104 protein-coding genes and 1 tRNA gene (1 of these 105 only partly in view) are annotated in these 113,259 nt (G+C 67.7%); 58 read left to right on the top strand and 47 right to left on the bottom strand.

Annotated features, from left to right (window positions below; genetic code table 11):
- The first annotated feature begins 15 nt into the window (after window positions 1-15).
- Window positions 16-1,068, top strand: a complete 1,053-nt coding sequence (locus ABIC50_RS21915) for an RNA-guided endonuclease InsQ/TnpB family protein (protein WP_354166792.1) — start codon at window positions 16-18, stop codon at window positions 1,066-1,068.
- An 81-nt stretch (window positions 1,069-1,149) separates the two neighbouring features.
- On the opposite strand, the gene ABIC50_RS21920 is transcribed toward ABIC50_RS21915, so the two are convergent.
- Window positions 1,150-1,842, bottom strand: coding sequence for a VOC family protein (locus ABIC50_RS21920; RefSeq protein WP_354166794.1), 693 nt, complete (start codon window positions 1,840-1,842; stop codon window positions 1,150-1,152).
- Between the two features lie 230 nt (window positions 1,843-2,072).
- On the opposite strand from ABIC50_RS21920, the gene ABIC50_RS21925 reads away from it, so the two are divergent.
- From ABIC50_RS21925 to ABIC50_RS21940, 4 genes are all read left to right on the top strand, one after another.
- Window positions 2,073-3,533, top strand: coding sequence for an aminotransferase-like domain-containing protein (locus tag ABIC50_RS21925; protein WP_011657563.1), 1,461 nt, complete (start codon window positions 2,073-2,075; stop codon window positions 3,531-3,533).
- 156 nt (window positions 3,534-3,689) lie between these two features.
- On the top strand, window positions 3,690-5,588 hold the full coding sequence (gene htpG, locus ABIC50_RS21930; protein ID WP_342612899.1) for a molecular chaperone HtpG: 1,899 nt from the start codon (window positions 3,690-3,692) through the stop codon (window positions 5,586-5,588).
- Between the two features lie 8 nt (window positions 5,589-5,596).
- A complete protein-coding gene (locus ABIC50_RS21935; protein ID WP_354166883.1) occupies window positions 5,597-6,178 on the top strand; it encodes a chorismate--pyruvate lyase family protein in 582 nt (193 codons plus the stop codon).
- Entirely contained in the window at window positions 6,178-6,654 is a 477-nt protein-coding gene (locus ABIC50_RS21940) for a DNA-deoxyinosine glycosylase (RefSeq protein ID WP_126228275.1), read from the top strand. The genes ABIC50_RS21935 and ABIC50_RS21940 overlap by 1 nt, the downstream gene beginning before the upstream one ends.
- A 129-nt stretch (window positions 6,655-6,783) precedes the next feature.
- On the opposite strand, the gene ABIC50_RS21945 is transcribed toward ABIC50_RS21940, so the two are convergent.
- On the bottom strand, window positions 6,784-7,038 hold the full coding sequence (locus ABIC50_RS21945; RefSeq protein WP_354166796.1) for a hypothetical protein: 255 nt from the start codon (window positions 7,036-7,038) through the stop codon (window positions 6,784-6,786).
- A gap of 145 nt (window positions 7,039-7,183) precedes the next feature.
- On the opposite strand from ABIC50_RS21945, the gene ABIC50_RS21950 reads away from it, so the two are divergent.
- The 3 genes from ABIC50_RS21950 (at window position 7,184) to mctP (ending at window position 10,089) form a co-directional block, all read left to right on the top strand.
- Window positions 7,184-8,101 carry a class I SAM-dependent methyltransferase gene (locus ABIC50_RS21950; RefSeq protein ID WP_165751815.1) on the top strand — a complete coding sequence of 306 codons (918 nt, stop codon included), beginning with the start codon at window positions 7,184-7,186 and terminating at the stop codon, window positions 8,099-8,101.
- Between the two features lie 198 nt (window positions 8,102-8,299).
- Entirely contained in the window at window positions 8,300-8,542 is a 243-nt protein-coding gene (locus tag ABIC50_RS21955) for a DUF3311 domain-containing protein (RefSeq protein ID WP_006754439.1), read from the top strand.
- Complete coding sequence (mctP, locus tag ABIC50_RS21960) at window positions 8,539-10,089, top strand: monocarboxylate uptake permease MctP (RefSeq protein WP_105833017.1); 1,551 nt, start codon at window positions 8,539-8,541, stop codon at window positions 10,087-10,089. The genes ABIC50_RS21955 and mctP overlap by 4 nt, the downstream gene beginning before the upstream one ends.
- Window positions 10,090-10,172: 83 nt before the next feature.
- Here mctP and ABIC50_RS21965 read toward each other — a convergent pair whose 3' ends face one another.
- The 5 genes from ABIC50_RS21965 to ABIC50_RS21985 all read right to left on the bottom strand — a co-directional run bounded on the left by ABIC50_RS21965 (window position 10,173) and on the right by ABIC50_RS21985 (window position 15,307).
- On the bottom strand, window positions 10,173-10,628 hold the full coding sequence (locus tag ABIC50_RS21965) for a VOC family protein (RefSeq protein ID WP_354166799.1): 456 nt from the start codon (window positions 10,626-10,628) through the stop codon (window positions 10,173-10,175).
- Window positions 10,629-10,873: 245 nt separating this feature from the next.
- Window positions 10,874-11,827, bottom strand: a complete 954-nt coding sequence (gene tal / locus ABIC50_RS21970; RefSeq protein WP_165751814.1) for a transaldolase — start codon at window positions 11,825-11,827, stop codon at window positions 10,874-10,876.
- 171 nt (window positions 11,828-11,998) lie between these two features.
- On the bottom strand, window positions 11,999-13,210 hold the full coding sequence (locus tag ABIC50_RS21975) for a benzoate/H(+) symporter BenE family transporter (protein WP_354166801.1): 1,212 nt from the start codon (window positions 13,208-13,210) through the stop codon (window positions 11,999-12,001).
- 57 nt (window positions 13,211-13,267) lie between these two features.
- A complete protein-coding gene (locus ABIC50_RS21980; RefSeq protein WP_354166803.1) occupies window positions 13,268-14,443 on the bottom strand; it encodes a vWA domain-containing protein in 1,176 nt (391 codons plus the stop codon).
- 21 nt (window positions 14,444-14,464) lie between these two features.
- Window positions 14,465-15,307 carry an AAA family ATPase gene (locus ABIC50_RS21985; RefSeq protein ID WP_354166806.1) on the bottom strand — a complete coding sequence of 281 codons (843 nt, stop codon included), beginning with the start codon at window positions 15,305-15,307 and terminating at the stop codon, window positions 14,465-14,467.
- A 244-nt stretch (window positions 15,308-15,551) separates the two neighbouring features.
- On the opposite strand from ABIC50_RS21985, the gene ABIC50_RS21990 reads away from it, so the two are divergent.
- Both ABIC50_RS21990 and ABIC50_RS21995 read left to right on the top strand, forming a co-directional pair.
- The gene (locus ABIC50_RS21990; RefSeq protein ID WP_006754446.1) at window positions 15,552-15,911 is read left to right on the top strand and encodes a c-type cytochrome; all 360 of its coding nucleotides are present in this window, start codon (window positions 15,552-15,554) and stop codon (window positions 15,909-15,911) included.
- A 40-nt stretch (window positions 15,912-15,951) separates the two neighbouring features.
- Window positions 15,952-16,311, top strand: a complete 360-nt coding sequence (locus ABIC50_RS21995; RefSeq protein WP_126228269.1) for a c-type cytochrome — start codon at window positions 15,952-15,954, stop codon at window positions 16,309-16,311.
- Between the two features lie 81 nt (window positions 16,312-16,392).
- Here ABIC50_RS21995 and ABIC50_RS22000 read toward each other — a convergent pair whose 3' ends face one another.
- Window positions 16,393-16,860, bottom strand: a complete 468-nt coding sequence (locus tag ABIC50_RS22000) for a DUF1841 family protein (RefSeq protein ID WP_373421674.1) — start codon at window positions 16,858-16,860, stop codon at window positions 16,393-16,395.
- A gap of 242 nt (window positions 16,861-17,102) precedes the next feature.
- On the opposite strand from ABIC50_RS22000, the gene ABIC50_RS22005 reads away from it, so the two are divergent.
- Window positions 17,103-18,032 (top strand): DMT family transporter, encoded by a 930-nt coding sequence (locus tag ABIC50_RS22005; RefSeq protein WP_175656565.1) that lies wholly within the window; start codon window positions 17,103-17,105, stop codon window positions 18,030-18,032.
- 79 nt (window positions 18,033-18,111) lie between these two features.
- Here the strand turns inward: ABIC50_RS22005 and nth are convergent, their stop codons facing one another.
- Both nth and rsxB read right to left on the bottom strand, forming a co-directional pair.
- Window positions 18,112-18,756, bottom strand: a complete 645-nt coding sequence (gene nth, locus ABIC50_RS22010) for an endonuclease III (RefSeq protein WP_175656566.1) — start codon at window positions 18,754-18,756, stop codon at window positions 18,112-18,114.
- Window positions 18,753-19,778 carry an electron transport complex subunit RsxB gene (rsxB, locus tag ABIC50_RS22015; protein WP_354166885.1) on the bottom strand — a complete coding sequence of 342 codons (1,026 nt, stop codon included), beginning with the start codon at window positions 19,776-19,778 and terminating at the stop codon, window positions 18,753-18,755. The genes nth and rsxB overlap by 4 nt, the downstream gene beginning before the upstream one ends.
- Window positions 19,779-19,933: 155 nt before the next feature.
- Here rsxB and ABIC50_RS22020 point away from each other — a divergent pair, with 155 nt between their 5' ends.
- Window positions 19,934-20,566: a TetR/AcrR family transcriptional regulator gene (locus tag ABIC50_RS22020; RefSeq protein WP_011657546.1), complete on the top strand. Its 633-nt coding sequence runs from the start codon at window positions 19,934-19,936 to the stop codon at window positions 20,564-20,566.
- A 102-nt stretch (window positions 20,567-20,668) separates the two neighbouring features.
- Here ABIC50_RS22020 and ABIC50_RS22025 read toward each other — a convergent pair whose 3' ends face one another.
- Entirely contained in the window at window positions 20,669-22,150 is a 1,482-nt protein-coding gene (locus ABIC50_RS22025) for a polyhydroxyalkanoate depolymerase (protein WP_175739540.1), read from the bottom strand.
- A gap of 211 nt (window positions 22,151-22,361) precedes the next feature.
- A complete protein-coding gene (locus ABIC50_RS22030) occupies window positions 22,362-24,203 on the bottom strand; it encodes a glycoside hydrolase family 15 protein (RefSeq protein WP_354166808.1) in 1,842 nt (613 codons plus the stop codon).
- Window positions 24,204-24,369: 166 nt separating this feature from the next.
- Here ABIC50_RS22030 and ABIC50_RS22035 point away from each other — a divergent pair, with 166 nt between their 5' ends.
- Window positions 24,370-25,617, top strand: a complete 1,248-nt coding sequence (locus tag ABIC50_RS22035) for a lactonase family protein (protein WP_354166810.1) — start codon at window positions 24,370-24,372, stop codon at window positions 25,615-25,617.
- A gap of 100 nt (window positions 25,618-25,717) precedes the next feature.
- Here ABIC50_RS22035 and ABIC50_RS22040 read toward each other — a convergent pair whose 3' ends face one another.
- Entirely contained in the window at window positions 25,718-30,688 is a 4,971-nt protein-coding gene (locus ABIC50_RS22040) for an FtsK/SpoIIIE family DNA translocase (protein WP_502913490.1), read from the bottom strand.
- A 180-nt stretch (window positions 30,689-30,868) separates the two neighbouring features.
- Window positions 30,869-31,414: an META domain-containing protein gene (locus ABIC50_RS22050; RefSeq protein ID WP_175708910.1), complete on the bottom strand. Its 546-nt coding sequence runs from the start codon at window positions 31,412-31,414 to the stop codon at window positions 30,869-30,871.
- Between the two features lie 224 nt (window positions 31,415-31,638).
- Here ABIC50_RS22050 and purT point away from each other — a divergent pair, with 224 nt between their 5' ends.
- The 4 genes from purT to ABIC50_RS22070 all read left to right on the top strand — a co-directional run bounded on the left by purT (window position 31,639) and on the right by ABIC50_RS22070 (window position 35,558).
- Window positions 31,639-32,853, top strand: coding sequence for a formate-dependent phosphoribosylglycinamide formyltransferase (gene purT / locus ABIC50_RS22055; RefSeq protein ID WP_175708909.1), 1,215 nt, complete (start codon window positions 31,639-31,641; stop codon window positions 32,851-32,853).
- A gap of 18 nt (window positions 32,854-32,871) precedes the next feature.
- Window positions 32,872-33,066, top strand: a complete 195-nt coding sequence (locus ABIC50_RS22060; protein WP_175708908.1) for a DUF6726 family protein — start codon at window positions 32,872-32,874, stop codon at window positions 33,064-33,066.
- 102 nt (window positions 33,067-33,168) lie between these two features.
- Entirely contained in the window at window positions 33,169-33,552 is a 384-nt protein-coding gene (locus ABIC50_RS22065) for an MliC family protein (RefSeq protein WP_175708907.1), read from the top strand.
- 512 nt (window positions 33,553-34,064) lie between these two features.
- A complete protein-coding gene (locus ABIC50_RS22070; RefSeq protein ID WP_471685989.1) occupies window positions 34,065-35,558 on the top strand; it encodes a DEAD/DEAH box helicase in 1,494 nt (497 codons plus the stop codon).
- A 255-nt stretch (window positions 35,559-35,813) separates the two neighbouring features.
- Here ABIC50_RS22070 and gluQRS read toward each other — a convergent pair whose 3' ends face one another.
- Window positions 35,814-36,707: a tRNA glutamyl-Q(34) synthetase GluQRS gene (gluQRS, locus tag ABIC50_RS22075; protein ID WP_354166815.1), complete on the bottom strand. Its 894-nt coding sequence runs from the start codon at window positions 36,705-36,707 to the stop codon at window positions 35,814-35,816.
- Between the two features lie 22 nt (window positions 36,708-36,729).
- Window positions 36,730-37,584: a sulfurtransferase gene (locus ABIC50_RS22080; RefSeq protein WP_011657537.1), complete on the bottom strand. Its 855-nt coding sequence runs from the start codon at window positions 37,582-37,584 to the stop codon at window positions 36,730-36,732.
- A gap of 222 nt (window positions 37,585-37,806) precedes the next feature.
- Here ABIC50_RS22080 and dnaE point away from each other — a divergent pair, with 222 nt between their 5' ends.
- The 3 genes from dnaE to ABIC50_RS22095 all read left to right on the top strand — a co-directional run bounded on the left by dnaE (window position 37,807) and on the right by ABIC50_RS22095 (window position 44,118).
- Entirely contained in the window at window positions 37,807-41,340 is a 3,534-nt protein-coding gene (gene dnaE, locus ABIC50_RS22085) for a DNA polymerase III subunit alpha (protein ID WP_354166817.1), read from the top strand.
- A gap of 322 nt (window positions 41,341-41,662) precedes the next feature.
- Window positions 41,663-42,757: a glycosyltransferase family 9 protein gene (locus tag ABIC50_RS22090; RefSeq protein ID WP_354166819.1), complete on the top strand. Its 1,095-nt coding sequence runs from the start codon at window positions 41,663-41,665 to the stop codon at window positions 42,755-42,757.
- 182 nt (window positions 42,758-42,939) lie between these two features.
- On the top strand, window positions 42,940-44,118 hold the full coding sequence (locus tag ABIC50_RS22095; protein WP_354166822.1) for a glycosyltransferase family 9 protein: 1,179 nt from the start codon (window positions 42,940-42,942) through the stop codon (window positions 44,116-44,118).
- Window positions 44,119-44,284: 166 nt separating this feature from the next.
- Here the strand turns inward: ABIC50_RS22095 and ABIC50_RS22100 are convergent, their stop codons facing one another.
- From ABIC50_RS22100 to ABIC50_RS22110, 3 genes are all read right to left on the bottom strand, one after another.
- On the bottom strand, window positions 44,285-45,565 hold the full coding sequence (locus ABIC50_RS22100) for an O-antigen ligase family protein (RefSeq protein ID WP_354166824.1): 1,281 nt from the start codon (window positions 45,563-45,565) through the stop codon (window positions 44,285-44,287).
- A gap of 136 nt (window positions 45,566-45,701) precedes the next feature.
- Window positions 45,702-46,544: a glycosyltransferase family 2 protein gene (locus tag ABIC50_RS22105; RefSeq protein WP_354166826.1), complete on the bottom strand. Its 843-nt coding sequence runs from the start codon at window positions 46,542-46,544 to the stop codon at window positions 45,702-45,704.
- A 145-nt stretch (window positions 46,545-46,689) separates the two neighbouring features.
- Window positions 46,690-47,442: a glycosyltransferase family 2 protein gene (locus ABIC50_RS22110; protein WP_354166828.1), complete on the bottom strand. Its 753-nt coding sequence runs from the start codon at window positions 47,440-47,442 to the stop codon at window positions 46,690-46,692.
- A gap of 223 nt (window positions 47,443-47,665) precedes the next feature.
- On the opposite strand from ABIC50_RS22110, the gene msbA reads away from it, so the two are divergent.
- Both msbA and ABIC50_RS22120 read left to right on the top strand, forming a co-directional pair.
- On the top strand, window positions 47,666-49,417 hold the full coding sequence (gene msbA, locus ABIC50_RS22115) for a lipid A export permease/ATP-binding protein MsbA (protein WP_011657530.1): 1,752 nt from the start codon (window positions 47,666-47,668) through the stop codon (window positions 49,415-49,417).
- 96 nt (window positions 49,418-49,513) lie between these two features.
- The gene (locus tag ABIC50_RS22120) at window positions 49,514-49,894 is read left to right on the top strand and encodes an RcnB family protein (RefSeq protein ID WP_006752228.1); all 381 of its coding nucleotides are present in this window, start codon (window positions 49,514-49,516) and stop codon (window positions 49,892-49,894) included.
- 52 nt (window positions 49,895-49,946) lie between these two features.
- On the opposite strand, the gene ABIC50_RS22125 is transcribed toward ABIC50_RS22120, so the two are convergent.
- From ABIC50_RS22125 to upp, 14 genes are all read right to left on the bottom strand, one after another.
- Complete coding sequence (locus ABIC50_RS22125) at window positions 49,947-50,513, bottom strand: FUSC family protein (protein WP_011657529.1); 567 nt, start codon at window positions 50,511-50,513, stop codon at window positions 49,947-49,949.
- 24 nt (window positions 50,514-50,537) lie between these two features.
- Window positions 50,538-51,797, bottom strand: coding sequence for an MFS transporter (locus tag ABIC50_RS22130; RefSeq protein ID WP_105830725.1), 1,260 nt, complete (start codon window positions 51,795-51,797; stop codon window positions 50,538-50,540).
- A complete protein-coding gene (locus ABIC50_RS22135) occupies window positions 51,794-52,762 on the bottom strand; it encodes a PRC-barrel domain-containing protein (protein ID WP_126228251.1) in 969 nt (322 codons plus the stop codon). Before ABIC50_RS22135 ends, ABIC50_RS22130 begins: the two co-directional genes overlap by 4 nt.
- A 265-nt stretch (window positions 52,763-53,027) precedes the next feature.
- Window positions 53,028-54,197, bottom strand: a complete 1,170-nt coding sequence (locus ABIC50_RS22140; protein ID WP_354166830.1) for a collagen-like triple helix repeat-containing protein — start codon at window positions 54,195-54,197, stop codon at window positions 53,028-53,030.
- Window positions 54,198-54,655: 458 nt separating this feature from the next.
- Window positions 54,656-54,991: a YggL 50S ribosome-binding family protein gene (locus tag ABIC50_RS22145; protein WP_354166832.1), complete on the bottom strand. Its 336-nt coding sequence runs from the start codon at window positions 54,989-54,991 to the stop codon at window positions 54,656-54,658.
- A gap of 121 nt (window positions 54,992-55,112) precedes the next feature.
- A complete protein-coding gene (rng, locus tag ABIC50_RS22150; RefSeq protein ID WP_006752221.1) occupies window positions 55,113-56,582 on the bottom strand; it encodes a ribonuclease G in 1,470 nt (489 codons plus the stop codon).
- 8 nt (window positions 56,583-56,590) lie between these two features.
- A complete protein-coding gene (locus ABIC50_RS22155) occupies window positions 56,591-57,223 on the bottom strand; it encodes a Maf family protein (RefSeq protein WP_165751798.1) in 633 nt (210 codons plus the stop codon).
- Between the two features lie 50 nt (window positions 57,224-57,273).
- A complete protein-coding gene (gene rlmH, locus ABIC50_RS22160; protein WP_006761054.1) occupies window positions 57,274-57,744 on the bottom strand; it encodes a 23S rRNA (pseudouridine(1915)-N(3))-methyltransferase RlmH in 471 nt (156 codons plus the stop codon).
- 19 nt (window positions 57,745-57,763) lie between these two features.
- Complete coding sequence (rsfS, locus tag ABIC50_RS22165; RefSeq protein WP_006752218.1) at window positions 57,764-58,204, bottom strand: ribosome silencing factor; 441 nt, start codon at window positions 58,202-58,204, stop codon at window positions 57,764-57,766.
- Window positions 58,205-58,208: 4 nt separating this feature from the next.
- A complete protein-coding gene (locus tag ABIC50_RS22170) occupies window positions 58,209-58,967 on the bottom strand; it encodes a nicotinate-nucleotide adenylyltransferase (RefSeq protein WP_354166835.1) in 759 nt (252 codons plus the stop codon).
- Window positions 58,964-59,884, bottom strand: a complete 921-nt coding sequence (gene hemF, locus ABIC50_RS22175; protein ID WP_175697360.1) for an oxygen-dependent coproporphyrinogen oxidase — start codon at window positions 59,882-59,884, stop codon at window positions 58,964-58,966. Before hemF ends, ABIC50_RS22170 begins: the two co-directional genes overlap by 4 nt.
- A 107-nt stretch (window positions 59,885-59,991) precedes the next feature.
- Entirely contained in the window at window positions 59,992-61,272 is a 1,281-nt protein-coding gene (gene purD, locus ABIC50_RS22180; protein WP_006752215.1) for a phosphoribosylamine--glycine ligase, read from the bottom strand.
- A gap of 105 nt (window positions 61,273-61,377) precedes the next feature.
- Window positions 61,378-62,106 carry a YebC/PmpR family DNA-binding transcriptional regulator gene (locus ABIC50_RS22185; RefSeq protein WP_011657518.1) on the bottom strand — a complete coding sequence of 243 codons (729 nt, stop codon included), beginning with the start codon at window positions 62,104-62,106 and terminating at the stop codon, window positions 61,378-61,380.
- A 216-nt stretch (window positions 62,107-62,322) separates the two neighbouring features.
- Window positions 62,323-62,973 (bottom strand): uracil phosphoribosyltransferase, encoded by a 651-nt coding sequence (gene upp / locus ABIC50_RS22190; protein WP_006478229.1) that lies wholly within the window; start codon window positions 62,971-62,973, stop codon window positions 62,323-62,325.
- A gap of 223 nt (window positions 62,974-63,196) precedes the next feature.
- On the opposite strand from upp, the gene ABIC50_RS22195 reads away from it, so the two are divergent.
- The 16 genes from ABIC50_RS22195 (at window position 63,197) to ABIC50_RS22270 (ending at window position 80,554) form a co-directional block, all read left to right on the top strand.
- A complete protein-coding gene (locus ABIC50_RS22195; RefSeq protein ID WP_105786948.1) occupies window positions 63,197-63,976 on the top strand; it encodes an SDR family oxidoreductase in 780 nt (259 codons plus the stop codon).
- Window positions 63,977-64,031: 55 nt separating this feature from the next.
- On the top strand, window positions 64,032-64,424 hold the full coding sequence (locus ABIC50_RS22200; protein WP_006752212.1) for a methylglyoxal synthase: 393 nt from the start codon (window positions 64,032-64,034) through the stop codon (window positions 64,422-64,424).
- 184 nt (window positions 64,425-64,608) lie between these two features.
- Window positions 64,609-65,583 (top strand): quinone oxidoreductase family protein, encoded by a 975-nt coding sequence (locus tag ABIC50_RS22205; protein ID WP_011657515.1) that lies wholly within the window; start codon window positions 64,609-64,611, stop codon window positions 65,581-65,583.
- A 308-nt stretch (window positions 65,584-65,891) separates the two neighbouring features.
- Window positions 65,892-65,984, top strand: a complete 93-nt coding sequence (gene kdpF, locus ABIC50_RS22210; protein WP_006752209.1) for a K(+)-transporting ATPase subunit F — start codon at window positions 65,892-65,894, stop codon at window positions 65,982-65,984.
- A complete protein-coding gene (gene kdpA / locus ABIC50_RS22215; protein ID WP_354166837.1) occupies window positions 65,981-67,786 on the top strand; it encodes a potassium-transporting ATPase subunit KdpA in 1,806 nt (601 codons plus the stop codon). Before kdpF ends, kdpA begins: the two co-directional genes overlap by 4 nt.
- Window positions 67,787-67,840: 54 nt before the next feature.
- Window positions 67,841-69,952, top strand: a complete 2,112-nt coding sequence (gene kdpB / locus ABIC50_RS22220) for a potassium-transporting ATPase subunit KdpB (protein ID WP_105830718.1) — start codon at window positions 67,841-67,843, stop codon at window positions 69,950-69,952.
- 24 nt (window positions 69,953-69,976) lie between these two features.
- Window positions 69,977-70,558: a potassium-transporting ATPase subunit KdpC gene (gene kdpC, locus ABIC50_RS22225; protein WP_354166839.1), complete on the top strand. Its 582-nt coding sequence runs from the start codon at window positions 69,977-69,979 to the stop codon at window positions 70,556-70,558.
- A 145-nt stretch (window positions 70,559-70,703) separates the two neighbouring features.
- Window positions 70,704-73,541, top strand: a complete 2,838-nt coding sequence (locus tag ABIC50_RS22230; protein WP_175669729.1) for a DUF4118 domain-containing protein — start codon at window positions 70,704-70,706, stop codon at window positions 73,539-73,541.
- Window positions 73,534-74,232 (top strand): two-component system response regulator KdpE, encoded by a 699-nt coding sequence (kdpE, locus tag ABIC50_RS22235; RefSeq protein ID WP_354166842.1) that lies wholly within the window; start codon window positions 73,534-73,536, stop codon window positions 74,230-74,232. The genes ABIC50_RS22230 and kdpE overlap by 8 nt, the downstream gene beginning before the upstream one ends.
- 199 nt (window positions 74,233-74,431) lie before the next feature.
- Complete coding sequence (locus tag ABIC50_RS22240; protein WP_175660185.1) at window positions 74,432-74,716, top strand: putative hemolysin; 285 nt, start codon at window positions 74,432-74,434, stop codon at window positions 74,714-74,716.
- A gap of 161 nt (window positions 74,717-74,877) precedes the next feature.
- Window positions 74,878-75,198, top strand: coding sequence for a quaternary ammonium compound efflux SMR transporter SugE (sugE, locus tag ABIC50_RS22245; RefSeq protein ID WP_011657508.1), 321 nt, complete (start codon window positions 74,878-74,880; stop codon window positions 75,196-75,198).
- 222 nt (window positions 75,199-75,420) lie between these two features.
- Window positions 75,421-76,038 carry a DUF4126 domain-containing protein gene (locus ABIC50_RS22250; RefSeq protein WP_012364337.1) on the top strand — a complete coding sequence of 206 codons (618 nt, stop codon included), beginning with the start codon at window positions 75,421-75,423 and terminating at the stop codon, window positions 76,036-76,038.
- Entirely contained in the window at window positions 76,035-78,650 is a 2,616-nt protein-coding gene (locus ABIC50_RS22255; RefSeq protein WP_471685988.1) for an ABC transporter permease, read from the top strand. The genes ABIC50_RS22250 and ABIC50_RS22255 overlap by 4 nt, the downstream gene beginning before the upstream one ends.
- 43 nt (window positions 78,651-78,693) lie before the next feature.
- Complete coding sequence (locus ABIC50_RS22260; RefSeq protein WP_105830715.1) at window positions 78,694-79,104, top strand: group II truncated hemoglobin; 411 nt, start codon at window positions 78,694-78,696, stop codon at window positions 79,102-79,104.
- A 104-nt stretch (window positions 79,105-79,208) separates the two neighbouring features.
- A complete protein-coding gene (locus tag ABIC50_RS22265) occupies window positions 79,209-79,940 on the top strand; it encodes an alanyl-tRNA editing protein (RefSeq protein WP_175656585.1) in 732 nt (243 codons plus the stop codon).
- Window positions 79,937-80,554, top strand: a complete 618-nt coding sequence (locus tag ABIC50_RS22270; RefSeq protein WP_354166844.1) for a DUF924 family protein — start codon at window positions 79,937-79,939, stop codon at window positions 80,552-80,554. The genes ABIC50_RS22265 and ABIC50_RS22270 overlap by 4 nt, the downstream gene beginning before the upstream one ends.
- A 78-nt stretch (window positions 80,555-80,632) precedes the next feature.
- On the opposite strand, the gene ABIC50_RS22275 is transcribed toward ABIC50_RS22270, so the two are convergent.
- The 11 genes from ABIC50_RS22275 to ABIC50_RS22325 form a co-directional block, all read right to left on the bottom strand.
- The gene (locus ABIC50_RS22275; RefSeq protein WP_354166846.1) at window positions 80,633-82,531 is read right to left on the bottom strand and encodes an ArnT family glycosyltransferase; all 1,899 of its coding nucleotides are present in this window, start codon (window positions 82,529-82,531) and stop codon (window positions 80,633-80,635) included.
- Between the two features lie 228 nt (window positions 82,532-82,759).
- Window positions 82,760-83,521 carry an SDR family oxidoreductase gene (locus ABIC50_RS22280; protein WP_175664990.1) on the bottom strand — a complete coding sequence of 254 codons (762 nt, stop codon included), beginning with the start codon at window positions 83,519-83,521 and terminating at the stop codon, window positions 82,760-82,762.
- Window positions 83,522-83,543: 22 nt separating this feature from the next.
- A complete protein-coding gene (locus ABIC50_RS22285) occupies window positions 83,544-84,128 on the bottom strand; it encodes an LOG family protein (RefSeq protein WP_011657501.1) in 585 nt (194 codons plus the stop codon).
- Window positions 84,125-84,880, bottom strand: coding sequence for a TetR/AcrR family transcriptional regulator (locus ABIC50_RS22290; RefSeq protein WP_011657500.1), 756 nt, complete (start codon window positions 84,878-84,880; stop codon window positions 84,125-84,127). Before ABIC50_RS22290 ends, ABIC50_RS22285 begins: the two co-directional genes overlap by 4 nt.
- 193 nt (window positions 84,881-85,073) lie before the next feature.
- Window positions 85,074-85,610: a diacylglycerol kinase gene (locus ABIC50_RS22295; RefSeq protein ID WP_105830709.1), complete on the bottom strand. Its 537-nt coding sequence runs from the start codon at window positions 85,608-85,610 to the stop codon at window positions 85,074-85,076.
- A complete protein-coding gene (locus ABIC50_RS22300; protein WP_126228234.1) occupies window positions 85,607-86,641 on the bottom strand; it encodes a glycosyltransferase family 4 protein in 1,035 nt (344 codons plus the stop codon). Before ABIC50_RS22300 ends, ABIC50_RS22295 begins: the two co-directional genes overlap by 4 nt.
- A 29-nt stretch (window positions 86,642-86,670) precedes the next feature.
- A complete protein-coding gene (locus tag ABIC50_RS22305; protein ID WP_041491224.1) occupies window positions 86,671-87,609 on the bottom strand; it encodes a UDP-2,3-diacylglucosamine diphosphatase in 939 nt (312 codons plus the stop codon).
- 241 nt (window positions 87,610-87,850) lie between these two features.
- The gene (locus ABIC50_RS22310) at window positions 87,851-88,360 is read right to left on the bottom strand and encodes an RDD family protein (protein WP_165751784.1); all 510 of its coding nucleotides are present in this window, start codon (window positions 88,358-88,360) and stop codon (window positions 87,851-87,853) included.
- A gap of 6 nt (window positions 88,361-88,366) precedes the next feature.
- Window positions 88,367-89,131: a DUF3106 domain-containing protein gene (locus ABIC50_RS22315; protein WP_105830706.1), complete on the bottom strand. Its 765-nt coding sequence runs from the start codon at window positions 89,129-89,131 to the stop codon at window positions 88,367-88,369.
- Between the two features lie 26 nt (window positions 89,132-89,157).
- Window positions 89,158-89,598 (bottom strand): DUF3619 family protein, encoded by a 441-nt coding sequence (locus ABIC50_RS22320; protein WP_126228231.1) that lies wholly within the window; start codon window positions 89,596-89,598, stop codon window positions 89,158-89,160.
- Complete coding sequence (locus ABIC50_RS22325) at window positions 89,595-90,158, bottom strand: RNA polymerase sigma factor (protein WP_011657493.1); 564 nt, start codon at window positions 90,156-90,158, stop codon at window positions 89,595-89,597. The genes ABIC50_RS22320 and ABIC50_RS22325 overlap by 4 nt, the downstream gene beginning before the upstream one ends.
- A gap of 354 nt (window positions 90,159-90,512) precedes the next feature.
- Between ABIC50_RS22325 and ABIC50_RS22330 the strand changes: the two genes are divergently transcribed.
- The 6 genes from ABIC50_RS22330 (at window position 90,513) to ABIC50_RS22355 (ending at window position 97,514) form a co-directional block, all read left to right on the top strand.
- Window positions 90,513-92,276, top strand: coding sequence for an acetolactate synthase 3 catalytic subunit (locus ABIC50_RS22330; RefSeq protein ID WP_006750444.1), 1,764 nt, complete (start codon window positions 90,513-90,515; stop codon window positions 92,274-92,276).
- A 112-nt stretch (window positions 92,277-92,388) separates the two neighbouring features.
- On the top strand, window positions 92,389-92,880 hold the full coding sequence (ilvN, locus tag ABIC50_RS22335) for an acetolactate synthase small subunit (RefSeq protein WP_006750445.1): 492 nt from the start codon (window positions 92,389-92,391) through the stop codon (window positions 92,878-92,880).
- Window positions 92,881-92,976: 96 nt separating this feature from the next.
- On the top strand, window positions 92,977-93,993 hold the full coding sequence (ilvC, locus tag ABIC50_RS22340; protein WP_006750446.1) for a ketol-acid reductoisomerase: 1,017 nt from the start codon (window positions 92,977-92,979) through the stop codon (window positions 93,991-93,993).
- A gap of 127 nt (window positions 93,994-94,120) precedes the next feature.
- Complete coding sequence (locus ABIC50_RS22345; RefSeq protein WP_006750447.1) at window positions 94,121-94,765, top strand: phosphatidylserine decarboxylase; 645 nt, start codon at window positions 94,121-94,123, stop codon at window positions 94,763-94,765.
- Window positions 94,766-94,780: 15 nt separating this feature from the next.
- Window positions 94,781-95,650, top strand: a complete 870-nt coding sequence (pssA, locus tag ABIC50_RS22350) for a CDP-diacylglycerol--serine O-phosphatidyltransferase (RefSeq protein WP_006750448.1) — start codon at window positions 94,781-94,783, stop codon at window positions 95,648-95,650.
- A 319-nt stretch (window positions 95,651-95,969) separates the two neighbouring features.
- Window positions 95,970-97,514, top strand: coding sequence for a 2-isopropylmalate synthase (locus ABIC50_RS22355; RefSeq protein ID WP_006750449.1), 1,545 nt, complete (start codon window positions 95,970-95,972; stop codon window positions 97,512-97,514).
- Window positions 97,515-97,585: 71 nt separating this feature from the next.
- On the opposite strand, the gene ABIC50_RS22360 is transcribed toward ABIC50_RS22355, so the two are convergent.
- The 3 genes from ABIC50_RS22360 to ABIC50_RS22370 form a co-directional block, all read right to left on the bottom strand.
- A complete protein-coding gene (locus tag ABIC50_RS22360) occupies window positions 97,586-99,136 on the bottom strand; it encodes a SulP family inorganic anion transporter (RefSeq protein ID WP_175708889.1) in 1,551 nt (516 codons plus the stop codon).
- 38 nt (window positions 99,137-99,174) lie between these two features.
- Window positions 99,175-99,816, bottom strand: a complete 642-nt coding sequence (locus tag ABIC50_RS22365; protein ID WP_105830702.1) for a carbonic anhydrase — start codon at window positions 99,814-99,816, stop codon at window positions 99,175-99,177.
- Window positions 99,817-100,209: 393 nt separating this feature from the next.
- Window positions 100,210-100,722 (bottom strand): hypothetical protein, encoded by a 513-nt coding sequence (locus tag ABIC50_RS22370; protein ID WP_012364322.1) that lies wholly within the window; start codon window positions 100,720-100,722, stop codon window positions 100,210-100,212.
- 190 nt (window positions 100,723-100,912) lie between these two features.
- Here ABIC50_RS22370 and ABIC50_RS22375 point away from each other — a divergent pair, with 190 nt between their 5' ends.
- The 14 genes from ABIC50_RS22375 to nuoG form a co-directional block, all read left to right on the top strand.
- Window positions 100,913-102,172: a branched-chain amino acid ABC transporter substrate-binding protein gene (locus ABIC50_RS22375; RefSeq protein WP_354166849.1), complete on the top strand. Its 1,260-nt coding sequence runs from the start codon at window positions 100,913-100,915 to the stop codon at window positions 102,170-102,172.
- Between the two features lie 116 nt (window positions 102,173-102,288).
- Entirely contained in the window at window positions 102,289-102,558 is a 270-nt protein-coding gene (rpsO, locus tag ABIC50_RS22380) for a 30S ribosomal protein S15 (RefSeq protein WP_006398792.1), read from the top strand.
- A 291-nt stretch (window positions 102,559-102,849) separates the two neighbouring features.
- Window positions 102,850-104,994: a polyribonucleotide nucleotidyltransferase gene (gene pnp / locus ABIC50_RS22385; RefSeq protein ID WP_011657486.1), complete on the top strand. Its 2,145-nt coding sequence runs from the start codon at window positions 102,850-102,852 to the stop codon at window positions 104,992-104,994.
- Window positions 104,995-105,137: 143 nt separating this feature from the next.
- Window positions 105,138-106,157: an NAD(P)H-quinone oxidoreductase gene (locus ABIC50_RS22390; RefSeq protein ID WP_354166850.1), complete on the top strand. Its 1,020-nt coding sequence runs from the start codon at window positions 105,138-105,140 to the stop codon at window positions 106,155-106,157.
- A gap of 141 nt (window positions 106,158-106,298) precedes the next feature.
- Window positions 106,299-107,054: a triose-phosphate isomerase gene (gene tpiA, locus ABIC50_RS22395; RefSeq protein WP_354166852.1), complete on the top strand. Its 756-nt coding sequence runs from the start codon at window positions 106,299-106,301 to the stop codon at window positions 107,052-107,054.
- 72 nt (window positions 107,055-107,126) lie between these two features.
- Window positions 107,127-107,504: a preprotein translocase subunit SecG gene (secG, locus tag ABIC50_RS22400; protein WP_354166855.1), complete on the top strand. Its 378-nt coding sequence runs from the start codon at window positions 107,127-107,129 to the stop codon at window positions 107,502-107,504.
- A gap of 110 nt (window positions 107,505-107,614) precedes the next feature.
- Window positions 107,615-107,699: transfer RNA gene (locus ABIC50_RS22405), tRNA-Leu, on the top strand.
- Window positions 107,700-107,853: 154 nt separating this feature from the next.
- A complete protein-coding gene (locus ABIC50_RS22410) occupies window positions 107,854-108,213 on the top strand; it encodes an NADH-quinone oxidoreductase subunit A (protein ID WP_006398798.1) in 360 nt (119 codons plus the stop codon).
- Between the two features lie 63 nt (window positions 108,214-108,276).
- Window positions 108,277-108,756: a NuoB/complex I 20 kDa subunit family protein gene (locus ABIC50_RS22415; RefSeq protein ID WP_006398799.1), complete on the top strand. Its 480-nt coding sequence runs from the start codon at window positions 108,277-108,279 to the stop codon at window positions 108,754-108,756.
- A 21-nt stretch (window positions 108,757-108,777) separates the two neighbouring features.
- The gene (locus ABIC50_RS22420; protein WP_006750458.1) at window positions 108,778-109,380 is read left to right on the top strand and encodes an NADH-quinone oxidoreductase subunit C; all 603 of its coding nucleotides are present in this window, start codon (window positions 108,778-108,780) and stop codon (window positions 109,378-109,380) included.
- A 9-nt stretch (window positions 109,381-109,389) separates the two neighbouring features.
- Window positions 109,390-110,643, top strand: coding sequence for an NADH-quinone oxidoreductase subunit D (locus ABIC50_RS22425; protein WP_011657482.1), 1,254 nt, complete (start codon window positions 109,390-109,392; stop codon window positions 110,641-110,643).
- 168 nt (window positions 110,644-110,811) lie between these two features.
- Entirely contained in the window at window positions 110,812-111,297 is a 486-nt protein-coding gene (gene nuoE, locus ABIC50_RS22430; protein WP_006756903.1) for an NADH-quinone oxidoreductase subunit NuoE, read from the top strand.
- Window positions 111,294-112,604 (top strand): NADH-quinone oxidoreductase subunit NuoF, encoded by a 1,311-nt coding sequence (gene nuoF, locus ABIC50_RS22435; RefSeq protein WP_006756904.1) that lies wholly within the window; start codon window positions 111,294-111,296, stop codon window positions 112,602-112,604. Before nuoE ends, nuoF begins: the two co-directional genes overlap by 4 nt.
- 84 nt (window positions 112,605-112,688) lie before the next feature.
- Window positions 112,689-113,259, top strand: partial view of an NADH-quinone oxidoreductase subunit NuoG gene (gene nuoG / locus ABIC50_RS22440; protein ID WP_175660174.1) — the 5' end (the start) only. The gene runs 1,760 nt beyond the window's last position; only the first 571 of its 2,331 coding nucleotides appear in the window; it begins with the start codon at window positions 112,689-112,691; the stop codon falls past the right edge of the window.

A 113,259-nucleotide genomic window follows, 5' to 3' on the forward strand; every position in this document is an offset into this window, starting at 1 on the left:
GTTAGGATCACCGGCATGATTCTTGTCTACCGCTACCGGGTGAAGTCGCTCAACGGACTGCTTAACAAGCAGAGCCGTGCGGTGAACTACGTCTGGAACTTCTGCAACGACACGCAGAAGCACGCGCTCAAGTGGAACAAGAGGTGGCCGACGGGTTTCGACTTGAATGTGCTTACCACCGGCAGCAGTAAGGAACTCGGCATCCACTCCGGCACGATCAACGCGACGTGCGAGCAATACGCGAAGTCGCGCAGCAAGAACCGACGCCCCTACCTGCGCTATCGCGGCAGGAAATCGCTGGGCTGGGTGCCGCTGAAGGGCCGCGACCTGAAGCGCGAGGGTGACGCGTTCCGTTTCGCCGGCAACACGTTTCGCGTGTTCAACAGCCGATCGCTTCCCGAAGGCAAGATCAAGGATGGAACCAGTTTCGCGCAGGATGCGAGGGGAAACTGGTTTCTCAACATCGTGATCGAGATGCCCGATGTGCAGGCCCGCCCAATCCGTTCCGGCGTCGGCATCGATCTCGGCCTGAAAGACTTCGCCACACTTTCGACCGGCGAGAAGCTGCCCAATGACCGATTCGGCCGACGCGCGGCGGAGAAGCTGGCGAAAGCGCAGCGAGCGCGAAAGCACAAGCGACATATCGCGAAGCTGCACGCCAAGGTCGCGAATGCCCGCGCCGATTTCCAGCATAAGCTCGCGCTCGATCTGGTGCGGCGTTTCGATTACCTCGCGGTCGGCAACGTGTCGGCCGCGAAGCTCGCCAGAACCAGGATGGCGAAGAGCGTCTACGACGCATCCTGGTCGTCCTTCCGAAACAAGCTCCGTTACAAGGCGATGGCGCACGGGGCCACGTTTGAGGAAGTCGACGAAAGCGGTTCTACCCAGTCCTGTTCGGCGTGCGGATCGAAAGACAGCACGACGCGGCCGAAAGGTATCGCGGGACTGCGAGTAAGAGAGTGGGCCTGCGATGGCTGTGGTGTCGTGCATGATCGTGATATCAACGCTGCGCTGAACATTCTCCGATGCGGACGTGCATCGCCAGGTGTGGGAATCACCTGCCTTTAGGCGGGTGAGGACGTCAAGTACTGGGTGTCTCCGTATTGCCGGGTTTGGCTGGGTTCGTGTAATCGAAGGGGCGGCCGGCGCTCAGCGCAGCGTACGTGCGCCTTGCGGCGTGTCGAATTCCGCGACGAGCGCGGGCGGCCCGTCGCCGGTTTCGACGTCGAGCAGATGGCCGGCGCCGAGCCAGTCGAGCTGCTCGCGAATCGTGTCCGCACGCGGGTGGACGCCCTTGAGCGACTTCAGCGCGACGCCGTTGTCCGGCAGCGATTCGGCCGGATGGCGCGGGCTGTCCCACTGGATCAGCGACGGCACGAGGCCGTCGCCCGCGCCTTGCCACGCGGGGAGCGCGCCGTCGTCGGGCACCGTGAGGCCCCAGCTCAGGTCGCCGCGCCGCATCGCGACGACCGGCGCGATGCGCGCCGGGTACTGGCTCTGCCACAGCGCGAGCTGGCGCGGGCGGTCGACGCGCGCGACCCAGTGCGCGAGGAACGGGCCCTGCGCGAGCCGAGCGTGCATCGCCGGGTCGTCGAGGCCGAACAGCCGTGCGCGCGGCGGCGTGGCGTCGTCGCCGGTGGCCGGTGCGTCGGGATCGATCGCGATCACTTCGAGGTACAGCCCGCCCCACGCGCCGAACAGCGCGTTATGGGTGCGCATCAGCGGATGGCGGCCGCCGCCGGCCGGTTCGATGCCGAGCGCGTCGGTGACGTGGCGCACGCCTTCGTCGAGCGTGCGCGCGGCGATCACGAGATGGTCGAGGGTCAGGGAACGGGCTGGCATGAACGTCGGTCGGGAAGCGAAAGTGTCATGGTGGGCGGACGGGGGCGCGACCGGCCGGTGCGCCGGGCCGCGCTGCGCCGTGCTGCACGCCGGGCGGTGCGGCACCGCGTGCGGGTGGGCCGGAACGGCGGCCGCACGTCGCCATTTGAGGTCAACTGTAATCGTCCGCACCGGCACAGTAACGGTACAATCGGCGCGATAGCCTTCGGTACAGTTGGAGTTGCCCGCCCGTGTCCACCGTCCCTCTCGCCCAGATCCCCGCGCCGCACGATACGGCCACGCTCACGCTCGTCGACCAGCTTGTCCAGTGGGCGCGGCGGCGCATCGACGAGCGCGTGTTCCGGCCCGGCATGCGCATGCCGTCGATCCGCAAGCTCGCGCTCGACAAGAGCGTGTCGCGTTTTACCGTCGTCGAGGCGTACGAGCGGCTCGTCGCGCAGGGGTATCTCGATTCGCGGCGCGGCTCCGGTTTCTACGTGCGCGAGCGCACGGCCGTCGGTCCGCAGCCGGTCGACAACGTGGCGCGCGTGGCGGAGGCCGCGCCCGTGCACAACACGATCGACGTCGTCTGGCTGCTGCGCAACATGCTGCACACCGCCAGCCCGGAAAAGGGGCCGGGTCTCGGCTACCTGCCGGGCCGCTGGCTCGACGGCGAGCTGATCACCGGCTCGCTGCGCGCGCTCGGGCGCCAGTCCGGCGCGCAGATGCTCGGCTTCGGCACGCCGCAGGGCTTTCTGCCGCTGCGCCAGCAATTGCAGACGCGGCTCGCGGAAGTCGAGATCGGCGCGAAGCCCGAGCAGCTCGTGATGGTGTCGGGCATCACGCAGGCGATCGACCTGATCTCGCGCATCTACGTGCAGCCGGGCGACGCGGTGATCGTCGGCGATCCCGCGTGGTTCCAGATGTTCGGCCGCTTCGCGTCGCAGGGCGCGCAGCTCGTCGGCATGCCGTATACACCCGACGGCCCCGATCTCGACGCGCTGGAAACGCTCGTGCAGATGTGGCGGCCGAAGATGCTCGTGATCAATTCGGTGCTGCAGAACCCGACCGGCACGTCGCTGTCGGCCGCGCAGGCGTTCCGGATTCTGAAGCTCGCGGAGGCGTACGACTTTCTCGTCGTCGAGGACGACGTGTACGGCGACCTGTGCCCGCCGAGCTACCCGGCGACGCGGCTCGCGAGCCTCGACCAGCTGAAGCGCGTGATCTACCTCGGCAGCTATTCGAAGACGCTCGCGGCGAATTTGCGGGTCGGCTATGTCGCCTGCGCGCCGGAGATCGCGAAGGCGATCACCGACCAGAAGATGCTGGTCGGGATGACGACGCCGGAGCTCAACGAGCGCGTGCTCTACAAGATCCTGACCGAAGGGCATTACCGGCGCCACGTCGAGCGCTTGCGCGCGCGGCTCGACGGCGTGCGCGACAAGACCGCGCGGATGCTCGAGCGCACCGGGCTGCGGCTATTCGCGATGCCGGCAGCCGGGATGTTCCTGTGGGCCGACACGGGCGTCGATTCGGACGCGCTCGCGGCCGCCGCGCACGAGGAAGGCTTCCTGCTGACGCCGGGCAGCCTGTTCTCGCCGCAGCAGTCGCCGTCGACGTGGACGCGCTTCAACGTCGCGAACTGCGGCGATCCGGCGCTGCCGGGCTTTCTCGCGCGCTATATCGAGTCGGCGGCGCGGCGCGCGTCGTGACGGGGCGCTACGCCGCCCCTTGAAATCCGGCAGCCCGGCCCCAGATACCCGCGCAAACCGCTTGCGCCAGGCGGTCGTCCTTGACGGGCCCTCCGGCATCGCGCGCCGGGCGCCCGCGTCACACCATTCAAGTTCAAGTAAGAGGAAACAGCATCCATGGCACACGAAACGATGAGCTTTCAGGCAGAGGTCAAGCAACTCCTCCACCTGATGATTCATTCGCTCTACAGCAACAAGGAAATCTTCCTGCGCGAACTGGTGTCGAACGCGTCCGACGCGGCCGACAAGCTGCGTTTCGAAGGACTCGCGGACAACGCGCTGTACGAGAACGATCCGAACCTGCGCATCCGCATCGGCTTCGACAAGGCCGCCCGCACGATCACGATCGACGACAACGGCATCGGCATGAGCCGCGACGAGGCGATCGCGAACCTCGGCACGATCGCGCGCTCGGGCACCAAGGAATTCTTCACGAAGCTGTCCGGCGACCAGCAGAAGGACGCGGCACTGATCGGCCAGTTCGGCGTCGGCTTCTACTCGGGCTTCATCGTCGCTGACAAAATCACCGTCGAGACGCGCCGCGCCGGCCTGCCGGCGAACGAAGCCGTGCGCTGGGAAAGCGCGGGTGAGGGCGACTTCACGATCGACGCGATCGAGCGCGCGCAGCGCGGCACGACGATCACGCTGCACCTGCGCGAAGGCGAGGACGAGCTGCTGTCGTCGCACCGCCTGAAGTCGATCATCCAGAAGTATTCCGATCACATCGCGCTGCCGATCCTGATGCAGAAGGAAGAGTGGGATCAGGAAAAGGGCGAGATGGTCCTGAAGGACGAGGACGAGACCGTCAACCAGGCGAGCGCGCTGTGGACGCGTTCGAAGAGCGACATCACCGACGAGCAGTACACGCAGTTCTACCAGCACGTTGCGCACGACCACCAGGATCCGCTCACGTGGACGCACAACCGCGTCGAGGGCCGCAGCGAATACACGCAGCTGCTGTTCGTGCCGGCGCACGCGCCGTTCGATCTGTGGAACCGCGACTACCGCGGCGGCCTGAAGCTGTACGTGAAGCGCGTGTTCATCATGGACGACGCCGAGCAGCTGCTGCCGCAATACCTGCGCTTCGTGAAGGGCGTGGTCGATTCGGCCGACCTGCCGCTGAACGTGTCGCGTGAAATCCTGCAGGAAAGCCGCGACGTGAAGGCGATCCGCGAAGGCGTTACGAAGCGCGCGCTGTCGATGCTCGAGGAACTCGCCAACGCGGAAGACGATGCCGGCAAGGAGAAGTACAAGACGTTCTGGAGCGCATTCGGCCAGGTGCTGAAGGAAGGCCTTGGCGAGGATCACGCGAACCGCGAGCGCATCGCGAAGCTGCTGCGCTTCGCGTCGACGCACGGCGACACCGATGCGCAGGACGTGTCGCTCGCCGACTACGTGTCGCGCATGAAGCCGGAGCAGAGCAAGATCTACTACGTGACCGCCGATACGTGGCAGGCCGCGAAGAACAGCCCGCATCTGGAAGTGTTCCGCAAGAAGGGCGTCGAGGTGCTGCTGCTGACCGATCGCGTCGACGAATGGATGCTGTCGTTCCTGCATGAATTCGACGGCAAGCCGCTCGCGAGCGTTGCCCGCGGCGATCTCGACCTCGGCGAGCTGAACGACGAGGAAAAGAAGGCGCAGGAGCAGGCCGGCGAGGCGATCAAGCCGGTCGTCGAGAAGATGAAGGAAGCGCTCGGCGACAAGGTGAAGGAAGTGCGCGTCACGTTCCGCCTGACCGATTCGCCGTCGTGCCTCGTCGCGGACGACAACGACATGAGCGGCTACCTGCAGCGGATGCTGAAGGCGGCCGGTCAGAACGCGCCGGCGATGCAGCCGATCCTTGAGATCAACCCGGAGCACGCGCTCGTGAAGCAGCTAAACGCCGACAGCGCCAATTTCGGCGACTGGTGCCATCTGCTGTTCGACCAGGCATTGCTGGCCGAAGGCGGGATGCTCGACGATCCGGCGAGCTTCGTGAAGCGGACCAACGCGCTGCTGCTGTCGCGCGCTGCGTGAGCAAGCGGATTCGATTCGACGGCGCACAGGCGGGCTGGCGCGCAACGCCCCGGCCCGGCTGCACGCTCGACCAGCGCGACTGGCTGACGCGCGGCGGTTCGCTGACCGCGCATCTCGCGCGGCTCGGCCGCGTGAGCGTGCGCGTGACGCGCGAGGCCGTCGACTGTCCGTGGTTCGACGAGCCTGACGCGCTCGACAGTGCGCCGCGCGCGCCAATGTGGGTGCGCGAGGTGATCCTGTCGGTCGACGGCACGCCGTACGTCGCCGCGCACAGCATCGCGCCGCTCGCGGCCAGCAAGGGGGTATGGCAGGCGATGCGGCGGTTGCGCACGCGGCCGCTCGCGGAGCTGCTGTACAGCGATCCGCAGGTCGAGCGCTCGGCGCTCGTCAGCCGGCGCGTGATCGCCGGTCATCCGCTGTATGCGCTCGCAAGCCATGCGTTGCTGGGGGCGCGGGCGCCGCATGCGTTCGTCGCGCGGCGTTCGGTGTTCCAGCGGCACGGCGAGCCGTTGATGGTCACCGAGTGCATGCTGCCCGCGCTGTGGCGCCATCTCGATGCGCATGGCGACGGGCCGCGCGGGGCAGTGTGATGTTGCAAGGTTTTCCGCCGGTCGTCGGGCCGAATACGCACACGATGATTCTCGGCAGCTTTCCGGGCGAGGCGTCGCTCGATGCCGCGCAGTACTACGCGCATCCGCGCAATCAGTTCTGGCGGTTGCTCGGTGCGGTGCTCGGCGAGCCCGGGCTGCACGAGCTTGTGTACGACGCGCGGCTCGAACGCGTGCTTTCGCACGGGATCGGCATCTGGGATGTCCTCGATGCATGCCATCGGCAAGGCAGTCTCGATTCTGCGATCCGGAATGCGAAGCCGAACGACTTTGCGTCGTTGCGCGAGCATGCGCCGTTGCTGAAGAAGGTGTGTTTCAACGGGAAGACGGCCGGGCGCTTTGCCGACGTGATCGGGCAGGCCGGGTATGAAACGCTGGTGCTGCCTTCGTCGAGCCCGGCGAATGCGATGCTGTCGTTCGAGCAGAAGCTGGAGCAGTGGCGGCATATTGCGCGCTGAGCGGCCAGCGCTGGCGACCACGCTCACGACCGGCACTGCGAAGTCGTCGGCAGGGTGTGATCGAGCGCAGCATGCATTTGCGCGCCTTGATGAAGATCAGCGTGGACGTTTCCGCTGCGCGCCTCGTAGTCACTCGTCCTTGCCCCATCTCCACCGGGGCTTCTCGCCCTTGATCCAGCAAACGGCGGTGAGCAGCGCGACCAACGCCACGATGCACGCGCTGTACGCAAGCGGCGATTGTTTCGGCGGCAGAAGCCATACAGTGACGCCAATCCCGATCGCGAACAGCAGCAACACCACCCAACCTTGCCACGCGACCGGCAAACCCCATCCCCATCCGTAGCGCTTGGCCGGAAACCAGATCTTTTTGTCGTTCGAGGTCATATGACGCCCTGTCGTGAGTGGTAGTCCAAGGATCGTCACCGTTCGGCACGTCCTGCGCTTGCCGTGCGGCCGACCCCCTCCCACCAATGCTATCCTCTCGTCCGCTCATCCGGCATCACCCAGCATCACCCTGCGAGATTCAATCATGTCCCGACTCATCAAGCGCGCGTCCGCCGAGGCGCGCGCGTTCAAGCAACGCAAGGCGTCCGCCTACAACGGCTCCGACAAGCTCCAGCCGCCGCGCATGAAGCGCCGCCCGGAAATCGACGAACACGACGACGTGCCCGTGCTCGAAGCGCCGCGCAAGCCGCGCTTCGCGCCCGTCACATTCTCGGAAGAGCGCGGCGTGCGCTTCCTGCACTTCGGCACCGAATGGGTGCAGGGCGCGATGCGGATCTCGAAGCCGCTGCACATCGAGCTCGAATACGCGCAGCAGATGATGGCGTGGCTGCTGTTCCTCGAAACGCCGGAACGGATCGTCCAGCTCGGGCTCGGCACCGGCGCGCTGACCAAGTTCTCGCACCGCTTCCTGCCGCACGCGAAGGTCGAGGCCGTCGAACTGAACCCGGCCGTGATCGTCGCGGCGCGCACGATGTTCGCGCTGCCGCCCGACGACGAACGCCTCGTCGTGCACGAAGCCGACGCATGGGATTTCGTCAACGATCCGGCCAACCGCGGCACGACGGGCGCGCTGCAAATCGACCTGTACGACGCGACCGCGCGCGGCCCGGTGCTCGACAGCGTCGCGTTCTACCGCGCGGTGCGCGGCTGCCTCGCCGACGCGGGCATCGCGACGATCAACCTGTTCGGCGACCATCCGAGCTTCGTGCGCAACATGAAGCACCTGAACGCGGCGTTCGACCATCGCGTGATCGCGCTGCCGGAAGTGCACGACGGCAACCGGATCGCGATCGCGTTCTCGGGCCCCGTGCTCGACGTGTCGTTCACGCAGCTGGAAGCACGCGCGAAGCTGATCGAGGACACGCTGAAGCTGCCCGCGCGCAAGTGGGTGAAAGCTTTGAAAGAAACGACCGGCGCACGCGAATCCTCGTTCGCGATCTGACGCTCATGCACCGGCCGCATCCCGGTGCAACCGCGCGACTGGGGGCGGATCACCTCGGGTTCGCCCCTGCTTGACCGCGTGCCCGCGGCTCCTATACTGGCGCGAAGCCAGGGGAGCCGCAGCCTACCCGTTTCGCCGCTCCTCCCGGCGCCGTACCCGCTCAACAAGATCGATAACCGGGAAACAAGAGGAGACGTCATGGCTCACGATGCCGACGCCAATCGGGCCGCCAAGCGCTGGCTCTGGCTGCTGGTGCTGCCGCTGATCGCGATGGTCTGGGTACCGTCGTACAGCAAGATCGAACCGCAATGGTTCGGCTTTCCGTTTTTCTACTGGTACCAGCTGCTGTGGGTCTTCATTAGCGCGGTGATTACCGCGTTCGTCTATTTCAAGACCAAGAACGCGTGGAAGGCGAGCGGCCCGCAGGGAGGTGCGCAATGAACCTCGGCGCAACCTTCGTCTTCGTGCTGCTGTTCATCGGCGTCACGATCATCGGTTTCCTGGCCGCGAACTGGCGGCGCGGCGATCTCGCCCATCTCGACGAGTGGGGCCTGGGCGGACGCCGCTTCGGCACGATCGTCACGTGGTTCCTGCTCGGCGGCGATCTCTACACGGCCTATACGTTCGTCGCGGTGCCCGCGCTGGTGTTCGGCGCCGGTGCGATGGGCTTCTTCGCGCTGCCCTATACGATCCTGATCTATCCGTTCGCGTTCGTCGTGTTCCCGAAGCTGTGGAGCATCGCGAAGCGCCACGGCTACGTGACGGCCGCCGACTTCGTGAACGCACGCTACGGCAGCCGGATGCTCGCGCTCGCGATCGCGGTGACGGGGATCCTCGCGACGATGCCGTACATCGCGCTGCAGCTCGTCGGCATCGAAGTCGTGATCGGCGCGCTCGGTTTCGACACGACCGGCTTCGTCGGCGACCTGCCGCTCATCATCGCGTTCGCGATCCTCGCCGCGTACACGTACACGTCGGGGCTGCGCGCGCCCGCGATGATCGCGATCGTGAAGGACGTGCTGATCTACATCACGATCGCGGCAGCCGTCATCGTGATTCCCGCGAAGCTCGGCGGCTTCGGGCACATCTTCGCGTCGGTGCCGCCGGCCAAGCTGCTGCTGAAGGCGCCCGACGCGACGAGCCTGAACGGCTACAGCGCGTACGCGACACTCGCGATCGGTTCCGCGCTCGCGCTGTTCCTGTATCCGCACTCGGTCACGGCGATCCTGTCGTCGTCGTCGGGCAACTCGATCCGCCGCAACATGGCGATGCTGCCCGCGTACTCGTTCGTGCTCGGCCTGCTCGCGCTGCTCGGCTACATGGCGCTCGCGGCGGGCGTGAAGGACATGCCGCAGTACGCGCCGTACTTCAAGGCGTTCGGCCCGAACTTCGCGGTGCCCGCGCTGTTCCTCGAGTATTTCCCGTCGTGGTTCGTCGGCGTCGCGTTCGCGGCGATCGGCATCGGCGCGCTGGTGCCGGCGGCGATCATGTCGATCGCGGCCTCGAACCTGTACACGCGCAACATCCACCGCGAGTTCGTGAACCGCAACATGACGCACGCGCAGGAGACGCACGTCGCGAAGCTCGTGTCGCTGATCGTGAAGGTCGGCGCGGTCGCGTTCATCCTCGGCTTGCCGCTGACGTATGCGATCCAGCTGCAGCTGCTCGGCGGAATCTGGATCATCCAGACGCTGCCGGCGATCGTGCTCGGCCTGTACACGCGCATGCTCGACCATCGCGGCCTGCTGGCCGGCTGGGCGGCAGGCATCGTGTGCGGCACGTGGATGGCGATCTCGCTGAAGCTGGCCGGATCGATCTTCACGATCCACCTGTTCGGTCTCGCGATTCCCGGCTACGCGGCCGTGTGGTCGCTGATCGTGAACCTGGTGGTGTCGGTGGCGGTGAGCGTGCTGGTGCGCGTGATGGGCATGACGCACGCGGAGGACCGCACGCGGCCGGAGGATTATCTCGACGTGGTCGAGAGCTGATACGGGCGGCGCGGCCGCGCGCCGCGCATCGCGCCGCAACAACGACGCCCGTCACTGCGAAGTGGCGGGCGTTTTCGCTGGCGTCAGCCCTGCGCGCGTTTCGCGAGATCCTCGCGCTGCGACAGATCTTCGACGTTGACCATCCAGTGCACGCCGAAACGATCCTTCGCCATCCCGAAGCCGAGCGCCCAGAACGTCTTGCCGAACGGCATGGTCACTTCGCCGCCGTCGGCGAGCGCATTGAACAGCTTCTGGCCTTCCTCGACCGTCGCCGGGTTCAGCGACAACGAATAACCGGCGTGCGTGCCGCCACCCGGCTGGCTGCAGTCGCCGTCCGAGCACATGATCGTCGAGTCGCCGATCGTGAAGCTCGCATGCATGACCTTGTCGGCCATTTCCGGCGTCATCGGGTAATCGGGATTGGGCGGCGCATCCTTGAAATGCATCTTGAACATCGTCTTCGCGCCGAGCGCCTTTTCGTAGAACTGAAGGGCTTCTTCCGCGCGGCCGTAGAACGTCAGGTACGGTTGGACTTGCATCGTTGTCTCCTGTTGACCGGGCTGGCATGTCGGGGCCGGCCCGGGTACTTCGAGGATTGACCGGGAAGAGCGCGTCGGGATGCGGCCGGCGCACTCGTGACGTGGATTGTAGTGCGCGCGCTTGACGATGGAACGAAAAATAAAACGGCCGCGAACACGAGGTTCGCGGCCGTTCGCGGCGCGTGCTGACGGCTGTTGTCAGCGTTGCTGACAGTTCAACTGACAGCAGTGATGCGCGGTGCGGATCAGCGCAGCGAGTCGATCAGCTTTTCGAGCTTCACCGCGTCGGCGGCGAACACGCGGATGCCTTCGGACAGCTTTTCCGTCGCCATCGCTTCGTCGTTCAGCTGGAAGCGGAACGAGGCCTCGTCGATCGCGACGCGCTCGGTCGGCTTGTCGAGCAGCGCGTCCGGCGACAGCTTGCGCTCGACCGTGTCGTTGCTGTCCTGCAGCTTCTGCAGCAAGTCGGGGCTGATCGTCAGCAGGTCGCAGCCCGCAAGCTCGGTGATCTGGCTCGTCGTGCGGAAGCTCGCGCCCATCACTTCGGTGTTGTAGCCGAACGTCTTGTAGTACGTGTAGATGCGGCGCACCGACTGCACGCCCGGATCGTTCGCGCCGCCGTTCTTCGCTTCATCCCAGTCGGCGCCGGCCTGCTTCTTGTACCAGTCGTAGATGCGGCCGACGAACGGCGAGATCAGCTGCGCGCCGGCTTCCGCGCTCGCGGCGGCCTGCACGAGCGAGAAAAGCAGGGTCATGTTGCACTTGATCCCTTCCTTCTGCAGCACTTCGGCCGCGCGGATGCCTTCCCACGTCGACGCGAGCTTGATCAGGATGCGCTCGCGGCCGATGCCGGCGTCTTCGTACAGCTTGATGAGTTCGCGACCCTTGTCGATCGAGCGCGGCGTGTCGAACGACAGGCGCGCGTCGACCTCGGTCGACACGCGGCCCGGGATCAGCTTCAGGATCTCGGTGCCGAATGCGATCAGCAGGCGGTCGATGATGAAATCGGCGGATTCGTCGCGGTGATCGCGGACGGTTTTCTCGAGGATCGGCTTGTACGCGTCCTTCTGGACGGCCTTCAGGATCAGCGACGGGTTCGTGGTCGCGTCCTGCGGCTTGTATTGCGCAAGCTGCTGGAAATCGCCCGTGTCGGCGACGACGGTCGTGTACTGCTTCAGCTGGTCGAGTGCGGTAGTCATGGCGATTCGGGAGGAGGGCGCGGGGCGCCGGGGTTCTCACGGGCCGCGCGAGCGCGGCGGCGAAGCGAAGCGGCGCCGGGCGCCGCCTCCGATTCATCATTTTAGGCCCGATTCGTGTCGCGGACGTTTTGGCGTGCCGTTTGCAGGGCGGGCCCCCGCCGTGGGGCGGCGCTACGCGGGGCGCCGTGCGTTCAGGATCACCTGCGTGACGATCCCCGCGACGAGCCCCCAGAACGCCGAGCCGATCGACAGCAGCGTGAGTCCCGACGCGGTGACCATGAACGTGACGAGCGCGGCCTCGCGCTGCTTCACGTCCTGCATCGCGTTCGCGAGCCCGCTCATGATCGAGCCGAACAGCGCGAGCGCGGCGACCGACACGACGAGCGCTTTCGGCAGCGCCGCGAACAGCGCGGCGATCGTCGCGCCGAAGATCCCGGCGATCAGGTAGAACGTGCCGCACCACACGGCGGCCGTGTAGCGCTTCGCGTGCTCCTCGTGCGCTTCGGGGCCGGTGCAGATCGCCGCGGTGATCGCCGCGAGGTTCACGCCGTGCGAGCCGAACGGCGCGAGGAGCAGCGATGCGAGGCCGGTGGTCGCGATCAGCGGCGACGACGGTGTCGCGTAGCCGTCCGCGCGCAGCACCGCGATGCCCGGCACGTTCTGCGATGCCATCGCGACGACGAACAGCGGAATGCCGATGCTGACGATCGACGCGAGCGAGAACGCGGGCATCGTGAACACGGGCTGCGCGAGCGCGATGTGGAAGCGGCTGAAGTCGAGCAGGCCGAGGCCGCCGGCCACCGCGGTGCCGACGATCAGCGTCGTGACGATCGCGTAGCGCGGCGCGAGCCGCTTGACGATCAGGTACGTGAAGAACATCGCGAGCACGAGCGCGGTCTGGAACTGCGCGGCGCGGAAGATCTCGATGCCGATCTCGAACAGGATGCCCGCGAGCAACGCGGCCGCGATTCCCGCCGGAATGCGCCGCATCAGCGTGTCGAACAGCCCGCTCACGCCGACCGCGGTCAGCAGCAGCGCGCACACGACGAACGCGCCGATCGCCTCGGGATACGGCACGCCGGGCAGCGACGCGATCAGCAGCGCGGCGCCGGGCGTCGACCAGGCGACCACAACGGGCGCGCGAAAGCGCAGCGACAGCCCGATCGTCGTCAGCGCCATGCCGATCGATAGCGCCCAGATCCACGACGAGATCTGCGCGTCGCTCAGGTGCGCGGCGCGACCGGCCTGGAACATCAGCACGAGCGAGCTCGTGTAGCCCGTCATCATCGCGACGAAGCCGGCGACGAGCGCGGAGACGGACGTATCGGTGAAAAAGCGGCGGCCGCCGGCGCGCGCTGCGCTCGCGGTGGGCGAAGGGTTCATGCTATCTCCGGGGGAGGGCCGCTCGGACGCGGCTTTCGTGTCTGCGGGTTGGGTTCGTTACTTGCTGAGCGCGCGCATCGCGGTTTCGAGGCCCGCGAGCGTGAGCGGATACATGCGCTGGCCGAGCAGGTCGCGGATCACCGCGACCGATTGCCGGTATTCCCATAGCCGCTCGGGCTCGGGGTTCAGCCATGCATGGTGGGGGAACTGGTCGGCGAGGCGGCGCAGCCAGACGGCGCCGGCTTCCGGGTTGTTGTATTCGACCGAGCCGCCGGGCTGCAGCACTTCGTACGGGCTCATCGTCGCGTCGCCGACGAAGATCAGCTTGTAGTCGGGCGTGAACTTGTGCAGCACGTCCCACGTCGCGGTGCGCTCCGAATGACGGCGGCGGTTGTTCTTCCACAGGTGGTCGTACACGCAGTTGTGGAAGTAGTAGAACTCTAGGTGCTTGAACTCGGCTTTCGCGGCCGAGAACAGCTCCTCGGTGCGCTTGATGTGGTCGTCCATCGAGCCGCCGACGTCGAGCAGCATCAGCACCTTCACGTTGTTGTGGCGCTCGGGCACCATCCGCAGGTCGAGCCAGCCGGCGTTCGCGGCCGTGCTGCGGATCGTGCCGGGCAGGTCGAGTTCCTCGGCCGCGCCTTCGCGCGCGAAGCGGCGCAGGCGCCGCAGCGCGACCTTGATGTTGCGCGTGCCGATCTCGACCGAATCGTCGTAGTCGCGGTACGCGCGCGCCTCCCACACCTTGACCGCCGTGCGGTTGCCGTTCGACGGGCCGCCGATGCGCATGCCCTCGGGGTTGTAGCCGCCGTGCCCGAACGGCGACGTGCCGCCCGTGCCGATCCACTTGTTGCCGCCTTCGTGGCGTTCCTTCTGCTCGTCGAGCAGTTCCTTCAGGCGCGCCATCAGCTTGTCGAGCCCGCCCATTGCCTCGATCTGCGCCTTTTCCTCCGGCGACAGCTCGCGTTCGAGACGCTGCTCGAGCCAGTCGAGTGGCAGGTCGAACGCTTCGGACGGCAACGCGGACACGCCGTGGAAATACGCGCCGAACGCCTGGTCGAACTTGTCGAAGTACTGCTCGTCCTTGACGAGCGTCATGCGCGCGAGGAAGTAGAACGCGTCGATCGACGGCGAGATCAGCCCGGCCTTCAGCGATTCGAGCAGCGTCAGGTATTCCTTCACCGAGACGGGCAGCTTGGCTGCGCGCAGCGCGTAGAAGAAATTGAGCAGCATGGCCGGGCCTTCGCGGGTGGGTTACCGGTTGTGCCGGTTCATGTAGACGAGCCGCTCGAGCAGGCTCAGATCCTGCTCGTTCTTCAGCAGTGCACCCGCGAGCGGCGGCACGATCTGCTTCGCGTCGACGCCGCGCAGCGCGTCGGCCGGGATGTTCTCGGCGAGCAGCAGCTTCAGCCAGTCGAGCAGCTCGGACGTCGACGGCTTCTTCTTCAGCCCCGAGACGGTGCGCAATTCGAAGAAGCTCTCGAGCGCCGCGCGCAGCAGCTCCTCGCGGATGTTCGGGAAGTGGACCGCGACGATCTTCTGCATCGTCGCCGCGTCGGGAAACTGGATGTAGTGGAAGAAGCAGCGGCGCAGGAACGCGTCGGGCAGCTCCTTCTCGTTGTTGGACGTGATGATCACGAGCGGGCGGTGCTTCGCGCGCACGGTCTCGCGCGTCTCGTACACGTGGAATTCCATCCGGTCGAGCTCGCGCAGCAGGTCGTTCGGGAATTCGATGTCGGCCTTGTCGATCTCGTCGATCAGCAGCACGCTCGGGCGCTCGGCGTCGAATGCCTGCCACAGCACGCCCTTCACGATGTAGTTCGAGATGTCCTTCACGCGCTCGTCGCCGAGCTGCGAGTCGCGCAGCCGCGATACTGCGTCGTATTCGTACAGGCCCTGCTGCGCTTTGGTCGTCGACTTGATGTGCCACTGCAGCAGCGGCATGTCGAGCGCGGCCGCCACTTCCTCGGCGAGCATCGTCTTGCCGGTGCCGGGCTCGCCCTTGATCAGCAGCGGGCGTTGCAGCGTCAGCGCGGCGTTGACCGCGAGTTTCAGGTCGTCGGTGGCGACGTAGTGCGAGGATCCTTCGAAACGCATGGTGGCGCTCTTCTTAATCGCAAAAAAACCCAGTATAAGTCAGAAGGGCTGTCCAGTCGGGCCGGGGGCGCGTATCGTTGCGGAGCTGCGGCGGGGCGGACCGGGCCGCCTGGTGGACGCGTTCCCCGCCGACGCGGTACAATCTGGCCGTTTTTTTTGGCCTGCGTGGCGATCCGATAAGCAAAACGGCGCGGGCCGTTGCCGCTTCGGCGCCAGTTTCCCCTCAAGCTAGGTTACAAGAGCTATGAACAAATTCGTCGGCAAACACGTCGTTGTCGCGGCGCTCGTGGCGCTCGCGGGCAGCGCGCAGGCGGCCGGTGTGGTCGGCAACCCGAAGGACGGGGCGGGCAAGGCCGCCATGTGCATCGGTTGCCACGGCATCCAGGATTACCGCGCGGCGTACCCGGAGGTCTACCGGGTGCCCGTCCTTGGCGGCCAGAACCAGCAATACCTCGAGAACGCGCTGAAGGCTTACCGCAAGAAGGATCGTCACTTCCCGTCGATGAACGCGATCGCCGGTTCGCTGACGGACCAGGACATCGCGGATCTGGCGGCCTACTACGCCGCCCAGAAGGCCGACACGAAGGACAATCCCTACAAGTAAAGCGCGCGCCGCCGATCTGACCGGCGGGACAGGAGCATTCATGAACAACGCATTCAAGACGGCGGCGGTTGCACTGGTGGCCGGCCTCGCGATCGGTACCGCGCACGCGGCGGACATCGCGAAGGGCAAGGAACTGGTCGAGTCGCACAACTGCGCGGCCTGCCACGGCGCGCAACTGAACAAGCCGATCAACGCCGAGTATCCGCGTCTCGCGGGCCAGCATGCCGATTACCTCGTGTGGTCGATGCGCCAGTACCAGATGGGGCTGACGAATCCGCTGCTCGGTCGCAACAACGCGATCATGCAGGCGCAGGTCCAGAACCTGTCGGTCAGCGACATGAAGGACATCGCGGCCTACATCGAGTCGCTGAAAGAGACCGATCTGGTCTTCAAGAAGTAAGAGAAGTAAGCGCGCCGGGCCTTGCCGGCCCGTGCAGCAGGAATACCCCGCCATGGCGGGGTATTTTTTTGTCCGCGGCGCTCAGTCGCGCGACGCGCGGCGCAGGATGCGCTGCAGGTACGCGTCGGTATCGGGCGGCGTGCCGGTGCGCTGCGCTTCCCAGATCGTCTCGCCGAGACATTCCATGATCATGTGCTGCGCTTCGTGCGTCGAGTCGAGCTTCGCGGCCAGCTTGTCGTGCGCGGCGCGGATGCCGGGCGGCTGGTCGATCGACAGCTGCTCGCTGATCGCGAGGTGCATCGACAGGTGCAGGAACGGGTTCGTGCGGCCTTCCTCGGGCGTGTAGTCGCGCGCGGTGGCGCCGTCGGCGTCAGCAAGGTCGGCGTGGTATTCGGGGTGCTCGACGATCCAGTCGGCTGCCATCGCTTCCAGCGGCGTCAGGATCTCGCCGGCGCGCTGCTTGCGCCAGGTCTCGGTGAAAAAGCGACGGACTTCGTCGCGACTCGGATTGAACATGGTGGGGAAACGTCGTGATTCGGGCGGCGTCATGCCGCGTCGCGCATTGTACGCCGGGTCGGCGCGCGGTGCTGGCGGCGGTGGGCGCGGGGGCGGGGCGCGATCGTCGCGGTCCGTGGGTGGCGTGGGCGGCATGGGCGGCGGGGGCTGCGTGGGCGGCAGCCAGCCTGCGCGGGCCGCGGCGCAACGGGTAAGCGCGGGCTAGGCTGCCGGCCGCCGCGCCGCTACACTCCGACGATTCCCGTCGTCGCGCTTGCCCGCTCAACCCGCTCACCATGTCCGCCACCGCCCGCTCATCGTCCCCCGCGCTGCAGGGCGCGCTCTATGTCGCGCTGTCCGCCGCCGCATTCGGCGCGATGGCGATCTTCGGCCGCTATGCGTATGCGGCCGGCGTCGACGTGCTCGGGCTGCTGATCGTGCGCTTCGCGATCGGCGGCGCGATTCTCGCCGCGATCGCCCGGCACCGCCGCGTCGCATGGCCGCGCGGCCGCACGCTCGTGCCGCTCGTGGCGATGGGCGCGCTCGGCTACGTCGGACAGTCGTTCTGCTATTTCAGCGCGCTCCAGCATGCGCAGGCGAGCCTCGTCGCCTTGCTGCTGTACCTGTATCCGGCCTTCGTCACGCTGCTGGCCGCGTGGTGGCTCGGCGAGCGCCTGACGCGCGCGAAGGCGGTCGCGCTCGTGCTCTGTGTCGCGGGCTCCGCGCTGATGGTCGGCGGCGGCCATGGCGAGCCGCTCGGCATCGCGCTCGCGCTGGCCTCCGCGGTGATCTATTCGCTGTACATCGTCGGCGGCACGAAGGCGACGCGCGGCGTCGATCCGCTCGCGACCACCGCGATCATCTGCCTGTCGGCGACCGCGACGCTCGTCGCGATCGCGATCGTGCGGACCGCGGCGTTCGGCGTGCCGCCGCGCTGGCCGGCGACCACCGCGGGCTGGGCGTCGATGCTCGCGATCGCGCTGGTGTCGACGGTCGCCGCGATGCTCGCGTTCTTCGCCGGGCTCGAGCGGCTCGGGGCCGCGCGTACGTCGATGCTGTCGACGCTCGAACCGGTCGTGACGGTCGCGCTCGCGGCGCTGCTGTTCGGCGAGGCGCTGTCGCCGCTGCAGTGGGCCGGCGGCGTCGCGATCCTCGCGGCCGTGCTGGCGCTCGTGCGCGCGGGCGGCGCGGCGGCTGACGACGCAACGGCGACGTCCAACGCATAGCAGGAAAGGGGAAAGCCGCCGGCGCGGCAATGGAGCCGGTCGGTTGCAACGCGCGCGGCCCGTCAGCCGCGGCTCGCGCTCAGTCGTTCGGCGGCGGCGTCTTCGGCCGGAATTCGCACAGCGGCTCGATCGCGCAGTGCCAGCATTCGGGCTTGCGGGCCTTGCACACATAGCGCCCGTGCAGGATCAGCCAGTGATGCGCGTCCTGCAGGAATTCCTTCGGCGTGAACTTCTCGAGCGCGGCCTCGACGGCCCGCACGTCCTTGCCGGGCGCGAGCCCCGTGCGGTTCGCGACGCGGAAGATATGCGTGTCGACCGCGATCGTCGGCTGGCCGAACGCGGTGTTCAGTACGACGTTCGCGGTCTTGCGCCCGACGCCCGGCAGGCTCTCGAGCGCTTCGCGATCGGCCGGCACCTCGCCGTCGTAGCGCTCGAGCAGGATGTTGCACGCGGCGACCACGTTCTTCGCCTTGGTGCGGTACAGGCCGATCGTCTTGATGTAGTCGGCGACGCCTTCTTCACCGAGCGCGACGATTTGTCGCGGGGTGTTCGCGACCGGAAACATCTTGCGCATCGCCTTGTTGACCGACACGTCGGTCGCCTGCGCGGACAGCATCACCGCGATCAGCAACTCGAACGGCGTCGTGTATTCGAGCTCGGTGGTCGGATGCGGATTGAGGCTTTGCAGCGTTTCGTAGATCGCGCGTCGTTTGGTGGCGTTCATGGACGGTTCTTGGGCGGCGCGGACGGACTGGCCCGGTCGTCGTTGTTGTCTGGATCGTCGTTGTCGCTTTCGTTGTCGTTTTCGTCGCCGGCTGCCGCGGCTTGCTCGTCGCGCTGCGTCTGCTGCTCGGCGAGCCGCTTGCGGCGGGCTTCGGCCGCGTCGATCTGCGCCTGCACGGCCGCGCTCACGCCTTCGGTGTTCTTGGGCCCGGTGCCTTGCTCGGACAGTTCTTCCTTCTTCTTGCGCGCGCGTTCGAGCGCGGCGGCGATGATCGCGCGTTTCTTCGCGTCGGCGTCGTCGGCCGGGGCAGCGCTCGGTGCGTCAGGCTGTTTGCCGGGCTCTGCCGCCTCCGGCGCCGCCTTGGCCGCACCGGCGCTGGCCGCGCGGCGGGCGGCGGCGCGCGCTTCGGCGGCCTCGCGTTCGCGGCGCTGGCGCGCGAGCCGGCGGTCGTGGCGCTCGCGCGCGGCGTCCGCCTGTTGCTGCGACCACGCGTCCCAGCCGGTGCGCTCGCCGGTCACGGGGACCATCGCGATGCAGTCGACCGGGCAGGGCGGCACGCACAGGTCGCAGCCCGTGCACAGCGATTCGACGATCGTGTGCATCTGTTTCGGTGCGCCGACGATCGCGTCGACCGGGCATGCCTGCATGCACAGCGTGCAGCCGATGCACAGGCTTTCGTCGATGAACGCGACCGCGCGCGGATGCTCGGTGCCGTTGACGGGGTTCAGCGGAATCACGGGCTTGCCGAGCAGGCTCGCGAGGCGCGCGATGCCTTCGGCGCCGCCGGGCGGGCACTGGTTGTAGTTCGCGTCGCCGGCGGCGATCGCGTCGGCGTACGGACGGCAGCCGTCATAGCCGCACTTCGTGCATTGCGTCTGGGGAAGCAGATCTTCGATGCGATCCGCGAGGGTCTTGGAATCAGTCACGGTGACAACGGGCGCTGTGGCGCCGAATGGCTCTCGGCCGCGTGTGGCGCGGCCGGAAAGGTTTGCCAAACCTTGATTATCGCCGATTTCCCGCATTGCGCTGGACGCCGTCTGTGCGCATAATCGAACCGCTTTTTTGCAGGGGCTCAGCAGGAGGGCGGCCGCACGTGGTGCGCCCGTTCCAGGGCGGCCGGCGCCGAGGCGGTGGGGGTGCCGGTCCGGATCACGCGGCTCACATAGCAAAACGCCACATGAATCAGCCAAAAATCAAAAGAGATCCTGAAGGTACGCGCCGTCGCATTTTGATGGCGGCAGCCGAAGAGTTCGCGAGTGGAGGGCTGTTCGGCGCACGCGTCGATCAGATCGCACGCCGGGCCGAAACCAACGAGCGCATGCTCTATTACTACTTCGGCAGCAAGGAGCAGCTGTTTACGGCCGTGCTCGAGCACGCGTTCTCCGCGCTGACCGAGGCGGAGCGCGTGCTGGATCTCGATGGCGTCGCACCCGTCGAAGCCGTCACGCGGCTCGCGCATTTCATCTGGGATTACTACCGCGATCATCCTGAGCTGCTGCGGCTCATCAACAACGAGAACCTGCACGAAGCGCGCTACCTGCACAAGTCGACGCGGATCCGCGAGATGATGTCGCCGATCGTCGCGAAGCTCGGCAACGTGTTGATGCGCGGCCAGAAGGCCGGGCTGTTCCGCGGCGACGTCGATCCGCTGCACTTCTACGTGACGCTGTCAGGGCTCGGCTACTACATCGTGTCGAACCGCTTCACGCTCGCGGCGACGCTCGGACGCGACTTCAGCGACGCCGACGAACGTGCGGAGATGGTCAGGATGAACACCGAGGTGCTGCTCGCGTATCTGCTGCGACGCTGAGCCGTGCGCCGATGCGCGGCCCGCTCGCGGCCGCCCGCTGCATAAGAAAACGCCGCCGTGCCCACAAGCCACGGCGGCGTTTTTGCGTCGGAATGCGGCGTGTCAGGCGGCCTTGCGCGCGCGAAGGGCTTTAGCCCGCGTGCTGCCCGCGCTTTTCGCGGCAGGCGCGGCCTTCGCGGCTGCCGTCCTGGCGGGAGCAACCGTCGCGGCCGGTGCCTTCGCGCGCACGCGTTTCGCGACGGTGGCGCGCGTCGTTTCGGGCTGCTTGCTGGACGGCACGGCGGAGAGCGTCGTCGTGACCGGCGCCTCGGCAGGCGTCTTCGCCATGCCGTTCTTCGGTTCCGGCGCATGCTCGCGGATGAAGTCGCGCAGTTGCGGGTAGATGATCGTGCGCCAGCGGCGGCCCGAGAAGATCCCGTAGTGACCGCACTTCTCCGCGGTCAGGCTGCGGCGATCGTCCTGCGGGATGCCCGTGCACAGCTCGTGCGCCACGTGCGTCTGGCCGCTGCCCGAGATGTCGTCGAGCTCGCCCTCGATCGTCATCAGCGCGGTGTGCTTGATGTCCTGCGGGCGCACGCGCTCGCCTTCGACATCCCACGTGCCTTCCGCGAGCCGGAATTCCTGGAACACGACGCGGATCGTCTCGAGGTAGTACTCGGCGGCCATGTCGAGCACCGCGTTGTATTCGTCGTAGAACTGGCGGTGCGCTTCGGCGTCTTCCTCGTCGCCGCGCAGCAGGCTCTGGTAGAAATCCCAGTGCGATTGCGCGTGGCGCTCCGGGTTCATCGCGACGAAGCCCGTGTGCTGCAGGAAGCCCGGATACACGTGGCGGCCTTCGCCCGGATAATTCGCGGGCACCGTGTGGATCACGTTGTTTTCGAACCACGAGGTCGAGTGCTGCGTCGCGAGCGAGTTCACCGAGGTCGGGCTGCGGCGCGCGTCGATCGGGCCGCCCATCATCGTCATCGTGAGCGGGGTGTCTTCGCCGCGGCTCGCCATCAGCGAGATCGCCGCGAGCACCGGCACCGTCGGCTGGCACACGGAGATCACGTGCAGGTTGCGCGCGCCGATGTGACGAATGAATTCCTGGATGTACGCGACGTAGTCGTGCAGGTGGAACGGGCCGACCTCGACCGGCACCATCCGCGCGTCGATCCAGTCGGTGATGTACACCTTGTGATCCTGCAGCAGCGTGCGCACGGTATCGCGCAGCAGCGTCGAATGGTGGCCCGACAGCGGCGCGCAGACCAGCACGACCGGCTCGTCCTTCAGTTGCGTGACGGCGTCGGCATCGTCCGAATAGCGCTTGAAGCGCAGCAGCCGGCAGAACGGCTTCTCGACGATCGTCTGCTCGACGATCGGGATGTTGTGGCCGTCCTTGACGATCTGGTGCAGGTTGAACTCGGGCTTTTCGTAATCCTTGCCGAGCCGGTACATCAGCTCGTAAGCAGCCGCCATCCGCGTCGCGCCGGGCATCAGCGAGAACGGGCTGGACGGATTGGCGAACGACTTGGAGGCGGCCTGGGCCCAGGCCGTGAGCGGGCTCAGCATGGCCCGCTGGAATTCGTGCAGTTGGTAAAGCATGCAGACTACTCCCGCTTGGGGGACGGTGCGCAGGGGCGGTGTGGTGCGTCGCGGCGTGCCGTGTGGGTCAGCGACCGGCCATATTGCAGTGCGGCCGGACAATCGAGTTGATCATATCGGACAACGATGAATGTTGCAATGCAACATTTCCCCGTTTTTTCATCAAATTTTTGCGAATTGACGATCTCTGAAGAAGCCGCGCCGCCGCCGGTCAGCGCCCCGTCGCCATGGCCGGGGCCGGGGCCGGGGCCGGCTGGCCCGCCGCGCGCGCCATTGCATCTTCGTGGTGCATGAGGTTCATCGCCGTATGCACCAGCGCCACGTGCGAAAACGCCTGCGGGAAATTGCCGACGAGCCGGCCTTCGACCGGATCGTATTCCTCGGCAAGCAGCCCGAGGTCGTTGGACAGCGCGAGCAGCCGGCTGAACAGCCGGTGCGCGTCGTCGATCCGGCCGAGCAGCGCGTAATTGTCGACCAGCCAGAAGCTGCATGCGAGAAACGTGCCTTCGCCGGGCGGCAGGCCGTCGTCGTATTCGGTCGTGCGGTAGCGCATCACGAGCCCGTCGTGCAGCAATTCCCGCTCGATCGCCTCGACCGTGCCGACGATGCGCGGGTCTTCCGGCGGCAAGAAACCGAGCAGCGGCATCAGCAGCACGCTCGCGTCGAGCTCGTCGCTGCCGTAGCTTTGTGCAAACGACTGCTTGCCTTCATGCCATGCGTTGTCGCATACATCAGCGTGGATCCGGTCGCGCAGCGCGCGCCAGCGGTCGAGCGAGCCGGGCAGCCGGAACATCTCCGCCGACTTGATCGCGCGGTCGAACGCGACCCACGCCATCACCTTCGAGAACGTGAAATGACGGCGTCCGCCGCGCGTTTCCCAGATGCCTTCATCCGGCTCCTGCCAGATCTTCTCGAGATGATCGAGCAGCGCGCATTGCACGGACCAGACCGTGTCGTCGGCCTGCAGGCCGCCCACGCGCGCGAGATGCAGCGCGGCCATGATCTCGCCGAACACGTCGAGCTGCAGCTGGTTGGCGGCGCCGTTGCCCACGCGCACCGGTTTCGAATCCTGATAGCCGGGCAGCCAGTCGAGCTCCATTTCCGGCAGCCGGCGCTCGCCGGCGATCCCGTACATGATCTGGATCTGCTCGGGCGAGCCGGCCATCACGCGGCCGAGCCACGTGCGCCACGCGCGCGCCTCGTCGTAGTAGCCGCCGCGCATCAGCGCGAGCAGCGTGATCGTCGCATCGCGCAGCCAGCAATAGCGATAGTCCCAGTTGCGGTTGCCGCCGATCTTCTCGGGCAGCGACGTGGTGGGCGCCGCGACGATGCCGCCGGTCGGCTCGTATGCGAGCGCCTTCAGCGTGATCAGCGAGCGGCGCACGGCGGCCGCGTAGCGGCCCTGTACCTGGCAGCGCCCCGACCATTCGAGCCAGTAGTTCTCGGTGCGCGCGAGCATCGACAGCGGATCGCGCGCGGGCGGCAGCCGCAGGTGGGACGCCGCGTAGCCAAGCGAGAACGGGATGCGCTCGTCGGCGCTCACCGTGAATTCGGCGAGCGTGTGCAGGTTCTTGCCGGTGAGTTCGACCGGCGTGCGCAGCACGACCGTATCGGGTCCGGCGATTGCTTTCACCCCGTTCTCGCGTGACAGCTGCGTGACCCACGGGATCGAGAAACCGTAGTCGAAGCGCAACACCAGCTCCATGCGCATCTTCATCGTGCCGTGCCGGCCGACGACGATCCGCACGAGTTCCGACCAGCCATTGCCGGGCGGCATGAAGTCGATCACGGTCACGGCGCCGTCGGCGCTTTCGTAGTCGGTTTCGAGAATCAGCGTGTCGCCGCGGTAGCGGCGTGACGTGTGCGTGATCGCGGCGTCGGCGGCCGGCGCGAGCAGCCAGCGGCCGTGCTCGGGCGTGCCGACCAGCGCCGCGAAACAGGCACCCGAATCGAAGCGGGGCCAGCACAGCCAGTCGACGGAGCCGTCTTTCGAAATCAGCGCGGCGGTGTGTCCGTCGCCGACGAGGGCGTAGTCTTCGATCAAGGCGGGCATGGGCAAGCGGTCCTTGGGTTATTCGAGTTCACAATGCAGGCTGCGGCGCCCGGGCTTCACGTGTCGGCGTCGCGCCCCGTATACTCGGCCGGGCGGCGGAGCGCAGGAACGGCCGGCGTTTCGTCCTATCTCAACACTTGAAGCGACTCGATGCAAGGAGGATTCAATGCCCAACCGTTTACGCGAGCATGACGCACGCGCTTCGACACGAGGGTTCCCGCTTAGGCTCGCTCACTGGATGAAAGGTTTCGCGCTCGTGCTTTCCTTGTCCGCGACCTCCAGCTTTGCACAACAATCGCCGGCACCGGCCGACGGCGCCTTCCACCTGCTCGTCGGCACCTATACGGGGCGCGGCAGCGACGGCATCTATGTGTACCGCTTCGATACGAAAACGGGCAGCGTCGCGCCCGTGTCGTCGGCGAAGACGGTAAATCCGTCCTATCTGTTGCCAAGCCGCGACGGTCGCACCGTCTACGCGGTCAACGAACTGCCCGGCGACAACGGACCGGCCACGCAGCGCGGCGGCATCAGCGCGTTCGGCTTCGATCCGAAAACGGGTGCGCTCACATTCATCGACCGCGTGTCGTCGGAAGGGAACGACCCGTGCTATCTCGCGCTGTCGCCGGACGGCAAGTACCTCGTCACGGCGAACTACTCGGTCGCGGCCGATCCGGGCGGCAGCTTCGCGGTGTTCCCGACCCGCGACGGCGGCTCGGTCGGTCCGGCCGTGCTGACCGTGCACCACGAAGGCACGGGGCCCGTGAAGGGCCGCCAGGACGGCGCGCACGTGCACTCGACGGTGTTCTCGCCCGATGGCCGCTACCTGTTCGTGCAGGATCTCGGCGCGGACAAGCTCTACGGCTACCGCTACACGGTGGACGGCAGCCGCGGGCTGATCAGCCCGACCGACACGCGCTACACGCCCGTGAAGACCGGCTCCGGCCCGCGTCACATGGTGTTCGGCGCCGACGGCCGGTTCGCATACGTGACGAGCGAACTCAATGCATCGGTCGAGGTGTTCGGCTACCACGACGGCAAGCTGACGCCGGTTCAGACGCTGCGGATGACGGTGCCGGGCTTCAAGGGCAAGGTCGGCGGCGGCGCGATCCATCTGTCGCCGGACGGCCGCTTCCTGTACGTGACCAACCGCGGCGACGTGAACGAGATCGTGATCTACGCGGTGAACCAGACGGATGGACGACTGAAGACCGTCGGCCGTCAGTCGAGCCTCGGCAAGACGCCGCGTGAATTCCTGATCGATCCGACTGGCAAATGGCTGATCGTCGGCAACCAGGACAGCGACACGTTCTACGTGTTCAGCCGCGATGTCGAAACGGGGCAGCTCGGCGCGAATCCGCAGAAGGTGGCGCTCGGCAGCCCGGTCGACTTCAAGCTGGTGCCGGTGGCGCAGTAAATGCACGAAGGGCGCTGCCGAGGCAGCGCCCTTTCCGTGTCGGGCGGCCGCTTGCGCGGGGCGCCCATATCGATCGTCGGCGGCCATGCGGCCGCCATGCTCAGTCGGCCGCGGCCGGCACGAGCACCTCGCGGCTGCCGTTGATACCCATCGCCGACACGAGTCCGGCCGCTTCCATCTGCTCGACGAGGCGCGCGGCGCGGTTGTAGCCGATGCGCAGCTGACGCTGCACCGACGAGATCGACGCGCGCCGCGTGCGCACGACGAACGCGACCGCTTCGTCGTACAGCGGATCGGCTTCCGCATCCGGCGCGTCGCCGAACAGGTCCTGCGTCGCACCGTCGGCGGCGGGGCCGTCGAGAATCCCTTCCTCGTACTGCGGCTCGCCGAACTGCTTCAGGTATTCGACGATCCGATGCACTTCCTCGTCGGCGACGAACGCGCCGTGCACGCGCTGCGGGTAGCCGGTGCCCGGCGGCAGGAACAGCATGTCGCCCTGGCCGAGCAGCGATTCGGCGCCCATCTGGTCGAGGATCGTGCGCGAGTCGATCTTCGACGACACCTGGAACGCGACGCGCGTCGGAATGTTGGCCTTGATGAGGCCGGTGATCACGTCGACGGACGGGCGCTGCGTCGCGAGGATCAGGTGGATGCCGGCCGCGCGCGCCTTTTGCGCGAGACGGGCGATCAGCTCCTCGATCTTCTTGCCGGCGACCATCATCAGGTCGGCCAGCTCGTCGATCACGACGACGATCAGCGGCAGCTTCGACAGCGGCTCGGGATCTTCGGGCGTCAGCGAGAACGGGTTGCCGATCTTCTTTTCCTTCGCTTCCGCGTCGCGGATCTTCTGGTTGAAGCCCGCGAGGTTGCGCACGCCGACGGCCGACATCAGCCGGTAGCGCTTCTCCATTTCGCCGACGCACCAGTTCAGCGCGTTCGCCGCGAGCTTCATGTCCGTGACGACCGGCGCGAGCAGGTGCGGGATGCCTTCGTAGACCGACAGCTCGAGCATCTTCGGGTCGATCATGATCAGCCGCACGTCCTCGGGCGTCGCCTTGTACAGCAGCGACAGGATCATCGCGTTGATCGCGACCGACTTGCCGGAGCCCGTCGTGCCGGCGACCAGCATGTGCGGCGCCTTCGCGAGATCGGTGACGACCGGGTGGCCGGTGATGTCCTTGCCCATCGCGATCGTCAGCTGCGACGTCGAATGCTGGTACTGGCGCGATTCGAGGATCTCCGACAGGCGGATCATCTGGCGTTTCGCGTTCGGCAGTTCGAGGCCCATGCAGGTCTTGCCGGGAATCGTCTCGACGACGCGGATCGACGTGAGGCCGAGGCCGCGCGACAGGTCCTTCATCAGGCCGACGATCTGGCTGCCGCGCACGCCGAGTGCGGGTTCGATCTCGAAGCGCGTGATCACCGGGCCCGCCGATGCGCCGACCACCGTCACCGGCACCTTGAACTCCTGCAGGCGCTGTTCGATCACCTGGGCCGTCTGCGCGAGATGTTCCTCGGTGATCGGTTCGACGTCGAAGGACGCGGGCTCGAGAAGATCGAGCGTCGGCAGTTCGACGTTGAACGACGCGGGCGCGTGGAATTCGAATGCGTTCGGACGCGGCGGGCGTTCGGGTGCGGCGGGCGCGTCGGGGGCCGGGGTGCCCGGTTCCGCGAGTGCGGCGGGTTCGGCTGCAGGCTGCAGGGTGGCCGCGGGAAGCGTTGCGGTCGGGAGCGGCGCGGTCGTGGCGGTCGGGATCGCGGTGCCGGTCGTTGTGGGCGTTGCGCCGGCGCCGGGCATCGCCCAGCTCGATGGCGCGGCAGCAGGAGCCGGCGCGGCGGTGAACGGCTGGGGCTGCGGCGCCGGGGTGGGCGCGATCGGTGGCGTCGGTGTCGACGCGTCGATGGAGGCGGCGCCCGGAACGGAGACGATCGGCGATGCCGACGCCGACGGGTTCGCGGAAGTCGGGGGCGTGGCCGGTGCCGTCGCGGTGGGAGTTGTTGCGGCGACGGAGGCAAGCGCGCCGCTCGTCGAAACTGGCGTGCCGCCGAATGCGGCGGGCGAAGCGGCCGCGATCGGGGTCATCGGGGCGAGTGCGCTGGAAGACGATGCCGGGAAGGTGGTAACGGCAGCGGCAGCGGCGGGCGCGGTGCCGCCGGTTGCCGTCTGCGCTGCGGCAGGCGACATGGACGGTTGACCGACCGCCGAAGCATCGGGCATGCGGCTCGACGGTGCTGCTGAAGGCGTGGCCGACGCGCTCGACGTCGCGGTAAATGCGCTACCCGACGCGGCGGCAGGCGACACCGGCGTGCTTGCCGCCGGTTGCGAGGCGGCTGCGTTGAAGGACGCGCCGGTCGATGCAGGTGCCGAGGAGGCCGTCACGGTCGATGCAGTTTGCGAGGACGCCGTCACGGTCGGCGCTGTCGCAGCAGGTTGCGCGGCGGGCATGCCCGAGGCGCCCGTCGAGGAGGTCGCGGTCGCAGAGGTCGCGGGGGGCGCAGAGGTCGCGGGGGGCGCAGAGGTCGCGGGGGGCGCAGAGGTCGCAGAGGTCGCAGAGGTCGCAGAGGGCGCAGAGGGCGCAGAGGGCGCAGAGGGCGCGGCCGCTGCGAACGGTGCGGATACGGAAGACGGCGCCGTGGTCGGGCCGGAAGCGCCCACTGCGGACGCCGCGACCGATGCGGCGGATGCGGCGGATGCGGCGGATGCGGCGGATGCGGCCGGTTGCGACAGCGAACCGGAGGCCGTGTTCGTCATGCCGGCAAACGAAGGCGTGGCGGCGAGCGGCGTGCTGTTCGACGTGTTCGCCGGTGCCGGCGCTGCGGAACCGGGGGTGGTGCCGATGTGCGACGGCGTGCCAGCTACCGGGGTCGTCTGCGCGGCGACGAAGGGTTCAGCGGACAGCGGTTTCGACCACGACGTGGGCGCAGCGGAATCGACGGACGCGGGTTCAGCGCTTGCAAAGGTCGACGCAGAAGACGCAGATGCTGACGCAGGCGTCGCGCGTTGCGTGTCTGCGGACAAGGGCGCGGTTTCGCCAGTATGTTTTTCCGGAGCCTTCCAGACCGTTCCCGTAACGGTGTCGGCCAGTGTGGTATTCGACGCGGCAAAGGGCGCCGTCGTCGCTGCCGCGACGGGCATTGCGTCGGCGGTCTGACGCATCGGCGTTGCCGCGATCGACGAAGCGGGGAGGGGAGTGCCCGGCGCGACCTGCTGGACGGACTTCACGTCGTCCAGGGTTGCGTGTGTGTGTTGTTTCGCCTCGACCGATACGCCGGTATCGGCAGGAGGCGCGGATTGCGGCTGGAACTGGCCGACGATCCCGGCGGCCGTGGCCGCGTCCTTTGCCTCGACGCGGTGACCCGTATCGCTTGCCGTCGGTGTGACGGCGGCCGCAGGCGCTTCGGCAGCCGCGTGTGCCGCCAACGGCTCACGCGTGGCAGACAGCGGCGCAGCAATCGGACTCTGCTGTGATTCGCCGAGTCCGGAAACCGGTGAGCTGACGATGTCTTCCCACGGAGCAAAGTCGATCGGCGCATCGAATGCCGGCGCGGCAGGGACATCGACACCGACACCGTGCGGATGCTCGCTGTCCGCATGACGCGTCGGCGCGTCGGTCTCGACGGCGGAATCCGACATGGCATATCGCGCGGCGTCACTGAACGTCGAGGTGCCGGTATCAATAACATCAACCGCATCAACAGCAGGCGCGCGCACGGTCGGCTCGGCCGGCATGAACGCATCCAGCACGATCGGTGCGTTATCGTCGTATGCCGACGCAGCTTCGTGCGCATCCGGACGGCCTGCGTCGTGAGGTGCGAACTGACGCACATCCTGAACGACGCCAGCCGGTACGGCCGTCGATGTCGTCGATGCGGTCGATGCGGTCGATGCAGCCGCGGCCGCACTGCCCGCGGCAGCAACCGTGCCGGCCACGGTTGCCGCGGTAGCTGCAGCGGCCGTCGCCGGCGACGCATCGGTCGGACTCACGCCATCCAGCGCCGCCCACTGCGCGGTGCTGGCTTCGATGGAGCGCAGCGTGTCGTGAACGCTCGGCGCGGGCGTGATCGGCTCCGCGGGCTGTTGCACCCAAGCATAGAGCGGCGCGCGTGCCGGCGCCGGTGGCGCGGGGCGGCGGCGCGCAGCATCCTGCGACTGGCCGCCGGCACCGGCGCCGGCTCCCGTCACCGGTCGCGCCGGTGTGCGCGGCGGCGGCGCGCCAACCGGACGCGGCGTGACCGCGGTGCGCGGTGCGGCCGGCTGCTTCAGCGCAGCCGTGGCCGGTCGCGCGGCGGTCGGTTGCGGCCGAACGGGCTCGAACCCGGCCGGCAGCGGAGCCGGACTGGGGCGCGGGACTTGTGCGTTCGCGGCGGCGCGCGCGAGGCTGGCGGTGCTGCCGGTCGTCGGGGGCGGCATGGCGCTCGCCGTGCCGGGTGCGGGCGGTGCCGGCATCCGGCTGGCCGGCGTCGGCTTCAGCCAGCCCGACGGCGCGACCGGCTCCGCGAGCGGACGCGGCGCTGGCTTGCTGCGCGGCTTCGGCCGGGCCTGCGGATCGGGTTTCCACACCGTCGGGCGCGAATACCGGCCGTTCTGCCGCGGCGCCATCGAGTTGACGGTATGGGCGGTCGTCGGCTGCACGAGGTCGTCGTCGCGGTGCAGCGCGCTGCGCGGCAGATCGGCGACGCCGCGCACATCGTCGTCGTCGACGTCGCGCGCGAGCTTGACGCCGAACGACGTGTCGACCCACGCGGCGAACTGCCGCCAGCCGATGCCGGACAGCCACGGCAGGCCCGCGAAGAACAGCACGACCATCGCGACCGGCGTGCCGATCGGGCCGAGCACGTGCGCGAAGCCGTTCGAGAACGCGTGGCCGAGCGCGTTCGTGTCGGGGCCCGACAACGGGCTCGTCAGTGCGCAGCTCGCGACGAACACGGCCGCGAAGCCCAGCCACAGGCGAATCGAGCCGCGGCCGGCGAGGCCGCCGCCACCGGGCAGCATCGCCTGAACGAGACGCCAGAACAGAAGGAGGAACCAGACGGCGGAGATGCCGAACCAGCCGAAGACAACCGTGTGCATGCTTTGATGAAACAGGAAGAGGGCGGGGAGCGCGGTGCGCGACCCGCCGAGTTTAACCGGCCGACGAACAGGACTCTAATGCAGCATGAAGGCAGCGGTGCGCTTCCACGCCGCGGGACGGATGCGTCCGGGTTCCGCGCGTGGTGAAGGCGGCCGGCCGGCCTTCGCCCGCGCGCTGCATCAGGGGCTCCGGCGCGTGAAGGTCAGCGTCGCGCCGGCTTCGGTCACGATCTGCAGTTGCTGCGGCTCGCGCATCTGCACGCCGGTCTTTGCGATGTGCGCGAGCGCATCGAGGTACGCGTGCTCGAGCTGGCCGCCGAGCGCGTTTGGGCACGCCATGCGCGTGCCGGCGAGCGGCCCGAAGCTCAGCAGACCGTTCTTCAGCGCATAGGTGCCCATGTAACGGTTGCAGCCCGAAAAGCCGCTGGCGCGCCGGATGCCCGATTCGGTGGACAGCGCGAGCTTGATCGGCTCGCCGTTGTCGCCGTGCGGAATCGTGCGCGACGTGCCGTCGGCGTTCAGCCAGCTCGTGAGCTCCCAGCTCGTGTCGTCGAGCAGCTGGACGGCGGCCGGGTTGTACGGGTCGGGTGCGGGGGCGGCGGAATCGGGGTGGGTCGGCATCGCGCAGGCGGCGAGAAGCGTGGCAAGCGTCAACGCGCAGAGCGACGCGCGCAACGGGCGAAGCAGACCGGTGCGAGCGCGTGCGGCGGCGGACAAGTGGGACATGAGCCTCGTTCCTCATCGGATTCTGAACAAGGCGTAAGAGTAACGCACCCGCCCCGCGCGAGGCGAGCCGACACTTCGCGCGTGAAAACGTTCGCATCCCGCCTGAGGGCCGCGCGCGGCGGGGCAGCGGCGCGACGGCGCGACGAAAGCGGCCAAACCGGCGCCGGTGCGCGTGTTAACATCGAAGCCGTTTTCGTCCTCCAACAGAACCAGCGGGAAATCACATGCAGATCGGTCAGCGGCTCGGTACGCCGCTTTCTCCCTCGGCCACGCGCGTCATGCTGCTCGGCGCGGGCGAACTCGGCAAGGAAGTCATCATCGCGTTGCAGCGGCTCGGCGTCGAAGTCGTCGCGGTCGACCGCTATCCGGACGCGCCCGGCCACCAGGTCGCGCATCGCGCGCACGTGATCGACATGACCGACGCCGCCGCGCTGCGCGCGGTCGTCGAGGCCGAGCGTCCGCACCTGATCGTGCCGGAGATCGAGGCGATCGCGACCGACGCGCTCGCCGCGATCGAGGCAGCCGGCCTGGCCGAGGTGATCCCCACCGCGCGCGCGACGCAGCTCACGATGAACCGCGAAGGCATCCGCCGGCTCGCGGCCGAGGAGCTCGGGCTCGCGACGTCGCCGTACGCGTTCGCGGAATCGTTCGACGCATTCAGCGCGGCCGTCGCGAAGATCGGCATGCCGTGCGTCGTGAAGCCCGTGATGTCGTCGTCGGGCAAGGGGCAGTCGGTCGTGCGGACCGAAGCCGACGTGAAGCCCGCGTGGGACTACGCGATGGCGGGCGGCCGCGTGAACCACGGCCGCGTGATCGTCGAGGGCTTCATCGATTTCGAATACGAGATCACGCAGCTGACCGTGCGCGCGATCGACCCGGCGACGCTCGAGACGCGCACCTACTTCTGCGAGCCGGTCGGCCACGTGCAGGTGGCGGGCGACTACGTCGAATCGTGGCAGCCGCAGCCGATGAGCGCGCTCGCGCTGGAAAGGTCGCGCGAGATTGCGCACAAGGTGACCGAGGCGCTCGGCGGGCGCGGATTGTTCGGCGTCGAGCTGTTCGTGCGCGGCGACGACGTCTGGTTCTCCGAGGTGAGCCCGCGGCCGCACGACACCGGCCTCGTCACGCTCGCGTCGCAGCGTCAGTCGGAGTTCGAGCTGCACGCTCGTGCGATTCTCGGGCTGCCGGTCGATCCGACGCTCGGTTCGCCGGCCGCGTCGGCGGTGATCTACGGCGGGCTCGACGAGCGCGGCATCGCGTTCGAGGGCGTGCGCGACGCGCTGGCCGTGCCGGGCGCCGACCTGCGCCTGTTCGGCAAACCGGAAAGCTTTGCGAAGCGGCGCATGGGCGTCGCCCTCGCGACCGGCGCGAGCGTCGACGAAGCCCGCGAACGCGCGAAGCGCGCCGCGGCGGCCGTGCGACCCGTGTCGGCACGCTGACGAGACGAGGCGCGCGCGATGACATCGACACGGCGGTGGATCGGACGAATCGGCAGGCTGGGCGCCGCGCTGGCGCTGGTCGCGAGTCTCGCGGGGTGCGGCGTCGCGGCCGCACCGTGCCGGATCGCATCGGCAGGGCTGAAGATCGTGCCGCTCGTCGGCCATGTCGCGGCCGCGCCGACCGACGCGTGCGCCGACGTCATCGATCCCTGAGCGGCCGAACCCTCGTCCTCCTCTCGGCCCCTTGATCAATCGCCAACGATAACCGTGCGTTCCGCGAGGGCGCGCTTCCACCCGTCTCGTGAAAGGATCTGCATGATTCGCCAAACCTTCGTCGCGCTCGCGCTGGTCGGCTCCGCCGTCTCCGTCGCGCATGCTGCGCAACTGACCGTCGAGGAAATCGACGCCGATGCGCGCGAGCAGACCGTCTATCAGTGCGCGAACGTGAAGCAGCCGGTACGCGTGTCGTACTGGCGCGCGGCCAACGGCCAGAGCTTCGCGCTGGTGCCGGTCAACGGGCAGCAGTTGTTGTTCGTGGACACCGTATCGGCGTCGGGCGCGCGTTACCAGGCCGGGCGCTATACGTGGTGGACGAAGGGCAGGGAAGGGACGCTGCGCGACGAGATCGCCGACCAGAATGCGGCACCGCTGCTGGGCGACTGCAGGCAGGTCGAGAAGAAGAAAAAGAAGAAGGGCTGAGAGCCGGACGCAATTGGGTACGCGATGCGGGTGAGCGGATCGCGCTGCGACCGGCTCGCCCGGCTCGGCCGCCCGGGGCGCTTCCTCAACCGGACGGCAGATCGGGCGGCCCCCGGGGCCTCGCCGGCTGCACGGTGATTTTCCCGATCAATACGCCTGCGATCCGGCCCCGAATGGCAACCATCGGCCGCTCGGGATAGCCCGATCTCCCGCCACATCGGCCGCGGCCAGCCTCCCGGCGCACGCCGCGAACCGCCACCCAAGGCCGTTCTCGGTGTTGTCACGGACAGATGGCCGGGCAGTGCTACAATACGGCCCTTTCCGCCGGCATTCGCGCCGAACGGAGTCCGCACGGCCTGTGGTGCCCGTTGTTCGAATCGAACCGGTCCCGAGCGCCAGAGCGGCGCCGCGCGGCGCGCCGCGGCTCCGTCTACTTCCGAATTGTGATGAGCGCAGGCCCGGCGGGCCTGACGCACGATGTCCCCGCCGCGCCTTTTGAGCGAAACGCCACCATGTCCGATTCTGTCGCCAAGCCAGTCGACGCAACCTTCGATCAATTCGGCCTTGCCGCCGATATCCTGAAAGCCATTGCGGAGCAGGGTTATACGACGCCGACGCCGATCCAGGCGCAGGCCATTCCGGTCGTGCTCGCCGGCCGCGACGTCATGGGCGCCGCGCAAACGGGTACCGGCAAGACCGCGAGCTTCTCGCTGCCGATCATCCAGCGGCTGCTGCCGCAGGCCAGCACGAGCGCGTCCCCGGCGCGCCACCCGGTGCGCGCGCTGATCCTCACGCCGACCCGCGAGCTCGCCGACCAGGTCGCCGCGAACGTGCACGCGTATGCGAAGCACACGTCGCTGCGCAGCGCGGTCGTGTTCGGCGGCGTCGACATGAATCCGCAGATGGCCGAGCTGCGCCGCGGCGTCGAGATCCTGATCGCGACGCCGGGCCGCCTGCTCGACCACGTGCAGCAAAAGACGGCGAACCTCGGTCAGGTCCAGATCCTCGTGCTCGACGAAGCCGACCGGATGCTCGACATGGGCTTCCTGCCCGACCTGCAGCGCATCCTGAACCTGCTGCCGAAGGAGCGCCAGACGCTGCTGTTCTCGGCCACCTTCTCGCCCGAAATCAAGAAGCTCGCATCGACCTACCTGCGCAACCCGCAGACGATCGAGGTCGCGCGCAGCAACTCGACCAACGCGAACGTCACGCAGATCGTCTACGACGTCGCCGAAGGCGACAAGCACGGGGCCGTCGTGCAGCTGTTGCGCGATCGCGGGCTCAAGCAGGTGCTCGTGTTCTGCAACAGCAAGATCGGCGCGAGCCGGCTGGCGCGCAATCTCGAGCGCGACGGCGTGGTCGCGTCGGCGATCCACGGCGACAAGTCGCAGCTCGAGCGGATGCAGGCGCTCGACGCGTTCAAGCGCGGCGAGATCGAGGCGCTGGTCGCGACCGACGTGGCCGCGCGCGGTCTCGACATCGCCGAACTGCCGGCCGTGATCAACTTCGACCTGCCGTTCAACGCGGAAGACTACGTGCACCGGATCGGCCGCACGGGCCGCGCGGGCGCGACGGGCGATGCGCTGTCGCTGTGCAGCCCGAACGAGCGCAAGCAGCTGGCCGATATCGAAAAGCTGATCAAGCGTCCGCTCGAGGTGCAGACGCTCGCGCTCGACAAGCCGTCGCGTCATCGTCACGACGAGCGCGGCGGCGAGCGTGCCGGGGAGCGCAGCGGCGAACGCGGTGGTGAACGCGGCGGCCGTCGCGAGCGCGACGAGCATCGCGGTGCGTCGGCGCGTCGTTCGGGTGGGTCCGAGCGTAGCGGCCATCATCGTCGCCACGAGGCGCCGGTCGACGATTTCTTCCTGAAGCCGTACGAACCGTCGATGCCGGCGACGCAGCCGGAAGAGACGCAGTCCGCGCAGCAGCACGAGAAGAAGGGGCCGAAGCGTCAGGTCGCCGCGCTGCTCGGCGGCTTCGGGATGCCACGCAAGCCGTCGGCGTAAGCGGGCGGTTCAAGCAGTTGGTGCGGCGCGCGAGCGCTGCCGCGGAAACGGGTGCATGCGATGAGCATGTGCCCGTTTTTTATTGGGCGAGCGGATTGCGGGGAGGTGGGGGCCGTGACGTGCCGCGCGGGGCGGGCGTAGTCCGGGTGACGCTCCGGTGCGTTGTGGTCAGCGGGCGTGCTGCCTCGTGCCACCGGATTCGGCGCTGCCGGATGCAGGAACACGGTCGGCACGGACCGGTGTCCCGCGCCCGATTCAATCGGCGCGCTGTCCGAAGCGACGCGCCCACGCGTCGGTCGCGGCCGCGTAGAACGCATCCATCGTATCGCCTGCTGGATCGCCGTCGACCGCCAGGCCGAGATGTGCGGCGGCGGCCCGCAGCGCCGGCAGCGGATCGTCGCGTTCGAGCGCGATCGCGCCCGTCTGCTTGCTGAGCTTTTCGCCGTTCGCGTCGACGACGACGGGCACGTGCAGATAGGCGGGTGTCGGCACGCCGAGACAGCGCTGCAGGTAGATCTGGCGCGCGGTCGAATCGAGGAGGTCGGCGCCCCGCACGACGTGCGTGATACCCGCGTCGGCATCGTCGACCACGACCGCGAGCTGATACGCCCATTGGCCGTCCGCGCGCTTCAGCACGAAATCGCCGACTTCGGTCGCGAGGTTCTGCGTTTGCGTGTGCTGCCAGCGGTCGTCGAACGTGACGATCGCATCGTCGCCGTCCGGCACGCGCAGCCGCCACGCGCGCGCGGGCTTGCCGTGCAGGCCGGTGCGGCAGGTGCCCGGGTACGCGAGCGTCGTGTGGCGCTCATGCGCGGCGCGCAGCGAATCGGCGATTTCCTTGCGTGTGCAGCCGCACGGATAGACGCGCCCCGCGGCGACGAGCCGTTCGAGCGCGGCCGCATACTCGGCGTCGCGCGTGCTTTGCCACACGGGCGGCTCGTCGGGCGTCATGCCGAAATGCGCGAGCGTCGCGAGGATGTCGTCGGCGGCGCCGGGCACCGTGCGCGGGCCATCGATGTCCTCGATGCGCACGAGCCACGCGCCGCCGTGCGCGCGCGCATCGAGCCAGCTCGCGAGCGCACCGACCAGCGAGCCGAAATGCAGCGGGCCGGTGGGCGACGGCGCGAAGCGGCCGCGATAGCCGTTCATCGGAGCACGGCGCAACGCGCGCTTACGCGGCGCTGGCTGCCTGCGCGCAGGCCGGGCACGACTTGCCGGGCACGTAGCTCGGCGATTGTTGCGCTTCCGGCGTGACGACCGCGCGGCACGCGAAGCACGTGACGTTCTCGGTCGGCTGCAGTTGCGGGTTCAGCGCGGTGCGGTAGTCGAACACGAAGCAGTCGCCGTGATAGTGCGCGCCGCCGACTTCCTCGAAATACTTCAGGATCCCGCCCTCGAGCTGGTACACGTTGTCGATGCCGATTTCCTTCATGTGGATCGCCGCCTTCTCGCAACGGATCCCGCCGGTGCAGAACGACACGACCGTCCTGCCCTCGAGATCGGCGCGGTTCGCGTCGATCACTTCAGGGAACTCGCTGAACTTGTCGATCCGGTAGTCGAGCGCGCCGTCGAACGTGCCGACGTCCACTTCGAACGCATTGCGCGTGTCGAGCATCACGACCGGGCGGCCGGCGTCGTCGTGGCCGCGGTCGAGCCACGCCTTCAGCGTGCGTGCATCGACCGACGGCGCGCGGCCGAGCTCGGGCTTGATCGCGGGCTTCTTCATCGTGATGATCTCGCGCTTCAGGCGCACGAGCATCCGGCGGAACGGCTGCGAGTCGGACAGGCTCTCCTTGAACTGCAGCGTCGCGAACTTGCCTTCGAACAGCGGATCGTGGCGGATGTAGTCGATGAACGCGTCGGTCGCTTCGCGCGGGCCGGCGATGAACAGGTTGATGCCTTCCGGCGCGAGCAGGATCGTGCCGCGCAGGCCGAGTTCGTTGCAGCGGGCGGTGACGAGGGGGCGCCATTGCTCGGTCGCGTCGATCGACACGAAGTGGTAGGCGGCGAGGTTGACGATGGTCATGATGGTCCGACGGGAAACGGCCGCGGCCGTGCGCCGGGGCGCACGGCGGCCCCGCAAAAAAGGGTGCGAAGCCGGGGCGAAGATTCGAAAACCCGTATTATCCCGCAAACTGCGCATGCGCCGGCACCCGACCGTTCGGCCAGCATCGCATGCATCGGCCGAACGGCCGGGCGAGGGGATTTTTTGGGCAGCCTGCGCGACGACGCGGCTACAATAACGCCCATGTCAGATCCTCGCTTCGTCCATCTTCGCGTTCACTCCGAATTCTCGATTGCCGACGGCATCGTGCGTCTCGACGACATCGTCAAGGCGGCGGCCGCGGACGGCCAGGGTGCGCTCGCCCTCACCGATCTCGGCAACGCATTCGGCCTCGTCCGTTTCTACCAGGAAGCCCGCGGCAAGGGCATCAAGCCGATCGCCGGCTGCGACGTCTGGATCACCAATCCGGACGATCGCGACAAACCGTCGCGCCTGCTGCTGCTGGTGAAGGACAAGGTCGGTTACCTGAACCTGTGCGAGCTGCTGTCGAAGGCATGGCTCACGAACCAGTACCGCGGCCGCGCGGAGCTCGACGCGAGCTGGCTCGACGGCGAGCTGTCGCAAGGGCTGCTGGCGCTGTCGGGCGCGCAGCAGGGCGATATCGGGCTCGCGTTCGCGGCTGGTAACGAGGAAGCCGCGCGCCGTCATGCCGAGCGCTGGGCGAAGGTGTTCCCGGGCGGTTTCTACATCGAGCTGCAGCGTTACGGCCAGCCGGGCGCCGAGGCGTACATCCAGCAGGCCGCGACGCTCGCCGCGTCGCTCGGTCTGCCGGTCGTCGCGACGCATCCGACGCAGTTCATGACCGACGACGATTTCACCGCGCACGAAGCGCGCGTGTGCATCTCGGAAGGCGACATGCTCGCGAATCCGCGGCGCCAGAAGCGCTTCACGACCGATCAGTACTTCCGCACGCAGGACGAGATGGTCGCGCTGTTCGCCGATCTCCCCTCGGCGGTCGCGAACACGATCGAGATCGCGAAGCGCTGCAACCTGAAGCTCGAGCTCGGCAAGCCGAAGCTGCCGCTGTTCCCGACGCCGGACGGCATGTCGCTCGACGATTACCTGGTCCAGCTGTCGAAGGAGGGGCTCGAGAAGCGCCTCGAACAGCTGTTTCCGGATACGGCCGAGCGTGACGCGCAGCGCGACACGTACTACAAGCGGCTCGAATTCGAGTGCGGGACCATCACGAAGATGGGCTTCCCGGGCTACTTCCTGATCGTTGCCGACTTCATCAACTGGGCGAAGAACAACGGCGTGCCGGTCGGCCCGGGCCGCGGCTCGGGCGCCGGCTCGCTGGTCGCGTACGCGCTCGGCATCACCGATCTGGATCCGCTGCGCTACAACCTGCTGTTCGAGCGATTCCTGAATCCGGAACGCGTGTCGATGCCCGACTTCGACATCGACTTCTGCCAGCACGGCCGCGATCGCGTGATCCAGTACGTGAAGGAAAAATACGGCGCGGACGCCGTGTCGCAGATCGCCACCTTCGGCACGATGGCCGCGAAGGCGGCCGTGCGCGACATCGGCCGCGTGCTCGATCTCGGCTACATGTTCACCGACGGCATCGCGAAGCTGATCCCGTTCAAGCCGGGCAAGCACGTGACGATCGCCGACGCGATGAAGGAAGAGCCGCAACTGCAGGAGCGCTACGACCACGAGGACGAAGTGCACCAGCTGCTCGACCTCGCGCAGCGCGTCGAGGGGCTGACGCGTAACGTCGGGATGCACGCGGGCGGCGTGCTGATCGCGCCCGGCAAGCTGACCGATTTCTGCCCGCTGTACACGCAGGGCGACGACGGCGGCGTCGTCAGCCAGTACGACAAGGACGACGTCGAAGCCGTCGGCCTCGTGAAGTTCGACTTTCTGGGTCTCACGACACTGACGATCCTCGACTGGGCTGAGCGCTACATCCGCCGCCTCGATGCGTCGAAGGCCGACTGGTCGCTCGCGCAGGTGCCGCTCGACGATCCCGCGTCGTTCCAGATCCTGAAGAAGGCCAACACGGTCGCGGTGTTCCAGCTGGAAAGCCGCGGGATGCAGGGCATGCTGAAGGACGCGCAGCCCGACCGCTTCGAGGACATCATCGCGCTCGTGTCGTTGTACCGTCCGGGCCCGATGGACCTGATCCCGAGCTTTTGCGCACGCAAGCACGGCCGCGAGAAGGTCGAGTATCCGGATCCGCGCGTCGAGCCCGTCCTGAAAGAGACCTACGGCATCATGGTCTATCAGGAGCAGGTGATGCAGATGGCGCAGATCATCGGCGGCTACTCGCTCGGCGGCGCCGACTTGCTGCGTCGCGCGATGGGCAAGAAGAAGCCCGAGGAGATGGTCAAGCATCGCGAGATCTTCGCCGAGGGTGCGGCGAAGAACGGCCTCACGCGCGAGAAGTCCGACGAGATCTTCGACTTGATGGAGAAGTTCGCGGGCTATGGCTTCAACAAGTCGCACGCGGCGGCCTATGCATTGCTCGCGTATTACACCGCGTGGCTGAAGGCGCACCATCCGGCCGAATTCATGGCGGCCAACATGACGCTCGCGATGGACGACACCGACAAGGTGAAGATCCTGTTCGACGATTGCATCGTGAACAATCTCGTCGTGCTGCCGCCGGACATCAACCAGTCGCATTACCGCTTCGAGCCGGTCGGCGAAGCAGACGGCAAGCGCTCGCGCACGATCCGCTACGGCCTCGGCGCGGTAAAGGGCAGCGGCCAGAACGCGATCGAGGAAATCCTGCGCGCGCGCGAGGAAAAGCCGTTCACCGACCTGTTCGACTTCTGCGAGCGGATCGACCGGCGCGTCGTCAATCGCCGCACGGTCGAGGCGCTGATCCGCGCCGGCGCATTCGATTCGCTGAACGCGAACCGCGCGCAGATGCTCGCGTCGGTGCCGCTCGCGATGGAAGCGGCCGAGCAGGCCGCGGCGAACGCGATGCAGGCCGGCCTGTTCGACATGGGCGCCGAGTCGCCGCACGCGCATGCGCTCGTCGACGAACCCGCGTGGGACGACAAGCGCCGCCTGCAGGAAGAGAAGGGCGCGCTCGGCTTCTACCTGTCCGGCCACCTGTTCGACGCGTATCGCGACGAAGTACGCCGGTTCGTGAGGCAGAAGATCGGCGATCTGAAGGAGGGGCGCGACAAGCTCGTCGCGGGCATCATCGCGTCGCTGCGCACGCAGATGACCCAGCGCGGCAAGATGCTGATCGCGTTGCTCGACGACGGTTCGGGCCAGTGCGAGATCACGATCTTCAACGAGCAGTTCGAGGCGAACAAGGCGCTGTTCAAGGAAGACGAACTGCTGATCGTGCAGGGGCAGGCGCGCAACGACGCATTCACCGGCGGTTTGCGCTTCACGGCCGACACGGTGATGGATCTCGAGCGTGCGCGCAGCCGCTACGCGCAGGCGGTGCGGCTCACGATGAACGGCAATGCGGATGCGACGGCGCTGCGCCGCGTGCTCGAACCGCACGTGTCCAAGGACGATTCGGCGGCCGCGCCCGCGTTCGACGCGCCCGTGCCGCGTGGCGGCGGGCGCGACGGCGGCCGTCGTCCGCAGGCGCCGCTGCCGAACGGGCTCGCGGTGCAGGTTCACTACAGCAACGCGCGCGCGCAGGGCGAAATGCGTCTTGGCGACGCGTGGCGCGTGAAGCCGAGCGACACGCTGCTCGCGGAGCTGCGCGCGACGTTCGACGGCAGCGTCGTCGAAATCACGTACTGAACGCGGCCCGCCGGACGGTCGGTGCTTGCGCGGCCCGTCGCATCGCCTTCGTGCGGTGTGGCGGGCCATTTTCATTTTGGCGGGTGCTTGGGGCTGTCATCCGGACGCTATACAATCCGTCGCGCGCGATGCAGATTCGCCGCCGGCCGTGGTCCGTCCACCGGCTGGCATGCGGCCACGCGCTTGAAAACGGGGGCGGTTGCGCGCCGCACACGATGCGGCGCGGTGCCGTGAGCGACCACGCGAGAAGGCCGGCACGGCACTGGACGTCAGGATGCCGGTCGGTGCGCGACGATAAGAAATCGACAGTTACGCGATAACAATGGCCAACGAGACATCGAAGCGGCGGATCCTCGTGATCCGGATTGATTTCCTGGGCGACATGCTGTGCACGACCGCTTTCCTCGGCGCGCTGAAACGCCGCTGGCCGGACGCGGAACTGCACGTGGTCGCGAACCGCTACAACGCGAGCGCGCTGGACGGCAACCCGGACGTGCATGCGGTCCATACGTATGTGTACAGCCGTCAGTGCGAGCGCAACGACCGCCCCGGACGGATGCGCGCGTTCTTCGACCGGCTGCGGCTCGTGCGACGGCTGCGCCGTTTGCGGTTCGACCTCGTGGTCGTGCCGAACGGCGGCATGCATCGCAGCAGCATCCAGTTGGCGCGACAGCTCGGCGTGAAGGATTGCCGCTGGCACGATGCCGATTCCGAATTCGACGATCGCAAGCCCGCACACGTCGCGTCGCGGCCGATGTGCCATGAAGCGCTGTCGGGATTCCGGCTCGTGCCTGAACTCGGCCGTACCGATCTCGACGGTCTCGCGCTGTCCGTCCATCCGGACCGCGCGCTGCAGGACACCTGGTATCGGCTGCTCGGGCCGCGCGCGAAGCCGCGCGTCGGGCTGTTCGTCTCGAACAAGGCGGTGGAGCGGCGCTGGCCGGCCGAGCGATGGTGCGATCTCGGCCGGCGGCTCGCGCCGTTCGCCGACGTGATCGTGTTCCGCGATCCCGCGGTGTCGGCCGGCGCCGGCGCCGACGGCGACGCGTGGCGGGACGTGAACGCGCGGCATGTCGCGCCGTCGTCTGTGGCCGAACTCGTGGCCGCCGCGAGTCTGCTCGACGCGATCGTGTCGGCGGACAGCGCGCCCGTGCATCTCGCGTCGGCGCTCGGCGTGCCAGTGGCCGCGCTGTTCGAGGACCGTCCCGAGAAATACCGGCGCTGGCATCCGCTCGGCGTGCCGCACATGATCCTGCGGGCCGGCGCGACGGTCGATGCGATCGGCATCGACGCGGTAGAGCGCGCGGTGCTGCATCTGTTGGAGAAGGCAGGGCAGCCCGACGACGTGACGGGCGGCGCGCTGCCGCTTCCGGACGTCACGCTAGTCCTGCCTGAGGTCGGTGTGATCGTTTCGTAGCGCGCCCGGCCGGCGCTGACACGGGGGCAGGCTAGCGGCACGAAACGGGGAGCAAACGGGCGAAACGGGACGCGGTGGTCGCAGGTCCCGCTGCGCGCGGCCCGCCACCCGACGCCACGCCTGCCGCCGCAAAATCCTGTACATTGCGAGCCTTGTCCAGCCTGCTAGACGGAACGATCGTCGTGTCCCTGTTTTCTTCCGCCCGCCCGCCCAGAACCATCCTCGTCGCCGCACCGCGCCGCATCGGCGACGTGCTGCTGACGACGCCGCTCGTGCGTTCGCTGAAGGCGCGCTGGCCCGACGCGCAGATCGACATGCTGGTGTTTCGCGGCACCGAAGGCGTGCTGGAGCACAACCCCGACGTGCGGCGCGTGATCGTCGTCGCGCATCGCGCCGGGTTCCGGGAGCGGCTGCGCGACGCGCTGTCGATGTGGCGCCGCTACGATCTCGCGTGCGCGGCACTGAGCTCCGACCGGCCGCGCTTCTATAGCTGGTTCGCCGGCCGCAAGCGCGTCGGCCTCGTCGATCCGAACCGTGTCACGTGGCTTACGCGGATGATGCTGAACGGCATCGCGATCAATCACCACGAGTCCGCGCATACGGTCGTCAGCACGCTCGCGCTCGCGCCGGTGATCGGCATCGAGCCGGTGTCCGAGGTCGTTGCGCCCGGGATCGGCGACGATCCCGCGCGGCGCGCGCGTTTCGACGCGTGGCTCGCGGAGTCGCCGGCCATTCGCGACGGCAAGCCGCTCGTCGTGCTGCATCCGTACCCGATGTTTCGCTACAAGCAATGGCGGCTCGAAGGCTGGATCGAGATGATCGAATGGCTGCGCGCGCAGGGCTTCGCGATCGCGCTGTCGGGCGGCCCGGCCGATCGCGAGCGCGAGTACGCGGAGCAGGTCGCGGCCGGGGCCGGCGGCGACGTGCTGAACCTGGTGGGCCGCCTTACGTTCGGCGAAAGCGCGGAACTCGTGCGGCGCGCGCGGCTGTTCATCGGGCCCGATACGGGCGCGACGCACGTCGCGGCCGCGACGGGCGTCGACACGATCGCGCTGTTCGGTCCGTCCGACCCGGTGCGCTGGGGGCCGTGGCCGCAGCACTGGCCGCCGACCGAAAACCCGTGGGCGCTGCGCGGCTCCGCGCGGCACGGCAACGTGTGGCTGCTGCAGGGTGAGGGCGATTGCGTGCCGTGCCGGCAGGAGGGCTGCGAGCGCCATGTGGACAGTCACAGCGACTGCCTCGTCAATCTCGGCACGCAGCGTGTGAAGATGGCGGCGGCCGAGATGCTCGGGCTGAATCCGCCGGACGCCACCGACGCGGTCATCGACACGTCGCGGCTGCATCGCGCGCGCTCGGACTGACGCGCGAGCCCTGAGCATTTCCCGATTTGAAAGGCGGAGCGTGGCACCGCGGCGCCACGCGTCGAAGGCGTGCGGCCACGCATCCGGCAGCGGCGCGCGCCGCCATTGAAGACGAGCCGAGGGCGGGCGGCAACATGCGCCGCCCACCAGCCCCGCGCGTGGCGCGTTACGCGCTGCGCCGGATCGCCGACGTCTCGCGCGGCAGCGCTTCGCCGCGCTCGGCGCAGCCGAGCAGGATGCCGGCGAGCAGCACCAGTAGGTGGCCTTCGGCGAAATCGAGCAGCAGCGAATTCGCGAGGCTGCCGATCGCGAAGATTGCGAGCCATCCGAGCAGCAGGTGCTGCGAACGCGGGTCGAGCGCGCGGCTGCCGCGTGCGATCTGCACGATCAGGTTCACGAACAGCAGGACCCCGAGCGTGCCGAGCTGCACGGCCATCAGCAGATATTCGTTATGCGGGTTCGACGTGAGCTGGCCTTCGGCGGCCGTCTTGCCCGCCGTGAGCTTCTCGAACTCGAATTCGAGACCGCCCGCGCCGTAGCCGATCACGGGGCGCATGCGATACAGCTCGAGCCCCTTCTTGTACCACTCGAGACGCAGCCCGGTCGACGTGGCCGCATCGGTCTGCCGATACTGCTGCACTTCCGTCACGACCTTCACGAGGCGGCCGTTGTGCATCGTGCACGCGGCAGCGACCAGCGCGACGCCGGCCAGCACCAGCGTTCCGGCGGCGAGGGTTGCGCGCAGTGCCGACTGGCGGCGCAGCAGCAACACGAAACGCACCGCGACGACGAGGATCAGCAGCAGCGCGATGACCTGCCCGGTGCGCCCCTGCAGCATCACGAACACGTTGATCAACGACCAGGCGGCGACGGCGCCATACGCGGCGCGCGACAGCGCGGTGCGGGCCGACAGCGCGAGGTCGGCGGCCTGATAGAACAGCAGCGCGCCGAACATGCCGGCCGCGATGTGGTTCTTGAACACCCACGCGCGCGACAGCGGCAGGTCGCTCGCATGCGCGGGCCCGATCGCGGTCAGGCCGAGATAGTTGGTGGTCGACAGCAACAGGATCACGCACAGCGTGCCGAACCACGCGCGCCGCACGATCGGCGCCCAGTTCGAATGGCGGAACGCGAGCACCGCAAACGGCAGCAGCAGCAGCTTGTCGTACTTGCCGATCCAGTTCCACGCCTTCGGGTGCGGCGCGACGGTATAGGTGATGCTCGCGGTCAGCGCCGCGAGAATCAGGAGCGCGGCGAGCGACGCCGGGTCGGTGACGAACGAGCGCAGGTCGCGCCAGAATTCGGGGGAGATCACGAGCGCGGCCGCGAACAGCCCGCAGAACACGTTGGTCAGCGCGGTCGAGATGGGCACCATGCAGAGCGCGATGACGGCGAAGGCGCGGGCGGCGGTCAGGCGCCGCGTGGCGGGAGCGGAAAACGAAAGCATCGGAACCTGTCGAATGGACGAATGCGGCATGCGGGCACCGTGCTGCGCGCCGCGCGTCCCGCGGCGGCAGTGCCCGGGACGAAGCGCGCAGTATACGCGAAGCGGCGCGCGTTTCCGTGAGGTTTCCGGGGCCGGATCAGCTGAACGCGCGCTTGATCCGCGAGCGCAGCAACGCGCGCTTGAGGCGCCCGTCGACAGTCGGCGTGTCGAGCACGATGCGCGAGCCGGCCGGCTCGCCGCGATGCAGGTAATAGCGGTCGAACGTGGCCTGCGTCATGCCCCATTTGTTGAGGAACTGGCGGCGGCCGTCGTTCTTGACGATCTTGCCGGTGCTCTTCTGCTGGAAGTGATAGACGAGGCTGTCGCCGACGCCGAGGAAGATCCGGCAGCCGGCGTCCCAGAATTTCATCGAGAAGTCGTTGTCGCTGCTCATGCCCGGCGACAGCTCGCTGCTGTAGCCGCCGATGCGGTTCCACCAGTCGCGGTGCACGAGCGTCGGCGGCCAGGTCGAGCCGAGCCAGTCCGCACGCACGAGCCGCGGCGTGGCCGCGACGAGGCCGGCCGCGTCGAACTGTTCGGCGTCGCGGCCGAAATTACTGACGACGACGCACGGGTTGCGCGTGTCGACCGGCTCGACCATCGTGCCGGACAGCATGAACAGGTCGGTCGGCATCTGCTCGATGCGCCGCACGAGCGCCGCATCCCAGCCGGGGCAGCAGTACATGTCGTCGTTCATGTAGACGACGTAGTCGCGCGTCGCGCGCGCGGCGGCCAGGTTCACCGCGTGGCAGATGCCGATGTTGGTCGGCGACGCGGTGTGCTCGATGCCTTCGCCGCGCACCCAGTCGAGCGTGCCGTCCGAGCCGTCGTTCACGTGCACGATGATCTGGTGGTCGTACGCCGAATGACGGCGCAGGCTGTCGACGACGAGCTTGAGGTACGGCAGGTTGTTCCAGGTCGGGATGATGATGGAGAACATGGCGGTCGAATTCGGTGGTCGTCGTGTCGGCGGCGCGTGGTGCGGCGCCGCGCTTGGGGCGCGCATCGCATGCGGGCAGCCCGGCATTGTAACGCCGGGCCGGCCGCATGCTGGTGGCCTCGGGGTGGGGCGGGGCGGCCCGCGCTCAGCGGGCCGGCTCGTGGCCGAGCTTCAGGAACCGGTAGTACACCGTTTCCGCGTTGAACACGGCGATCATGAAGCCCGCGCGTCCGTCGAGAAACCCGCGCCGCAGCACGTAGGTCCGCACGAACGCCCATGCGCCGCGCGCGAGCGCCTTGCCGAAGCCGCCGCGCTGGCCGGCCGCGCGGCGCTGGCGCGCGCCAGCCGTCGAATACGCATCGAGCTTGCGCACGACGGTTTCGAAATCCTCGTACGAATAGTGCATCAGCTTGCCTGGCAGCCGCTGCGCGGGCGTGTCGAACACGAGCCGCTCATGCACCAGATCGTCGGAGAAGCGTGCGACGCCGCGCCGGAACAGGCGCGGCACCCAGTCGGGATACCAGCCGCTGTGGTGGATCCACTGGCCGCAGAAGCTCGACAGCCGGTCGAGCGCGTAGACTTGCGCGGCCGGCGCGCGGATGGCCGCACGGATCGACTGCGCGAGTTCGGGGCTGACCACCTCGTCGGTGTCGAGCGACAGGATCCAGTCGGTGTCGAGCGCGGCGAGCGCGCGGTTCTTCTGCGGGCCGAAGCCCGGCCAGTCGCGCTCGACGATCACGCGCGCGCCGTGTGCACGGGCGATCGCGACGGTATCGTCGCTGCTGCCGCCGTCGATCACGACGACGTCGTCGGCGAAGTTCAGCGCGTCGAGGCACTGCGCGAGCCGCGCGGCCGCGTTGAGGGCGATGAGGGCGACGCCGAGGGTGGGTTCTGCCATGAAATCGTCGAAAAGGCGGAGAAAACGGTGAGCGGCAGTATACCCGCGCACCGGCCGGCGGCCGCTTCGGCAACGGCCGTGCCGGCGCGGGCGGTACAGCTATAATGTTGGGCCTTTTTCGGCAACCGCCGGACTGGGCGAATCCCGGGCAGCCATGCCCCGGGCGCCGCGTCGCGGCTCAAGAAGGATTGCCTTGGAAACCCAGAACACTCTTCGCAAACCGATGGACGGCACGGGCACGTCGCCGTTCACGGTTCTCAAGCGCCTGTGGCCGTACATCCGGCCGCTGATCGGCATCGTGGTGCTCGCCGTCGTCACGATGGGCGTCGTCGCGGCCACCGAAGCCGGGATTCCGGCGCTGCTCAAGCCGCTGCTCGACCATGGCTTCGGCTCGCACGGCAGCGACCGCGCGAAATGGTACGTGCCGATGGCCGTGATCGGCCTCGCGCTCGTGCGCGGCGTGTCGCAGTACACATCGAATTACCTGCTCAACTACGTATCGAACCGCATCCTGCTGCAGCTGCGGCTCGAAATGTTCCAGCGGATGCTGCACACGGGCGCGTCGTTCTTCCAGCGCGAGACGGCGAGCACGGTGATCAACGCGATCGTGTTCGAGGTCAACCAGATCCTGGCGGTGCTGACCGGCGTGATGGTCACGCTCGTGCGCGACTCGCTGACCGTGATGTTCCTGCTCGGCTACCTGTTCTACCTGAACTGGCGGCTCACGCTGATCGTCGCGGTGATCCTGCCGGGCATCGGCTGGCTCGTCAGCAAGATCAACCGCCGCCTGCGCCGCCTGAATCGCGAGCACCAGACGCTGACCAACGAGCTGTCGTACATCGTCGAGGAGACGGTCGGCGGCTACAAGGTCGTCAAGGTGCACAACGGTGAGACGTACGAGATGGACCGCTTCACCGCGATGAGCAAGCGCCTGCGCGGCTACGCGATGCGCATGACGATCTCGGGCGGCCTCGCGCAGCCGCTGACGCAGTTCCTCGCGTCGATCGCGCTCGCGGTCGTGATCACGATCGCGGTCGTGCAGTCGACCAACGATCAGACGACGGTCGGCGGCTTCGTCGCGTTCGTCACGTCGATGCTGCTGGTGATTTCGCCGCTCAAGCACCTGATCGACGTGAACCAGCCGCTGCAGCGGGGGATGACGGCCGCCGAGCTGATCTTCGGGCTGATCGACGAGCCGGGCGAGCCGCAGGGCGGCGGCCGTGCGCTGCCGCACGCGCGCGGCGAGATCGAGTTCCGCGGCGTGTCGTTCGACTACGGCGCATCCGAGCGGCCGACGCTCGACCGCATTTCGTTCAAGGTCGCGCCGGGCGAGATGATCGCGCTCGCGGGGCCGTCGGGCAGCGGCAAGACGACCCTCGTGAACCTGCTGCCGCGCTTCTTCGACCCCACGGGCGGCGCGATCCTGGTCGACGGCGTGCCGGTGGCCGACTACGACCTCCACGCGCTGCGCGGCCAGATGGCGATGGTCAGCCAGGACGTCGTGCTGTTCAACGACACGATCGCCGCGAACGTCGCGTACGGCCAGACGCCCGATCGCGCACGCGTGCAGGCGGCACTCGAGGCCGCGAACCTGGCCGACGCGGTCGCCGCGATGCCCGACGGGCTCGACACGCTGGTCGGCGGCAACGGGATGCGTCTGTCGGGCGGCCAGCGGCAGCGGCTCGCGATTGCGCGCGCGATCTACAAGGACGCGCCGATCCTGATCCTCGACGAGGCGACCTCCGCGCTCGATTCGGAGTCTGAGCGCCACGTGCAGGCCGCGCTCGAGCGGCTGATGGAAGGGCGCACGACGCTCGTGATCGCGCACCGGCTGTCGACGATCGAGCGTGCGGACCGGATCCTCGTGCTCGAAGCCGGCAAGATCGTCGAAGAGGGCAGCCACGAAGAATTGCTGCGCCACGGCGGGCTGTACGCGCACCTCCACCGGATCCAGTACCAGCAGCAGGCGGCGTGACGCCGGGGCATGCCGCCGGGTCATGCCGGTGTGCTAGTCTTGATCGGGCAGGCACCGTTGTTTCCGGTTCGACGTGACAACTCGGAGGGAAGAACAATGAAGAAGATGCACGGAACGATGCTGGCCGCGCTGATCGTGGCGGGTTTCGCGGCACCCGCAGCCATGGCGCAGGGTCATGGCAACGACGACAACCACGGCAATCATGGGATGCACCGCGGGCATGGCCCGAAGCACATGCCGCCCGGCCAGATGCGCCACGAGGACGACGTGCCGCCGCGCTGGGCCGACCAGCCGCATCGCGAGTGGCACAAGGGCGACCGGCTTCCCGGCGAATTCCGCGATCGCCAGTACGTGGTCGAGGACTGGCGCGGCTATCACCTGAGTGCGCCGCCGCGCGGCTATCAGTGGGTCGGCGTCGGCGGCGACTACCTGCTCGTGCAGATCGGTTCGGGCATCGTGCTGCGGGTCGGTCCGTAACGTTTCTTTCCGATCGTTCATCCGGCTGCCGGGCGCGTTGCCCGGCGCCGCGTCACTTTGCCGCCGCCCGGCGGAACCAGCGTCGCTCGATCAGCGACATCGCCCAGCACACGGCCAGCGCGCACACGGTGCCGAGCGCCACTTCCCCGAGCCGCATCAGCGGAATGTCCCATAGCGGGCCGTTGCCCGGAAACAGCAGCACGATCGTCGCGGTCACGCCGCCGAGCCGCGCGGCGCTGCCGACGTTCAGGCACCAGCAGCTGACGATCGTGAGCGCGACCGCGAGCGCATAGGCGACGAGGCGGTCCCCGCCGAGCGCCGCGCCCGCGAAGCCGAGCAGGCCGCCGATCATCGCGCCGATGAACTGGTCGCGCGACAGCGACATCGTGTCCGAGTAGTTGTGCTGCGTGACGGCGATCGCGGTGACCGCCGCCCACACGGCCTGTTCGGTGTGCAGCGCGCGGCCGATCGTGTACGCGAGGCACGCGCCGCACACCGCCTGCAGCGCCATCAGCGCACCCTGCGTGAGCCGTTCGCCGAAGGTCAGCCCCTTGAACAGATCGAAGATCGACTGCTGGATCTGCTGGCGGGCTTCGTTGAGTGTCCTGATCGTATCCATCGTGTCGTGCCGGGAAGCGGGGCGTCAGTGCGCCTGTTCGGGCGACGCGTCGGCCGGCTCGCCGGCGGTCACGTCGCCGTTGTCGACGCGCGTTTCGGGCATCGCAAGCCACACCAGCAGCGCCGCGAGCGCGCCGGCCGCGGCGAGCCCGAAGAAGCTGGTCGTGTTGCCGAAGTGATCGGCGACATAGCCGGCCACGGCCGTGCTGAGCGTCGCGCCGATGCCGGCCGCAAGTCCAAATAGCCCGATGCACAGGTTGTAGCGGCCCTTGCCGCCCGCGACGTCGGCCGCGATCAGCGGCAGCATCACGCCGAACACGGCCGCGCTGATGCCGTCGAGCATCTGCACCGGCACGAGCAGGTACGGGCTGCTCACGCCGGCGAACAGCAGCGCGCGCACCGGCAGCGCGGAGAAGCCGAGCAGCAGGATCGGCCGTCGACCCCAGCGTTGCGACGAGCGGCCGACCCACGGCGACAGCATCGCGACGATCGCCTGCGGCACGATGATGCACGCGGCGATCACGAGCTGCACGTTCTCGCCCATCCCGGCCGTGACTTCGCCGGCCGCGAGGTTGAGCATCGCCGCATTCGACAGGTGGAACAGCACGACGCACGACGCGAAGATCAGCATCCGGCGATCGCGCAGCAGCTCGAGCAGCGTCTCGCGGTGCTCGCCTTCGTCGTGATCGTCGGGCTTCGACGACTGCGGAATCACTTCATGCGTCGGCTGGATCATCGCGAGCGCGAACAGCGCGGGCAACGCCAGCACGGCGGTCAGCCAGAACACCGCGCGCGCGGAGAAATACTCGCCGGTGAGCCCCATCAGGCCCGCCGCGACCGCGCTGCCGATCGACGCCCAGCGCGCGTTGCGGCCGAGCCGGTCGCCGAGATCGGCGCGGCCTACCAGCGAGAACGAGATCGCGGCCATCGCCGGCACGAGCATGCAGCTCGCGAAGCCGTGGAACACTTCGGCCGCGATCACCGGCACGATCGTCGGGCTCGACGCGAGCAGCACCGCGGACAGGATGATGGCCACGATCGCCCAGGCGGCCGCGCCTTTCTTGTTCTTCAGCGCGTCGACGGCGGCGCCGCCCGGCACCTGGCTGACCATTGCGCTGATCGTGCCGATCGACAGCACCATGCCGATCTCGCCCTGCGTCCACTTGTGCGACGCGAGGTAGGACGCGATGAACGGACCGAACCCGGTTTGAACGTTTGCAACGAAAAAGTTGAGCCAGTCGAGGGACCGCAGACTACGTACGGTGACGGAATGCTTGATCGTCATCGGGTCGCACTCGCAGAGGAAGCCTGCGCCGGTGCCGGGGCAACGGGCGGGTAAATCGCGACGATCGGCTTGTCGGCCGCGTAGGGCGGCGCCGCCTTGATCTGTGCGTCGTTGAGATCGAGCTGCGGGCGCAGCGCCTTGTCACGCGTGACGAAGCGCAGCGCGCCCCAGCTCGCGGCGATCGAACGGCGGTCGGTATTGACGAGGCCGCCGAGGTCGAGCACGACGGCCTGCGGCTGCGCGGCGCGGTCGATCAGCACGTCGACGACGCGGCCGATCTTCGTGCCGTTCGGGCGCTCGACGTCGCTGTCGAGCAGCGGCAACCGCGTGGCGGGCGACGCCGCGGCCGAACCCGACAGCGGCACGGCCTTGGGCCTCGCGGCAGGCGGCAGGTCGCCCGACGGCACGTCGAGCACGATCGGCTCCTGCTTGCCGCCCGGCGTGAAGCGGAACACGTTCCACGGGAAGATGACCTTGCGGTCGCCGATGCCCATGAAGCCCTGCAGGTTGACGATCATCTCGCGCGGCTTGCCGCTCGTGTCGATCACCATGTCGACCGCGCGGCCGATCACCTTGCCGTTGCGGCGCGCGACTTCGCTGTCGAGCAGCGCATGGATCTGGGTGCGGTCGAGCGGGCGGGTCGCGACGAGCGGGGGCGGCGGCGGAGGCGGCGGGGCCGGCGGTTCGGCACGTTGCACCGGCTTCGGCCGCGGCACCTCGCGGTGCGGCTTTTTCGGCGCTTCCGGTTCCTCCGGGTGCGTCGGCGCGGGCACGGGCGGCATCGTCAGCGGCTCGCCGGCGGTTTCCCTGACGGGCTCGATGAGCGCCTCGCTGATCGGCGCGGGCGGATTCTGGGTCGGCAGCAAGCTGCAGCCGGACAGCAGCGCGGCGGCGGCGAGCACCAGGAAGACCGTCGAGGACGGGAACGACATTCGGGATGCGGGAAACGGGAGTCCGCCGCTCATTGACACTCACTCCATGGGTCGGGGGCCGGGCCTGCAGGCGCGGCTGGCGATGGATGGCGGGTGCGGGCGGCGCACCTCGCGAGGTGAGAGTTTAACGTGTCTTCCTTTCAGGACCGATTTCTGCGCAGGATCGGGCGCGCAATGGCGGGGAAAGGGTAGCGATCGATTGCCGGGCGGGCGGCATCGGACGCATAAGGGGCCATAACGCACGCGGCGCCCGACCGTTGACGACGGTACGGGCGCCGCAGGGGCTACCGGCGTGACGTTACTTTTTGACCAGCGTGCCAAGCGTCGTCGTGACCGGCGCGAGCAGGCCGCCGCCGGTATTCGACAGCACGCCGGTGCCGCTGCCGCCCGTCAGGCCGCCGACCGCCGACGTGAGCGTGCCGGCCGGTTTGCTGCCGCTCGTCGTGCCGCCGAGTGCGCCGGTCGACAGGAGCCCCGTCACCGGTGCGAGCGGATTCGTCGCGGCCGCGCCGCCGCCGAGCAGCGCGGTGCCCGCGGTGGCGACCGTATTGCCGGTCGCGGTCACGACGTTGCCGACGCCGGTCGTGACCGGATTGTTGCCCGTCTTCGCGATCGTCGTGCCGGCGTTCGCGACGCCGTTGCCGACGGTCGTGACGAGGTTCGTCAGCGGCGCGCCGAGCGGCGTGCTGGCGGCGGCCGTCTGCGTGAGCGAGCCGACCGTCGTCGTGATCGGCGTGATCGCCGAGCTGGCCGCGCCCGTCACTTGTGCTACCGGGCCGGTCGACAACTGCGTGCCGAGCGTCGCGCCGCCGCCCGCGATCGTGTTGCCGAGCATCGTCACCGCACCCCCGACAGGCGACGTGACGGGCGCAAGCGGCGCCAGTGCGGAACCGCTGGCCCCCAGGCTCGACACGACCCCGCCCGTCGCGGCGACGGCCAGGCCGAGATCCGTGACCACGCCGCCCGTGCTCGCGACCGTCGTGCCGACCGGATTCGACGACGCGCCGAGCTGGCCGAGGCCCGAGCCGAGGCCGGTGCCGAGCGTCGTGACGGCCGCGCCGACATCCTGCACGACCGCGCCGAGCCCCTGCGTGGTGGCGGGGTTCGTGCCGGGCAGCGTTTGGGACCCGATCGCCGTGCCGACGCCCGAGATGGCGCCGCCGCCGGCCGTCACGATGTTGCTCGACGCCGCGAGCGTCTGGCCGACGCCGTTGGCCGACGTGCCGCTTGCACCGTTGCCGGTGCTGCCGGTGTTGCCGGTACTGCCGGTCGATGCCGACGTGCCGCTCGTGCCGTTGCCGGTGCCGCCGGTCGACGCCGTCGTGTCGCCGGACCCCGACCCGGAGCCGCCGGTGCCCTTGCTCAGCGAGCCGGAGCCGCCGCACGCGGCCAGCGACATCAGCGCCGCAACGCCTGCCGCGATCATGATCATTCGGAGTCCTGCTTGATGGGTGGTGGGCGCGTTCATGTCTTCCTCGTCTCGATTATGGAAATGGATCAGGCGGCCTTCGTGTGCGCCGGCGTGCGGTCGCTGCGGAAGTGAAGCGGCGCGCGCGTCGTTGTTGTCTCCCTGATTGACCTGTCGCCGTGTCGCGTCTTCGCCTGAGTCGGAATCCGGAGCGCTTGCAGGACGAGTCGTTTGCATTCTTTCGTCTTGCTTGCCGATCGTGCCGGAAATCACCGGATTCGTACGATCAGAGTAGGACCGTCTGCGCGAGCCGTCTTTTAACGATCGTTAAATTGAAGTAAGCGTCCGATTCACTGCCGGAATCGGGGTAATCACGATCGACACGGGGCGCGTCGTGTGATGGGTAGGCGAGAAGCAGGGAGGAAGGGGAGACGTGCGGGTGAAGCGGCGGCGCCGGCCCGGTCCGCCCTGACGGGGGCCGGCGCGGGCGCCGCGCGACGGGTGAAGCAAGCGGAGCGTCAGGCGTGCGGATACCACGCGTCGCTGAATTCGCTGACCTGGACGTCGGTCAGCTCCGGCCGTGCGGCCAGCCATGCACGCACGCTCTCGCGGTCGGCGTCGGTGGTCGTGCCGCGCGGCGCGCCGGAGATCACGTATGCGCCGATTCCTTCGTCGGCGGACGCGACGGTGAGCAGCCCGTTCGCTTCGACGAAATCGATGAACGAATCGATCAGCTGGCCGCGCTCGAGATCGGACAGCTCGTTGCGGTATTGCGCGGTCGCGTTGAACGCGAGTTCCTGGAATTCGGCGATGTGGAGTTTCTTGCGCTGGCGGCGGTTGTGGCGTTGGCTCATGGTGTGTGATGTACGTGAAAAGAAAAAGGGCGGCGGCGGGCGCTGGCGCGGCATGCGCAAGCGGCCCGGGCGGCCGCATCGGGGCGCCGCGCGGCAAAGCCGGCGGCGGGCAGGCAGGAGGTTACATCAGCACGATATCGTACTGCTCCTGGCTCAGGTTCGACTCGACCTGCAGCGACACCGGCTTGCCGATGAAGTCGATCAGCATCGCGAGATGCTGCGACTCCTCGTCGAGGAACAGGTCGATCACCTGCTGCGCGGCGATCACGCGGAATTCGCGCGGATTGAACTGGCGCGACTCGCGCAGGATCTCGCGCAGGATGTCGTAGCACACGGTGCGCGACGTCTTCACCTGGCCCTTGCCCTGGCAGGTCGGGCACGGCTCGCACAGCACGTGCGCGAGCGATTCGCGCGTGCGCTTGCGCGTCATCTCGACGAGCCCGAGCTGCGAGAAGCCGTTGACCGTCACGCGCGTGCGGTCGCGCGACAGCGCCTTCTTCAGCTCCGACAGCACCGCGTCGCGATGCTCGGCGTTCTCCATGTCGATGAAGTCGATGATGATGATCCCGCCGAGATTGCGCAGCCGCAATTGCCGCGCGATCGTGTGCGCGGCCTCGAGGTTGGTCTTGAAGATCGTGTCGTCGAAGTTGCGTGCGCCGACGTAGCCGCCGGTGTTCACGTCGATCGTCGTCATCGCCTCGGTCTGGTCGATCATCAGGTAGCCGCCCGACTTCAGGTCGACGCGGCGCGACAGCGCGCGCTGGATCTCCGTCTCGATGTTGTACAGGTCGAACAGCGGCCGCTCGCCGGTGTAGTGATGCAGCTTCGGACTCACCGCCGGCGTGAACTCGTCCGCGAATTCCGCGAGGCGCTGGTACGTCTCGCGCGAATCGACCTGGATCCGCGTCGTGTCGTCGTTCGAGAAATCGCGCAGCACGCGCTGCGCGAGGTCGAGATCCTGGTACAGCAGGCTCGTCGCCGGCAGCCGCTGCGCCTGCGCGACGATCGTCGCCCAGGTCTTGCGCAGGTACGTGACGTCGCCGGCCAGCTCCTCGGAAGTCGCATCCTCGGCGATCGTGCGCACGATGTAGCCGCCTTTCTCGTCCGGCGGGATCACGGCGGTCAGGCGCGCGCGCACGGCCTCGCGCTCGGCCTCGCTCTCGATTTTCTGCGAGATGCCGATGTGCGGCTCCTGCGGCAGATACACGAGCGTGCGGCCCGCGATGCTGACCTGCGTCGACAGTCGCGCGCCCTTCGTGCCGATCGGATCCTTGATCACCTGGACCATCAGCGTCTGGCCTTCGAACACGATCTTCTCGATCGGCTGGTGCGGCGCGCCCGACTGCGGCTCGCCGGCGAGGCGCGGATGCCAGATGTCCGCGACGTGCAGGAACGCCGCGCGCTCCAGGCCGATGTCGATGAACGCCGACTGCATGCCGGGCAGCACGCGCACGACCTTGCCGAGGTAGATGTTGCCGACCCGCCCGCGCGACAGCGTGCGCTCGACGTGAAGCTCCTGCACCGCGCCTTGCTGGACGAGTGCGACCCGTGTTTCCTGGGGCGTGAGGTTGATCAGGATTTCTTCGTTCATGGTGGGATTCAGAAGGCGACGCGCGCGGTGCGGAGCAACGCGGCAGTCTCAAAAAGGGGCAGACCCATGATACCCGAATGGGATCCGTCGATTCGCTCGATGAATTCGGCGGCGCGCCCCTGGATCGCATACGCGCCCGCCTTGCCGAACGGCTCGCCCGTTTCGACGTAGCGCGCGAATGCGTCGCGCGGTGCGGCCGAAAAGCGCACCGACGAGCGCGACAGCGCGGGCGGCAGCAGCTCGCCGTCGGCGCCGATCACGGCAACCGCGGTCAGCACCTCGTGTTCGCGGCCCGCGAGGCGCGTGAGCATCGCGAGTGCGTCGTCGGCATCGGCCGGCTTGCCGAGGATCGCGCCGTCGATCGTCACCGTGGTATCGGCGACGAGCACCGGCGCGGCCGGCTTGCCGCTCGCGACGAGGCGCGCACGCGCGGCTTCGGCCTTCGCGACGGTGACGCGCCGCACGTACGCGTCGGGGGCTTCGCCGGGCAGTTCGGCTTCGAGCGCCTCGGCGTCCTCGTCGGCGCGCGGCAGCAGCAGCTCGAAGCGCACGCCGATCTGCTGCAGCAATTCCTGGCGGCGTGGGCTTTGTGAAGCGAGGTAAAGAAGCGGGAAAAGGGCGGAGGACGTGCTGGACGGCATGGTGTCGTTATCTCGGTGAGCGCGCGCGGCGCGCGTCCGAGGACGGCACGTCATGCGCGATGATAGGGATGATTCTGCGTGATGCTCCACGCCCGGTAAAGCTGTTCGGCAAGCAGCACGCGTACCATCCCGTGCGGCAGCGTCATGCTGGAGATGCGCAGCAGCACGTCGGCGCGCGCTTTCAGTTCCGGATCGAGCCCGTCGGCGCCGCCGATCACGAACGCGACGTCACGGCCGTCCTGCTGCCAAGCGGGCAGCGCCTGCGCGAGCTGCATGGTGGTCCAGTCGCGGCCGCGCTCGTCGAGCGCGACGATGCGCGCGCCCTTCGGCAGCGCGGCCTCGATCTTCTGCCGCTCGGCCGCCATCACGCTTTCCGCGCTGCGGCCACCCGAACGCAGTTCGGGCTTGATCTCGCGCAGTTCGATGCGCAGCTCGGGCGGCATCCGCTTCGTGTATTCGTCGAAGCCGGACGCGATCCAGCCGGGCATCTTGTGGCCGACCGCGAGGATGAAAAGCTTCATCGGGACGACTCGCTGCGACTCAGCGGCGGCGGGCCGCCGTCTTGCGCGCCGGGCGTGCGGGTGCTTCTTCCTCGTCGTCCTCGCCTTCGCTGGCCGTCGCGAAACCGTCCTTGCCGCCGCCGAGCTTCATCCGCACGGGCTTGTCGCCCCAGATTTCCTCGAGGTTGTAATACTGGCGCAGCGCCGGTTGCAGGATGTGCACGACGGCGTCGCCGCAGTCGACCAGCACCCATTCGCCGGTGTCTTCGCCCTCGGAGCTGACGATGTCGCCGCCGGCTTCCTTGACCTTGTCGCGCACGCTCGACGCGAGTGCCTTGGTCTGGCGGTTCGACGTGCCCGACGCGACGATCACGCGGTCGAACAGTTCGGTCAGGTGGCTGGTGTTGAACACCTTGATGTCTTGCGCCTTGATGTCTTCGAGTGCGTCGACGATCACGCGCTGCAGTTTGCGGATATCCATGGAATCAGGAATGGTAGAGACGATGTTGAAGAATATAGGCCCAGACGGCGGCCGGCACATGCTCGGCCGACGCATCGGGCATTTGCGCGTGACGCGCGATGCATTCGCGCAGGTGCGCGCGGATGTCGGTTGCGGCGATATCGAACGCCAGCGTCGTATCGATCAGCAGGTGGCCGGCCGGCGTGGTTTTCAGCACGTCGGCGCCGGCCTGCCGCCGCGCGATTTCCTGCGTGACGGCCGGTGACGCCGCGCCAAGGTCGAAACCCGGGCGCGTCGACGCGCACACGTGCGCGTAGTCGAACAGCTTGCGCCAGTCGCGCCAGGTGTCGAGCCGAACCAACTGGTCGGCGCCGATCAGCAGCGACAGCGACGCCTCGGGGCCGATCCGCTCGCGCCAGCGCGCGAGCGTCTCGACCGTATAGGTCGGCCCGGCGTGCTCGATCTCGTCGGTTGCAACGGTGACCGTCACGCCCGGCAGATGCAGCGAGCCGGCGGCGGCACGCGTCATCGCGAGCCGATGCTCGGCGGCCGACACGTCGCGTTTCTGGTACGGCTGCCCGGCCGGCAGCAGCGCGAGCTCGGTCAGGCCGAGCACGTCGGCGAACCGGCGCGCGAGCGCGAGGTGACCGTCGTGGATCGGGTCGAACGTGCCGCCCAGCAGGCCGATGCGACGTAACGGCGGGTGCGGCTGCGGGGTGGGGCGGGCGGTGGTGTCCAGAAAAACGTGTCCTGTTCTTGGGGCGGCGGGGCGCGGCGGGCTCACACCCAGTCGCGCGGCACGAGAAACTCGCTCAGGCGCGCTTCCGGCGAGCCCGGCTCGGGCTGCCAGTTGTAGCGCCAGTTCGCGACCGGCGGCATCGACATCAGGATCGATTCGGTCCGGCCGCCGCTTTGCAGGCCGAACAGCGTGCCGCGGTCGAACACGAGGTTGAATTCGACGTAGCGGCCGCGCCGGTAAGCCTGGAAGTCGCGCTCGCGCTCGCCGTACGGCAGCGCGGCACGGCGCTCGACGATCGGCAGGTACGCGTTCAGGAACGCGTCGCCGACGCTTTGCATCATCTCAAACGAGCGTTCGAATCCGGGCTCGGAGAAATCGTCGAAGAAGATCCCGCCGATGCCGCGCGTCTCGTTGCGGTGTTTCAGGAAGAAATATTCGTCGCACCAGGTCTTGAAGCGCGGGTAGAGCTCGGCGCCGAACGGATCGAGCGCGTCCTTGCAGACCTGGTGGAAATGCCGCGCGTCGTCCTCGAACGGATAAACCGGTGTCAGATCCATGCCGCCGCCGAACCAGAAGATCGGCGCTTCGCCCGGCTTCGTCGCGATCAGCATCCGCACGTTCATGTGCACGGTCGGGCAGTACGGGTTGCGCGGGTGCAGCACGAGCGACACGCCGAGCGCCTCGAAGCCGCGGCCGGCCAGCTGCGGGCGCGCGGCGCTCGCCGACGGCGGCAGCGCGTCGCCCGCGACGTCGGAAAAACCGATCCCCGCGCGCTCGAACACGCGGCCGCCTTCGAGAATCCGCGTACAGCCGCCGCCGCGCAGCCGCTCTTCAGGGCCGCGCTGCCATGCGTCGGTTGCAAGCGGCATGCCGTCGAGCGCGCCGAGCGCGTCGGCGATGCGAGCTTGCAGGCCCTGGAGGTACGTGCGCACGCGGGGCACGTCGTAGGTGGAATCGGTCATGTCTGGACTGGATGCCCCCGCGCGAAGCGGGGGCCGTAAAAAAGGCCACTGCCGGGCATTCTATCGAACCCCGGCAGAGGGGCCTGCGCGCGCAGGCGGTCAGTGCGTCACGCGCTCTTGCGGTTCAGTGCGCGGAAGCCGATGTCGCGCCGGTACTGCATGCCTTCGAAATTGATCTGGTTGATCGTGTCGTATGCATGCTGCTGCGCTTCGCGCACCGAATCGGCGAGGCCGACCACGCACAGCACGCGGCCGCCCGACGTGACGAGCTTGTCGCCTTCGGCGAGCGTCGTGCCTGCATGGAACGTCACGGCCTGGGCCGTCTCGGCCGGGATCCCGTTGATGCGGTCGCCCTTGCGCGGCGCGTCCGGATAGCCGTGCGCGGCCAGCACGACGCCGAGCGCGGTGCGGCGATCCCAGTCGAGCTCGACCGAATCGAGCGTGCCCGCGATCGCCTGTTCGACGACCTTCGAGAAATCGCTCTTCAGGCGCGCCATGATCGGCTGCGTCTCGGGGTCGCCCATCCGGCAGTTGAACTCGAGCGTGCGCGGATTGCCTTCCTTGTCGATCATCAGGCCCGCATACAGGAAGCCCGTGAAGCGGATGCCGTCCTTCTCCATCCCGCGTACCGTCGGCATGATGATTTCGCGCATCACGCGTGCGTGCATCTGCGGCGTGACGATCGGCGCGGGCGAATAGGCGCCCATGCCGCCCGTGTTCGGGCCGCGGTCCTCGTCGAGCAGGCGCTTGTGGTCCTGGCTCGATGCCAGCGCCAGCGCGTGCTTGCCGTCGACCATCACGATGAAGCTCGCTTCCTCGCCGTCGAGGAATTCCTCGATCACGACGCGCGCGCCGGCGTCGCCCAGCTTGTTGCCCGACAGCATCATGTCGACCGCGGCGTGCGCTTCTTCCAGCGTCATCGCGACGACGACACCCTTGCCGGCCGCGAGGCCGTCGGCCTTCACGACGATCGGCGCACCCTTCGCGTCGATGTACGCGTGCGCGGCGGCGGCGTCGGAGAAGGTTTCGTAGTCGGCGGTCGGAATGCCGTGACGCTTCATGAACGCCTTCGCGAAATCCTTCGAGCTTTCGAGCTGCGCGGCTTCGCGGGTCGGACCGAACACCTTCAGGCCGCGGGCGCGGAACAGGTTGACGATGCCGGCCGCGAGCGGCGCTTCCGGCCCGACGAGCGTGAACGCGACGCCTTCGCTTTCCGCGAAATCGGCCAGCGCGTCGAGCGACGTGATGTCGACGTTTTTCAGACGCTCGTCTTGCGCCGTGCCGCCATTGCCCGGCGCGACGTAGACCATCTGGACGCGCGGCGATTGCGCGAGCTTCCACGCGAGCGCATGTTCGCGGCCGCCTGAACCGACGACGAGTAGTTTCATGGGATTCCCCGCAGACTAGAAAACAGGGCGGCCGGCACGCTCAGGCGCGCCGGCCGCGAAATCGGTCGGGCCGCCGCCGTGATCGTGTGCACGGCGGCCGGCATCTCATTCCTCGACGATGACGGCGTTCGTATACACCTCCTGCACGTCGTCGAGGTTCTCGAGCGCGTCCAGGAGCTTCTGCATCTTCGCCGCATCGTCGCCGGTGAATTCGACTTCGTTCTGCGGCTTCATCGTCACTTCGGCGAGTTCGGCCTTGAAGCCCGCGGCTTCGAGCGCGTCCTTCACCGCCGAGAACGCCTGCCAGTCGCACAGCACCTCGATCGAGCCGTCGTCGTTCGTGCTGACGTCGTCCGCGCCGGCCTCGAGCGCCGCTTCCATCAGCGCGTCTTCCGACGTGCCGGGCGCGAACAGGAACTGGCCGACGTGATCGAACATGAACGCGACCGAACCGTCGGTGCCCATGTTGCCGCCGAACTTCGAGAACGCGTGGCGGACTTCCGCGACCGTGCGGATGCGGTTGTCGGTCAGCGTGTCGACGATGATGGCCGCGCCGCTGATGCCGTAGCCTTCGTAGCGGATTTCTTCGTAGTTCGCGCCGTCCGCGCCGCCGACGCCGCGGTCGATCGCGCGCTTGACGTTGTCCTTCGGCATGTTCGCGTCGGCCGCCTTGTCGACCGCGAGACGCAGACGCGGGTTCGAGTTCGCGTCACCGCCGCCGAGGCGCGCCGCGACCTGGATTTCCTTGATCAGGCGAGTCCAGATCTTGCCGCGCTTCGCGTCGGCCGCTGCCTTTTTGTGCTTGATGTTGGCCCATTTCGAATGACCAGCCATACCTTTCTCCGTGCCCGGGCGCGCTGCGCGGGCGATTGTGCCAATGTGTCGTTGAATCGGCGGCCGTGTCGGCGGGCGTGATGCCGCGGGGCCGCGCGTGTCGAGTAGAACGTGATTTTATCACGCGGCGACCGTCGCTTCGGGGCCGCCGCGCATGGCCGAACGGCCGGTGCGGGCCGTCGCCGCGCACCGGCCGCTCGGCCCGGCCGCGGCGCGTCAGTTCTTGGTGCCGAACAGGCGGTCGCCCGCGTCGCCCAGGCCCGGCACGATGTACGCGTGCTCGTTCAGGTGCGAGTCGAGCGACGCGACGAACAGCTTCACGTCCGGGTGCGCGTCCTGGAACACCTGGACGCCTTCGGGCGCGGCCACCAGCGCGACGAACATGATGTTCGCGGCCGGCACGTTGCGGCGCTTGAGCACGTCGACCGCGTGCACGGCCGAGTAGCCGGTCGCGACCATCGGGTCGCACAGGATGAAGATGCGGTCTTCGAGGTCCGGCAGGCGCACCAGGTATTCGACCGGGCGGTGATCTTCCGCGCGGTACACGCCGATGTGGCCGACCCGCGCGGACGGGACCAGGTCGAGCAGGCCGTCCGACATCCCGATGCCCGCGCGCAGCACGGGCACGATCGCCAGCTTCTTGCCCGCGATCACCGGTGCGTCGACCGCGACGAGCGGGGTTTCGACCCGCTTGGTCGTGATCGGCAGGTTGCGGGTGATCTCATAGCCCATCAGCAGCGTGATTTCGCGCAGCAGCTCGCGGAACGTGCGCGTCGACGTGTCCTTGTCGCGCATGTGCGTGAGCTTGTGCTGGATCAGCGGGTGATCGGTGATGAAGAGATTCGGGAAACGGCTGTCCTGTTTCATGACGGGTCGCCTTGACGGCAAAAGGGGATCGGGGGCGGCGGCGGGCGCAAGCCGGCTGCCGCTTATGGCCGCAATTTTACCAAGGCGCGCCGCGCGATCCGGATATTATCGACGTCTCACGACAATCCGCGCGTCGTGGCAGCCCGTTCGCGACCGTTCGCCCGTCCGGCGATACGGCCGGGGCCGGGCCGCGCCGGCGCGCGTCGCCATAAAGGAATCGACGATGGATCTCGGCATCGCAGGAAAGACCGCCCTCGTGTGCGCGGCGAGCAAGGGCCTCGGGCGCGGCTGCGCGGAAGCGCTGGCCGCCGAGGGCGTGAATCTCGTGATCGTCGCGCGCACGCGCGACACGCTGGAGGAAACCGCCGAGGAGATCCGCGCCGGGGCGAACGTGTCGGTCACCGCCGTCGCGTGCGACATCACGACGCCCGACGGGCGCGCGGCCGCGCTCGCCGCCTGCCCGCAGCCGGACATTCTCGTGAACAATGCGGGCGGCCCGCCGCCCGGCGACTTCCGCGATTTCTCGCACGACGACTGGATCCGCGCGCTCGAGGCGAACATGCTGACGCCGATCGAGTTGATCCGCGCGACCGTCGACGGGATGATCGGGCGCGGCTTCGGCCGGATCGTCAATATCACGAGTTCGGCCGTGAAGGCGCCGATCGACGTGCTCGCGCTGTCGAACGGCGCGCGCTCGGGGCTGACCGGCTTCGTCGCCGGGCTGTCGCGCAAGGTCGCCGGCCAGGGCGTGACCATCAACAACCTGCTGCCGGGGCTGTTCGACACCGACCGGATCGCGACGACGCTTGCCGCGTCGGCGAAGGCACAGGGCGTGACGGTCGACGAGCTGCGCGCACGGCGCGCGAAGGAGATCCCGGCCGGGCGCCTCGGCACGCGCGCCGAATTCGGCGCCGCGTGCGCGTTCCTCTGCAGCGTGCATGCCGGCTATATCACCGGGCAGAACTGGCTGCTCGACGGCGGCGCGTATCCGGGCACTTTCTGACGCGCGCACCGCCATTCACGAAGACGACAACCATCGAACCACGAAGGAACCGGAGATGAGCAAACCCCGCATCGCATTGATTGCGCACGACGCGAAGAAGGACGACATCGTCGCGCTCACGGGCCAGTTCCGCGAGACGCTCGCGCAATGCCGGCTGGTCGCGACGGGCACGACGGGCGGCCGCATCGCCGCCGCGCATGGGCTCGAGGTCGAGCGCAAGCTGTCGGGGCCGCTCGGCGGCGACCTGCAGATCGGTGCGGAGCTGGCCGACGGCCGCGTCGACATCGTCGTGTTCCTGCGCGACCCGATGACCGCGCAGCCGCACGATCCGGACATCACCGCGCTGGTGCGCGCGTGCGACGTGCACGACGTGCCGGTCGCGACCAACGTCGCGACCGCGCGGATGCTGCTCGACGATCTGGCGCGCAACATGCAGGACGTCTGCTAGCGCGCGTGCCGGCTTGATTGCCCCTGCTTGCGTCAGGGCCATGCCCACGCCCGGCGGTTGCGCGCGAGAATCGGGCGTCGCGACGCGCAGCTGACGTCGGTGCCCGCCCGCACGGGGCGGCGCCGGCCGGCGCGTCGGCGAACCGAATATTCCCCTGAGCGATTCAGAAACGAGGAGCGAAACGATGCCGAAAGCAATCCGATACGACCAGCCGGGCGGCCCGGACGTGATGAAGTGGGTCGATGTCGAGGTCGGCGCGCCGAAGGCCGGCGAAGTCCGCATCCGGCAGCAGGCGGTCGGGCTCAATTACATCGACGTGTATTTCCGCACGGGCCTCTATCCGCAGCCGCTGCCCGGCGGTCTCGGGATGGAGGCGGCGGGCGAGGTGACGGCCGTCGGCGACGGCGTGACCGCCTTCAAGGCGGGCGATCGCGTCGCGTACGTCGGGCAGCCGCCGGGCGCGTATGCGCAGGAGCGCGTGATGCCGGCCGAGCGGCTCGTGAAGCTGCCGGACGGCATCAGCGATGACGACGCGGCCTCGGTGATGCTGCAGGGGCTGACCGCGCACTACCTGCTGCGCCGCACGTACCCGGTGAAGGCCGGCGACACGATCCTGATCCATGCGGCGGCCGGCGGCGTCGGCCTGCTCGTGTGCCAGTGGGCGAAGGCGCTCGGCGCGACCGTGATCGGGACGGTCGGCTCCGACGAGAAGGCCGCGCTCGCGAAGGCGCACGGCTGCGATCATCCGATCGTCTATACGCGCGAGAACTTCACGCAGCGCGTGAAGGAGATCACGAACGGCGCGGGCGTGCCGGTCGTCTACGATTCGATCGGCAAGGACACCTACATCGGTTCGCTCGACTGCCTCGCGCCGCTCGGCTACTTCGTCAGCTTCGGCAATGCATCGGGCCCGCTGCCGGCGATCGACTCGAAGGAGTTCTCGTCGCGCGGCTCGCTGTTCTTCACGCGGCCGACGCTGTTCTCGTACATCGCGAAGCGCGCCGATCTCGAAGCCGCGGCCGCCGAGCTGTTCGACGTGATCCTGACGGGCAAGGTGAAGACGAGCATCAACCAGCGCTATCCGCTCGCGGAAGTCGGCCGCGCGCATGCCGACCTCGAGTCGCGCAAGACGACCGGCTCGACGATCCTCATTCCCTGACCGTTCCTCCGTGCCGGCACCCCGCCGGCACGCGCCCTTGCGGGCGGCGCCGGCCGCCGCCCGTCCTGTCCGCTCTCCCGTCCGCCGTCCTCCACTGCACGCGTTTACGCGTTTTTTATACCCGCCCGATCACCTTTGACCCGTCCTTTACGCGCGTTCCCATAAGGTTCGAGTCGTCAGATTTCGACGACGGAGAACACAAAAATGGATGGGGTTTTCATCGGTGCACTGGTGCTGTTCACCGCGCTGATCCTCGGTTTGCTTGCCGGTTGCGAGAAGCTCGTGCAATACGGTCGCGGGGGGCGGGCATGACCTGGATGCTTTGGCTGGCGGGCGCGTCGACGGCCCTGCTGTTCGCGTATCTCGTCTTTGCGCTGCTGCGCGCGGAGGACATCGAATGAACGCGAACAACCTGTTGCAGATACTGCTGTTCATCGTCGTGCTGCTCGCGGCGGCCGTACCCGTCGCGCGCTACCTGAGCGGCGTGATGGACGGCAGCTCGCGCGTCGTGCGCGTGTTCGGGCCGCTCGAGCGGGTGCTGTACCGCATCGCCGGCGTCGACGCCGGCACCGAAATGAACTGGAAGCAATACGCGATCGCGACGATCGCGTTCAACGCGCTCGGCGTGCTGTTCCTTTACGGGCTGCTGCGCCTGCAGGGCTTGCTGCCCGGCAACCCGCAGCAGTTCGGCGCGATGACGCCCGACGGTGCGTTCAACACGGCCGTCAGCTTCGTCACCAACACGAACTGGCAGGACTACACGCCCGAGCAGACGGTCGGCTACCTGACGCAGATGCTCGGCCTGACCGTGCAGAACTTCCTGTCCGCGGCGACCGGCATCGTCGTCGTGATCGCGCTGATCCGCGGCTTCGCGCGCCACACCGCGCAGACGATCGGCAACTTCTGGGTCGACCTCACGCGCGTGACGCTGTACGTGCTCGTGCCGATGGCGGCGCTCGTCGCCGCGCTGCTGATGAGTCAGGGCGTGATCCAGAACATGAAGGCGTACCAGGACGTGCCGGTGCTGCAGGCGAGCACGTACGCGGCGCCGAAGCTCGACGCGCAGGGCAGCCCGATGAAGGACGACAAGGGCAACCCGGTAACGGTGCCGACCCCGCTCGTCAAGCAGACGCTTGCGATGGGCCCGGTCGCGTCGCAGGAAGCGATCAAGATGCTCGGCACCAATGGCGGCGGCTTCTTCAATGCGAATTCGTCGCACCCGTACGAGAACCCGACGCCGTTCGCGAACTTCCTGCAGATCTTCTCGATCCTGATCATTCCGGCCGCGCTGTGCCTGGTGTTCGGCCGCATGATCGGCGACCGCCGGCAGGGCATCGCGGTGCTCGCGGCGATGACGGTCGCGTTCGCGGTCGCGGTCGGCGTCGAGGTGAGCGCCGAGCAGGGCGGCAACCCGACGTTCGCCGCGCTTCACGTCGACCAGTCGGCCGGCGCGCTGCAGCCGGGCGGCAACATGGAAGGCAAGGAAACGCGCTTCGGGATCGCGCAGACCGGCATCTTCACGGTCGCGACGACGGCCGCGTCGTGCGGCGCGGTCGACACGATGCACGATTCGCTGACGCCGCTCGGCGGCCTCGTGCCGATGCTGCTGATGCAGCTCGGCGAGGTGGTCTACGGCGGTGTCGGTTCGGGCCTCTACGGGATGCTCGTGTTCGCGCTGCTCGCGGTGTTCGTCGCCGGCCTGATGATCGGCCGCACGCCCGAATACGTCGGCAAGAAGATCGAGTCGTACGAGATGAAGATGGTGTCGATCGTCGTGCTGCTCACGCCGCTGCTCGTGCTGGTCGGCACGTCGATCGCGGTGCTGGCCGACGCAGGCAAGGCCGGCATCGCGAACCCGGGCCCGCACGGCTTCTCGGAAATCCTGTACGCGTTCAGCTCGGCCGCGAACAACAACGGCAGCGCGTTCGCGGGCCTGACGGTCGGCACGCCTTTCTACAACTGGATGACCGCGATCGCGATGTGGTTCGGCCGTTTCGGCACGATCGTGCCGGTGCTGGCGATCGCCGGCTCGCTCGCCGCGAAGAAGCGCATCGCGGTGACGAGCGGCACGCTGCCGACGCACGGCCCGCTGTTCGTCGTGCTGCTGCTCGGCACCGTGCTGCTGGTGGGCGCGCTGACCTACGTGCCGGCGCTCGCGCTCGGCCCGGGCGTCGAGCATCTGATGATGTGGCTGGGCGCGTAACGCGCGAGCGCATCGCGACACGTTGAAACGACTGAAGAGATTGAAGAGATCGCAATGACTCAACATTCCGCAACACGGTCCATGTTCGATCCGGCGCTGCTGCGTCCGGCGATCGTGGACTCGTTCAAGAAACTCACGCCGCGCACGCAGTTCCGCAATCCGGTGATGTTCTGCGTGTACGTCGGCAGCATCCTGACCACGATTCTGTGGATCGCGGCGCTCGCCGGCCAGGCCGAGGCGCCGGCCGGCTTCATCCTCGCGATCGCGCTGTGGCTGTGGTTCACCGTGCTGTTCGCGAACTTCGCCGAAGCGCTCGCCGAAGGGCGTTCGAAGGCACAGGCCGCGTCGCTGCGCAGCGCGAAGAAGGACGTGCTGGCGAAGAAGCTGAACGAGCCGCATCCGAAGTCGCCGATCCGCATCACGACCGCGTCCGACCTGCGCCGTGGCGACGTCGTGCTGGTCGAGGCCGGCGACGTGATCCCGGCCGACGGCGAGGTGATCGACGGCGTCGCGTCGGTCGACGAATCGGCGATCACCGGCGAATCCGCACCGGTGATCCGCGAATCGGGCGGCGACTTCTCGTCGGTGACGGGCGGCACGCGCGTGCTGTCCGACTGGATCGTCGTGACGGTCACCGCGAACCCCGGCGAGGCGTTCCTCGACCGGATGATCGCGATGGTCGAAGGCGCGAAGCGCAAGAAGACGCCGAACGAGGTCGCGCTGACGATCCTGCTCGTCGCGCTGACGATCGTGATGCTGCTCGCGACCGCGACGCTGCTGCCGTTCTCGATGTTCTCGGTCGAAGCGATGAAGGCCGGCCACGTGGTGACGATCACCGCGCTCGTCGCGCTGCTGGTGTGCCTGATCCCGACGACGATCGGCGGCCTGCTGTCCGCGATCGGCGTGGCGGGGATGAGCCGGATGATGCAGGCGAACGTGATCGCGACGTCGGGCCGCGCGGTGGAAGCGGCCGGCGACGTCGACGTGCTGCTGCTCGACAAGACCGGCACGATTACCCTCGGCAACCGCCAGGCGTCGATGTTCGTGCCCGCGCCGGGCGTGACCGAGGAAGCGCTGGCCGACGCCGCGCAGCTGTCGTCGCTCGCCGACGAAACGCCGGAAGGGCGCAGCATCGTCGTGCTGGCCAAGGAGCGCTTCAACATCCGCCAGCGCGACATGGCGCAACTGCACGCGACGTTCCTCGGCTTTTCCGCGCAGACGCGCATGAGCGGCGTCGATCTGTTCCCCGAGGGGACGCCCGCCGGTGCGCCCGGTCGCGAGATCCGCAAGGGCGCGGCCGACGCGATTCGCCGCTACGTCGAGACGCACGGCGGCCGCTTCCCGGAAGAAGTGCGCCGCGCGGTCGACGACGTCGCGCGCCGCGGCAGCACGCCGCTCGTCGTGGCCGACCTGCATGACGGCGTGGCGCGCGTGCTCGGCGTGATCGAGCTGAAGGACATCGTGAAGGGCGGCATCAAGGAGCGCTTCGCGGAACTGCGCAAGATGGGCATCAAGACCGTGATGGTGACGGGCGACAACCGGTTGACGGCCGCGGCGATCGCGGCGGAGGCGGGCGTCGACGATTTCCTCGCGGAAGCGACACCGGAAACCAAGCTCGCGACGATCCGCGAGCACCAGACGGCCGGCCGGCTCGTCGCGATGACGGGCGACGGCACCAACGACGCGCCGGCGCTCGCGCAGGCCGACGTGGCCGTGGCGATGAACACCGGCACGCAGGCGGCGAAGGAAGCCGGCAACATGGTCGACCTCGATTCGAACCCGACGAAGCTGATCGAGATCGTCGAGATCGGCAAGCAGATGCTGATGACGCGCGGCTCGCTGACGACCTTCTCGATCGCGAACGACATCGCGAAGTACTTCGCGATCATCCCGGCCGCGTTCGTGACGACGTACCCGCAGCTGCGCGTGCTCGACATCATGCATCTGAGCTCGCCGGCATCCGCGATCCTGTCGGCGGTGATCTTCAACGCGCTGATCATCGTCGCGCTGATTCCGCTCGCGCTGAAGGGCGTCCCTTACCGGCCGCTCGGCGCCGCGTCGCTGCTGCGCCGCAACCTGCTGGTGTACGGCCTCGGCGGCCTGCTGCTGCCGTTCCCGTTCATCAAGCTGATCGACATGACGCTCGCCGCGCTCGGCTGGGCCTGATGCGCCGTACCTGAAGGAACCATCATGAAAACGTTGATTCGCCCGCTCGTCGTGATCTTTGTCGTACTGACCGCCGTGACGGGGCTCGCTTACCCGGCCGTGATGACCGTGTTCGGCCAGGCCGTGTTCCCGTCGCAGGCGAACGGCAGCCTGATCGAGAAGGACGGCCGTGCAGTCGGCTCCGCGCTGATCGGCCAGCTGTTCGATGCGCCGAAGTACTTCTGGGGCCGGCTGTCGGCCACCTCGCCGATGCCGTACAACGCGAGCGGCTCCGGCGGCTCGAACCTCGGCCCGCTGAATCCGTCGCTCGCCGACCAGGTGAAGGCACGCATCGCCGCGCTGCGCGACGCGGGCACCGATATGTCGAAGCCCGTGCCGGTCGACCTCGTGACGGCCTCGGCGAGCGGCCTCGATCCTGAGATCACGCCGGCGGCCGCCGCGTACCAGGTCGAGCGCGTCGCGAAGGCGCGCAACCTGACGGCTGACGCGGTCGCGCAGCTCGTCGCCGCGAACACGGCGGGCCGCCAGTTCGGCGTGCTCGGCGAGCCGCGCGTGAACGTGCTGAAGCTGAACCTCGCGCTCGACGCGGCGCAGGCCGCGCACTGAAAGTGGACGCGGGTTTCCCGGCGCGGCTTGCGGCGCGCCGGGTCCGATTTTTCCGACGGCGCTTGCGCCGTCTTTGCCTTTTGCGGCGATTTGGAACAACAATGCCGATACTCGCGCGCCATCCGGCGCTTCGCCTTCGTCACGCATGAACCGCCCCGATCCCGACCAACTCCTCGACAAGCTGCAGCGCGACGAAGAAAAGCAGCGGCGCGGCCAGCTGAAGATCTTCTTCGGCGCGTCCGCGGGCGTCGGCAAGACCTACGCGATGCTGCAGGCCGCGCGCCAGCGGCTGCAGGACGGCGTCGACGTCGTCGTCGGCATCGTCGAGACCCACGGCCGCGGCGAGACCGCCGCGCTGCTCGACGGCCTCGACGTGCTGCCGCTCGCGCGCATCGAGTATCGCGGCCGCACGCTCGCCGAATTCGATCTCGACGGCGCGCTCGCGCGCGCGCCGCAACTGATCCTCGTCGACGAGCTCGCGCATTCGAACGTGCAGGGCGCGCGTCACCTGAAGCGCTGGCAGGACGTCTACGAACTGCTCGATGCGGGCATCGACGTGTACACCACCGTCAACGTCCAGCACCTCGAAAGCCTGAACGACGTGGTCGGCGCGATCACCGGCATTCGCGTATGGGAGACCGTGCCCGACCGCGTGTTCGACGCGGCCGACGAGGTCACGCTGGTCGACCTGCCGGCCGAGGAGCTGCTCGAGCGGATGCGCGACGGCAAGGTGTATCTCGCGCAGCAGGCCGAGCGCGCGGTGCGCAACTTCTTCCGCAAGGGCAACCTGATCGCGCTGCGCGAACTGGCGCTGCGGCGCACGGCCGACCGCGTCGACGCGCAGATGCGCGAGTACCGCGCCGACCGTTCGATCCAGCGCATCTGGCAGGCGCGCGAGCGGTTGCTCGTGTGCGTCGGGCCCGGCCCCGAGGCGCCCACGCTGGTGCGCGCGGCCGCGCGGCTCGCCGCGAGCGTGAGGGCCGACTGGATCGCCGTGTACGTCGAGACGCCGAGGCTGCAGCGGCTGCCCGACGCGCGGCGGCAGCGCACGCTCGATGCGCTGAAGCTCGCGGCCGAGCTCGGCGCGGAGACGGCCACGCTCGCCGGCGACGACGCGGTTGCCGCGCTGATCGGCTATGCGAAGGTGCGCAACGTGTCGAAGATCGTCGCGGGCGGCTCGTCGAAGGTCGGGCTCGCGCGCCGCTTCGCGCGGCCGTTCGGCGAAAAGCTCGCCGAACGCGCGGGCGACGTCGACCTGATGCTGATCCGCGCGTCGGCGAGCGACGAAGTGCGCGCGGTGCCGCTCGACGCGGGCGCACGCGACTGGCGCGATGCGTTTGCGCACCTCGGCACGCGTCGTTCGCCGCTGCAACACTACCTGTACGCCGCCGCGATCTGCGCGGCGATCACCGGTGTCGCGAGCGTCGTGTCCGCGCGGCTCGACCTGACGAACCTCGTGATGCTGTACCTGCTCGGCGTCGTGTTCTCGGCCGTGCGGCTCGGGCGCGGCCCGGGCGTGCTGCAGTCGTTCCTGTCGGTCGCGGCGTTCGACTTCTTCTTCGTGCCGCCGCGCATGTCGTTCTCGGTCAGCGACACGCAATACCTGCTGACCTTCTTCGGGATGCTGCTCACGTCGCTCGTGATCAGCCACCTGACGTCGACGCTGACGCGCCAGGCGAGCATCGCGCAGCGCCGCGAGCGCCGGACCGGTGCGATCTACGCGATGGCGCGCGAACTCGGCGCGGCGCTGACGACCGAGCAGATCGTCGAGATCGGCAGCCGCCACGTGGGCGAGGTGTTCCGCGCGCGCGTCGCGTTCCTGCTGCCCGACAGCGCGGACCAGGTGCGGCAGAAGATCGAGGAGCCGGACGCGGTCGTCACGCTGACGGGCGCGGATCTCGACTGCGACGTCGGCCAGTGGGTGTACGACCAGCAGAAGCCGGCCGGGCGCGGCACCGACACGCTACCCGCGACCACCGCGCTGTATCTGCCGCTGAAGGCGCCGATGCGCACGCGCGGCGTGCTCGCGGTGGCGTCGCGCGATCCGCGCGAGCTCGAGGTGCCCGAGCAGCTGCGCATGCTCGATGCGTTCGCCGCGCAGATCGCGCTCGCGCTCGAACGCGTGCACTACGTCGAGATCGCGCGCGATGCGCTCGTCAACATGGAGTCCGAGCGGCTGCGCAACTCGCTGCTGTCGGCGATCTCGCACGACCTGCGCACGCCGCTCACGACGATCGTCGGCTTTTCGTCGATGCTCGCGAACGCGCGCGCGGCCGCGCCGCACACGCCGGCGGCCGAACGCTCCGCGCAGCGCGAAGGCGAACTCGTCGACGCGATTCACGACGAGGCGCTGCGGATGACGGGCATCGTCACGAACCTGCTCGACATGGCGCGGCTGCAGGCCGGCAGCGTGCAGCTCAAGCGCGAGTGGTCGCTGCTCGAGGAAACCGTCGGCGCCGCGCTCGCCGCGTGCAAGCGCGTGCTCGCTCAGCATCCCGCGCGCGTGTCGCTGCCGGCCGACCTGCCGCTGCTGCAGATGGACGCGGTGCTGATGGAGCGGCTGTTCACCAACCTGTTCGAGAACGCGGCGAAGTACACGCCGGCCGACACGCCGATCGACATCGGCGCGGAGCGCGTGACCGACGATGGACACCCGTTCGTGCGCGTGCACGTCGACGATCACGGCCCGGGCTTGCCGAGCGGGATGGAAACGCGCATCTTCGACAAGTTCACGCGCGGCGAGAAGGAATCGGCGACGCCGGGCATCGGGCTCGGCCTCGCGATCTGCCGCGCGATCGTCGAGGCGCACGGCGGTAGAATCGGCGCGCTCAACCGGACCGGGCCCGACGGCCGCGTGACGGGGGCGCGCTTCTGGTTCACGCTGCCGGTCGACACGCCGCCGGCCGTGCCTGCCGTACCCGACGACGACCTCGACGTGCCCGGCGCATCGTCACCCTCCGAGCCCTTGCCAGACCATGAGTGAACCGAGCCTGACCGTCGTCCTGATCGAGGACGAAAAACAGATCCGCCGTTTCGTGCGCGCCGCGCTCGAGGAGGAGGACATCGCCGTGTTCGGGGCGGAGACGGGCAAGCAGGGGCTGATCGACGCGGCGACCCGCAAGCCCGATCTCGTGATCGTCGACCTCGGCCTGCCCGATACCGACGGCCTCGACGTGATCCGCGAGCTGCGCGGCTGGTCGGAAGTGCCGGTGATCGTGCTGTCCGCGCGCACGCAGGAAGACGAGAAGGTCGCCGCGCTCGACGCGGGCGCCGACGACTACCTGACCAAGCCGTTCGGCGTGTCCGAACTGCGCGCGCGGATCCGCGCGCAACTGCGCCGGCGCAACCAGGGCGGCGCGAACGAATCGCCGAAGGTCAGCTTCGGCGGCGTGAGCGTCGATCTCGCGATGCGCCAGGTGTGGCGCGACGGCGAGATCGTGCACCTGACGCCGCTCGAGTACCGGCTCCTCGCGACACTCGTGCGGCACGCGGGACGCGTGCTCACGCATCGCCAGCTGCTGCGCGACGTGTGGGGCCCGTCGCATGTCGAGAGCCACCACTATCTGCGCATCTACATGGCGCACCTGCGCCAGAAACTCGAGCGCGATCCCGCGCAGCCCGAGCACATCGTCACCGAGACGGGTGTCGGCTACCGGCTCGTCGGCGCGGCGTGATTGCTGCATCATGCGGCGCGATGCGTGTCGCGTGATGCCCGCCGCCTGATGCCCGCCGCCTGATGCGGCCGGAATGCAAGGCTGCGCGCCGGTGAAGTTGCGTCGGCGCGACATCGCCTCGGCATGCGCCGGCCGCGCACACCGGCCATGCATTCCCCGCTATGCTGACCGTTACGCGAACGAAACCGAGGAGGGTGCAATGTCCGTCCGTCTGGTCGTCATGTGTGCGCTGGCGCTTGCCGCATCCGGCGCATTCGCGCAGCCGCTGCCGCCCGGGCAGCAGCCTTCGGCGCCGCAAGCGGCGCTTGCCAATCCCGCGTCGGTCAACTGCGTGAAGCTCGGCGGCCGCCACATGATCCGCAACCTGCCGAGCGGTCAGGTCGGGATGTGCGTGTTCAAGGACGGCCGCGTGTGCGACGAATGGGCGCTGTACCGCGACGACCGCTGCGTCGGCGGCGGCGGCGCCAAGCGCGCGGCGAACTGAACGCGGCGCGGCCGCCGCGGCCGGACCCTGCTCCGGCCCGATTCGCAATGTGGGCATCCTGCATACCTGTAAGCCTCTTGTTATACTCGGCGCCGCCCGGGGACGACCCCGGGTCATTCGATTCAACGGGGACGGCCCCATCCGAGACGGAGTAGGTCGAGATGGCGTGGGTATTGTTGTTGATCGCCGGTTTGCTGGAAGTGGCCTGGGCGGCCGGCATGAAATCGTCAGAGGGTTTCACGAAGCTCTGGCCGTCGGTGTTTACGATCGTCACGTCGCTCGCCAGCTTCGGGCTGCTCGCGGTCGCGATGCGCCAGCTGCCGCTCGGCACCGCGTATGCGGTGTGGACGGGGATCGGCGCGGTCGGCGCGTTCATATTCGGGATTGTCATGATGGGCGAGGCGCTGACCGTCGCCCGCGTCGCGAGCGCGTCGCTGATCGTGCTCGGGCTGGTCGGCCTGAAACTGTCGTCGTCCGCCTGATACCGACCTGCCGGGCGCCGGCCGGCGCCCGCGCCCGGCCGTGACGCAGCGCGGAATTGCGTCGGCCCTCCTGACAGCCTGTCTATAATGGAACGCATTCGGGCCTGAATGCCGTTGCGCCGTTCGCGGCAGGCGGGGCCGGTCGCCACGCGCCGCGCGGCCGGTCATACCGACTCGATCCGATCAATCGGCAAATCGCACGGCACGTGCAAGGAGAGGGCCATGATCGAAGCCATTTCGCTCGGCGCGGGGCTCGCGTGGGCGAGCGGGCTGCGCCTTTACCTGACGGTTCTGATCGCCGGCGTGCTCGCGCGGGTCGGCTGGCTTCATCTGCCCGATACGCTCGCGGTCCTCACGTCGCCGTGGGTCATCGGCGCCGCCGCCGTGCTCGCCGTCACCGAATTCCTTGCCGACAAGATCCCCGCGTTCGATTCCCTGTGGGACGCCGTGCACACGTTCATCCGCATTCCGGCCGGCGCCGTGCTGGCCGCCGGTGCGCTCGGCCATGCCGACCCGACCGTGCTTGCGGTCGCCGGGCTGGCCGGCGGTTCGCTCGCCGGCGCCGCGCACGTCGCGAAGGCCGGTACGCGCGCGCTCATCAATCTCTCTCCGGAACCGATCTCCAACTGGGTCGCGTCGTCCACCGAGGACGGCCTCGTGTTCGGCGGCCTCGCGCTCGCGTTCTTCGTTCCCCTTGCGTTCCTCGTGCTGCTCGCCGCGTTCATCGCCGCGTCGGCGTGGGCGCTGCCGCGTCTGTGGCGCGGCGTGTCCGGCGGGTTCCGCGGGATGGCGAACCACATGGTGACGCGGCTCAACTCGATCGGGGGCAAGCGCGATTGAAGGCGCCGTCACCCGCCGAGCAGCAGCACGCTGACCCTTCGCCGGCCGGGCGGCCCGGCCATGCCGGCCGCTTCGGCTGGCACGACCTGATCCATCAGGCCGCGCGGATGACCGCACGCGACTGGCGCGCCGGCGAGCTGACGCTGCTCGTGCTCGCGCTGGTGCTTGCGGTCGCGGCGCTCACGAGCGTCGGTTTTCTCGCCGACCGGCTGCGCCAGGGGCTCGAGCGCGATGCGCGCCAGATGCTCGGCGCCGATTTCGTCGTGCGTGCCGACCATCCCGTCGATCCGTCGTTCGATCGCGAGGCGCGCGCACTCGGGCTGCGCACCGCGACGACCGCCATCTTCCCGAGCATGATCGCGTCAGCCGCCGGCGGTCACGCGAGCGGCGCGGCACCCGCGCGCCTCGCGGCCGTGAAGGCCGTGTCGCCCGGCTATCCGCTGCGCGGCGCGGTCGAGATCGTGCCGGCCGGCGCGAGCGCCGCGCACAAGGCAACCACGATTCCCGCGCCCGGCACCGTGTGGGCCGATCCCGCGCTGCTCGATGCGTTGCATCTGAAGGCGGGCGACACCGTGCGCGTCGGGCTGCGCACGTTCACGGTCGCCGCGTCGATTTCCCGCGAGCTCGATCGCGGCTTCTCGTTCGTCAATTTCTCGCCGCGGCTGATGATGCGCGCGGACGAACTCGCCGCGACCGGGCTCACGGGCTACGGCAGCCGCGTCACGTACCGGCTGCTGATTGCCGGCGACACGCCGGCCGTCGCGCGCTTCGAGGCCTACGCGCACGGGCGCGTCGACGGCGGCAAGCTGCGCGGCGTCGGCCTCGAATCGCTGCAGGAAGGTCAGCCGCAGGTGCGCCAGACGCTCGATCGCGCGCGCCATTTCCTGACGCTCGTCGCGCTGCTGACCGCGCTGCTCGCGGCGGTCGCGATCGCGATGGCCGCGCAGCGCTACATGCGGCGCCATCTCGACGGCTGCGCGACGATGCGCTGCCTCGGCGTGAGCCGCCGCACGCTCGGCGCGCTGTTCGCGCTCGAATTCGCCGGGATCGGCATCGTCTCGGGCATCGCGGGCGCGCTGCTCGGCTACGGCGGCCACTGGGCGCTGCTGGCCGCGCTCGGTGGCCTGATCGAGGTCGCGCTGCCGCCGCCGACCCTCTGGCCCGCGCTCGTCGGGGTGGGCGCCGCGCTCGTGCTGCTGCTCGGCTTCGCGCTGCCGCCGCTCGCGCCGCTCACGCGCGTGCCGCCGGTGCGCGTGCTGCGGCGCGACTGGGGCGACGCGTCGCGTATCGCGTGGGCCGCGTATGCGATCGGCGTCGTGCTGTTCGCGGGGCTGCTGATCGTCGCGGCGGGCAACCTGAAGCTCGGGCTGATCGTCGCGGGCGGGTTTGCCGGCGCGTTGGTCGGTTTCTCGCTGATCGCGCGGCTCGTGCTGTACGCGGCGGCGCGCGCGGTGCGCAATGCGCGCGTGGCCGCGGGCATCGGCTGGCGCTACGCGCTCGCGTCGCTGCACCGGCGCGGCACCGCGAGTGCGCTGCAGATCACCGCGCTCGCGCTCGGCCTGATGTGCCTGCTGCTGATCGCGATCACGCGCAACGACCTCGTCGCCGGCTGGCGGCAGTCGACGCCGCCCGATGCGCCGAACCAGTTCCTGATCGACATCCAGCCCGACCAGCGCGACGACGTCGCGGCGTGGCTCGCCGCGCACGGCGTGCGCGACGCGGTGCCCGCGCCGATGGTGCGCGGCCGGCTCGTCGCGATCAACGGCAAGCCGGTGAACCCGGACGCGTATCCGTCGGACGAGGCGCGCCGGCTCGTCGACCGCGAATTCAACCTGTCGTATACGACCGAGCTTCCGTCCGACAACCGGATCGTCGCGGGCGACTGGTTCGGCCATTCGGCCAGGCCGGAGATCTCGATCGAGGACGGGCTCGCGAAGATCCTGAACGTGAAGCCGGGCGACACGCTGCGCTTCGACGTGACGGGGCTGACGGTCGATGCGCCGGTCACCAGCGTGCGCAAGCTCGACTGGGGCTCGTTCCGCGTCAATTTCTTCGTGCTGATGCCGCCGCCCGTGCTGAAGGATTTCCCGGCCGTCTACCTGACGAGCTTCCACCTGCCGGCCGAGCAGGCGGCGCTGCTCGATCCGCTGATCGCGCGCTACCCGAACCTCACCGCGATCGACGTCGCGCCGATCCTCGCGCAGCTGCAGCGGATGATGCTGCAGGTGGTCGGCGCGGTGCAGTTCCTGTTCGGGTTCACGCTCGCGGCCGGCGTGCTCGTGCTGTACACGGCGCTCGCCGGCTCGCGCGACGAGCGTGTGCACGAGGCCGCGCTGCTACGCGCGCTCGGCGCGTCGCGCGCGCAGGTCAATGCGGTGCAGCGCGCGGAATTCATCGTCGTCGGCGCGCTCGCCGGCGCGCTGGCGTCGGCGGGCGCGATCGCGGTCGGCTGGGTGCTCGCATCGCGCGTGTTCGACTTCCAGCTCGCCGTCGATCCGTGGCTCGTGCCGGCCGGCATCGCGGCCGGCGTCGCGTGCGCCGGTGCGGCCGGCTGGCTGAGCCTGCATAATGTGTTGCGGCGCCCCGCGCTGCAGTCGCTGCGCGACGCGTGAGCGTCGCCGGCGGCCCCGAATATCCCGTTTCCGATTATCCGTAATGACCGATGTGAATGATGATGCGCCGTCGCAGCCGACGGCGTTCGAGCTCGTGGGCGGCGAAGGCCGCGTGCGCGAGATGGTGGACCGTTTCTACGACCTGATGGACCTCGAGCCCGAGTTCGCGGAGATTCGCGCGTTGCATCCGGCGTCGCTCGACGGCTCGCGCGACAAGCTGTTCTGGTTCCTGTGCGGCTGGCTCGGCGGCCCCGACCACTACATCAGCCGGTTCGGCCACCCGCGCTTGCGCGCACGGCACCTGCCGTTCCCGATCGCGTCGGTCGAGCGCGACCAGTGGCTGCGCTGCATGGCGTGGGCGATGGAGGACACCGGCTTGCCCGAGCCGCTGCGCGAGCGGCTCATGCATTCGTTCTACGACACGGCCGACTGGATGCGCAACCGGCCCGGTTGATCGACCGGTACGCCGCTGTCCGGACGCCGGACGATCTGCGTCTGGGCGCCGCTCCGGTGCGGCGCGACACTGACCGTTTCCCCGCTCGATACGAGGTTCCCCCGATGACGACCCAGGCCCTGTTTCGCGAGGATGCCTATCTGACGCAATGCGACGCCGTCGTCGCGGCCGTCGGCGATGACGGCATCCGGCTCGATCGCACGGTGTTCTATCCGCTCGGCGGCGGGCAGGCCGGCGACACCGGCATGCTGACGCTGCCCGACGGCGGCACGATCGCGATCGCCGACACGCGCAAGGCGAAGTTCGACGGCGCAACCCCCGACGACGCCGTGCACGTGCCCGCGCCGGGCCAGGAAGCGCGCGTCGCGGCGCTCGCGCCCGGCGCGCGCGTGGTCGCGGGCATCGACTGGCAGCGCCGCTACCGGCACATGCGGCTGCATACGGCCGCGCACCTGATGTGCGCGGTGCTGCCGTACCCGGTCGACGGCTGCAGCGTGACGGCCGACTACGTGCGGCTCGATTTCGCGACGTCCGACGCGATCGACCGCGCCGACGTCGAGCGCCGTCTCGCGGAGCTGGTCGGCGGCGCGCATGCGGTCACGACCGAATGGATCACCGACGCGGAGATGACCGAGCGGCCCGAGCTCGTGCGCACGATGAGCGTGAAGCCGCCCATGGGGCTGGGCCGCGTGCGGCTGCTGCGCATCGCCGGCGTCGACCTGCAGCCGTGCGGCGGCACGCACGTGCGCAACACGTCGGAAATCGGCGATCTGCGGGTCGCCAAACTTGAAAAGAAGAGCGCGCGCACACGCCGCGTCGTACTGGAGTTTGCATGACGATCGACAACCTGACCGACACCGCCGCGGCGCTCGATCCGCAAGCACGCGAGATTCTCGATTTCTGGTTCGGCGAGCCGGGTTCCGCCGAGTTCGGCCACGCGCGCAAGGTGTGGTTCAACGGCGGCGCGGCGTTCGACGACGTGCTGCGCACGCGCTACGGCGCGTTGCTCGACGCCGCGTGCGACGGCGCGTGCGATCACTGGGCCGCCACGCCGCTTGGCGCGCTCGCGCTGATCGTGGTCCTCGACCAGTTCTCGCGCAACATTCATCGTGGCACGCCGCGCGCATTCGCCGCCGATCCGAAGGCATTGGCGCTCGCCCGGCGCGTCGTCGCGGCCGGGTGGGACGCGCAACTGCCGAGCGGCCATCACCGCGCGTTTGCGTACCTGCCGTTCGAACATGACGAGTCGCATGAGAGCCAGCGCGAGGCCGTGCGGCTGTGCGCGGGCATTCGCGACGAAGCCGAGTGCGAGAGCTATCACGACTTCGCGCTGCGCCATGCGGCGGTGGTCGAGCGCTTCGGGCGGTTCCCGCACCGGAACGCGATTCTCGGTCGCGCGTCGACCGACGAAGAGGCGGCCTTCCTGCGCGAGCCCGGTTCGTCGTTTTGACGTGCGCAGCGGTGGCGCGCGGGGCGTGACGCCAGCCGGGAATCACGACTGCGGCGCCGTTGCGGCGCCGCGTTACCATCACGGCGTGTCGTGTGCTTCAGGCGTGCGCACGTAGACGCGCAGCAGTTCCGCGTTGTCGCCCGGGCGCGCGCCGCTCCAGAACAGTTTCCATTCGCTGCCCGGCGCCGGATCGACGGCCCGGACGCCCTGGACGATCATCCACGTGCAGCGCGTCGTCTTCGCGTCGTCGATCGGCGTGTGCTGGATCCCGGAGAAGTAGTACAGCATCGGCGCTTCCGACTCGCCGAGCCCGTGCAGGCTTGCCATGCAGTCGTCGTCGCGCCATTCGAGCGCGAGATGCGCGTCCAGGTCGTCGAATACCGACCGGTAGCTCTTCGCGACGTCGAGCCACGGCAGCAGCAGCGTATACACGAGGCCCCACGCCACCAGCGCGCCCGCGCCCCACGACAGCGCGCCGCGCCACGGGCCGGTCGTGCGCAGCTTCGGCAGCAGCGACAGCCAGCCGACGGTCAGCACCAGTGCGCCGATCACGAACCCCGGCACGATCGGCATCGTCCAGTCGAGCGGCAGCCAGCGGCCGAGCGGGGCGAGGCTCGCCCGCGATGCGCGCGGATCGGCCATCACCGCCCAGATCACCCACGCGAGCGCGACGGCGCTACCGAACAGCAGGCGGCTCAGGTAATCCCACGCGAGATGCAGCCCGCGCGGCAGGCGTTCGATCGCCTGCGCGGCGATCAGCGCGAGCGGCGCGAAGAACGGCAGGATATAGAGCTGGCGCGAGGTCGCGGACACTTGCAGCACCGCGAGGCCGATGCCGGCGAACAGCACGGGCAGCGCGACGCGCGGCGCGTGCCAGTCACGCCATGCGCCGCGCGCCAGCGCGACGATCGCGAGCGGTGCGACCGGGAAGCCGACGAGCAGGAACGCACGCAGGATGAAGAACGGCTTGTCGTTTTCCGCGCCGAGCTCCGGCACGGAGAAGCCGAAGAAGCGGCCGACGTTGTTGTCCCAGAACCAGGTCATGAACAGCGTCTCGGAGCGCACGAACAGCGCGATCGGCCAGATCAGCGCGAACGGTGCGAACACGAGCGCGGCGACCGCGAGCGAGCGCGCGAACGCGCGCGTGCGGCAGGCCGGGTAGAGCACCAGCGCGCCCATGAGCGTGGCGGCGAACACGAGCGGCACGAACAGCCCCTTCGCCATCAGCGCGATGCCGACGCCCGCGCCGAACATCGGCGCGGCCCAGCGGCCCGATGGCTGCATCGGCAGCGCATGCCGCATCTGCTGCGCGCGCGCGACGTGCTGCATCACGAGCTCGAGCAGGCCGCAGAAGGCCATTGCCGTGCCGGCGAACAGCGCGACGTCCGTCATCATGTCGTGCACGTGCTTGATGACGACGAGCGTGCCCGCGCTCAGCACGACGGGGCCGATCACGCGCAGGTCGAGCCAGCGGTGGGCGCCGCTGGCACTGCGTGCCGCGCGCGCGATGAAGCCGAACGCAAGCGCGGCGAACAGCGCGCTCGCGAGCCGTGCCGCGTCGTGCAGCGGCATCACGCGCTGCAGCAGCCACGCGAGGCTCGTCGCGACCCACGCGTAGAGCGGCGGCTTTTCCATGAAGGGCAGGCCGGCGTTGGTCGGCACGACGAAGTCGCCCGTCTCGAGCATGTGCTGGATGATGCCGAACGTATAGGTTTCGTCCTGCTTCCACGGATCGTGGCCGAGCACGCCCGGCAGCGTATACGCGCAGACCAGCGCGGCGACCAGCAACCACACGCGCCAGCCGAGCCGCAGCACGCGATCGCCGGGGCCCTTCGTCGCGGTGGCGCCTGCCACGGCGGGCGTGCCGGCGGCATTGAGCGTCGCGTTGGGGGCGGGATCGGCGGCTGATCGGGCGTGCGTGGCCGAAGCGGGCACGGAGGACGTGCGTCGCCGGCCGGGTGCTGCGGTTCCGGGCATGGAAAAGATCTCGGTCGGGTCAAGCCGGTCCGGCGACATGGGCCGGAACCAATAAGGGGCGCATCAAGGCGAGAAAGACAGCCGGAGGACCGACCGTTTTCAGGCTTGGCGCTAGTAGAGCATGGAAGTGTTACGAATGTTTACTGAAATGGTCACGATATTGTGGAGATTTGTGGTGTCGTGACCAGAAGAATGTTCAGTCGGCGCGTTGGGGCGCCTGCGGGGCGATTATCGTCCGCCGCCGATGTCGAGCAGCGCGCCCGTCGTGTATGACGCCGCGTCGCCGAGCAGCCAGACGATCGCCTCGGCGATCTCCTGTGCTTCGCCCGCACGGCCGAGCGGCGTCTGCGCGCCGAGGCGCGCGGCGCGGCCCGGCTGGCCGCCGCTGGCATGGATTTCGGTCTCGATCAGCCCCGGGCGCACTGCGTTGACGCGCACGCCGTGCGGGCCGAGTTCCTTCGCCAGGCCGATCGTCAGCGAATCGACCGCGCCTTTCGAGCCCGCGTAGTCGACGTATTCGTTCGGCGAACCGAGCCGGGACGCGATCGACGACACGTTGACGATCGCGCCGCCGCGCCCGCCGCGGTCGGTGGACAGCCGGCGTGCGGCTTCACGCGCGCACAGGTAGGCGCCGAGCACGTTGGTGTCGAACATCCGCCGCAGCCGGTCGGCCGGCATGTCGGCGAGCGGCATCGACGGCGCGACGATCCCCGCATTGTTGACGAGCGCGTCGAGGCGGCCGAACGCCGCCGTGACGGCGTCGAACATCGCGATGACGTCCGCCTCGTTCGCGACGTCGCCGGCGACGACGCACGCGCGTGCGCCGGCGTCGCGAACGGCTTGCGCGGTGAGTTCGGCCGCCGCCGCGTCGCGCGCATAGTTGATGCCGACGTCCCAGCCGCGCTTGGCCGCGAGCACGGCGGTCGCGCGTCCGATGCCGCGGCTCGCGCCGGTGATCAGGACGGCCTTGCGATCGGACAGTGCGGGCATCGCGCGTGGCTCTCCGTAAGCGTTACTTGGCCGCGTCGTCCGACGCCCACTTGTCGCGGACGGGCGGCTGGTAGCGGCGCAGCTGATCGATCAGCGCGACCGGTTCGGCATCGATGCACAGCGCGTCGAAGTAGGTCGGACGCATGAAGCCTTCGTCGACCGTATGGCGCAGCAGCGCGATCAGCGGATCGTAGAACGAATCGATGTTGTACAGCGCGACGGGCTTACGGTGATAGCCGAGCTGCGCCCACGTATAGACCTCGAACAGTTCCTCGAGCGTGCCGGCGCCGCCGGGCATCGCGACGAACGCGTCGGCAAGGTCGGCCATCATCTTCTTGCGGTGGTGCATGTCGGGCACGACGTGCAGCTCCGACAGCCCGGTATGACCGACTTCCTTGTCGACGAGCAGCTCGGGGATCACGCCGACCGCACGGCCGCCGGCCGCCATCACTTCATCGGCGATCACGCCCATCAGGCCCACACGGCCGCCGCCGTAGACGAGCGTCAGGTCCGCATCGACGAGCGCGCGGCCGAACGCGCGCGCGGCGTCCGCATAGACGGGCCGCACGCCGGACGACGAGCCGCAGTAAACGCACACTGCCTTCATTGTTTCGTATCCTTCGCGGCGGGTCTGGCGGTGACCGGGCTGCCGGCGGGGCGCGGCGAACCGTCGCGCGGCGGCAGGTAGTCGGTGAACTGGCGCTTGGGCAGCTTGCCGGAGACGAGATCGTCGAACAGCTGGCGCGAACGGCCGCGCAGGTACGGGGCCATCACCGAGATCACATGCATGCTCACCTGGTGCAGCTCTTCGCGGATCGCGTCCTGATCGTTGTACTTGCGCGGATGCATCACGTATTGATACGACAGCCAGTACGTCGAGATCACGGCCATGTTGGTGGCGATGACTTCGATCTCGGCCGGCGTCGCGACCATTTCGGCGTCCGACACGAGCAGTTCGCACATGTCGTGCGCGAAGCGCACCTTGTGGCTGATGATCTGCTTGAAGTGCGTCTCGAGCGTGCGGTTGCGCGCGAGCAGGTCGTTGAGGTCGCGATACAGGAACCGGTAGGTCCACATGAAGTCGGCCATGTACTGCAGGTACGACCAGGTTTCGTCGATCGTCGGACGGTGATCTTCGGGGAAGCGCAGCCGCCGTTCGATCTGCTGCTCGAACTGCGCGAAGATGCTGTTGATGATGTCGTCCTTGTTGCGGAAATGGTAGTACAGGTTGCCTGGACTGATTTCCATTTCCTCGGCGATCGTCGTGGTCGTGACGTTCGGCTCGCCGATCTCGTTGAAGAGTTTCAACGACAACTCGAGAATCCGTTCGCGGGTGCGGCGGGGAGGTTTCGCTTCCATGTCGTCCGGCCCTGTGTGTGCCGGACTGGCGGGCGCTGCAATCGATGCTGCGAGATTCGTCCGGCGCGGGTTGCTGTTCTAAGTCTAGCGGACGATTATAAACCGCTGTTTCCTGCCAACGGCGCATTTCGTGATCGCCGCGCGTTCCCGCCGCATGGTGCACCGCCGCACGGCGGTGCTGCCGCGGATGCCGCTAGAAGCCGAGCCAGCGCGCGACGACCGGGCCGAGCACGAAGCCCCACGTCGTCACGCACGCGAACAGCGCGACCGTGACCGCCGCGCTGCCCAAGTCCTTCGCGCGCTTCGACAGTTCGTGGCGCTCGAGCGAGATGCGATCGATCGCGGCCTCGACGCTCGAGTTCAGCAGCTCGACGATCAGCACGAGCAGCACCGACGCGATCAGCAGCGCGCGCGACGCGGCCGGGACCGGTGAGAACGCACCGATCGGCAGCAGCAGCGCGGCGAGCGTGAGCTCCTGGCGAAAAGCGCTCTCCTCGCGGATCGCGACGCGAAACCCGTTCAGCGAATGCTTGAGCGCGTACCACGCGCGCGTGATGCCGCGGTGGCGCTTGTACGGGTTCGGCGGCAGCGGCGCCAGGCGATCGTCGGGGCCGAGCGGTTCGTGCGTGTGCACGTCCGCATCGGCGTGCGGCTCTTCTTCATCGAACGGATGATGCAGTTGCGCTGTCGCGGCAGCGTCGGGGGTCTTGTCGTTCAGGTCTCGTTTCAAACGGCGGCACCTTCGGCGGGCGAGTACGCGGTCTTTGGCAGCGGCTTCAGATGCGATGCGAACTGCTCGGACGCCGCGCGCCACGAGAAGCGCTCGGCCCACGCGCGGGCAGTGTCGCGTTCGATCTTCAGCGCCTCGAGGCAGGCTTCCTGCAGGTCTTCGTGCATCGCGCCGGCAGCGCCCCCGCCGAGCACGTCGATCGGGCCCGTCACGGGGTAAGCGGCGACCGGCGTGCCGCACGCGAGCGCCTCCAGCAGCACGAGGCCGAACGTGTCGGTGCGACTCGGGAATACGAACACGTCGGCCGCAGCATACACCTTGGCGAGCTCGGCTTGCGACAGTACGCCGAGATAGTTCGCTTCCGGATAGCGCGATTTCAGCTCGGCGAGCGCCGGGCCTTCGCCCGCGACCCACTTCGAGCCGGGCAGGTCGAGACGCAGGAACGCCTCCACATTCTTCTCGATCGCGACGCGGCCCACGTACAGGAAGATCGGCCGCGCGGTGTTGAGCACCTTCGACTCCATCGGCCGGAAGATGTCGAGATCGACGCCGCGCGTCCACAGCACGACGTTCGTGAATCCGAACTTCTCGAGATCCTGCTTCACGACCGGGGTCGGCGCCATCACCGCGAGCGACGGCCCGTGGAACCAGTGCAGGAACTTGTAGGTCGCCGACAGCGGGATGCCGAAGCGCGCCTGCACGTATTCCGGAAAGCGCGTGTGATACGCGGTCGTGTACGGCAGCTTGCGCGAGCGTGCATAGCGTCGCGCAGCGAGGCCGAGCGGGCCTTCGGTCGCGATGTGCAGCGCGTCGGGTGCGAACGCATCGATGCGGGCGCGCAGCTTGCGGTACGGCAGGATCGACAGGCGGATCTCGGGGTAGGTCGGGCAGGGCACCGTGCGGAATTCCAGCGGCGTCAGCATTTCGACCCGGTGGCCGAGCGCGGTGAGTTCGCGGGAGGTGCTCTTGAGCGTGCGCACGACGCCGTTGACCTGCGGTTCCCATGCATCGGTGACGATCATGATCTTCATCGCGGCTGTGTCCTGTAAGTGGAGTTGTGTCAGGCGGTGGCCTTGGCCTTGCGCGACGGGGCTGCGGACGGCGCGGTGCGCATCGCCGTCCAGTAGACGATCTTCAGTTCGCCTTCCATCGTTTCGACGAGGGCGGACAGGCTCTCGACCCAGTCGCCGTCGTTGCAGTACAGCACGCCGTCGATGTCGCGGATCTCGGCCTTGTGGATGTGCCCGCACACGACGCCGTCGCAGCCGCGGCGGCGCGCTTCGTCGGTCATCACGGTCTCGAACTGCGAGATGAAATTGACCGCGTTCTTCACCTGGTGCTTCAGGTACTGCGACAGCGACCAGTACTGGAAGCCGAGCCGGCTGCGGATCCGGTTGAACCAGCGGTTCAGCACGAGGATCAGCGTGTAGAGCGTGTCGCCGAGATACGCGAGCCATTTCGCGTGCTGGATCACGCCATCGAACAGGTCGCCGTGCACGATCCACAGACGCTTGCCCGCGAGCGTCGTGTGAAACGCCTCGCCGCGTACCTGGATGTCGCCGAACGCGAGGTCGCAGAACTGCCGCGCGCCTTCGTCGTGGTTGCCCGGGATGTACACCACCTGCGTGCCCTTGCGCGCCTTGCGCAGGACCTTCTGCACCACGTCGTTGTGCGCCTGCGGCCAGTACCAGCCCTTCTTCAGCTGCCAGCCATCGATGATGTCGCCGACGAGGTACAGGTACTCCGAATCGTTGTGGCGCAGGAAGTCGAGCAGGTACGGCGCCTGACAGCCGCTGGAGCCGAGATGGATGTCGGACAGCCAGATCGTGCGGTAACGATGCGCGGACGGTTCGGGGTCGTCGTGCTGCGTCGCGTGCGCGGTCGGCGGCTCGTGCGCCGAAAGAGCATCGGTTGCGGCCGAGCCGGACACGAAGGCGGTGACGGCGCGGGCGCCGAGCGGTTGACGGAACAGGGAGGTCGCGGACGTTTTCTGGCCCATGCATGACTCGCGCCGATTGACATTACCGGCATTGCGCCATGTGGGCGTGACCATGCCGTGACAGTCACGAGACGTTCTTATTACTGTCGTCGCGGCGTGTTTAGCAGTGAATGGGGCGGGGTTGTGTAACCTGCCGAACCGACGGGCTGTCGCTATCGGGCAAGCCGCGCGGGGCGGCGCTCCGGGCGGTTTCGACGGATTTCGTCTGACGGATGCGCGAACCGCGCGGGGCGTCAGCGCGTCAGCGCGGAATCGCGACGACGCGCGTGCGCGCGAGGCGGTCGTGCGGGAACTGGCGATCGGCGTGCAGGCGGGCCGCGCCGGCCCACGCGACGATCCACGCGGCGGCGAGCGCGAGCGTGACGGGCACCGACAGGCCGAGCAGCGGATGCAGCGCGAGCGGCGGCAGGAACCACAGCCAGCCGAGCGCATAGCGGACGAGCGCATGCGCGGCGCTCAGCGGCCGGCCGCTCGATGATTCGAGCCGCAGCCGCCAGGTCTTCATCGGCAGTGTCTGGCCGCCGTGAGTCCAGAACCAGACGAAATACGCGCCGACGACGAGCGCGATCCACGCGGCGAGGAGGTCGTGATGGACGAGCCCGTTGCGCTGCTGCATCGCGAGGCTGAACGCGAGGCCCGCGAAGAACACGACGCCGAACAGCAGCACGGCCTCGTACAGCATCGCCGCGAGGCGCCGCCGCACGGACGGCGCGGCGATGGCCGGGGCTTGGGGTGCGGGGGCGCTCGCCACGGCCGATCAGGAACCCTTGAACATCGACGGCGCGTCGGCCGGCGACACCGGCGTGACGACGGCCGGTGCGGGTGCAGGCGCGGTACCGGAGGTGGAGGACGCCGCGGGCGGCAAGCCGGCACTGGCCGATGCGGGCACCGGCACGGCGGCGACGTTGCTCGCCGGATGGTCGTGCGAATTGACGAGGCGGCGCACATCGCGGTCGGCGACGGTCGGCGGCGCGCTGACGACGCTCGGCCGACGGCGGCGCTCGGTCGCCGCGAGCCGTTGCTTCTGTTCTTCAGGCAATTGCTGATAGGCCTTCCACGCGCGCTCGCGCGCCTGCGCGGACAGCTCCTTCGCGCTCTGGTAATTCTCGCGTGCGACGCGCCGCTGCTCCGGCGTCATCCGCGCCCATTCGGACATTCGGTCCTGCAGGTGTTTTTGCTCATCCGGCGTCAATTTCGCGAAACGCGATGCGATCTTCAGCCATTTCCGCTTGCGCGCATCGCTGAAGCCGTCCCACTGATCGGCGAACGGCGCGAGCGCCGCATGTTGTGCGGGCGTGAGCCGCGCCCACGACAGCGGGCCGTTGGCGGCCGGCAGCGGCAGGGGCAGCGGGGCGAGTTCCGTGGACAGCGACGCGGCGGCCGAGGTCGGCGCGGGTGCGCTGCTGGCCGCGGCGGAGACCGTCGCGGGGGGCGGGTTGAATCGGGAGTAGGTGGCGACGTAGGAAACGGCGATCGCGATCACGCATCCGAAAAATACGGCCAGGCCGCGTTTCTGATTCACCCGTGCGATCCCCTCGTTATTGTCTGTTAGCGTGCGTGCGAAAGATACGCGTTGAACCCGTGATCGAGATACGCGTTGAGCGGCAGGTCGTCGCTGAGCATCGCCGCGTCGATGTCGGCGAGCTCGGCGGTGCGCTGCATGTCTTCCCAGTAGGCGATGCCGACGAGCCCCGCCAGCAGCAGCGCGAGCGGCCACGCGCGCAGCAGGCGGCGCGCGAGCGACGCGGACGGGCGGCCGGCCTGCGGATGGCTCGCGGGCGGCATGCCGTATGCGCCGGCCGCACCGGCGAAGGCGGGCACGAACACCGGCGCGCTCGCGGGTTCCGGCTTCTTGCGCGCGAGCGCGGCCCGGCGCGCGACGGCCAGACGGTCGGTGGTCGCGGCAGGCAGCGCCGCGGCACGTTCGTCCAGCGCGCGGCGGACCTTCAGCGCGAATTCGTATTCTCGATTTACGGGAGCGGAGCTCATAGCGTGATTCCTTTGGCCTTGAGCGCGTGTGCCAGGGTATGAGTGGCTCGCGAGCAGTGCGTCTTGACGCTGCCTTCGGAGCACCCCATTGCGGCGGCAGTCTCGGCGACATCCATATCTTCCCAATAACGCATCAGGAACGCTTCCCGTTGACGCGCCGGAAGTTTCTGGATTTCTTCGTCGATCAGGGCCAGAACCTGTTCCCGCTCGAGGCGGTGCTCCGTGCTCTCGACACCCGCATTGTCGTCCGCGGATTCGAGTGTTTCCAGCGGATCGAAGTCGTCGTCGTCCGTATTGTTGAGCGACGAGAAGAGCGTGACCCACGTATTGCGGACCTTCTGCCGGCGGAACCAGTCGTGGATGGCGTTCTGCAGGATCCGCTGGAACAGCAGCGGCAGCTCGGCCGCCGGCCGGTCGCCGTATTTCTCCGCCAGCTTGATCATCGCGTCCTGCACGATGTCGAGCGACGCATCGTCGTCGCGCACGGCGTAGGCAGCCTGCTTGAACGCGCGCCTTTCGACGCCCGCCAGAAAGTCGGCGAGTTCCTTGTCTGATGCCATTCCGTAAAGGTATGCGCTGCGGACTGCGGCGTGTGAAAAGGGTCGAAAAATTTCGTAAAACCCGCGGATGCTAACAAATTTTCGCGCGACTTGGCACCGGTTGCGGCGCGCCACGTTGTGCGCGAGCCGCGTCCGCGGGCCGCCGGGCGGCGGCCATGATGCGCTGCGGGATATTTTGCTTGACGGCCCAATCGTGACCGGCTATCGTCAGCGATTCGCAACATGAAGTGATGGTCTCATTTGAGGCTGGCCCAAGAAGCCCGCCCTTCAAACTGGACGCGCCGCTTGAACCCGAGCCACAAGCCCGGCAGAGAGCACCCGATCAATTTTTTGCCGAAAATTCGAAAGGTCAAAATGAACATGCCCAGCGCGGAATTCTCCACGTCGGAACCCCTTTCCCCTCCCGATAGCGACTCCATCGGCGCCACCGTGCTCATGAAGGCACTGGCCGACGAGAACGTCGAATTCATCTGGGGCTACCCCGGCGGCTCGGTACTCTACATCTACGACGAGCTTTACAAGCAGGACAAGATTCAGCACGTGCTGGTGCGCCACGAACAGGCGGCCGTGCACGCAGCCGATGCGTATGCGCGTTCCACCGGCAACGTCGGCGTCTGTCTCGTGACGTCCGGCCCCGGTGTCACCAATGCGGTGACCGGCATCGCGACGGCCTACATGGATTCGATCCCGATGGTCGTGATCAGCGGCCAGGTGCCGACTGCCGCGATTGGCCAGGACGCATTCCAGGAATGCGACACCGTCGGCATCACGCGTCCATGCGTGAAGCACAACTTCCTCGTGAAGGACGTGCGCGACCTCGCGGAAACCGTCAAGAAGGCGTTCTACATCGCCCGCACCGGCCGTCCGGGCCCGGTGCTGATCGACATCCCGAAAGACATCTCCAAGACGCCGTGCCAGTACGAGCCGGTCAAGAGCGTGTCGCTGCGCTCGTACAACCCCGTCACGAAAGGCCATTCGGGCCAGATCCGCAAGGCCGTGTCGTTGCTGCTGTCGGCAAAGCGTCCGTATATCTACACGGGCGGCGGCATCATCCTCGCCGATGCGGCGCGCGAACTGAACCAGTTCGCCGACCTGCTCGGCTACCCGGTCACGAACACGCTGATGGGCCTTGGCGGCTATCGCGCGTCGGACAAGAAATTCCTCGGCATGCTCGGCATGCACGGCACCTACGAAGCGAACATGGCGATGCAGCACTGTGACGTGCTGATCGCGATCGGCGCGCGCTTCGACGACCGCGTGATCGGCGACCCGGCGCACTTCGCGTCGCGTCCGCGCAAGATCATCCACATCGACATCGACCCGTCGTCGATCTCGAAGCGCGTGAAGGTCGACATCCCGATCGTCGGCGACGTGAAGGAAGTGCTGAAGGAGCTGATCGAGCAACTGCAGACGGCCGAGCATGGCCCCGATACCGACGCGCTCGCGCAATGGTGGAAGGACATCGAGGGCTGGCGGTCGAAGGACTGCCTGAAGTTCGACCGCGAAAGCGAGATCATCAAGCCGCAGTACGTGGTCGAGAAGGCGTGGGAGCTGACGGACGGCAACGCGTTCGTGTGCTCGGACGTCGGCCAGCACCAGATGTGGGCCGCTCAGTTCTACCGTTTCAACAAGCCGCGTCGCTGGATCAACTCCGGCGGCCTCGGCACGATGGGCTTCGGCCTGCCGGCAGCGATGGGCGTCAAGATGGCGCACCCGGACGACGACGTGCTGTGCATCACGGGCGAAGGCTCGATCCAGATGTGCATCCAGGAACTGTCGACCTGCCTGCAGTACGACACGCCCGTGAAGATCATTTCGCTGAACAACCGCTATCTCGGCATGGTCCGCCAGTGGCAGCAGATCGAATACAGCAAGCGCTATTCGCATTCGTACATGGATGCGCTGCCCGATTTCGTGAAGCTCGCCGAAGCGTACGGCCATGTCGGCATGCGGATCGAAAAGACCTCGGATGTGGAGCCGGCGCTGAAGGAAGCGCTGCGCCTGAAGGACCGCACCGTGTTTCTCGATTTCCAGACCGATCCGACCGAAAACGTCTGGCCGATGGTACAGGCCGGCAAGGGCATCACCGAGATGCTGCTCGGATCGGAAGATCTGTAACGGCGCGACGCGCGCGTGGGGCCGGAGCGGCCGCCTTCACGAAGGGCGGTGCGGCACCGGGCGGCGCGCGGCGCGAGTGAATCGACACGGACACATTCTGGAAGAAGCGAACATGAGACACATCATTTCCGTCCTGCTGGAGAACGAACCGGGCGCGCTGTCGCGCGTGGTCGGTCTGTTTTCCGCACGCGGCTACAACATCGAAACCTTGACGGTGGCGCCGACCGAAGACCAATCGCTGTCGCGGCTGACCATCGTTTCCATTGGCTCGGACGACGTGATCGAACAGATCACGAAGCATCTGAACCGCCTGATCGAGGTGGTGAAAGTGGTGGACCTGACCGACGGTGCACACATCGAACGCGAGCTGATGCTGATCAAGGTACGTGCAGTGGGCAAGGAGCGCGAAGAAATGAAGCGGATGTCGGACATTTTCCGCGGCCGCATCATCGACGTGACCGAAAAGACCTACACGATCGAATTGACGGGCGCGAGCGACAAGCTCGACGCATTCATCCAGGGGCTGGACGCCAGCGCGATCCTAGAGACCGTGCGTACCGGCAGCTCCGGCATCGGACGCGGCGAGCGCATCCTGAAGGTGTAATGCCGAAGAGGCACGCCGGGTGCGCCGTCATGTCCCGGCCCGCAGTACCCAATCCGAACGAATTGTTGAATTTTTGAATTAGCGAAGGAACCCATCATGAACGTTTTCTACGACAAAGACGCCGACCTCTCCCTCATCAAGGGCAAGCAAGTCACGATCATCGGCTACGGCTCGCAAGGCCATGCGCACGCACTGAACCTGAAGGACAGCGGCGTAAACGTGACGGTCGGCCTTCGCAAGGACGGCGCGTCGTGGAGCAAGGCCGAAAACGCAGGCCTGTCGGTCAAGGAAGTCGCCGAAGCGGTGAAGGGCGCGGACGTCGTCATGATGCTGCTGCCGGACGAGCAGATCGCCGACGTGTACGCGAAGGAAGTGCACGCGAACATCAAGCAGGGCGCGGCGCTGGCATTCGCGCACGGCTTCAACGTCCACTACGGCCAGGTGATCCCGCGTGCCGACCTCGACGTGATCATGATCGCGCCGAAGGCACCGGGCCACACCGTGCGCGGCACGTACTCGCAAGGTGGCGGCGTGCCGCACCTGATCGCGGTTGCGCAGAACAAGTCGGGCGCGGCACGCGACATCGCGCTGTCGTACGCGGCAGCGAACGGCGGCGGCCGTGCCGGCATCATCGAGACGAACTTCCGTGAAGAGACCGAAACCGACCTGTTCGGCGAGCAGGCCGTGCTGTGCGGCGGTACCGTCGAGCTGATCAAGGCAGGTTTCGAGACGCTGGTCGAAGCCGGCTATGCGCCGGAAATGGCGTACTTCGAGTGCCTGCACGAGCTGAAGCTGATCGTCGACCTGATCTACGAAGGCGGCATCGCGAACATGAACTACTCGATCTCGAACAACGCCGAGTACGGCGAGTACGTGACGGGCCCGCGCGTCGTCACGGAAGAGACGAAGAAGGCGATGAAGCAGTGCCTGACCGACATCCAGACGGGCGAGTACGCGAAGAGCTTCATCCTCGAGAACAAGGCAGGCGCCCCGACGCTGCAGTCGCGTCGCCGCCTGACGGCCGAGCACCAGATCGAGCAGGTCGGCGCAAAGCTGCGTGCGATGATGCCGTGGATCGCGAAGAACAAGCTCGTCGACCAGACGAAGAACTAAGCATTGCACGCCGTTCCGGCCCTTCGAGTGGAGGGTCGGCATCAAAAAGCCGCCCGAAGGCAGTAGTGCCCCGGGCGGCTTTTGCTATCCTACGGGCTTTGCAATTCACCGAACACAGAACGAATCCATGAACTATCCTCATCCGATCATCGCGCGCGAAGGCTGGCCGTTCATCGCGATTGCTGCCGTCATCGCGCTGTTGATCCACGCCGTCGGGGGCTTCGGCTTCGCGTGGCCGTTCTGGCTGCTGCTCGTCTTCGTCGTCCAGTTCTTCCGCGATCCGCAGCGCCCGATTCCGGCGCAGCCGAACGCGGTGCTGTGTCCGGCGGACGGCCGCATCGTCGCGGTCGAGACCACGCAGGATCCGTACGCGAACCGCGAAGCGCTGAAGATCAGCGTGTTCATGAATGTCTTCAACGTCCATTCGCAGCGTTCGCCGGTCGACGGCGCGGTCACCAAGGTCGAGTATTTCCCGGGCGCGTTCCTGAACGCGGCAATCGACAAGGCGTCGACCGAGAACGAGCGCAATGCGCTCGTGATCCAGACGGCGAGCGGCAAGACCGTCACCGCCGTGCAGATCGCCGGCCTCGTCGCCCGCCGGATCCTCTGCTACGTGCGCGCCGGCGAGCCGCTGTCGCGCGGCCAGCGCTACGGTTTCATCCGCTTCGGTTCGCGCGTCGACGTGTACCTGCCGCTCGGCAGCCGCGCGAAGGTCTCGATCGGCGAGAAGGTCTACGCGTCGTCGACGATCCTCGCCGAGCTCGAACAGTAACCGGCGGAGCCCACGATGGCCGCATTCAAACCCCGCCGGCCGCGCAACGGGTCCAGCCAGACGCCACGCCCGTTCCGCCGCAACAAGATAATGGCGCCTGATCCAGTGCCGGAAAGCCGCCGTGCCGCGCGCCAGCGGTTCCTGAAGACGCGCGGCATCTACCTGCTGCCGAACGCGTTCACGACCGCCGCGCTGTTCTGCGGTTTCTTCGCGGTCGTGCAGGCGATGAACGTGCGCTTCGAGATCGCCGCGATCGCGATCTTCGTCGCGATGGTGCTCGACGGGATGGACGGGCGCGTCGCGCGGATGACGCATACGCAAAGCGCGTTCGGCGAACAGTTCGACAGCCTGTCGGACATGGTGTCGTTCGGCGTCGCGCCCGCGCTCGTGATGTACGAGTGGGTGCTGAAGGATCTCGGCCGCTGGGGCTGGCTCGCCGCGTTCGTCTACTGCTCGGGCGCCGCGCTGCGCCTCGCGCGCTTCAACACCAACATCGGCGTCGTCGACAAGCGCTTCTTCCAGGGGCTGCCGAGCCCGGCCGCCGCCGCGCTGATCGCCGGCTTCGTGTGGCTCGCGACCGACAACCGCGTGCCGATGAAGCTCGGCTGGCTGCCGTGGGTCGCGTTCGTGCTGACGATCTACGCGGGCGTGACGATGGTATCGAACGCGCCGTTCTACAGCGGCAAGGCGCTCGACGTGCGGCACCGCGTGCCGTTCGCGGCGATCCTGCTGGTCGTCGTCGCGTTCGTGCTCGTATCGTCCGATCCGCCGCTGATGCTGTTCTGCCTGTTCGTGCTGTACGGGCTGTCCGGCTATGTGTTCTGGGCCTACATGGCCATCCGCGGGCGGGCGAATCCCGCGCGCTCGTCGCAGCGCGATCACTGACGCGCAACCTGCGCGGAAACGGAAACGGCGGCCTCGGGGCCGCCGTTTTCATGTGCCCCTCTTTCGCGTCGCGCCGCCGGGCTTCACGGGTGCCGTCCGATTGCGCGCCTTGCGGAATGCCGCTATAGTCTTTGGCATGACTGCATTTTCCCGCCTCTCCCTCCTTCTAGCCGGTGCGCCGCTACGCGCGCTAGCTTTGGCGCGCCTGCCGCGCTGACCGTTCTCGCCCCCCGTCAAGCCTCGTCTGTTGTTGAGCGTCGCCAGCGGTGGCGCGATCTCATTACGTTTGATTCCCGTATAAAGAGCCCTGGAGCCCCCCATGACAGACAAGCTGATCATTTTCGATACGACGTTGCGTGACGGTGAACAATCGCCCGGCGCGTCGATGACGAAGGAAGAGAAAATCCGCATCGCGAAGCATCTCGAGCGGATGAAGGTCGACGTGATCGAGGCCGGCTTCGCGGCCAGCTCGAACGGCGACTTCGACGCGATCCACACGATCGCCGGTCTCGTGAAGGACAGCACGATCTGCTCGCTGGCGCGCGCCAACGACAAGGACATCCAGCGCGCGGCCGACGCGTTGAAGCCGGCCAATAGCGCGCGGATCCACACGTTCATCGCGACGTCGCCGCTGCACATGGAGAAGAAGCTGCGGATGACGCCGGACCAGGTGTTCGAGCAGGCGCGCCTCGCCGTGCGCTTCGCGCGCAAGTTCACCGACAACGTCGAATTCTCGCCGGAAGACGGCAGCCGTTCGGATCTCGACTTCCTGTGCCGCGTGCTGGAAGCCGTGATCGCCGAAGGTGCGACGACGATCAACATCGCCGACACGGTCGGCTACGGCGTGCCGGAACTCTACGGCAACCTCGTGAAGACGCTGCGCGAACGCATTCCGAACTCGGACAAGGCGATCTTCTCCGTGCATTGCCACAACGACCTCGGCATGGCGGTGGCGAACTCGCTCGCCGGCGTGAAGATCGGCGGTGCGCGGCAGGTGGAGTGCACGATCAACGGTCTCGGCGAGCGCGCGGGCAACACGTCGCTCGAGGAAATCGTGATGGCCGTGAAGACCCGCAAGGACTATTTCGGCCTCGACGTGGGCCTCGACACCACGCAGATCGTCCCGACGTCGAAGCTCGTGTCGCAGATCACCGGTTTCGTCGTGCAGCCGAACAAGGCGGTGGTGGGCGCGAACGCGTTCGCGCACGCGTCGGGCATCCATCAGGACGGCGTGCTGAAGGCGCGCGACACGTACGAGATCATGCGCGCGGAAGACGTGGGCTGGACCGCGAACAAGATCGTGCTCGGCAAGCTGTCGGGCCGCAATGCGTTCAAGCAGCGCCTGCAGGAGCTCGGCGTGTCGCTCGACAGCGAAACCGAGCTGAACGCCGCGTTCATGCGCTTCAAGGATCTGGCCGACCGCAAGTCGGAGATTTTCGACGAAGACATCATCGCGATCGTCTCTGAGGAGTCGGCGTTCGCGCAGGAGCAGGAGCACTACAAGTTCGTGTCGCTGTCGCAGCGCTCGGAAACCGGCGAGCAGCCGCAGGCCAAGGTCGTGTTCGCACTCGACGGCAAGGAAGTGACCGGCGAGGCACGTGGCAACGGCCCGGTCGACGCGACGTTCAACGCGATCGAGAGCGAAGTCGGCAGCGGTTCGGAACTGCTGCTGTACTCGGTGAACGCGATCACGACCGGTACGCAGGCGCAGGGCGAAGTGACGGTGCGGCTGTCGAAGAGCGGGCGGATCGTCAATGGCGTCGGCACCGATCCCGATATCGTCGCGGCTTCCGCGAAGGCGTACATTGCCGCGCTGAACAAGCTGCACTCGAAGGACGACAAGCTCAACCCGCAGCGCTCGTAAGCACTGCGCGCCGAGCGCCCTAAACGCCCCGTGCGGCCCTGCGCCGCCCGGGGCGTTTTTTCATGCGCCGCTCATTCGGCGGCCGGTGCGCGGAACAGCCAGCGGCGCGTGGCCGGGCGGGGCGCCGGATTGCGGCGGCGGAATTCCACCGTGATCCCGCGCCGCGGCGCATCGGCGACGAATGCATCGAGCAGTTCGAGCACGTCGTGATCGATGTAGTCGGCGCGCGTCGCGTCGATGATCACGGCCGCGCGGTCCGGGATGTGCCGCAGGTGATGCTTGACCTGCACCTTGCCGAGGAACGACACGTCCTTGCGGAACGACAGCAGGTAGTGATCGTCGTGCTGCGCGAGCGTGACGGGGCTCTTCAGGTTCGCCACCGCGACCGCCAGCACGCTGCACGCGAGGCCGACCGCGATGCCGAACAGCAGGTCGACCGCCAGCACGCCCGCGATCGTCGCGGCGAACGGCACGAACGCGGCCGGACCCTGTTTCAGCACCGAGCGGAACAGCGCCGGTTTCGCGAGCTTGAAGCCGGTGTGGATCAGGATGGCCGCGAGGCTCGCGAGCGGGATCAGGTTGATCAGCCCGGTGAGCGCGAACACGCTGGCGAGCAGCAGGATCCCGTGCACGATCGCCGACATCCGGCTCTGCGCGCCCGCGTTCACGTTGACCGAGCTGCGCACGATCACCGACGTGATCGGCAGCCCGCCGACCGCGCCCGCGACGAGATTGCCGACGCCCTGGGCCTTCAGTTCGCGGTCCGGCTGGGTCGGACGGCGCTTCGGATCGATCTGTTCGACCGCCTCCAGGCTCAGCAGCGTTTCGAGGCTCGCGACGACCGCGAGCGTGATCGCCACGCGCCATACGTCCGGATTGACGAGCTGCGCGAAGTTCGGGCCGAGCTCGGCGTGCTTCAGCGAGGCCGCGAGCGCCGCGAACGATTCGAGCTCGGGCAACGTGACGCGATGCGCGGCACCCAGCGCGACCGACGGCACGAACGCGCCGAGCAGCAGCGTGGCGCCGATGCCGAACACGACGACCGCGAGCGGCGCGGGCACCGAGCGCACCCAGGCAAAGCGCTTGAGCGCCGGCGTATCCCACGCGACCAGCAACCCGAGCGACGCGAGCGCGATGGCCGTGGCGGCCCAGGCGGTCGGCAGGGCCGCCCATGATGCAAACGATTGCGCGGCCGAGCCGCCAAGGCCGAAGGCGAACGGAATCTGCTTCAGGATCAGCAGCAGGCCGATCGCCGCGAGCATGCCCTTGATGACGGGCGACGGCACATAGGCGGCGAAGCGGCCGGCGCGCAGCATGCCGAAGCCGAACTGCAGCACGCCGGACAGCAGCACCGCGAGCAGGAACGCGGAGAAGCTGCCGAGTTGCGCGATCCCTTCGACGACGATCACGACGAGGCCGGCGGCAGGCCCGCTGACCGACAGCGACGAGCCGCTCAGCAGCGCGACGACGAGGCCGCCGACGATGCCGGACACGAGCCCGGCGAACGGTTCGACACCGGATGCATTCGCGATGCCGAGACACAGTGGCAGCGCGACGAGGAAAACGACGATGCCGGCGACGATGTCGCGCGGCAGGGTGGACAGGCGCTCGTTCAGTTTCATGGTTGGGGCGATTTCGTAGCGTTGGGGAAGGGCACGGGTCAGGCGGCTGCGGCGGCCGTGGCGGCATGCTCCGGTTCGGCTTCGACCGGCGGTGCCGCATAGCCGGAGTCGAGTTCCTTCAGCAGGCCGTCGGCGAGCGAGAAGATCCAGCCGTGCACGAGCGGCGGCCGCTTCCGGCCTTGCACGATCGGCGACGCGCGCAGCAGCCGCACCTGTTCGAGCACGTTCAGCTCGGCCAGGCGGTCGGCGGCGGCCGTGTCGTCGAGTCCGTCGAGCGCATCGCGATGGCGTCGCGCGAGCGCGCAAAGCGGCGCGATGCGGCGCGCGACGTGCGGCAGGTCGGCGGGCGGCGGCAGCAGCGACGCGCGCACGCCACCGCACCCGTAGTGGCCGCACACGATCACGTGGTCGACTTCGAGCACGCGCACCGCGTATTCGAGCACGCTGGCCGAATTGTCATCGTCGGGATGGAACAGGTTGGCGATGTTGCGATGGACGAACAGCTCGCCCGGCACGCTGTGCGTGATGGTTTCGGCCGGCACCCGGCTGTCGGCGCAGCCGATCCACAGCACGCGCGGGTTCTGGCCGCGTGCAAGCGCGTCGAAGAAGCCGGGCGTGTGATCGCGCGTCTCGCGGGCCCAGGCGATGTTGGCAACCAGCATGCTCTTGGGGCGGTTCATAAGGACTCCTTTCCGATAAAGGAAAACAAATGGCAAAGAAAGACGGGACGATGTGGAGCAATAGGATCCTTTCTGAACTGAAAGGTTCAATTTCGACTGATATTAGGGGTATGCCCTAACGCCGGGTGCCACTGATACAAATTGTTTCAACTGGATCGGGCGAGGTGCATTGAATGCACCAATGCGACGCATGAGATGCATCGTATATACCTGTTTCCCGCCCGCGCCCGTGTGGGGCGGCGTTGCGCGGGATTGCTTGCCGAATGCCGTCAATCGGAAAGGATTGCCGCGCGATTGGGGAGTTAATCGAATATGGCGGAAAAAATGAAATGGCCATTCACGCAATAATGCGTGAATGGCCATTGCGAAAATTGCAGATAAATGCGTAATCGATCAGAACAGATTGCGGCGATCGGGATCGTGAAGTGGATCCGGTGTTTTCTGCGTCGTGCGCAGGATGCCCTGCGGATCGAAGTAGAAGCTGTACATCATGTACCAGACGTTGTCTTCGAGATAGCGGTAGGTCCACACCTCGCGCTTCATCAGCGGGAAGTATGACGTCTCGACCGGCCGGCCGAAATTCACGAGCACGTCGGTCTTGGTCCACTTGCCGATTTCCGCGCGATAGAACTCGCTCGGCTGCAACACCTGGCGCACGTTGACGATGCGGTGGGCCGCGTCGACGTCGGCCGCGACGGTGATCTCGCCCATCGGCTGGGTCGGCCACATCAGGCGCTTGCCGCCGCCCGGCAGGTCGTAGATTTCGCGCGGCGGGCCCATGCGCGCCACGATCGCCGACTCGTCCTGGCCGGCCTGGTATTGCTGCCACGGTTGCGCGCAGCCGGCGAGCAGTGCCGCCGCGCAGGCGACCAGTACCGGCAGGCGCACGGGAATGCGAATGCGCATCGGATTCTCCAGAACACTCTGACCGTTCAGTTGTATCACGGACGGCGCGCGCCGGCGCATCGTGCCGAAAAAATCGGTGCGGATCGCGGGCAGGGTGCGCTCGGGGCGCGGTCTCGCACCGCGCTTGCGGCCGGCAGCCCCCGCGGCCTATGATCCGCGCTTCTCGGACAGATTGAAGGGCAGGTAGCCGATGCAGCAGTGGAAACGGTGCGCGCTCGCATTGAGCGCGGGGTGGATGCTGGCGTCGTCCGCGTTCGCGGCAGGCGAGCCGGTGCGGATCGCGCTGATCGAAGGAATGTCGGGCCCGTTCGCGAATGCGGGCGCGGCGGTCGAGCGCAACCTGCGCTTCGGTGTCGAGCAGGTCAACGCGGCAGGCGGCGTGAAGCTGCGCGATGGCGCGCATCCGCTCGAGCTCGTCGTGCTCGACAGCAAGGGCAGCCCGGAAGAGGCGCTCGTGCAGTTGCGCGCCGCGGCGGACCGCCACATCGGCTTCGTCGCGCAGGGCAACAGTTCGGCGGTCGCGGCCGCGCTCGTCGCGGCGCTCGACAAGCTGAACGCGCGCAATCCGGACAGCCGGATGCTGTTCGTGAACTATTCGGCCGACGATCCGGCGCTGACCGGCGCGCGCTGCAGCTTCTGGCATTTCCGTTTCGATGCGCACGCGGGGATGCGCATGGCTGCGCTGGCGGACGTGATGGCGCGCGACCGCGCACTGCGCAAGGTCTATCTGCTGAACCAGGACTACAGCTTCGGCCACGACGTCAGCACGCTCGCGCGGCAGGCGCTGGCCGAACGGCGCCCGGACGTGACGATCGCCGGCGACGAATTCCACCCGATCGGCCGCATCAAGGATTTCTCGCCGTACATCGCGAAGATCCGGGCGAGCGGCGCAGACGCCGTCGTGACCGGCAACTGGGGCAACGATCTCACGCTGCTGGTGAAGGCGGCGCGCGAGCAGGGGCTGAACGCGAAGTTCTATACGTTCTACGGCAACAGCCTCGGCGCGCCGGCCGCGCTCGGCGACGCCGGCGTCGGGCGGGTGATCGCCGTCGCGGACTGGCATCCGAACGCCGGCAGCGCGAAGTCGGAGGCGTTCTATCGCGCGTTCCGGGCCCGTTTCCCCGCGGCGCAGGACGACTATCCGGTGCGGCGCATGAGCCTGATGATCGACATGCTCGCGGCGGCGATGAATCGGGCCGGCTCGGCCGACCCGGTCGCGGTGGCGCGCGCGCTGGAGGGGCTGTCGTTCGACGACGGCTTCCATGCGTCGACGATGCGCGCGCAGGATCACCAGTTGATCCAGCCCCTTTACGTGATGGAAATGGACAAGGCCGGCACGCCGGGCGTGCGCTTCGACAACGAGGGCTCGGGCTACGGCTTCCGGACGGTCCTCGCGGTGCCCGCCCAGCGTACGGCGATGCCGTCGACCTGCTCGATGACGCGCCCGTGACAGGAGGCGATGGAACGGCGTGCAGTTGTGTTACAATGCCCGCCGGTTGTAAGTCACGGCACGGCCATTCTTCCGTGTCCGCCTGTTCAGTTAGCAAGTAGGAAAAAGGAAATCACATGTCTGTTGCAGATATCAAGAAGTCGGAAGTCGTTGCTCAGTTCGCGCGTGGTACCAACGACACGGGCTCGCCCGAAGTCCAGGTCGCACTGCTGACCGCACGTATCGTCGAACTGACGGGTCACTTCAAGACCCACGCGAAGGATCACCACAGCCGTCGCGGCCTGCTGCGCATGGTGAGCCGCCGCCGCAAGCTGCTCGACTACCTCAAGGGCAAGGATGCCGACCGTTACCGCGCGCTGATCGAGAAGCTGGGTCTGCGTAAGTAATCGAGGCGATTGCCGCCAGCAAGATGCCTGTGTCAGTCCGCTGATGCAGGCATTTTGTTTTTGCGCGGTGCGTAGCGTCACGCGCACCGCAGGTTGTTCGGCACGCGCTTGCCGGACTGCCGGAACGGCTGATACCGGGGTCGGGATTTGTGTCATTCCATCGCGTTGCTCATCGAGCGCCGCGCTGGAATGGCATAAAAAACACACCTTGCTCCGGGTGATTCGGTCGGGACGCCGCCGCGCGGGATGGCCCGCACGGCGAATGAAATGAATGAATTCAAAGGAGCAACCATGTCCATGTTCAACAAGGTCGTGAAGGAATTCCAGTGGGGCCAGCACAAGGTGCGCCTCGAAACCGGTGAAGTCGCCCGTCAGGCGAGCGGTGCCGTGATCGTCGACGTGGAAGACACCGTCGTGCTGGCAACCGTCGTCGGCGCGAAGTCGGCGAAGCCGGGCCAGGATTTCTTCCCGCTGACCGTCGACTACCTCGAAAAGACCTACTCGGCCGGCAAGATCCCGGGCGGCTTCTTCCGTCGCGAAGGCCGTCCGTCGGAACACGAGACGCTGACGTCGCGCCTGATCGACCGTCCGCTGCGTCCGCTGTTCCCGGAAGGCTTCTACAACGAAGTGCAGGTCGTGATCCACGTGCTGTCCGTGAACCCGGAAATCCCGGCGGACATCCCCGCGCTGATCGGCGCGTCGGCCGCGCTCGCCGTGTCGGGCCTGCCGTTCAACGGTCCGGTCGGTGCCGCGCGCGTGGCATACATCGACAACGCATACGTGCTGAACCCGACGCGTGACCAGCTCAAGGCCTCGAGCCTCGACCTCGTCGTCGCCGGTACGGAGCGCGCGGTGCTGATGGTCGAATCGGAAGCCGATCAACTGCCGGAAGACGTGATGCTGGGCGCGGTCGTGTTCGGCCACGAGCAGATGCAGACGGCGATCGACGCGATCCACGAACTCGTGCGCGAAGGCGGCAAGCCCGAGTGGGACTGGCAGCCGGCGCCGAAGAACGAGGCGCTGATCGCGCGCGTGACGGAGCTGGCGCACGGCGACCTGCTCGCCGCTTACCAGCTGCGCGACAAGCAAGCGCGTTCGACGAAGCTGAAGGAAGTCTACGCGGCGACCTCGGCGAAGCTCGAGGAAGACGCGCAGGCGGCCGGCACGGTCGCGGCCGACAAGGCCACCGTCGGCAACGTCCTGTTCGACATCGAAGCGAAGATCGTCCGTTCGCAGATCCTGAACGGCGAGCCGCGCATCGACGGTCGCGACACGCGCACCGTGCGTCCGATCGAGATCCGCACCGGCGTGCTGCCGCGCACCCACGGTTCGGCGCTGTTCACGCGTGGCGAAACGCAGGCGCTCGTCGTCGCGACGCTCGGCACGAAGGGTGACGAGCAGATCATCGACGCGCTCGAAGGCGAATACCGCGAGCGCTTCATGCTCCACTACAACATGCCCCCGTTCGCGACCGGCGAAACGGGCCGCGTCGGCTCGCCGAAGCGCCGCGAAATCGGCCACGGCCGTCTCGCGAAGCGCGCGCTGGTCAAGTGCCTGCCGAGCGCCGACGAATTCGGCTACTCGATCCGCGTCGTGTCGGAAATCACCGAGTCGAACGGTTCGTCGTCGATGGCGTCGGTGTGCGGCGGCTGCCTCGCGCTGATGGACGCCGGCGTGCCGATGAAGGCGCACGTCGCGGGTATCGCGATGGGCCTGATCCTCGAAGGCAACAAGTTCGCGGTGCTGACCGACATCCTCGGCGACGAAGATCACCTCGGCGACATGGACTTCAAGGTGGCCGGCACGGAGCAAGGTGTGACGGCGCTGCAGATGGACATCAAGATCCAGGGCATCACGAAGGAAATCATGCAGGTCGCGCTCGCGCAGGCGAAGGAAGGCCGCATGCACATCCTCGGCAAGATGACGTCGGCGGTCTCGGGTGCGAACACGCAACTGTCGGAATTCGCGCCGCGCATGATCACGATCAAGATCAACCCGGAAAAGATCCGCGACGTGATCGGCAAGGGCGGTTCGGTGATCCGCGCGCTGACGGAAGAAACGGGCACGACCATCGACATCTCGGATGACGGCGTCGTGACGATCGCGAGCACGAGCAGCGAAGGCATGGCCGAAGCGAAGAAGCGCATCGAGAACATCACGGTCGAGATCGAAGTCGGCCAGGTGTACGAAGGCACGGTGCTCAAGCTGCTCGATTTCGGTGCGATCGTGAACCTGCTGCCGGGCAAGGATGGCCTGCTGCACATCTCGGAAATCGTCAACGAGCGCGTGAAGGACATCAACGACTACCTGAAGGAAGGCCAGCAGGTTAAGGTCAAGGTGATCCAGACGGACGAGAAGGGTCGCGTGCGTCTGTCGGCGAAGGCGCTGCTGAACGAAGCAGCGGCGTCGCAGTCGGATACGCCGCCGCAGCAGTAAGCGCAAAGGCGTGAGAACGGCCGGCCGTGCGAAAGCGCGCCGGCCGTTTTTTCTGTAGCATCGTTGCGCGGCGCAGCAGCGCCGGCGACGCGCCCGTGCCGCGCACGGATGCGCCCCCGATTCCGATCCTGGAGCGACCACCCATGAAAGCCATCGAAATCACCGAATTCGGCGCCCCCGACGTGCTGAAGCTCGCGGAGCGTCCGCGCCCCGAACCGAAGCGCGGCGAAGTGCTGATCAAGGTGGCGGCTTCCGGCGTGAATCGGCCGGATGTCTTCCAGCGCAAGGGCGCCTATGCGCCGCCGCCGGGCGCCTCCGATCTGCCGGGCCTCGAGGTCGCGGGCGAGATCGTCGGCGGCGACCTGTCGGATGCCGCGCTGAACCCGTTCGGCCTGAAGGTCGGTGACCGCGTCTGCGCGCTGCTCGCGGGTGGCGGCTACGCCGAGTATGCGGTCGCGCCGTTGCCGCAATGTCTGCCGGTGCCTGACGGGCTGACCGACATCGAAGCCGCGTCGTTGCCCGAAACGTTCTTCACCGTGTGGAGCAATGTGTTCGACCGTGCGTTGCTGGGCGCGGGCGAGGGCGGCGAGCAGGAAACGCTGCTCGTGCAGGGCGGCTCGAGCGGGATCGGCGTGACGGCGATCCAGATCGCGCATGCGCTCGGCTTTCGCGTGTTCGCGACGGCCGGCAACGCCGACAAATGTCGTGCGTGCGAGGCGCTTGGTGCCGAACGCGCGATCAACTACAAGACCGCGGACTTCGTCGAAGTCGTGAAGTCGCTGACGCACGATCGCGGCGTCGACGTGATTCTCGACATGGTGGCCGGTTCGTACGTGCCCCGTGAACTGTCCGCGCTCGCGGACGGCGGCCGCCTCGTGCTGATCGCGCTGCTCGGCGGCGCGAAGGCCGAGGTCAACCTGAACGAGATCCTGCGTCGCCGGCTGACGGTGACGGGTTCGACGCTGCGTCCGCGTCCGGTCGAGTTCAAGGCGCGCATCGCCGCGCAGCTGAAGGCGCGTGTCTGGCCGCTGCTCGCGGACGGTCGCATCAAGCCCGTCATCTACCGTGTGCTGCCGGCCGGCGAGGCCGCGCAGGCGCACGCGCTGATGGAGAGCGGCGAGCATATCGGCAAGATCGTGCTCGATTGGGGTACGACCGCCTGAAGCCTTCGGCGGCCGCACTTGACATACGCGGTTTGACCGGTTCAAGCCGCGCGCAGTAAAATCGCGGGTTTGCTTCGCCAGATCCAGCCTGACGGCCGGTTTCCGGTACGTTAATGACACGATAGTGACGAGACAGACACGATGTCGAAACAACGAACAAAGCGAGTGATCGGCAACTGGAAGATGCACGGCCGGCTGGCCGGCAACCAGGCGTTGCTGAATGAAGTGGTGCAGGGCGCGGGCGCGGTGGCGGCTGAAACGTCGATCGGCGTGTGCGTGCCGTTCCCGTACCTCGCGCAGGTTCAGGCGCAGCTCGGCGCTGGCCGTGTCGTGTTCGGCGCGCAGGACGTGTCCGCGCACGAGCAGGGCGCGTTCACCGGCGAAGTCGCTGCGGCGATGGTGGCGGAGTTCGGTGCGCATTATGCGATCGTCGGTCACTCGGAGCGTCGCGCGTATCACGGCGAGCGCAACGAGACCGTCGCGGCGAAGGCGCAGCGCGCGCTCGCGGCTGGCCTCACGCCCGTCGTGTGCGTTGGCGAAACGCTCGACGAGCGTGAAGCGGGCGCAACCGAGCAAGTGGTCGGTGCGCAGCTCGACGCGGTGCTGGCCGTGCTGACGGCTGACGAGGCGGCTCGCATCGTCGTCGCGTACGAGCCGGTCTGGGCGATCGGTACGGGCAAAAGCGCGACGTCGGCGCAGGCGCAGGAGGTGCACGCGTTCCTGCGTGCGCGTCTCGCGGCGAAGGGTGCGGCGGACGTGTCGGTGCTGTACGGCGGCAGCGTGAAGCCGGACAACGCGGAAGAGCTGTTCGCGCAGCCGGACATCGACGGTGGCCTGATCGGCGGCGCGTCGCTGAAGGCGGAAGATTTCCTGGCGATCTGCCGGGCCGCACGTTGAGCGGTCCGGGGTCGAATTGAAACATGATGGCGGCCGGTTGGTCCGGTCGCCTGATCCAATCGGGTGGGTGTGATGCTGTTATTCAAGACGCTGATTATTGTCGTGCAGGTGCTGTCTGCACTCGGTGTGATTGGGCTCGTGCTGCTGCAGCACGGCAAGGGTGCCGACATGGGCGCTGCATTCGGCAGCGGCGCGTCGGGCAGCCTGTTCGGTGCGACGGGCTCGGCGAACTTCCTGTCGCGCACGACGGGCGTGCTGGCCACGATCTTCTTTGTCGCGACGCTCGCGCTGACGTACCTCGGCTCGTACAAGTCGACGCCGTCGGCAGGCGTGCTCGGCGCGGCTGCGACCGCACCGGCATCGACGCCCGCAGCGTCGGCACCGGTCGTCGCGGCGTCCGCTGCAGCGGCTTCGGCCGCGAGCGCGCCGGGCCAGGATGTCCCGAAATAAAAAGCCAAATTTTTTGCGGTTGTGCGTTGAACAAATCTGGAACTCGGGTTAGAATTTAATTCTTGAAGCGATTCGCGGGAACAAGCAGCACAACCCGAGTTGCATGCAGTGCCGACGTGGTGAAATTGGTAGACACGCTATCTTGAGGGGGTAGTGGCGAAAGCTGTGCGAGTTCGAGTCTCGCCGTCGGCACCAAAGTTACTCAATGCCAGCCGCTTCTAGTGGCTGGCATTTTTCATTTGTGGGGTATGTCTTGCGATTGTCTTGTGATCGCACGCACTCCGAAATGATTCCTTCCGCCGGAAGTGGTATTCTCCGGACGCTCAGAACCAACCGATAGAGGATTGCCTTGAACCTCGCAGCCTATTACCCCGTCTTGTTGTTCCTCCTCGTGGGCACTGGTTTAGGTATAGCGCTGGTCAGCATCGGCAAGCTCCTTGGTCCCAACAAGCCGGACGTCGAGAAGAACGCACCATACGAGTGCGGCTTCGAAGCCTTTGAAGACGCCCGGATGAAATTCGACGTCCGGTACTACCTCGTCGCCATCCTGTTCATCATCTTCGATCTCGAAACCGCGTTCCTGTTTCCGTGGGGCGTCGCGCTGCGGGACATCGGCTGGCCCGGTTTCATCGCAATGATGATTTTTCTGCTCGAATTCCTGCTGGGCTTTGCCTATATCTGGAAGAAAGGCGGTCTCGACTGGGAGTGATGGGGTTAATCGCCGGTTTGCATGGGCGGCCACGCTGGGTCGCTCGTCTGGAGTGGAAAGCAAATGAGTATCGAAGGGGTCTTGAAGGAAGGGTTTGTCACCACGACGGCTGACAAGCTGATCAACTGGACGCGTACCGGCTCGCTGTGGCCGATGACGTTCGGGCTCGCATGTTGCGCCGTCGAGATGATGCATGCGGGCGCGGCCCGTTACGATCTGGACCGGTTCGGGGTCGTGTTCCGTCCGAGCCCGCGTCAGTCGGACGTGATGATCGTCGCCGGCACGCTGTGCAACAAGATGGCGCCCGCACTGCGCCGCGTGTACGACCAGATGGCCGAGCCGCGCTGGGTGATCTCGATGGGGTCGTGTGCGAACGGCGGTGGCTATTACCACTACTCGTACTCGGTGGTCCGCGGTTGCGACCGGATCGTGCCGGTCGACGTCTACGTGCCGGGCTGCCCGCCCACGGCCGAGGCGCTGGTCTACGGCGTGATCCAGCTTCAGGCGAAGATCCGCCGCACCAACACCATCGCCCGTCAATAAAGCCCCGAGCGTCCCCTCAATATGGCAAGCAAAATCGAGATCCTGAAGGCAAACCTCGAAGCCGCGCTCGGCGCGCGCGTGGTGAGCCTCACCGAAGCGATCGGTGAACTGACGCTCGTCGTGAAGGCGAGCGATTACCTCGAAGTCGCAAAGACGCTGCGCGACGATCCGAAGCTCCGTTTCGAGCAGCTGATCGACCTCTGCGGCGTCGACTACCAGACTTACGGCGACGGTGCGTACGACGGCCCGCGTTTCGCGGCCGTGTCGCAGCTGCTGTCGGTCACGAACAACTGGCGCCTGCGCCTGCGCGTGTTCGCGCCGGACGACGATCTGCCGATCGTCGCGTCGCTCGTCGACATCTGGACCTCCGCAAACTGGTACGAGCGCGAAGCGTTCGACCTGTACGGCCTCGTGTTCGAGGGACACCCCGACCTGCGCCGCATCCTCACCGACTACGGCTTCATCGGCCACCCGTTCCGCAAGGACTTCCCGGTGTCGGGCTATGTCGAAATGCGTTACGACCCGGAAGAGAAGCGGGTCGTGTACCAGCCGGTGACGATCGAGCCGCGCGAAATCACGCCGCGCGTGATCCGCGAGGATCGCTATGGCGGTCTGAAACATTAAGGGGGCGTCATGGCAGAAATCAAGAACTACACCCTCAACTTCGGCCCGCAGCACCCGGCAGCGCACGGCGTGCTGCGCCTGGTGCTCGAGCTCGACGGCGAAGTCATCCAGCGTGCCGATCCGCACATCGGCCTGCTGCATCGCGCGACTGAAAAGCTCGCGGAAAGCAAGACCTTCATCCAGTCCGTGCCGTACATGGACCGTCTCGACTACGTGTCGATGATGGTCAACGAGCACGGCTACGTGCTCGCGATCGAGCGTCTGCTCGGCATCGACGTGCCGGAGCGCGCGCAGTACATCCGCGTGCTGTTCGACGAAATCACGCGCGTGCTGAACCACCTGATGTGGATCGGCGCGCACGCACTCGACGTCGGCGCGATGGCGGTGTTCCTGTACGCATTCCGCGAGCGCGAAGACCTGATGGACGTGTACGAAGCGGTATCCGGCGCACGGATGCACGCGGCGTATTACCGTCCGGGCGGCGTCTATCGCGACCTGCCTGACGCAATGCCGCAATACAAGGCGTCGAAGATTCGCAACGAGAAGGCGCTCGCGAGGATGAACGAAGCGCGCAGCGGCTCGGTGCTCGACTTCATCGACGACTTCTTCACGCGCTTCCCGAAGTGCGTCGACGAATACGAAACGCTGCTGACCGACAACCGGATCTGGAAACAGCGCCTGGTCGGGATCGGTGTCGTCAGCCCGGAGCGCGCGCTGCAGATGGGCCTGACGGGCCCGATGCTGCGCGGTTCGGGTATCGCGTGGGATCTGCGCAAGAAGCAGCCGTACGAAGTGTACGACCGCATGGATTTCGACGTGCCGGTCGGCGTGAACGGCGATTGCTACGACCGCTATCTGGTACGCGTCGAAGAAATGCGCCAATCGATCCGCATCGCGAAACAGTGTATTGAGTGGCTCCGCAAGAATCCGGGCCCGGTGATGACGGACAATCACAAGGTTGCACCGCCGTCGCGCGTCGGCATGAAGACCAACATGGAAGACTTGATTCACCACTTCAAGCTCTTCACCGAAGGTTTTCACGTGCCGGAAGGCGAGGCGTACGCAGCAGTCGAGCATCCGAAGGGCGAATTCGGCATCTACCTCGTGTCGGACGGTGCCAACAAGCCGTATCGCCTCAAGATTCGCGCCCCGGGCTTCGCGCATCTCGCGTCGCTCGACGAAATGGCGCGCGGCCACATGATTGCCGACGCCGTCACGATCATCGGTACGCAGGACATCGTGTTCGGCGAAATCGATCGCTAATGGTTGCGCCGCCTGCGCGTGCGGGCGGCGAGCAGTAAGTCACACGCGATGCGCGCTGAGCCGGCGCGGCTTCGCAAGCTGTCAACAGTGAGCGCCAGGTCTGCCGTCCATGCACAGCAGTGCGGCAGGTTGTTCGTTCGGTAGGAATTGAAAGAGTCGTGTCTGAAAATGATCTCAGCTGAAGGCCTGAAGGAAATCGATCGAGCGTTGACGAAGTATCCCGCCGATCAGAAACAGTCCGCCGTGATGTCGGCGTTGGCCGTTGCTCAGGAAGAGCACGGCTGGCTGTCGCCCGAACTGATGCAGTTCGTCGCGGACTATCTCGGCATGCCGGCAGTCGCCGTGCAGGAAGTCGCGACGTTCTACACGATGTACGAGCTCAACCCGGTCGGCAAGCACAAGATCACGCTCTGCACGAACCTCCCGTGCCAGCTTGGTCCGCACGGCGGCGCCGAGGCGACGGCCGACTACCTGAAACAGAAGCTGGGCATCGGCTTCGGCGAGACCACGCCCGACGGCAAGTTCACGCTGAAGGAAGGCGAATGCATGGGCTCGTGCGGCGATGCGCCGGTGCTGCTGGTGAACAATCACAGAATGTGCAGCTTCATGAGCCGCGAGAAGATCGACCAGCTGCTTGAGGAGCTTTCGAAATGACGTCCCTTCACGACCGTCACATCAAACCGCTGATCCTCGCTGGTCTGAACGGCGAGAACTGGCATCTCGAAGATTACGTTGCGCGCGGCGGCTACAAGCAGCTGCGCCGCATTCTCGAAGAAAAGATTCCGCCGGAGCAGGTGATCGCCGACGTGAAGGCGTCGGGCCTGCGTGGCCGTGGCGGTGCGGGCTTCCCGACCGGCCTGAAGTGGAGCTTCATGCCGCGCCAGTTCCCGGGGCAGAAGTACCTCGTCTGCAACTCGGACGAAGGCGAACCGGGCACGTTCAAGGATCGCGACATCCTGCGCTGGAACCCGCATGCGCTGATCGAAGGCATGGCCATCGGCGCGTACGCGATGGGCATCACCGTCGGCTACAACTACATCCACGGCGAAATCTTCGAAGTGTATCGACGCTTCGAGGCCGCGCTCGATGAAGCGCGTGCCGCGGGTTTCCTCGGCGACAACATCATGGGCTCGGAATTCTCGTTCCAGCTGCACGCGCACCACGGTTACGGCGCGTACATCTGCGGCGAGGAAACGGCGCTGCTCGAGTCGCTCGAAGGCAAGAAGGGCCAGCCGCGCTTCAAGCCGCCGTTCCCGGCGAGCTTCGGCGTGTACGGCAAGCCGACCACGATCAACAACACCGAGACGTTCGCCGCGGTGCCGTTCCTGCTATCGATCGGGCCGCAGAATTACCTCGAGATCGGCAAGCCGAACAACGGCGGCACGAAGATCTTCTCGGTGTCGGGCGACGTCGAGCGTCCGGGCAACTACGAAGTGCCGCTCGGCACGCCGTTCGCGACGCTGATGGAGCTCGCCGGCGGGATGCGCGGCGGTCGCAAGATCAAGGCCGTGATTCCGGGCGGTTCGTCGGCGCCGGTGATCCCGGGCGACATCATGATGCAGACCGATCTCGATTACGACTCGATCGCGAAGGCGGGCTCGATGCTCGGCTCCGGCGCGGTGATCGTGATGGACGAGACGCGCTGCATGGTGCGTTCGCTGCTGCGCCTGTCGTACTTCTACTACGAGGAATCGTGCGGCCAGTGCACGCCGTGCCGTGAGGGCACCGGCTGGCTGTATCGCGTCGTGAATCGTATCGAGCACGGCGAAGGGCGCCAGGAAGATCTGGACCTGCTGAACTCGGTTGCCGAGAACATCATGGGCCGCACGATCTGCGCGCTCGGCGATGCGGCGGCGATGCCGGTGCGCGGGATGCTCAAGCATTACTGGGACGAATTCGCGTACCACGTCGAGCACAAGCACTGCATGGTCGGCGGTCACGCGCACGCTGCGGCAGCCTGAAGCGAAGCACCGGTTGCGGAATTTGAGCGCACGGTCGGGCGAAGGCGCGAACGGGCGGAAATAGGTTAAGGACCATTCACCATCATGGTTGAACTTGAAATAGACGGCAAGAAGGTCGAGGTGCCCGAAGGCAGCATGGTGATCCAGGCTGCACACAAGGCGGATACGTACATTCCTCACTTCTGCTATCACAAGAAACTGTCGGTTGCGGCCAACTGCCGGATGTGTCTCGTCGAAGTCGAGAAGATGCCGAAGGCCGTGCCTGCCTGCGCGACGCCCGTGTCGGCCGGCATGATCGTGCGCACGCAGTCCGACAAGGCCGTGAAGGCGCAGCAGTCGGTGATGGAATTCCTCCTCATCAATCACCCGCTCGACTGCCCGATCTGCGATCAGGGCGGCGAATGCCAGCTGCAGGATCTGGCGGTCGGCTACGGCAAGTCGTCGTCGCGCTACTCGGAAGAAAAGCGCGTGGTGTTCCACAAGAACGTGGGCCCGCTGATCTCGATGGAAGAGATGTCGCGCTGCATCCACTGCACGCGTTGCGTCCGCTTCGGCCAGGAAATCGCCGGCGTGATGGAACTCGGCATGCTGGGTCGCGGCGAGCACTCGGAAATCACGACGTTCGTCGGCAAGACGGTCGACTCCGAGCTGTCGG

It is taken from the genome of Burkholderia sp. 567 (assembly GCF_040545115.1).
In the GTDB taxonomy this organism is placed as follows: domain Bacteria; phylum Pseudomonadota; class Gammaproteobacteria; order Burkholderiales; family Burkholderiaceae; genus Burkholderia; species Burkholderia ambifaria.

Excerpts from the sequence above, each read along its gene's own strand:
- ABIC50_RS21915 (WP_354166792.1), top strand. The coding sequence starts at position 16 with ATGATTCTTGTCTACCGCTACCGGGTGAAGTCGCTCAACGGACTGCTT.
- ABIC50_RS21920 (WP_354166794.1), bottom strand. The coding sequence starts at position 1,842 with ATGCCAGCCCGTTCCCTGACCCTCGACCATCTCGTGATCGCCGCGCGC.
- htpG (WP_342612899.1), top strand. The coding sequence starts at position 3,690 with ATGGCACACGAAACGATGAGCTTTCAGGCAGAGGTCAAGCAACTCCTC.
- ABIC50_RS21940 (WP_126228275.1), top strand. The coding sequence starts at position 6,178 with ATGTTGCAAGGTTTTCCGCCGGTCGTCGGGCCGAATACGCACACGATG.
- ABIC50_RS21945 (WP_354166796.1), bottom strand. The coding sequence starts at position 7,038 with ATGACCTCGAACGACAAAAAGATCTGGTTTCCGGCCAAGCGCTACGGA.
- ABIC50_RS21950 (WP_165751815.1), top strand. The coding sequence starts at position 7,184 with ATGTCCCGACTCATCAAGCGCGCGTCCGCCGAGGCGCGCGCGTTCAAG.
- ABIC50_RS21955 (WP_006754439.1), top strand. The coding sequence starts at position 8,300 with ATGGCTCACGATGCCGACGCCAATCGGGCCGCCAAGCGCTGGCTCTGG.
- mctP (WP_105833017.1), top strand. The coding sequence starts at position 8,539 with ATGAACCTCGGCGCAACCTTCGTCTTCGTGCTGCTGTTCATCGGCGTC.
- ABIC50_RS21965 (WP_354166799.1), bottom strand. The coding sequence starts at position 10,628 with ATGCAAGTCCAACCGTACCTGACGTTCTACGGCCGCGCGGAAGAAGCC.
- tal (WP_165751814.1), bottom strand. The coding sequence starts at position 11,827 with ATGACTACCGCACTCGACCAGCTGAAGCAGTACACGACCGTCGTCGCC.
- ABIC50_RS21975 (WP_354166801.1), bottom strand. The coding sequence starts at position 13,210 with ATGAACCCTTCGCCCACCGCGAGCGCAGCGCGCGCCGGCGGCCGCCGC.
- ABIC50_RS21980 (WP_354166803.1), bottom strand. The coding sequence starts at position 14,443 with ATGCTGCTCAATTTCTTCTACGCGCTGCGCGCAGCCAAGCTGCCCGTC.
- ABIC50_RS21985 (WP_354166806.1), bottom strand. The coding sequence starts at position 15,307 with ATGCGTTTCGAAGGATCCTCGCACTACGTCGCCACCGACGACCTGAAA.
- ABIC50_RS21990 (WP_006754446.1), top strand. The coding sequence starts at position 15,552 with ATGAACAAATTCGTCGGCAAACACGTCGTTGTCGCGGCGCTCGTGGCG.
- ABIC50_RS21995 (WP_126228269.1), top strand. The coding sequence starts at position 15,952 with ATGAACAACGCATTCAAGACGGCGGCGGTTGCACTGGTGGCCGGCCTC.
- ABIC50_RS22000 (WP_373421674.1), bottom strand. The coding sequence starts at position 16,860 with ATGACGCCGCCCGAATCACGACGTTTCCCCACCATGTTCAATCCGAGT.
- ABIC50_RS22005 (WP_175656565.1), top strand. The coding sequence starts at position 17,103 with ATGTCCGCCACCGCCCGCTCATCGTCCCCCGCGCTGCAGGGCGCGCTC.
- nth (WP_175656566.1), bottom strand. The coding sequence starts at position 18,756 with ATGAACGCCACCAAACGACGCGCGATCTACGAAACGCTGCAAAGCCTC.
- rsxB (WP_354166885.1), bottom strand. The coding sequence starts at position 19,778 with ATGCGGGAAATCGGCGATAATCAAGGTTTGGCAAACCTTTCCGGCCGC.
- ABIC50_RS22020 (WP_011657546.1), top strand. The coding sequence starts at position 19,934 with ATGAATCAGCCAAAAATCAAAAGAGATCCTGAAGGTACGCGCCGTCGC.
- ABIC50_RS22025 (WP_175739540.1), bottom strand. The coding sequence starts at position 22,150 with ATGCTTTACCAACTGCACGAATTCCAGCGGGCCATGCTGAGCCCGCTC.
- ABIC50_RS22030 (WP_354166808.1), bottom strand. The coding sequence starts at position 24,203 with ATGCCCGCCTTGATCGAAGACTACGCCCTCGTCGGCGACGGACACACC.
- ABIC50_RS22035 (WP_354166810.1), top strand. The coding sequence starts at position 24,370 with ATGCCCAACCGTTTACGCGAGCATGACGCACGCGCTTCGACACGAGGG.
- ABIC50_RS22040 (WP_502913490.1), bottom strand. The coding sequence starts at position 30,688 with ATGCACACGGTTGTCTTCGGCTGGTTCGGCATCTCCGCCGTCTGGTTC.
- ABIC50_RS22050 (WP_175708910.1), bottom strand. The coding sequence starts at position 31,414 with ATGTCCCACTTGTCCGCCGCCGCACGCGCTCGCACCGGTCTGCTTCGC.
- purT (WP_175708909.1), top strand. The coding sequence starts at position 31,639 with ATGCAGATCGGTCAGCGGCTCGGTACGCCGCTTTCTCCCTCGGCCACG.
- ABIC50_RS22060 (WP_175708908.1), top strand. The coding sequence starts at position 32,872 with ATGACATCGACACGGCGGTGGATCGGACGAATCGGCAGGCTGGGCGCC.
- ABIC50_RS22065 (WP_175708907.1), top strand. The coding sequence starts at position 33,169 with ATGATTCGCCAAACCTTCGTCGCGCTCGCGCTGGTCGGCTCCGCCGTC.
- ABIC50_RS22070 (WP_471685989.1), top strand. The coding sequence starts at position 34,065 with ATGTCCGATTCTGTCGCCAAGCCAGTCGACGCAACCTTCGATCAATTC.
- gluQRS (WP_354166815.1), bottom strand. The coding sequence starts at position 36,707 with ATGAACGGCTATCGCGGCCGCTTCGCGCCGTCGCCCACCGGCCCGCTG.
- ABIC50_RS22080 (WP_011657537.1), bottom strand. The coding sequence starts at position 37,584 with ATGACCATCGTCAACCTCGCCGCCTACCACTTCGTGTCGATCGACGCG.
- dnaE (WP_354166817.1), top strand. The coding sequence starts at position 37,807 with ATGTCAGATCCTCGCTTCGTCCATCTTCGCGTTCACTCCGAATTCTCG.
- ABIC50_RS22090 (WP_354166819.1), top strand. The coding sequence starts at position 41,663 with ATGGCCAACGAGACATCGAAGCGGCGGATCCTCGTGATCCGGATTGAT.
- ABIC50_RS22100 (WP_354166824.1), bottom strand. The coding sequence starts at position 45,565 with ATGCTTTCGTTTTCCGCTCCCGCCACGCGGCGCCTGACCGCCGCCCGC.
- ABIC50_RS22105 (WP_354166826.1), bottom strand. The coding sequence starts at position 46,544 with ATGTTCTCCATCATCATCCCGACCTGGAACAACCTGCCGTACCTCAAG.
- ABIC50_RS22110 (WP_354166828.1), bottom strand. The coding sequence starts at position 47,442 with ATGGCAGAACCCACCCTCGGCGTCGCCCTCATCGCCCTCAACGCGGCC.
- msbA (WP_011657530.1), top strand. The coding sequence starts at position 47,666 with ATGGACGGCACGGGCACGTCGCCGTTCACGGTTCTCAAGCGCCTGTGG.
- ABIC50_RS22120 (WP_006752228.1), top strand. The coding sequence starts at position 49,514 with ATGAAGAAGATGCACGGAACGATGCTGGCCGCGCTGATCGTGGCGGGT.
- ABIC50_RS22125 (WP_011657529.1), bottom strand. The coding sequence starts at position 50,513 with ATGGATACGATCAGGACACTCAACGAAGCCCGCCAGCAGATCCAGCAG.
- ABIC50_RS22130 (WP_105830725.1), bottom strand. The coding sequence starts at position 51,797 with ATGACGATCAAGCATTCCGTCACCGTACGTAGTCTGCGGTCCCTCGAC.
- ABIC50_RS22135 (WP_126228251.1), bottom strand. The coding sequence starts at position 52,762 with ATGAGCGGCGGACTCCCGTTTCCCGCATCCCGAATGTCGTTCCCGTCC.
- ABIC50_RS22140 (WP_354166830.1), bottom strand. The coding sequence starts at position 54,197 with ATGAACGCGCCCACCACCCATCAAGCAGGACTCCGAATGATCATGATC.
- ABIC50_RS22145 (WP_354166832.1), bottom strand. The coding sequence starts at position 54,991 with ATGAGCCAACGCCACAACCGCCGCCAGCGCAAGAAACTCCACATCGCC.
- rng (WP_006752221.1), bottom strand. The coding sequence starts at position 56,582 with ATGAACGAAGAAATCCTGATCAACCTCACGCCCCAGGAAACACGGGTC.
- ABIC50_RS22155 (WP_165751798.1), bottom strand. The coding sequence starts at position 57,223 with ATGCCGTCCAGCACGTCCTCCGCCCTTTTCCCGCTTCTTTACCTCGCT.
- rlmH (WP_006761054.1), bottom strand. The coding sequence starts at position 57,744 with ATGAAGCTTTTCATCCTCGCGGTCGGCCACAAGATGCCCGGCTGGATC.
- rsfS (WP_006752218.1), bottom strand. The coding sequence starts at position 58,204 with ATGGATATCCGCAAACTGCAGCGCGTGATCGTCGACGCACTCGAAGAC.
- hemF (WP_175697360.1), bottom strand. The coding sequence starts at position 59,884 with ATGACCGATTCCACCTACGACGTGCCCCGCGTGCGCACGTACCTCCAG.
- purD (WP_006752215.1), bottom strand. The coding sequence starts at position 61,272 with ATGAAACTACTCGTCGTCGGTTCAGGCGGCCGCGAACATGCGCTCGCG.
- ABIC50_RS22185 (WP_011657518.1), bottom strand. The coding sequence starts at position 62,106 with ATGGCTGGTCATTCGAAATGGGCCAACATCAAGCACAAAAAGGCAGCG.
- upp (WP_006478229.1), bottom strand. The coding sequence starts at position 62,973 with ATGAAACAGGACAGCCGTTTCCCGAATCTCTTCATCACCGATCACCCG.
- ABIC50_RS22195 (WP_105786948.1), top strand. The coding sequence starts at position 63,197 with ATGGATCTCGGCATCGCAGGAAAGACCGCCCTCGTGTGCGCGGCGAGC.
- ABIC50_RS22200 (WP_006752212.1), top strand. The coding sequence starts at position 64,032 with ATGAGCAAACCCCGCATCGCATTGATTGCGCACGACGCGAAGAAGGAC.
- ABIC50_RS22205 (WP_011657515.1), top strand. The coding sequence starts at position 64,609 with ATGCCGAAAGCAATCCGATACGACCAGCCGGGCGGCCCGGACGTGATG.
- kdpF (WP_006752209.1), top strand. The coding sequence starts at position 65,892 with ATGACCTGGATGCTTTGGCTGGCGGGCGCGTCGACGGCCCTGCTGTTC.
- kdpA (WP_354166837.1), top strand. The coding sequence starts at position 65,981 with ATGAACGCGAACAACCTGTTGCAGATACTGCTGTTCATCGTCGTGCTG.
- kdpB (WP_105830718.1), top strand. The coding sequence starts at position 67,841 with ATGACTCAACATTCCGCAACACGGTCCATGTTCGATCCGGCGCTGCTG.
- kdpC (WP_354166839.1), top strand. The coding sequence starts at position 69,977 with ATGAAAACGTTGATTCGCCCGCTCGTCGTGATCTTTGTCGTACTGACC.
- ABIC50_RS22230 (WP_175669729.1), top strand. The coding sequence starts at position 70,704 with ATGAACCGCCCCGATCCCGACCAACTCCTCGACAAGCTGCAGCGCGAC.
- kdpE (WP_354166842.1), top strand. The coding sequence starts at position 73,534 with ATGAGTGAACCGAGCCTGACCGTCGTCCTGATCGAGGACGAAAAACAG.
- ABIC50_RS22240 (WP_175660185.1), top strand. The coding sequence starts at position 74,432 with ATGTCCGTCCGTCTGGTCGTCATGTGTGCGCTGGCGCTTGCCGCATCC.
- sugE (WP_011657508.1), top strand. The coding sequence starts at position 74,878 with ATGGCGTGGGTATTGTTGTTGATCGCCGGTTTGCTGGAAGTGGCCTGG.
- ABIC50_RS22250 (WP_012364337.1), top strand. The coding sequence starts at position 75,421 with ATGATCGAAGCCATTTCGCTCGGCGCGGGGCTCGCGTGGGCGAGCGGG.
- ABIC50_RS22260 (WP_105830715.1), top strand. The coding sequence starts at position 78,694 with ATGACCGATGTGAATGATGATGCGCCGTCGCAGCCGACGGCGTTCGAG.
- ABIC50_RS22265 (WP_175656585.1), top strand. The coding sequence starts at position 79,209 with ATGACGACCCAGGCCCTGTTTCGCGAGGATGCCTATCTGACGCAATGC.
- ABIC50_RS22270 (WP_354166844.1), top strand. The coding sequence starts at position 79,937 with ATGACGATCGACAACCTGACCGACACCGCCGCGGCGCTCGATCCGCAA.
- ABIC50_RS22275 (WP_354166846.1), bottom strand. The coding sequence starts at position 82,531 with ATGCCCGGAACCGCAGCACCCGGCCGGCGACGCACGTCCTCCGTGCCC.
- ABIC50_RS22280 (WP_175664990.1), bottom strand. The coding sequence starts at position 83,521 with ATGCCCGCACTGTCCGATCGCAAGGCCGTCCTGATCACCGGCGCGAGC.
- ABIC50_RS22285 (WP_011657501.1), bottom strand. The coding sequence starts at position 84,128 with ATGAAGGCAGTGTGCGTTTACTGCGGCTCGTCGTCCGGCGTGCGGCCC.
- ABIC50_RS22290 (WP_011657500.1), bottom strand. The coding sequence starts at position 84,880 with ATGGAAGCGAAACCTCCCCGCCGCACCCGCGAACGGATTCTCGAGTTG.
- ABIC50_RS22300 (WP_126228234.1), bottom strand. The coding sequence starts at position 86,641 with ATGAAGATCATGATCGTCACCGATGCATGGGAACCGCAGGTCAACGGC.
- ABIC50_RS22305 (WP_041491224.1), bottom strand. The coding sequence starts at position 87,609 with ATGGGCCAGAAAACGTCCGCGACCTCCCTGTTCCGTCAACCGCTCGGC.
- ABIC50_RS22320 (WP_126228231.1), bottom strand. The coding sequence starts at position 89,598 with ATGAGCTCCGCTCCCGTAAATCGAGAATACGAATTCGCGCTGAAGGTC.
- ABIC50_RS22325 (WP_011657493.1), bottom strand. The coding sequence starts at position 90,158 with ATGGCATCAGACAAGGAACTCGCCGACTTTCTGGCGGGCGTCGAAAGG.
- ABIC50_RS22330 (WP_006750444.1), top strand. The coding sequence starts at position 90,513 with ATGAACATGCCCAGCGCGGAATTCTCCACGTCGGAACCCCTTTCCCCT.
- ilvN (WP_006750445.1), top strand. The coding sequence starts at position 92,389 with ATGAGACACATCATTTCCGTCCTGCTGGAGAACGAACCGGGCGCGCTG.
- ilvC (WP_006750446.1), top strand. The coding sequence starts at position 92,977 with ATGAACGTTTTCTACGACAAAGACGCCGACCTCTCCCTCATCAAGGGC.
- ABIC50_RS22345 (WP_006750447.1), top strand. The coding sequence starts at position 94,121 with ATGAACTATCCTCATCCGATCATCGCGCGCGAAGGCTGGCCGTTCATC.
- pssA (WP_006750448.1), top strand. The coding sequence starts at position 94,781 with ATGGCCGCATTCAAACCCCGCCGGCCGCGCAACGGGTCCAGCCAGACG.
- ABIC50_RS22355 (WP_006750449.1), top strand. The coding sequence starts at position 95,970 with ATGACAGACAAGCTGATCATTTTCGATACGACGTTGCGTGACGGTGAA.
- ABIC50_RS22360 (WP_175708889.1), bottom strand. The coding sequence starts at position 99,136 with ATGAAACTGAACGAGCGCCTGTCCACCCTGCCGCGCGACATCGTCGCC.
- ABIC50_RS22365 (WP_105830702.1), bottom strand. The coding sequence starts at position 99,816 with ATGAACCGCCCCAAGAGCATGCTGGTTGCCAACATCGCCTGGGCCCGC.
- ABIC50_RS22370 (WP_012364322.1), bottom strand. The coding sequence starts at position 100,722 with ATGCGCATTCGCATTCCCGTGCGCCTGCCGGTACTGGTCGCCTGCGCG.
- ABIC50_RS22375 (WP_354166849.1), top strand. The coding sequence starts at position 100,913 with ATGCAGCAGTGGAAACGGTGCGCGCTCGCATTGAGCGCGGGGTGGATG.
- rpsO (WP_006398792.1), top strand. The coding sequence starts at position 102,289 with ATGTCTGTTGCAGATATCAAGAAGTCGGAAGTCGTTGCTCAGTTCGCG.
- pnp (WP_011657486.1), top strand. The coding sequence starts at position 102,850 with ATGTCCATGTTCAACAAGGTCGTGAAGGAATTCCAGTGGGGCCAGCAC.
- ABIC50_RS22390 (WP_354166850.1), top strand. The coding sequence starts at position 105,138 with ATGAAAGCCATCGAAATCACCGAATTCGGCGCCCCCGACGTGCTGAAG.
- tpiA (WP_354166852.1), top strand. The coding sequence starts at position 106,299 with ATGTCGAAACAACGAACAAAGCGAGTGATCGGCAACTGGAAGATGCAC.
- secG (WP_354166855.1), top strand. The coding sequence starts at position 107,127 with ATGCTGTTATTCAAGACGCTGATTATTGTCGTGCAGGTGCTGTCTGCA.
- ABIC50_RS22415 (WP_006398799.1), top strand. The coding sequence starts at position 108,277 with ATGAGTATCGAAGGGGTCTTGAAGGAAGGGTTTGTCACCACGACGGCT.
- ABIC50_RS22420 (WP_006750458.1), top strand. The coding sequence starts at position 108,778 with ATGGCAAGCAAAATCGAGATCCTGAAGGCAAACCTCGAAGCCGCGCTC.
- ABIC50_RS22425 (WP_011657482.1), top strand. The coding sequence starts at position 109,390 with ATGGCAGAAATCAAGAACTACACCCTCAACTTCGGCCCGCAGCACCCG.
- nuoE (WP_006756903.1), top strand. The coding sequence starts at position 110,812 with ATGATCTCAGCTGAAGGCCTGAAGGAAATCGATCGAGCGTTGACGAAG.
- nuoF (WP_006756904.1), top strand. The coding sequence starts at position 111,294 with ATGACGTCCCTTCACGACCGTCACATCAAACCGCTGATCCTCGCTGGT.